This is a genomic window from Pseudomaricurvus sp. ABR4_320, from assembly GCF_056159445.1.
Genome location: NZ_JBSWVF010000011.1, coordinates 1 through 115,343, shown reverse-complemented (window position 1 = coordinate 115,343; position 115,343 = coordinate 1). Strand labels below are relative to the sequence as shown.

The window sequence follows — 115,343 nt, the reverse complement described above, 5'->3', positions numbered from 1 at the left end:
CCGCCGCAGAATACCGCACAGAAGAAGCCTCTAGCGTCGAAACACCCGCGGTAGAAACCCCTGAGGTTGTTATCACGGCAGAAGTCTCCCCTGCCCCCAAAGCAGAAACGCCAGCCGTAAAAGCCGAGGCCCCAACCGCCAAAGTGCAGGTCGAAATTACCGCACCCAAGCGCCCTACTGCCGATACTGGCACACCCGTTGAGCGCGCCTTACAAGCGGTTGCCGAAATGGACCCAACCCCCGGTTTTGAAGAACTGGACATGGGCGCGCGCCGCATCGAAGTCGACGAAAAGCGCATGATCAACTGCCGCGCCGACCTCAACCAGTTAGTGCCGTTCAAGTACGAGTGGGCCTGGCAGAAATACCTGGATGGCTGTGCCAACCACTGGATGCCCCAAGAAGTGAACATGACCGCCGACATCGCCACCTGGAAAAGCCGCGATGGCCTGACCGATGACGAGCGTCGCATCATCATGCGCTCTTTAGGTTACTTCTCTACCGCCGACAGCCTGGTGGCGAACAACCTGATTCTGGCCATCTACCGCCACATCACCAACCCAGAAGCTCGCCAGTACCTGCTGCGCCAGGCGTTTGAAGAAGCCATTCACACCCACGCCTACCAGTACTGTGTCGAATCCCTCGGCATGGACGAAGGCGAAGTCTTCAACATGTACCGGGAAATCCCCTCTGTCGCCAAAAAGGCTGCGTGGAGTATTGCCCACACCCAGGGTATCTCTAACCCCGTCTTCCAGACCGGCACGCCCGAGGCGGATCAAGAACTGTTGCGCAACCTAATCGGCTTTTACGCCGTGACCGAAGGCATCTTCTTCTACTGTGGCTTTACCCAGATTCTCTCCATGGGTCGCCGCAACAAAATGACCGGTGTTGCCGAACAGTTCCAGTACATCCTGCGTGACGAATCCATGCACCTGAACTTCGGCATCGACGTCATCAACCAGATCAAACTCGAAAACCCACATCTGTGGACCGCTGAGTTTAAAGACGAAGTTACCCAGATGATTCTGGAAGGCACCCAACTGGAAATCGAATACGCCCGCGATTCCATGCCCCGCGGTGTACTCGGCATGAACGCCGCCATGATGGAAGAATACCTGCAATTTATTGCCAACCGCCGCCTGGTTCAGTTAGGTCTGCCTGAGCAATTTAAAGGTGCAGAAAACCCATTCCCATGGATGAGCGAAATTATGGACCTGCGTAAAGAGAAGAACTTCTTTGAGACAAGGGTTATTGAATATCAGACTGGCGGCGCGTTGAGCTGGGATTGATTGCTAAAAATGATTACTCACCACCAGAAAGGAATCCGGTTGGTTTTAGAGAGTAAATTTGAAAAAAGCTGGCTCCGAAAGGAGCTGGCTTTTTTTATAGAAAGGTATTTTTCAATTACAAAGAAAGATGACAGGTATCATAGGGTTAGCGAACCATAGAGATTGATATAAGGCATGCATGTTTATTGAAGAAAACACGCATGCGCGTTTACACCTTAATGTAATTCCTATGAAAAACAATTGCTTGGTTTTAACGCGCTAATGGAAACCGCGCATGCCTCATATACCAATGTTAGTCATATCAGATAGAACTCATGTCGAAGAAACCTGGCAAGGAATATGAGAAAGAGATAGCTGAACTACACCGCATGTTCGGCGATAGCTCTGAGGTTATTACAAATCATATATTAAAAGACTCTGATGGGATTTCTAGAGAGTTCGATGTGGTTGTAAAAGCTCAGATTAATCGTATGGAGATGCTCGGACTAGTAGAATGCAAGGATTTAAAAAGAAAGGTGGATATACAAGTATATCGATGCCTTTGCCAAAAAAAGCGAAAGTGTAAATGCCAACTTTAAAGTGATTTTTTCCCGCAATAGGTTTACGAAAAATGCTGTTAAGAAGGCAGCATCTTATGGGATAAAAACTCATTCCCTCGTTGGGGATAATGACAAGGGTTTCTCGATTCAAGCCGGCTGGTATTTATATAGCAAGAAGTATAAGTACATATTTAAAAAAGGGTCATATGATACAGTCAAGCCTGTAAACCATTTGTCGAAGGTCAACTATCAGGATATGACCTACAGGAAAAGAAGTGTTTTTGAGTTGTGTATAAAGGCGCTTTGCAAAGAATACCCTCGATGCGACATGCCGGTGGGGAATTACACTGTATCGGTAGAGGTTCCAGACGGGATGAGGAGGTATGTCTCGATAAAGGAGCGGCGCTTTCAACTTGAAAAACTGTCGATAACCTTTGAAGTTGCAGCTGACATTAAGAACAAGTTGCTTAGAATTGATACAAAAGGTTTTTATGATTGGCATTCGAAGAAGGTTACAGCTGCTCAGGGCGAGAATATCCACACAGAGTTTTTCACAGTGGGTGATACGGAAGGTTGGGATAAGTGTAAAGCAATCCCTGATGATGATGCGTTTAAGTTGATTATGACTGAAGGAATGTACCCACAAGATTCATATAAAGAAGAGCTTGGCATGCTAGGAAGCGTGGAGGTAGTAAAAAATGACTAACAATGTGGTCAAGTTCACTCCGGCCGCAAAAAGCGCGGCCTACGCGGGACAACCTACACTACGTTTCGGTTGCCCCTTACCACGGCGTTATGCCTCTTGAAGGTGCGTGACTAATTTGAGAAGAAGTTAAAATGGATTATGGCGCAATATCAATAGATACATCGATATTTGACGAGAAGGGACTCAAGCTTGAGTCTGGTATTCTGAAAACATTGGAACAGTTCAATGGTAAGCCTTCACACCTAGTCTTGTCAGAGATCATTGTCAGGGAAGTTCATGCGCATCTGAAAAAGAAAGCAAAGGATGCTAGAGCTTCTGCTATTAAAGCGATACGTGAAAGCAAGTCAAGTTTGTCAGTTTCTGACGATGATGCTGAAGTCGCTTCTTTAGCTCTAGTGCCTGAAATAGATGATTCTGAAGTTGCGAAGAATAGAATAGAGGCATTCGTTAGGAATACGGGGGCAGAAATAATTCCTGCAACTGGTCGAGTTGAACTAGATGAGATTATTAAAAAGTATTTTAACGCACAACCACCCTTTGAAGAGTCGGGAAAAAAGAAAAACGAGTTTCCAGATGCAATAGCGTTGATGTCTCTAGAGTCTTGGGCTAAAGAGAACAACACAAAGATTCTTGCTGTTGCTAAAGATGGGGACTGGAAAAGGTTTGCAGAGGAATCTGAATATATCGATGTAATTGAAGATCTAGCTGAAGCAATTTCTAAGTTTCAGCCGCCTTCATCAGCCATGGAGTATTGCTCCAATCTTGCAACGCTTTTATCTCAAGAGCAGCCTGAAGAATTATATCAATTAATTGGCGACTACTTATCCGAACAAGTTTCCGAAATCGAGCTATACCCCGAAGCAACATCACAATTTTACTACGAACCTGATTATGTTGAAGTTGTGTTAGATAGTTTCGAATTTGTTTGCGAAGAAGGCGGCAGCGCCATATTACAGCCTGTACAAGGGCAGAATAATACTCTAATTGTTGAAGCAAAAATCGTTATTTTGGCTACAGCATCCTCGTCTTTTTCTCTATCTGTACATGACTCTATCGACAGAGATTATGTATCTATAGGTAGCTCATCAGCAAGCACAGACATTGAGTTTGAAGCTGAAGTCCTGCTTACATTTGAAGGTGATTTCGAAGAGAGTGACGAGCAAGTCGAATTGGTAGAGTTCGAGCTTTTATCTTACCCTAGTGATGTTGATTTTGGCGATATTGAACCGGACTGGTGGCATGAAGAACAGTAGGCATAACAAACGCAATCACGCGGAACAATTTTCCGCTGCGCTCCAAATTGTCCGGTGTTGCGGGCGTTATGTTTCTATCATCACGGAGTGATCACATTGAGCCAAATCTGTAGTATCGATGACTGCGCACGAGAGGTTTTTGAAAGCACAACTGAGTGTGTCCTTCATTGCAAGAAAAATGACTACTCTCACGATTTCCAAAATAACGGCATTTTGAGAAAGTTTTATGATGCTTTAATTGAGTATATAACTGAATCAGCTTTTGAATGGCAACATCCTGACAACCCAGAAATAGTAAATGCAGAGTCATTTAAAACCTACCTGAAGGAAGGTGTTGGCAGTGATGAGGTTGTCAATTTCTGCAATAATGAAATAACAGTATTTACCTTTATTTTCTTTCCATGTAGAGATAGCAGGGATAGCTTTGATTACCTTAAACTTTTAAGAAAAATTAAAGGTGCACATTTTAACTACTGCAAGTTCACCGCGCACTCAGTCGAGATTCCTAAAGTCGAAGCATTTTTTCAAGATTGTGAGTTCTTTCAAAGGTGGAGTATCACCAAGTCCAAGCTGCTTGGAAATGTAAATAATGTCTTATATCAAAACTGTAAGTTTAGAGAAGATGTCAACTCATACCTGGATGATGATCATAGTGCAACGCTAGATATACCATTATTTAACAATTGCTCATTTGATAAATGCCTATCGTTTGGAAGTGTCAGTCTTAAAAAACCTGTATTTAATAATACAGATGACGACCTAATAAAAATCCATAAGTTACAGATTGAAAATTGTAAGATAGATGAAAAGTTTGTACTGAATAAGCTAAACGCTGAATATATATTGATTGAAAACTCTGAATTTAAAGCCAAGCTTGAACTAAAAGAAGGTTTGATTGATGAAATTGAATTAATCAACACCAATTTCAACGGACTATTCGACTCTTATTCTACAGAGTATGGTCGTTTTTATTGTTTTAAGAGCATATTCAGTGATTTCGTAGGCTTCGAGAAATGCAAATTTGCTGCCCTACAAGGCGATAATGAATTAAACCAATTATCAATATTTAGATATGCTACATTTTTAAGTTTTACAAACTTTAGGAATTCCACATTCGTTCAGGGGATTGACCTAGAAAACACAAATTTAAAAGAAGCTCCCAACTTTCTGAATATAGATGTGTTATCAAACAACACAAATAGGGAGACTCTGAGAATAATAAAAGATTCTTTCGATAAAATTGGAAATCATATCGAAGCAAACAAGTTTTTTGTTCTTGAAATGGCTAAATATAAACAAGGACTATCTGATAAGCCTTTCAATCAAGAGAAGTTGATTTTCTGGTTAAATGAAAAGACCTCTAACTTTGGCCAGAGCTATTTATTGCCTACTTTATGGATAGTGATTTTCTCAGTCATTTATTATTTGTTAATTCTTGGTCATGAGAGCAATCTGCTATATAGCTTAGTACCGTCTGCCAACGAAGCAATAAGTTCAGTATCAAATGTATTCAATGGAATAGCAGCAAATATAATACCTTTCAAAAAGCTACTTCGAGAAGGTATGGAGTTTACTAGTCTTGTGTTTTATGTCATTTTCGCTAGTTTGATATGGCAAACGATTGTAGCTGTAAAAAGGCACACGCGGCGTTAACGAAACATAACAAGGGCGTGCAATCTGACTCCGCAAACTGTCACGCTTTTTGTTCCAAAAAGCCCGCCAGCTTGCTACGCAGTTGACGCCGGCGTTAGGGCTTAAACTAAATCGGAGTCAGTAGTAAATTGAAAAATTCAGTAATCGGGATTATCGCGCTGGGTGCAACGGGAAGTATTGTAGGCAGTATCATTCAAGGGTTTGCGACATCTGAAAATAATTACACCGGCATAGAAAAATTCTTTGCTTCAAGTGTCACGATTCCGTCTTGGTCATTATTAACAATTATCATGCTTCTTTTGTTGATGGTTTATGTATGCATATTAGTTAAAAGAGATGCAGAAAACTCGGTTACGAAGAAAAGAGAAGAGCTGGAGTTAGAAATACAGAAAGTTAAAGATGCATCTAAATCTCCTGATCTATTTATAGAAGAGCAAGAGTTAAAAGTAAAAAGATTTAAATTGGCAAAGCTACTAATTAGCTATTTGAAAGAAGATTCTCCAAGGCGCTCTGATGAGCTTTGTGAGCTAGCTTGTGAAAATGGTACTTACACAAAAGAGTACGTATTAGAAATCATTTCTGATCTTGTTCATCACAATATATTTGAGAACTATATTCAGGGCGGGTTTAAGTTGGTTTACTCGCACGAACATAGTTTAATGAAAAACTTCAAGCCCTAACAAGTTGCTTAAACTGTAGAAGTTCAGACCAGATCTGACACATCATCTTGAAAAAGAGAGAGTTACCCGTTTTGATAAAGGTGTCGAATCTTTAACTCAAAACAAAAGGTAACTCTCATGATTCATACTAACAATCCCATCATTAAAGTAACCGCTCATTCTACGGAGTCATGACCGATCAGTCTTCGCGCGATAGTCTACACCCTCAGTTATCGAGGAGGCAGTATGGCAATTCAACGTCGCACCATGGAACAATGGCAAACGATTATTCAGCAGTGGCAATCCAGTAATCAGTCAGCCGCACAATTCTGTAAGGATCAGAGTCTGGGATACGCCAGCTTTTGCTCATGGCGTAAGCGTCTGACCAGAGAGGTATTGCTTGAGCCATCCGAAGCTCCCGCTCAATTCATTCGTCTCGGGGCACTTCAGAGCGACGCCACGGGCTGGACCATTACCCTGAGTCTTGGCAATGGTGTGGAATTGCGACTGGCGCAGAACTGATGTTTTCCCCGGCCACACAATCCAGTATCTGGTTGTGTACCGAACCGACGGATATGCGTCGGTCGTTTAACGGACTGAGTGCTCTGGTGAAAAACCAGCTGGGGCACAATCCGTTAAGTGGACAATATTTTGTCTTTATCAATCGTCGCAAAACGCAGATGAAGATCCTGTACTTTGAGCCGTCCGGGTATTGTCTCTGGTGTAAGCGATTGGAACAAGGGCAGTTTCAACCAATGGGGTCAGAGTCATTGATTATTAGCCTTGCGATACCTCGCAGACTTCCTGTCACCACCCCGTCCCTGTGGTTTTGCCCTTCTGCCTGTTTTGGCTTCAATTTGGGCTTTGAATCGATCACTACCCAAAGCCCAGGACTTATTAGTCGCTTCCCGGATAGCAGTCAGATCACGATCCGGCATTCTTCCCCGAAATAATGCCCTGTACCCTCGATGCCGCTCTTCCGCTGTCCTGCCCAACTCAATGTACTGCGAGTGTGGTGTAACCAGTTCGATAGCCTTGCCTAAGGCGTTATAGCGATAGCTGGACCACGGGTATTCGGAGGCATGAGCAACCATGCCAGCCCGCACCGGATTTAATTCGATATAGCGGTACACCGTCAGCAAGTAGGTCTCAGCATCCACCAAGGTAGACTTGTATCGCCCTTCCCATAAGGTGCCGGTACGTCCATAGGTATGATTAAAGTACTGCACATATTTCCGCCCTTGCGCTTGCATCAGGCGACTAACCCCCTGTTCAGCATCCGGCGTCACCAAGAGGTGCACGTGATTCGTCATCAGAACAAACGCATGAATCGCGACCTGATACTTAGCTGTAGCATCCTTGAGAAAGGCTAAATAGGCTTGATAATCTGCTGTATCGTAAAAGCAGGCCTCCCGATTGTTTCCTCGTTGGATAATATGCTGGGCGCAACCGGGTAAATAAAGCCGGGATAAACGGGCCATCGACACAATCGCCTATCAAGATAAGACTCGGTGAGCTTAATCCCTCAAGGAAGGAAAATCAATGACTCTGACCCCTTTGATTCAGAAGGCGATCTATACCACCAATGCCGTTGAGGCGGTTCACTGGCAGTTTCGCAAGCTCACCAAAACCAAAGGTGGCTTCGTTAATGAAAACAGCTTACTGAAGCTGCTCTACGCCGGTATACTCAAAGCCACTGAGCGAGGGCTCCATCCGATTCAGCATTGGAACCTGACGCTGTCGCAGCTTACGATTCACTTCCTGGGTTGTTTGGAAAGTACATCAGTTTATGATGCAGATGGCTGACACAGAATTTTGAACATCCTCGCCCTCGCCCTCGCCCAGCCTGGATTTTTTGAATGGCCGATAAGGTATAAAATACTGAGGAATATATATTACGCAGTACCGACTTCTTTATATAGACGCTACTGCTCTAAATTTTCGTTCACGTTATTCAGGCTATCAAGATAGAAAAATGAAGGAATAACTAATAAAAATCCCGATAAGAAGGCTATTCCAGCAATAATTGACTTCAAAAAAATAGCGCTAACCAGGCCTAAAATGGAAAAAAATATACCGCTATTTACTAAGACACTATATGCCCAGTGCGAGCCATCCTTTTCAAATCTATGCCTGTATTTTATAACAAAGGAATTGAATGCAAGGGGAGGGACTGCCAGACAGAATAGCACCAATGGAACTAAGTCGCATTCAACCTTATAAATTTTACATGTAGAAAAATCCCTATTTAAAAATGCAACTACGAGCGCCAAGCTAATAGCTAAGAAACCACCATTAATTAACTTTTCTTCTTCCAAACTAGCTTTTCTAATACTCATGAACATTTCACCCACATTCTATTTGGCCGCTTTATAATACATCAATAACATGCAACAAAAGAATGCATGTACGCATCTCAAAAACATATCTTTTAACTAACCTGCTACTCATCAAGATTTACCGAAAACTCCCCCCCTTTTTTCGAATATATTCGTAAAGATACTATCAACAGCACCATCAAAATAGACGCACTTTGAAAAATATAAAGATGGACAACCGCCTAACGCCCCAATTATTTAATGCAAAAGCTAAAAGTTTTACATTCAGCATACACTGTATTTTCACGAAGAGAGGAAAATCGAAATTTGACTCTCATGTAATTGAAAAATTAACTTCAGAATAGAAAACTTGCTAACACCAACTTTTCCAATTAAAGCAGCATACTGCAACCACTTCTAGCTAATATACTAAAATCAATTATTGCAACTCATAATTCATATCCTGGATTGAATGGAGAAATACATCAGTTTATGATGGTTCTGTTTGAAATACTGCTTGAACACTTAAATATAATCGAGCCTTATAATTTTCATACGGCAACATAATAGGCAAAAGTGATAACTGGTTTATAGCGATCGATATTTGCATAGCAATCGCGCATTCAATGCAAACTTTTTAATGGATTAAAGTTAATTAAAGGAATTTAGCAATGCTTGAGGCACTAAAATTTAATTCCCCTGGTAAATTTTTTATAGCCGTCGGAACTACCTTAATTGTTTGGAGCGTTTCTTTTTACTTTATATTAGTAGATAAACATTTACCTTTAGAGTTTGATATATATAAGGAAAAGTATATCGCTGACGCAAACTACAGAATTGAGCTTGCCAAAGAGAAATCCAACTCTGAAAATTTGATTCATTTAAAAGCAGAATTAGATGCTGCTAAATTCAAAGTGAAGGAGATGGGAGGTGTAATAAAGTATGCGACATATGTCCAGAATTATGCTATTAATTTTGGAGGTATTTCGATAATTTTGGGGACTTTTATCTATATTCTGGAGATATTTTCCATTTTACCACGTAAAGCGTCAATTCAGACAGCTAACAAACCTAACTGAATTTTATAAAGTTAATGAATTTCTTAGACCCTAGCGCGGAAATTAAATAGCTGAATATTGCCGGTTTTTTGGTCTCGGTATTCTATGAAAACATATCAATCAATTCTAAATTTGGCAATTTTCTTACGTATGTACAGCTAGAGAAAAGATGCAGCAGACATTTTGCAATGCATTAGATTTATCATAACGAGACCACTCTCTACTAAAAGTTAGCCACTTCTGAAAAATTGGGGAGTTAACATCTCACTATTCAAATATCATACGCCATTCTTTGCCAAAGATTTCTTCTTTAGCAATTCTTATAACCAATGGGGTCAGAGTCATTGATGGTTGGCCTTGCGATACTTCGCAGACTTCCTGTCACCACCCCGTCCCTGTGGTTTTGCCCTTCTACCTGTTTTGGCTTCAATTTGGGCTTTGAATCGATCACTACCCAAAGCCCAGGACTTATTAGTCGCTTCCCGGATAGCACTCAGATCACGATCCGGCATTCTTCCCCGAAATAATGCCCTGTACCCTCGATGCCGCTCTTCCGCTGTCCGGCCCAACCCAATGTACTGCGAGTGTGGTGTAACCAATTCGATAGCCTTACCTAAGGCGTTATAGCGATAGCTAGACCATGGGTATTCGGAGGCATGAGTAACCATGCCAGCCCGCACCGGATTTAATTCGATATAGCGGTACACCGTCAGCAAGTAGGTATCAGCATCCACCAAGGTAGACTTGTATCGCCCTTCCCATAAGGTGCCGGTACGGCCATAGGTATGATTAAAGTACTGCACATATTTCCGTCCTTGCGCTTGCATCAGGCGACTAACCCCCTGTTCAGCATCCGGCGTCACCAAGAGGTGCACGTGATTCGTCATCAGAACAAACGCATGAATCGCGACCTGATACTTAGCTGTAGCATCCTTGAGAAAGGCTAAATAGGCTTGATAATCTGCTGTATCGTAAAAGCAGGCTTCCCGATTATTTCCTCGTTGGATAATATGCTGGGCGCAACCGGGTAAATAAAGCCGGGATAAACGGGCCATCAACACAATCGCCTATCAAGATAAGACCCGGTGAGCTTAATCTCTCAAGGAAGGAAAATCAATGACTCTGACCCCTTTGATTTCCTCGATGCTGGCTCAATACGTTTTGATCCAGCAAATACCCAAAACGCGATGTGGGTTCTTATTTGCCGCTGACTTCAGAAAACGACGTCACTCGATAATTCGTCATCGAAATCTTCGGGCACATTCAGCTCACCGGCAAGAACACCAATTTTTTTGGGGATTACCTGACCCATTTGACTCACCGGGGCAAGCATAGCTTGGGCTTTGCCATTGTCCCCGATATATATGGTTTCGCCATTTAATGCCTTATTAACCAGCTGTGATAGCGCACGCCTGGCTTCGAGAACCGATACAACCTCCATAGCACTTCTCCACAACACGGATCGAACACAGCCAATTTAGCCAGAACTTAGTCAACTATCAATATTCAGTGACTGTGGCACAACTGCAGCTATGTTTACGCGCGCGAGCAGACCGCCAAACCGCGCCCTACCTCGGACTTCCAGTGCAAGGTAAATTTGCAGGGTCAGGTACACGACCTCCTTTTTCGTTGCAACGAGGGTGGCCCGCCCTTAACGATTCGCTGTTACGTGCTGAACCCAAGCCTGCCCATGCTCTTCCTCGATCAACGCACGCAACCGAGCCGCCGACAATCGCTTAATGGGTTTGCCGTCGGTACTGCTTTTCCCAGTAATTTTGATTTCATTAACGGGATAAACAGACAGTTCCACCGGATATTCCAGATCCAGGTAAACATGGGTATATTCGACGAACTGATTGCTGCGACGAATGCAGACTTGTTTTGTGTCGAATGGCCAGCCCAGAAATTCTAAATGTTGGAACAGCTCTTCGAGATGATCGCAAAAGACATGAATGTCGATATCACTACCATGACGAATGCGCCCAGTGCTCACCGACCCGATTAGCCTGGGGCGGAAGGGATGGAGCTGCTCCAGAACGTCCAATGCCACCAACCGCATGTCAAACAATGTTGAATGAAAGGTATCTGCCAGCTCGATACGGGTGATGCGATGGACTTCATCGGCAATCTCACCATTCGATGGCAGCAGTTTTGTCTCTTTCCCCAAAAGGCGTTTTGCCGCGAGGCGTTTGGCATCCAGATATTGCTCAACCCCCTCCTCAACCATCAGGCGTGCCGCTTCTCGAATCAGCAGGCTGCGGATCTCTTTTTGTTTCTTTCTCATGATATATGGGCGCGTTTAGCACCAATGCAGATTAATAGTCTGCCTTTTGCAGGCCAACTAGGACGATATCAAGTGCAGTATCTAGCGGTGTAACTTCCGCAAAGGGAGACCGGCCACCGAGATCCCAGCCTCGCAATTGAGTGAGATCTCCGAGTTGCTTTGTGCCGGCTAAAGCCCTTCGCGTTTTACGTGGATGGATCAACAAATCAAGATGATGCTCAATCAGCCAGATCACACGCTGGGAAAATATACCGGCGACCATTTCAGCACCGACACGGGCATGATACTGCTGGTCTTCGGCTTTACCAACATCATGAAACAATGCAGCCGCCCATAATTCAGGGTCATTAGAGTCATGATAAGCTAAATCGAACACCTGTAACGAGTGATACAGAGTGTCGGATTCTGGATGGTATTTCGGGGATTGCTGCACGCCATCAAGGGCGTCGAGTAAAGAAAGAAGATAATTGCTGTGGTGGTAAAACGAATTTTTGCGTTTGTTCCTCAATCGATTTCCGGTTAAACCGGCTGTCAGGTTGTGAGAAAGGCCAATTATAAGCGTATTGTTTTTAAATCCGCTACCGCTTTATCAGTCGTTTCATCAATTAACGACCGACTCATTTACCGATGATGATTGAAATTGTTTCGCTTTAGCACTTGCAATGGCTTGCCGGCCATAACAAGCAACCAAGTTTTCGCAATTAAATTTGGAGAAAGATCACCCTGTTTGATCTTTCCTTTATGGCGACCAATCGTGTGTGATTGAGATTCAATGAAGATAACCGACTTCGCTTCGCACATTTCGATGTGCGATTAATAAAATCGAATTAGTTAAGCCCCAGTACTTCTTGCAGCTTTTCTAATGCCTGCTGATGTTTTTCATCGGACATTTTTGCCAAATTAATCTGTTTCCATTGAATAGCCGGAAGCTCACTGACTCTGTTCAAGTCAAGTAACGACCAATCTGGCTTACGATTTTTAAACGACACTAAAAACGCCCTTTCTTTATCGGTTAGCTCTTGATGAATAAGCTCTACCAAACGCGCCCTCACCGCCTCCAACTCCTTTAAGGGAACCTCTGTCTCGGCCATGTCGGCAAATTCACCCGTATAAATGGCCGAGATATTCTTAAACTGCGGCTGGAGTAATTCGGCCATAGGACGATTGTGGCTTGAGAGGTACACCAGCAGCGCCTTGCGTATCGCATCCGTCAGGCCTTCATTATCCAAAAGCCACTTAACATCGAATAAATCCCTCGGGTGCTGCCTGTCCAATGCTGCACATATTTTTCCAGCATAAAGATCCGCCAGATCGACGACCGGCACTTCAACATAACCGAATTCGTTTTCCACAGCAGCGCACACTTCCATGAGCTGTGGCTCATACACGGTTCCGCGCAGCACCGGTGATAACTCCACTTTAATCTGCACACCATTACGTGCAACGATAAGTCTGAGTGCATCGAGTTTTGACTTATAGGCTTCGGTTAACTCAATGTCATTAAATGCGGCTCTTAATTCACAACTAATTGCGTCTAGCGCAGTGCAGATTTCTTGCAAAGCGTCATCACGTCCTTTCATGGGCAGATAAACCAAATCAATATCCACCGACAAGCGCGGAAACTCTCTGACAAAGAGATTGATCGCCGTACCACCTTTGAGCGCAAAACATTTCTGCTTAGCGACAAAAGGTAAAACCTGTATTAACAGCTGCACCTGTTTGTAGTAGCGACTGTTTCTATCCATCCCTGAACTTACCCCTCAGTCGCCGATGCCATATGCGACGGTATGGTTATTAGGTACTCCCTATCCAGCTTTCCGCCGTGAGCAATAACGCGCTTACCTGAACCTAAGTCATAATTTTCTACGTTTAACTTACCAAACCAAGGGTAACCCTGGCGCTGCGCGAGCCAGAAGAACAAACGCTTAACCTTAACGTTTTTACAGGCCCCCAAAAGCGTATCAAGTTTTCGGGGCGACAAGTTCACCAACCCTTGCATCAGCTCATCTGCGTGCTCAAACGACACCCGTTCTGGTAAGTCTATCAAGACTTCCAAGATGGCTTTCTCAGGACAGGAAAAGTACACAGGTGGTAATTGCGGCGCCCACTCATACGTCTTCGCAAAGCCTTTCTCCGCGGATAGGCTATCAGGCCATAATTTATGGGTACTGTGCCCTTCAAACTTAACCGGCAATGACAAACGCGCCAGCCACGTTGGTAACTTTTCCCCCGTATATAAGTGAATATGCGGCGTACTACCAAGCGATAAATATTGCGACAAGCCTGAGAGGGAAAGCGCAGAAAGTCCACCAACCACCACAGGCGGTATCTGCTCACCCTCACCGCTCACCATACGCTGCAGAGAAGCTACTACCCCCTCCCAACTGACCGAGTGGGAATACTGGCTATAAACACCGGTCGCTAACGATAATAACGTGTCGGATTTGACCGCATTATCCAGCGCATGGGTACTCAAGCCCTGCTTCGCCAACCACTTCTTGGTGGCCAGCATGCCATAGGGCAAAAGCGTCTTAAGTGACTGCTTATAGGCACCTTTCGCTGTACCAACCTGTTCAGCAACTCTCTCACGCAAGTGAATAAACCTATCGATAGTTTATATTTTCAAAGTTTTACGGCGATTATCGCCGTGAATTCCAATAACTATAAACTAGCACAACCAAAAGCGGTTTGCCATATTAACTATTTACGGCGATTATCGCCGTAAAATCAACACCTGTTAAACCCGCCTTACTTAAATCGACGCGTTATCGGGGAATTCGATAAAAAACCCCGGCAAAAGCCGGGGTCTAAATCGCTTACAACTTACTGAATCTGTTAATTAAAGCGATTCAAGAAAGCGCAACACCGCCTGCTTATCAGAATCACTCAACCCTTGGTACGCCGAGTTTGATGCCTGACCTTCACCACCGTGCCACAAAATGGCTTCTTCTATGGTGCGGGCACGTCCATCATGCAGGTAGGCGTGATGAGGAGTACAGATTTCATCGCCTTCGTTTCCGGTCGGATTGGTAACGCCGCCGGTGACGCATGCAGATAACCCTAAGCCCCACAGGGGTGTTGTTCTCCACTCGCTGCCGCTGGCTTCGCCTTCACCCAGGTTGTCCGCCAAACCTGTCCCCATATCATGCAATAGAAAGTCTGAGTATGGGTGTATCGTTTGGTTGCGGTTTTCCGCCATTGGGTGATTTGCACTGGTGTCGAGGGTTTCCGTATGGCAACCGGCACAGCCGATATCGAGGAAGGTCTGCTTGCCCGCATCGACAGTGCTATCGCGACCCTGCCCTTCTTTAATGCCACGTTGTGGACGTACGCCTAGGGTCGACAGGTAAGTCACTATCTTGTCGATCTTGTCGTCGGCAATCAATGCGGCACCACTGTCACAGCCGCTCTGGTTTGAGCCGCAGTCAAGATTAGGCATGATGGAAGACTTAACGCCCATGTCGGTGTTGTACGCAGACGCCACTTGGTGACGAACGCTCGAGGTCGCGGCCTTCCAACCGAAACGACCAAGACGCACGTCGCCGGTTTCCGGGTCTAAGATTTTGTTAACACGGCCCGAAATACCATCGCCGTCGGCATCGTTAGGATCGGCCATGCCAATGATCGTGCTCTCTGGAATTGCGTCAATCAAACCCAGCCCCACAAGCCGAGGCGCGATACGTGCCGAGAAGGTTTCCGGTGGCGTGCCAGTAAACTGGTAATTCGGCGAGCGCAGGCCATCGCTTTCAGTCCAGGATGCGATAGAAACATCCCCTTCGCCCGATGACCCTTTGGGTTGCAAGACACGTCCATAGTCTGGATGGGCGTCTCCGTTGGCATCCCCGACTTTAAACACCCAGCGATCCAGCAGCTCACCATTGGCCACAACAGGCGCCGCACCATTGCGGTGGTGGCAGCCGGTGCAGCGCTCGTTGATGTATCTTGGCCCGGTCAGGCCAGGCATTCCGTCGAAGACGCCGTTCGCAGCATCTTCATCGTGTGTACCATCGATGGTCGATGAGTGGTGAACCCGGCGGCCTTCCAGAAATGTTTGACCGTTACCATAGCCGAGGTAGGTCGCCATCTGCATAAAGTGATTATCTGGTTCATCGGTATATTGATAATGCAAAGTGGAGTGCAAGCCGCCCAACCAGTAGTCTTCTGGAATTTCTCGGCTGTCTTCCTGGAAGTCTGCTGCCCCTTCAACAAATTCACCGGTATTCTCGGTGTACCAAGGCACCAAACCTTTTCCGACAATATACAGGTAGGTAGTACCGTAATAGTTCTGCTGACCGGTCAGTGCCTCACCAAAACGCGTAGCCGCGTTAAATTGGCTGATCTCAAATTCAAGCTGGTCGCCCATTTCAATGGCGCGGTCGTATTGCCGGTTTACCGTATCCGTCTTAGTGTAGTTAAAGTAAGCCACACCATTTTCAACCGACGTTCCCAAATATTCCATGGTGCCGTTACCCACATAGTGCGCCACGGTGTTTCGGCCGAGATACCACCAGCGGTTTTCTGCCTCTGTGTCATCCAGAGGCCACAAGGTACGCACGTTCATGGTGATGGAATTGCCACCGGCAGGAATGGTGTCGATGATTTCTACGTTGGTCGAGCGATTTTCAAAATACAGTTTGATGTAATGATCGTAAGACTGAAACTGGTCCTCTCTCGCATGGCGCGTGCGCGGGCGATCGGAAAAACGGGTAATCAAATTGCCACTGTCGTCATACCACTGAGAATCTGGCTCTTTCTCTGTCTCGGAATTGTACAGAGGTACGATATCACCCAACTCTGCATCGGAAGAATCTGAATCACTGGCGTCGCCACCGGCTGCGAATAATTCGAACTCTGCCAATTGCATAATGTTCGAGCTGTTGTTGTTCATATTAAATCGGTAAATCTTAAAAGACTGTGTATTGTCGATCTCAAACGAACGTGTTTGAAATCGACTTGAGAAGTCTTCACCTGAACGGGTATCCAAAGCCGTCCATGTGTAACCGTCGTTGGAACCTTGCAAGTTCCAGTCAAGGGGATCGCGTTCCGGTGCATCGTTGGCCGATGTCATGGTGTAACCTGTTACAACCGCGGGCGTATTTGCTTCAAACTGAATCCAACCGAGCGAGTGAAAGGTCAGATATTTGGAGTTCACATTGTCATCGGTTAAGTTGGAATAGGCTTCACCAGTGGGTGAATCGGTGTATTGCGCCGAGGTCACGCCCCCCTGCCCGGTGATATCCGTCTGTGCAAAGACATCTGCAGCAGTTAGTGATGCGCAAACACCTGCAAAGGTAAACGCGACTTTTTTAAGATGAGTGGGTGTCATGCTCTTTTTTCCGCTCCTTAGAAAAAGGCAATACCAGAACCGCACCGAACGAGATAAAACCGCTCGATCACACGGAACAAAAAATGCTTTTACCTATGAGTAAAGCACATTTTTAATTGGGTATTGCCGGCAGTTGGTTTGAAAATAACGTCATCGCCGGCGCTCTTTATTAGAGCAACCAGCGGCTGAGTTTCAGGCTGATCCGTCATAATTTTTATGCATACGAATAACGGTTAATCTCTCGTTTGCTTACGCTTCAGATTGGATCGGTCAGATATTTTTATCGGAGAATTCCGAAAAAGAGGGGATGGTTTCTCGGGGCCTATCTTGAAGACCTTTGCTATCAAGCGAAAGGCCAACGCCATACAACGTCCCTATCTGCCTCCATTCTCGACACGCGGGGCTTCGACCTATCAGAGACTTATAAGTTCAAGATATAAAACACTTTGGCTTTTTTTGTGAGGAGCATGATGAACAGAGGAAGGAGAAATGACTTTCGGAAGAAAGGTTTCTATTAAAAAGAAGAGTGCTGAGAAATCGTCAGCACTGGAAAAGATTTCCCGGTCGCTTCAAGCAACCGGGATTGGCTTTTACACTTCGCCCCAGATTTCTTCTGCGACTTTAACCACTAACTCAAGCTTGCGGCGCTGGATCTTGTATAAGCTCATATCGACTGCAGCCTCCCTACTGCAGGTAGCTACAAGAGCAGACAGGCCACGTTTATTTGCCAAACGTTAGACAAACAGCCCGCTATCAAAGAGGACTACCGTCACTTACTTGGCCTTAAGACACTCGGCGCCGCAAGGCACTATTGGGCCACCAGAGTTTGAGACAAAGTGGCAATATCCCATAAAAGAACTCATCACACTCACAGAAACCACTTGGGATGAGGCCTGTGTTAATTTTTGCTTATTACATATATTTCGTTTATTTCGTTTGTGCTATTCTTTCTAGATGCTATTGATAAGCACCGATACAGTTGGAAAACGAGGGTTGAATTATGTCTGCTCAAAAAATAGTCCATTTGCCCACACCGGCAGAGATAGAACAGGCCAAAGCGTCCAGCCGCACCCTTTCAAAATATGCCGATGTTGAGAGGGTTCAGCTGGCTCTAAGGGGCTGTAATGGCGAATCGGATGATTTGGTATTACCGGGGCACGTACTGCAAATTTTGCTGGATGTGCTTTCTGAGATATCCAAAGGAAACGCCATTAGTCTGATTCCTCATCACCAGGAAGTCAGCACTCAGGAGGCAGCTAGTTTGCTAAATGTCAGCAGGCCCTTTCTTGTAGGCTTGCTCGAGAAAGGCGAGATTCCGTTTCGAAAGGTTGGCGCGCACCGCAGAGTATTGTTAACAGATATCCTTGAATACAAAGAACGTTGCGACCACCAACGCGCGGAAACTTTAGACGAACTGGCTGCGTTTTCTCAGAAAAACGATATGGGGTACTAACTGACGTGGCCAAATTCTCTGTTGTGTACGATGCCAATGTCCTATACCCCGCCCCATTGCGGGATTTGCTTATGCGCCTGGCGCTGACCGATCTTTTTAAAGCCCATTGGACTGCAAAGATTCACGCTGAATGGATTGAGGCATTGTTACGTCAGAACAAGCATAAACGCGAACAACTGGAACATGTTAGAAGCCTGATGGACTCACATGTGAGAGATGCATTGGTGACAGGTTATGAGCCTTTGATTGACGGACTGTCACTACCCGACCCGGATGACCGGCATGTGCTTGCAGCCGCCATACGCTGCGGCGCAGATGCCATCGTAACCTTCAATCAGAAAGACTTTCCAACCAACGCGCTCGAACCTTATGCCATTGATGTGATCCATCCGGATGATTTCGTGTACTATCAACTCGATTTGTCTCCATCGGTCTGCTGCAAAGCGATACGTGCGCAACGCATGGCACTAAAAAATCCTAAGGTGGGTGTAGAGGATTTTCTTTCTACGCTACAAAAACAACAATTGCCGCAAACGGTTTCAAAATTAAAAGAATTTATCGAGTTTCTTTAACGCACCTCTAGAAATAGATGACGTTTTCGGCACCTCCTCCGCTAGATAAAACACTTTGGAGAAGCTTCAGAAGCTAAAAAGTTTCCCGGTCGCTTCAAGCAACCGGGATTGGCTTTTACACTTCGCCCCAGATTTCTTCTGCGACTTTAACCACTAACTCAAGCTTGCGGCGCTGGTCATCGACTGTTAACTCGTTCCCGTGCTCGGTCGAAGAAAATCCACACTGAGGCGCGATACCCAGCTGGTCGATATCCACAAACTTGGACGCCTCTTCAAACTGCGCTTTCAGTTTATCCATAGGCTCCATGTCTGGGAACTTGGTGGTGATAAAGCCTGGGAGAACTCGCTTGTTACCTTTAGGTAATAACCGCAATGGCTCCAGCCCACCCGCGCGGTCTGTGTCGTATTCCATAAAATAGATATCAACACTGGTCTTGTTAAAGATGGCATCGGCTGCGGCATCGTAACCGCCGGTGGCCACAAAGGTCGATTTGAAGTTACCGCGGCACATGTGCATACCGATTTTCATATCTTCCGGACGATCTTTGATGGCCTCTTCCAGCATCCAGGCGTAGCGGTCGATCAACCAATCCGGGTCTTGCCCCATGGCAGCGCGAATCTCACGTTGCTTGTCATCGCCCAGGTAGGCAAAGAAGATGTCATCCAATTGCAGGTAGCGACAGCCAGCCTCATAAAAGCCATGCACAGCTTCCCGCATAACACGGGCGATATCCGCCATGTAGACGTCCTGATCGGCATAGGGCGCATGCTGGATGTTTTCCGGGGTTACCCGGAAGTGAATGGCCGATGGCCCGGGAATGGAGATTTTCGGGCAAACATTGGTGTGATCCGCCACAAATTTGAAGTGCTCTAACATGGGGTGATCTTTGGGAAAGCCCAGAGCACCGGAGATCTTTGGCTCCATGGGGACAATCGCCCCTTGAAAACCGTGAGAGTCGGATTGAGCGGCGACGATATCCAGACCATCCAACATGCCCATAAAGTCGTAATGCCAGTAAGCGCGCCGCGCTTCACCATCGGTGACGACCTTAAGCCCCGCCTCTTCCTGCATTTTGATCAGTGCCGGGATTTCTTTGTCTTCAATGGCTTTCAGTTCCTGCGGCGACTTTCCCGCTGCCCGCGCTTCAGCGATCGCGGTAGGCCGCAACAGGCTGCCCACATGGTCTGCACGGAAGGGTGTGCAATACTTCGACATAGTCTTTCCTCTGGCTTCTGATTCAAAGACCCGATCATCTCTACCGGATGCATCGGGGAAGCGGCGTAGTCTAGCCAAGAATGCGTTTGAATGCAGGTGAAAGATAAACGGAGTGTCGGCTGGCTTTGGCTACGAAAGCGTCACCATAGGCTTTATTCAGCAGGTATCTATCGCATAGGCGATACCTATGCTAGCGAGCATGCCATCAGCCCCTGCTCAATCTCCGTCTGTCGATGATAGGTCACCAACAGGTGATCGGTCGCTCGGGTAAAGCCAACGTACAAGCGCCGGATGTCATCAGCGACCTCCTGCCCAGAATATGTCGGCATTCGAAAGGTCGCATCGACGACAACCACGGTATCGAATTCCAACCCCTTACTGCTGGGAATGGCGAGAACGGTGACTTTTTCTGCCTGCGGGTCGTAAGCTCTTTTCTCGTCAGAATTCATGGCCAAATGGCAGGGAATACCATGCTGCAGCAGCGCACTGGCGACCGCCTTACCGGTTTCCTTGGTGGGATAAAGGACGGCGATATCTCGCCACGGCTTTCCACCGTTATGCCACTTTATTAAGCAACGCACGAGGAAATCGACTTCGCCTTTTAGAGATGCATGCTGCCGAACGCAAGGCTGACTGCCATCTTTGCCGGCAGCTTCCGGTTTAATCAGTGGGATCTCGGTTTCCCCGGTAGAGGCGAACGCATCTTCCGCAAATCGATAAGCGAAATCCAAAATCTGCCGGGTATTGCGGTAGTTTAATTTTAGGATTGTGGTACGCCCTTGGGCTTGAATACCGACACTTGAAAGCGAAAAATTCAGCGCAGATTTCTTTTTGTAAATGGATTGAGCATCGTCATACAGCAACAACAGGGAATTGGTTTCTGGATCGACCATTTGCGCAATCAGAGACAACCACTCGGCTTCAAAATCGTGCCCCTCATCAATCAGCAAAGCGCCGTATTGTCCGCGCGGAATCAGTCCCTGCTCCACCCCTTTGATAACGCTCGCCACTTTACGCTCGTAGGTCGGCGCTTTACCGGGAATAAGATCGACATGATAGGTGACCAGTTGTTCACCACACCAATCGTGAAAATGCTTAACCTGAACCTTACTTTCGATGCCTCGCTCGCGAATAAAACCTCGCAAACGTGACGCCAGCGTAATGTTAAAACAGAGAATAAGAATAGGCTTATTCAACGCCTCAGCCAGATACAAACAGCGATAGCCCAAAATCAGTGTTTTACCGGAACCCGCCACACCGTGAATAATGCGATGGCCTTCCCCTAAACTTCTTGCCAGCAGCTCCTGTTGCACATCCATAATCTTGATGATATCCGGCACCACACTCGGAATGTCATCCAGCTCTTCCTCCTCCGACTGAGGGAAAAGCGATTCCTGAGTATCAGCAATGCGGATTTCTGGAAACAGATGCCAGCGGATACGATCAATCTGCGGTAGGGTCAACGGCTGGCCAAAACGATAAGTGAACATATCCCACAGGCGAGTTTGAAAGACTTCCGGATCGGCACTGGCCGTCATTTCATCTTTAAAGATCACCAGATGATCTGGCAGCACGCTTTCGCGCGCATCCTCAGGAACCATTTTCTCCCACTGCAGACGCGTCAGATCCGTAAAAACGACACCAAAGCCATAGGGAAAACACAATTTCCCGGCGTGACCGCCCTCCGGCTGTTTAAGCAAAGCGTCGGCTTCTAACTTCCGCAATCCTTGAAAACCGCTGTGACGAACCTGCTCAAGAGGATTGGCAACGGTTTTTAAACCGGTTTTGGTTAACAATTCGACGGTCTTGGCATTGATGTGTTTGATGGAATCGACTTTCCAGTCTTTGACTTCAAGAAACAAAAGACCACGGGACGGATGCAAAATAATGAAATCGGGATAGCGGCGACGCCGGCCTACCGGAATGTCATACCAGCAGAGATAGTCGTCTTCAAGCAAGTCTTCCAACCGCCGGGCAAAGCGCTTTTCACCCGACGTCATCTTTGACAAACACGTGTTTAGCGAGGGTATCAGCTTGGCCACAGGATTCACTCCCTATGCGCGCCTGGTATCAGGAATATGGCGCCGTGTCATTCCGTAACGGCTTAGTGCATGCTATCAAACATTACGCAGCATACTGTGAGCGGTTTATCACTCCGTAGTTCAGAATTAGGTCAGCAACAGCCTTATCAAACCTGACACACTATTCTTCCTAAAACGCCAGAAATGGCGAATGTGCCAGCATAGCGGGAAACCTGTCCGATGGTTTAGGCTAATACTCCGAATATCACAAGCGTCTGAATAGACTGCAGATAAAATGAATTACCAATTTAAAAAGCATTGGCACAGATCGCTGAAAGACAGCCGGCCTAATCAACTTTACGAATATTTAGATCGCTGAATAAAATCGAAAAACTACCCGAGGCATTAGCGGTCTGTGACAAAGTCGCACTGAGCATAGAAATAACATTCGAGTTTGCCTCAAAATTATTTATAACCAATTCAATTGGAATATTTTTAGCTTTAGGAGGAATAGACCAACGTATGAAATTTCTCTTCGAATAATCAGAGTTATATACCCTAATTTCATCTGGCGTATAAACATCTAAAGAGTCTGTTTGGACCGCAGACTCCTTCCTAAACAACATGAACTTATCTTTTGTTTCGTTTGAAAGATTCGTGACAAGAAATTTTACCGTTAGAGTACCACCTGAGGTTAGAGTGCTTTCAAGGTAATCAAATTCGAGATCATCCTGACGAACATGATCTACCGTTTTTCCGTACCGAAAGCCATCGACAGTTTCCTTAAGTTCGGTATTTTCCGCCTCTAAGACTTTGACACTATCCTTGATTGGCTCGACATATTGAGTCATACCAATAACAGCGGTCGCAACTGCACCGGCCACAGCCCCTACCACAGAGGCAATTGTCTGCGATTTTACACCTTCCAAGATATATCCCTTCTTTCCACTTCATCCATAGAAATAAAAGAGTACAGTCTTCAATAGCATATTGCCAAGTCAACAAGATGATTTAGTGGCGTCTTAAGCATCACCTAACAGCCTTCATTATTAGCACGACTGACAGCAATCACCGCCCTCTGCAACATTTCTTCCATTACCTCCGCACTCGCCGCGCCTGATATAACCTCACCCCCTATCTGAATAGACGGTACACCTTGAATGCCCCCTCGGACAGCCTGCTGTTCTAACCGAACAACCTCTTCTTCACCTTCTTTACTCTGCAGAAAAGCAAGCACCTCATTGGGATCAAGTCCTACTTCGCTGGCAAGAGCGGCCAGGATTTCTGGCGATCGCTGTTGAACATACTGAATTAGCCGGTGAGCAGAGCGCGAATTCGGGGTAAATTCAATACGCTCGTAATTCAATGTGAGCGGATCATTTTGAGCCGCCTGAATGGTCGCGGCATCCAGCTGGCAGGAGTACTCCCAGCTACCGAATTTTCGCGTACGGTACGCTTTGCGGGATATACCGACTTTCGGCATATCTGGATTCAACTCATAGGGCTGGTAAGTGATCTGTAGATTTATGCCCAGATCTTGCGCCACCTTGCCAAGACGACGCTCGGCAATAAAGCACCAGGGGCAAATAAAATCCGAAGTAAAAATAACCGATACGGAATTTTGATTGGCAGAACTCATTTACTTCTCGCTCACATTCATTTTGGGTAAACCCACACTGTTCTTTTGCAACATCGGCTACTGTTTTCTAGGCCCGCGTATAGAAGATCACAATCAGACGATTGCTTGCGTCGAATCGCACTTTAAGCTTATGGTTCTTACGTTCCCATACACAGGTATTGGAAAGTGAGTTGTTTTTATCAGGCGCCCCCAACACATCAATGGCCTGATCTTTCATCATTCCAAATTGAATACCATCCGGAATTAGGAAGCTCAACTCCTCCACAAGACTTGCGTTTACATAGACATTCAAGCTGGATAGCGTTATCACTTGGGTATACAGATCCTCGCGACGAACGTTGTAATCGATACCCAAATCTTCAATGGTGTACAACCCCATATCAGCGCTTTCGTCATAGGTGACGACCGTCTTAGGATCAAGACCCAGTATTTTCATGAACTGCTGATGGCAGGGATGATCAATACTGTGTTCAAACAAGATAGATATGTCCATCAATTTTCTCTATCCGAATATTGGTTTATGCACATATCGCCATTTTTGATGATCAACGTGATCACTTTTGGGAAGTGCTTTTCTCATTCCTAAATTAACCGCCGGTTCTCGCCTTCTCAATTTAACAAGCTGATTCTGAGGAGCACTTTCGATGTCACCTTGGCGCACTTATCAACAACTGGACTTTTCCTGCCTACTACCATGCCCGACGGATTGCCAAAGCGAGTTTTCCAGTGCTATCGTGCAGTTGGCACAATGAAACTGATGTTAGTGCCAACTCGAGATCAGTGCGTCACGCAGCATCACATTGATAGCAGACTGTGGATTTAAATGCACACACAAGCATTGGAAACTGGCTAAATGGACTTAGTCGTCAACGTCTTTTCATCATTAGCCTCAGATTGTCGATACCACTTGCGTTCAAAGTACAGCCTCTGCCATCGCCACAAGCCAGCCCCAAAGCGAACACGCTCTGAACTTTTCCGTTCACCCTCCACATTAAATGGTGTTCTTATGAAAACGGTAAACGTTCTAACGGCCAGTCTACGATCAATCTATACCGCATTTGGATTCGTTGCATTTAGCGCATCTGCGTTAAGCTCACCAGTCATCTATCCCATCCAGAAAATTGTCGACACTCAACCAGATGACTACGCACTCTATGGTTCAACGGTGGATGCAGACGGTAATAAGTTTATCGCGTCGGATATACGTTACTTTGATAGCGGTCAAGTCGATTATTACATCAAGAATAATCAAGGCACGTGGGTAAAACGATCTGACATCCCTGCTCCAGCCATCGTAAATGATCATGGTTACACTGACGTCGCCCTATCAGGGCGGCGCGCTGTTTTCGGATCATCTTTAGCCTGGAATCATTCGGGTGAGGCATACTATTACTCTCGGGATAATAGCGGGAATTGGACTCTACAACAGTCAATGGAAGCAACAAATGACTGGAGCTCAGATTCCCACTTCGCCAACGCACTGGAGATGTCGGGCAATAATATGTTGATTGGCGCGCGCGCTGCCAACTCTACAGGTAACTGGCGCAGCGGATCTTTATATTTTTATACATTCAGGAATGGGCTCTGGGAATTATCGACACATATTAACAACCGAAATGATGGCGCCGGCAATAACACCTTGTTAGGCTGGGCAGTTGGTATATCCGGCTGGCACGCCATGGCCACGGCAAGAACCATAGGGGATGACCGAGGCTCCTCGCTATTTTATGGAAAAGGAGGCACTTATTTTTTTGCTAGAAACGGTGCTGGGGAATGGCGAAGAACCCAACTGATTGAACCGACGGATCACACGGCTGAAGATCCAGGCTCTTACGGTGAAACCGCCGCGATGGCTGGCAACTTTGCTTTCGTTGGCGCCAATACGACCGACTCAGGAGAAAATCTGTATGTCGGACAAGTACATGTTTATCAACGACAGTCTAATGGTCAATGGCAGGAAAGCCAAATTATTGAATCTCCTGTGCAGGAGCGAAACGTACGTTTCGGCACGTTGATTGAAGCCAAAGGAGATACGCTATTAATTAGCGGCCCAGGCGCCAATTCGATTTACGTTTACAAACCGGATAACCAAGGACAATGGCAGGAGGTCGCTACTCTGACCCTTACCGAAGAAGACCACCAGGGACGTCAAAACAACTCTGATCCCTCTTATAAATTTGGGAGCAATTCCGGTAGCGTAGGCGAAGAAGTCTACTCAAACCTCTCGATCTCAGGAAATTACGCCATTATTGGCGATCCGTACTACGACGTCACAACAGCAGGTGGAAGAGAATTCCCCTGGGCTGGTGCCGTTTTTATCTTTGATCTAAGCAGCATCAATTAAGCCTCTACATAAACAAGCACCACCACTCCGAGCTGCGCTGCGGCTCGGAGCCTCTTTATCACTCAAAACTGCCCACATAACCGCGCTAGGGGTTATCAAGAAGATGAACCTCATCCCCCACGGAAATACTACCCGCCTGCTCAATCAATCCATATCCGCCTAAAAAGCGCTCCGTCATTGTTGCGATTGATTTTCCTATGTTTGGTTCCGGGGATAATCCGTAGGACTCCTGTCCCCGAGACGGCATCGAACAGCGCACGGTCTTTCCATTAACCATCACTTTAACGCTACCGATTTGTAACGACTTGCCGACCCAATCAAACTCCACCGGACCGCTTAACTCTGCAACTGTATCAATGACAAAAGAAGGCCGAAAACGGCGCACATCGAAGGCAATACCGGTCTCTTGCTCCATATACTGTAGGGATGAACGGGTGATAAAGTGCAGCGGAAAGAGATCCAAAAACGTACCCGGCGGTGCGAAATGCTCCATCATTAATGCCATATGATCACGATCATAAATCGATAAATCTGGAACAGCTTCGCCCGATTTAATCCCCAGCATCTTACGGATCGCCGTATCATTCAGTGGGCGGGCTCTTTTGAAGAAATCGATGTTTTGAGGTGGCTCAACGGGACGTAGAACAATCGGCTTGCCTAAATAATCTGAGAGTCTTTCTTCGACATTGCCAGCACCATTGACGACATCACCATTCGGAAAAGTAACGACAATATCCGGCACGTCACTCGCATACACCCGCTCAGAAAGCGGATCCTGCTGGTATCGAGCAGAGAGATTGAGTAACGCAGGTAGGCCCTTAGCCCAGGCGATATCTCCAGTGTCCCGGTGCAACGCTGCCCAATAGCGATCTCCAATCATACCAAATTCATCAAGCTGAGCAGACGAACACTGCTCCCCGGCCATACTCTTCACTGGATAACGCCAAATTTCTGCAATGGTTCCAACCAACATCGTGTTTGCCTCTTCCTAGCCAAAACGTTCGTGCCTGTAACATTAGCGCTATATTTACTGCCGTTAAAAGGTCGCCAGATGATCGATCGCGACACTTCTCTCCATTTCATACACCAGACCGGCGCCTTTTCCCATAGCGAGTGACTTTCACCCGATTGTGAATATACTCCTATAAATTTAGCCAAAGAGGACAGCATTAATGGATGTAGCGACCAAAGCAGCCATTGCCGACTATCTCATCGCATTAGAAAATGCGGGCGCTGCTACAGCAGACGTCGTTATTCCCGGAGATACCGCAGCAATCGAATCGCTGAATCAACTCATCGACGTGACACTACCAGAGTCATTAGCAACCTATCTGTCTATTGTTGGAGACTACGACCAAAAGAAATGTAGTGAACTGGATATTTTCGAACCCCACTTCGCCTGGGGAATGTTTGCCGTTCCGGTCAAATACATTAAATCCCAATATGATATTGGTGCTGGATGCGGAGGTGATGAAAACCCCGATTACTGGCCGTTCGGCTTTGTCCCGATTCTTTCGGAAGGAAGCGGCAGCTACCTGATCGTCAACTGTTTAGCGAGCTCAAAGACCTATGGAGCCGTTTACGATATGAGCGAAGGTGTGGGCTGCAATCGCATTGCCGCCTCGCTCGCCGAGTTTTTCCAGGCAGCGAGTCAAGAACTTAACGAAGGTGTCGTCATTTTTTCAAGCCCAGATTTTTCAGAATATGTCCACAGAAAAAACTACCTGGCTGATGCAAAACGCTACTATGGAGAAACACCCTATTTCACCAGAAAAGGCAGAATGGACGAACAAATCGTCGACTGGAAATAAATAGATCACCCCTACAGTAAGACAACGCCGTTAAAACGGCGTTCTTGCGGTATAGTTGTCGGTCAAGGTTTTAAGGTACGCGACCAACGCCTTCTCTTCATCATCGGTCAAGCCAAGGTTCCCGATAAAAACCGTACCTCTGGCAGATCCCTCAGGAAATTCAGCTTCTGGCCAACAATTGTTCGCCAGGGCGTCTTCCTCCCGAGTAATATGACTCGGGCAGGTTGTGACATTATGCAGCTTTGTTTCCGGAAGAAAGTCCTCTTCAGCTCTGGTATCAGCGGTATTATAAAAATGCACTAAACTTTCCAGGCTTTTAAACCACCCGTTCGCGGTATAGGCCTTTGCAAAGGTTCTCGCAGGCCTTTTATCAACATTACGCAACGTCGGTGTTCTACGATAGCCCAGATAAGTCGCATCGCCCAAGTGCCCCGCCAGCCCCTCACTGCCGATGGACTCAGGATTTACAATGTCATTGTTTTTAGGAACACCAATATTATGATAACTGTCGTCCCGAAAAAGCTGCCCTTCTTCTGTTCCGTCATCACTACCGGGGTTATCGGTATGACAGACAGCACACTGCGCATTTTTACCCGTTGGGTTTAGCTCTGATGTAACACCGTAAAATAAATCGTGCCCCAGATTTTCCTCATCGGAAAAGAAGCCCAACGGGAACTGCCCCGGGGTTCTGTCTCTTAAAAACCGGCTTGAATCCAATGCCAAAGCACTGTCAAATTTCGAGCTAAAGGAATTTATTTCTGAAGAAGACTGATAGGCGGCAAGCGCGATCCCCAGCCGCTGGAAACTCACCTCCAAATTATTTCTGCAATCAATACGCTCTCGCCAGGCGAGGGTATAAAATATTTGATAAGCAGATCTGGCCACATGTTGGCAGACTGCGAGCGCCGAAGAGTTATGCTCAACAGGGTTCAAAAACGGATTGAGGGCTTGATCCGCCGTCGGGCCAAGATACTTAGAATAACGCGAAAGGCGATCCGGAATAACATCAGGCCCAATGATTACCGTACTGAATGCCTGAATTTCGCCGCCAAAACCAACGGATCTTCCATTATAAAAGTTGCCACCACACCAAGGCGTCGCCATATCAGTGCAGGCATGGAAAGGCGCGGCAAAACTGGCATAGGTATTCGATGGCGGTTTTAATCCGCCACTTGTACCTGCAACAGCACCAGGGGCACCGACTTGGCCTAGATTCACAAACTGATTGGGATGAGTTCCCCCCGTTTCAGGGGCATGACAAGAGGCACAGGAAATTTCGCCCTGAGGTTCAGAAATCTCGTCAAAAAAGACAAATTTTCCGAGTATTTTTAGATAAAAGTCTGGATCCAAAATGCTAAGCGGCCTGGCCTGAACACCAGAACACATCAAAGACAGCATCACACTTACACCAATTGTTTTCCTTAACATACTACTTCCTTTTTTTCGGATATCGATTTCAATGCTATGAAATCATTAAGCGTCGAAACGACGCTCAAAAGCACACACTTTTCAGAAGAATCTGATTAATTTTAAATAGATAAACAGGCACTAAATCAACGTTGGCTAAACCGTATTGTAGGCAGCCACTAGACTTTCATCTTAATCCTAGAGCCGAATCGCTAAGAACAAATCACGGCAATATTGTTACAGCGGAATGTTTACAGCAAGTCGTCAATGCAGGGGAATGCCAACGACACGGGACATGTCGAATAATGCATAAAGTTAAAATAAATTTCCACAAATTTATTTATAAAACGAAAAAAAATAACAATCTCAGATTTTTTATGGAAAACAAGTTTAACTTGATCGCGTGCTGGCAAAGGGGTCTTTACTCAAACCAGTGACGAGTCCGGTTCGCAAACCAGACCAGTGACAACATCACTGGCACCTCGACTAAGACCCCGACCACGGTCGCCAATGCCGCACCGGAATGGAGTCCAAACAGAGATATTGCGACAGCAACCGCCAACTCAAAAAAATTCGACGTTCCAATCATGCAGGCAGGCGCTGCAACACTGTGGGGTAAATGCATCTTCTTCGCAAGAAAATACGCGATGGCAAAAATGCCGTAAGTTTGAATCAGCAGGGGAATTGCAATGAGCACGATTGCCTGAGGCTGAGCCAAAATTGTTTCTGACTGAAAACCAAATAACAGAACCACGGTTGCCAGAAGACCAATAATTGACCAAGGCTTCATGGTCGCCAAAAACTGGTTGAGCTGCGAATGGTCATCCGCCCTGTCCAATTTTTTTCTTGTCACCGCCCCTGCAACCAAAGGAATCAGAACATAGAGCACAACCGACAGGAACAAGGTATCCCAAGGTACAGCAATATCCGTAACACCCAACAACAAACCGGCAATAGGCGCAAACGCGAAAATCATAATGATGTCGTTAATCGACACCTGTACCAGCGTGTAGTTGGCGTCCCCTTTGGTCAACTGACTCCAAACAAAGACCATGGCTGTACACGGAGCGACGCCCAACAAAATCATTCCCGCGATATATTCGGTTGCTGTTTGAGGGTCTACCCATTGAGCAAACAGGCCTTTAAAAAATAGCCACCCCAAAAAAGCCATGGTAAAGGGCTTAATCAACCAATTAATAATCAGAGTTAACGCCAGCCCTTTAGGCTTGCTACCGACGTCTTTTAAGGATGAAAAATCGATCTGCACCATCATGGGGTAGATCATCAACCAAATCAAAACGGCAATGACCAAATTGACATGGGCATACTCAATACCGGCAACCACAGCAAAGGCTCCTGGTAGCAAGCTGCCCAACAGGATACCGATAAGAATGGCTATGCCAACCCAAACTGACAGATAGCGTTCGAATAATCCCATGGTAACTCCTTAAATAGAGCGCTGATTCACCCGTTCACTGAGTTGTTCCGCTGATTCGACGCGCTCGGAATAACGGTCAACAAAGTAGTCTGTATTGCCTCTGAGCAATAGCGTAAACTTCATTAACTCCTCCATAACGTCGACTATGCGATTGTAATAAGCGGACGGCTTCATCCTGTCGTTTTCATCAAATTCCAAAAACGCTTTTGCCACACTGGACTGATTGGGAATGGTCACCATCCGCATCCAACGACCAAGCACCCGCAGCTGATTCACCACATTAAAGGACTGAGATCCTCCGCAGACCTGCATAACGGCCAGCGTTTTACCTTGCGTCGGACGTACGCTACCCAAACTGAGCGGCACCCAGTCAATCTGACTTTTAAAAATGCTGGTCATCGAGCCGTGGCGCTCCGGTGAACACCACACCTGACCTTCTGACCACATCATCAAATCCCTCAGCTCTTTCACTTTGGGGTGATTCTCATCTTCAGTGTCCGTTTGAGGCAGACCTTCTGGGTGAAAGATTTTCACCTCTGCCCCAAATGCAGTAAGCAGGCGCGCGCACTCCTCGATGACCAAGCGGCTGAAAGAACGTTTTCTCAAAGAGCCGTAAAGAAGCAATATTCGAGGGGCATGATCAAGCGGTTTCCCCTGGCACTTCTCAAAACTCGGAATATCCAGAAGCGATTCGTCAAGATTTGGCAGTGTTATGTCAGTCATTGTTTAATAGGCTCCCAGAGCGGCGAGTTCATCTTTTAGTTCTGCGGGGGTCAATTTTTTCTCTGCGATAGGAATCAGCTGCTTAACTCGATCGGCGATCTCATTGATACAATCACGAAAGGCCAAGGCTTTTTCGTCATCGGAACCCTCAACCTTTGAGGGATCAGAAAGCCCCCAATGAACTTTTACCGACTGACCAAACCACATAGGGCAAGATTCCCCGGCGGCAGAATCGCACACGGTAATTACCACATCAGGTTTGAAGTCCTCAAAGTCGTCCCAGGACTGGCTTTGCAAACCATCCACGGGAATCTTTGCCTCTTGTAAATAGTGAATCGACAAAGGGTGAACCTGGCCTGCCGGTTGGCTGCCTGCACTTCTGGCCATAATTTTTTTACCCGCCATGTGATTGGTAATGGCTTCGGACAATATGCTGCGACAACGATTGTGCGTGCAGATATAAAGAATTTTCATGCCAGCTCCCCAGATTAACAGCTCGTGTTATGTTCTTTGGATGCATTCAATCGCTGTAATGCATCAGCACAGTAAGGCAGATTTTGATCGGCCGTTTGTAAGATGACCGCCCTCGCCCACTCCGGCAAATCCGGATGCAGCCGGTAGTACACCCACTTGCCGCGCCGTTCGTCGTGCAGAATATTGCACTTGCGCAGTTCCGCGAGATGACGGGACACTTTGGGTTGATCAAGTTCTAGCGCTGCCATCAAATCGCACACACAGGCCTCATCAACCTGGCTGATCATCAAGACCGACTTCAATCGGGTATCGTCTGACAGACACTTAAAGAGTTTTAACGGGCTCATACTTATATACGCCTAAACACATATATGAAATATAATATATGTTCTCACAAAGAGTCAATCAACTCTGCTCGTATTATGAAAAATTAGGGTATCGGGCCAGTGTTACAGATTTTGGTCAGAGTAGATGACGTAACTCGGAGTATCCCGGGCAAAAAACTAGCTTTCTGGCATTTTAGCCTTTTTCAAGCGATACGCCATCGCTGGACGCGTCAAGCCGAGCAAACGCGCGGCTTCCGCGACATTGTCGTTTGCTTCATTCATCGCGCGCTCCAAAAGCGCATTTTCGACGTCTTCCAGGGTAATCTGTTGATTAAAGATTTGATCGCACCAACTTTCTGCAGCGGGCGCCGTGTTTTCAACGACCTGTTCTTCTGAGCAGATATGATCTGCCTCCAAAACGCCAGCGGGTGGCGGTATACGCACAAAAAGCGATTCAAGAGAAATCGAATGATGACTGTCGGTTAAAATGACGCCGCGCTCAATCACATTTTCCAACTCGCGGATATTACCAGGCCATGTGTAATCTCTCACGAACTCCAGTGCCCTGTCAGATAGCCCAAGGGTTCTCTTGTTATATTCATTGTGAAATTTGGTAAGAAAATGCTCGACCAGAAGTGGCAGATCCTCTACTCGCTCTCGCAAAGGTGGAATATGAACGGGAAACACGTTGAGCCGGTAATAGAGGTCTGCCCTAAACTTTCCATCTTCAACCGCGCGCTCTAGTGATTCGTGAGTCGCCGCAATCACCCGAACATCGATAGACTGTACAGAGACTCCGCCAACCCGCTCTAACTCACTTTCTTGCAGCACTCGCAGTAGCGATGCCTGAGCCCGCGGTGACAATTCAACCACTTCATCCAGAAATATGGTACCGCCATTGGCCCGCTCAAAGCGCCCTGGACGAGACTGGTTGGCTCCGGTAAACGCGCCTTTTTCCACACCAAACAATTCCGCTTCGATCAACTCCTGTGGAATCGCCGCACAGTTAACAGCAACAAAAGGTTGATCTGCGCGCTTGCTGCGAGAGTGAACACTGCGGGCGATCACTTCCTTACCAACCCCTGTCTCACCCAGCAAGAGAACAGACACTTTGCTGTCTGCCGCACGATCAATTTTCTGACAAACATTGCGATATTGCGGAGACGAGCCAATGCCATAGTATTGCCCCTGCTGACGCGAAAGGCACGACCGCAAGGAGGTCAACTGCGACTGCAAATCATAAAGCTCGTTGACGATGGGTTCAGCCGTAAAGTAACGGCGAAAAGATTCCAGATTTTCCCACTCTTCAGCGGGCTTGCCGACAATCACACAACGCTCATCGCCGCAACCTCGACAGCTGACTTCCTGGTAGATGATCTCGCGCCCCATAAATGATGACGTAAAAGCGCAGGCATAACCCAATAGCGACCAACAACAGGGCTCATCCATCTGCCCCAACTCCGTGTGGCAAATATCCACCTCAAAAGAATCAATCCACTCGAACTCACCGTAAAAATCTCCAGAGCCCACATCAAATGCCAATTCCAACGGAACTACCTTCACCATGCCTTTGAGGGAATGCAATTGTGGCCCCGCAAGGAAGCACTCGATCTGGCTACATTCGGGGCGGAGTTTTCTGGCGAGCTCTGAATCCCGCAACCCAGTTTGATATCCGAGACGAAGAAAGAAACCTTTTGCACGCTCGATACCGAGACTGTTTACCAGTTCTCGTCGAAAAGCGCCTAACGCGGACAGCTGCATTAACAAAACGCGCTGCTCATCAAACCAGATTTTCCCTTCGCAACTTTGAAAACGAATTTGCGCAGTTAAATCCTTGATGACGTTCTGGTTCATTTGAGATTGTGCAACAGACATAGATCACTCCCCTTCCCCGAAACGATAACGGGGAAGTGTCGGTGTTATTGTTTTAATGGTCGGAATAAAACAACCTTTGCCGAGAAAAAGCAACCTTTGAAAATGACGCTAGAAGGCCACATAGACGAATGTGACCATTTGAGCAGACGCTCCTGAAGATTGATCAAATGGTTAGATAAACCGCCTCTAAACCCTAGCACTTCGCCTTTAAACCTTCTTAAACCAAACCGAAAAAATAGCGATTTTATATCTATTTTTCAATAATTTATAAAATATCCTACGCAGCCTTGCGTGAACTGGCACAAGGGTTGCGAAAGGCTAGGTAAATCCATAAACACAACAACAAGGGTCTATCTCATGAGTGAACATAGCTCACAACCTAGCCATTCATTTGGCACAACAGCCTGTCCTAATCGTACCGATATTCAATCGGCACCGAATCCCCAAAAAGCAACTTTGTCATGCTTTGTTCGCATCCGGGCTGGTTTAGATCCTCGTTTTGTCGAATTTGATTTTGCCATCGGAGATCCAGATCTGTTTGTTGAACTCATCATGCCGACCGATGCTTTTGATCAGTTTTGTTATCAAAACAACGTTGAGTTTATCGATCAGGAAACCGCGCAACATATTGATCACCAGCAAACCCGCTGGCGCTACAGCGACCTTGCCACGCTTTAGGCCAACCTCAAAAACATAACGAGAACCTCTATGACCATAGAAATAAAAACCGATTCGGTCGATCCAATTCGCCACACATACAGCAACATTCAGCGGCGCTTTGGCGATAAGCCTGCCAGTCGCTACCAAGAAGCCAGTTTCGATGTCGAGGCTAAAACCAACTTCCACTACCGACCACTTTGGGACGAACAATACGCACTGAATGATCCTACCCGTACGGCGATCACTATGGCGGACTGGTACGCCATAACCGATCCGCGGCAGTTCTATTACAGCAGTTACGTCAATGGTCGAGCCAAAATGCAGGAAGCGGCAGAGTCAAGTTTTTCCTTTTGCGACAAGCGTCAAAGCCTCGCGCAATTGGATGAGGAAACTCAAGACATTTTATGTCGTTTTTTGCTGCCCTTTCGTCATACCAACCTTGCCGCAAACATGAACAACAGCGCCATCGCCGGGGATGCCGTTGCGACCACCGTCACCCAAGCGCACATTTTCCAAGCCATGGATCACTTGGGCATCGGACAGTATCTCTCTCGTATTGGTTTGCTCATTGATGGCAATTCGGCAACGTCTTTAGAGACGGCTAAGCAATTTTGGATGGATGATCCCTGCTGGCAGCCGCTGCGACAGCTTACTGAAGACACCTTGGTAATCAAAGATTGGTTCGAACTGACACTGGTACAAAACCTGTTGCTGGATAAGATGCTATTCCCATTTTGCTATCAGCTATTGGACGACTGGTTACAAAATAGAGATATCAGCCTGCTGACCGAATTCATGCGGGATTGGAATAAAGATACGACCCGTTGGATTACTGCAGTCGTAAAAACCGCCGCCAGCGAATCAACCGCGAATCAACAACAGTTGATGCGGTGGGTCGAACACTGGCAGCCGCGAATCCTTAAAGCGCTCACGCCGCTCGCAGAAGCTACCGTAGGTGTGGCGAAACTCGGCACGCTGGAAAGCGATATGCAGTCACTGCTTAAGAAATCCGGATTGCAGCCCATGGAGAAAGCCGCATGAGCCAGCCAGTATTTATCGCGTTACAAGACAACGACAATGCTCGTTATATCGCGAATGCCATCATGGCAGACAATCCCAACGCGAGCATTGATCATCAACCCGCCATGATTCGCATCCAGGCAGAAAAACAACTGGTCATCAACCACGCCACCATCGAAGAACTCTCAGGCCAGGAATGGGATGTCCAGGCAATGTTGCTCGATGTTATCAGTATCGGCGGCAATGTCGAAGAAGACGAAGATCAGTTTGTACTGCGTTGGAACTAAGAGGAATAACAAAATGCGCACAGCCAAAAAACTCAACATGAAACAGAAGTATCACGCACTCACCCGCAGCATGGAGTGGGAGCCCAGCTATCAGGATAAAAAAGATATTTTTCCCCAGGAAGATTTTGAAGGTATCAAAATCGTTGACTGGGACAAATGGGAAGACCCATTTCGCTTGACCATGGATGCCTATTGGAAATATCAGTCGGAAAAAGAGAAAAAGCTCTACGCGATCTTTGACGCCTTTGCCCAAAACAACGGACATCAAAATGTCTCCGACCCTCGCTATATCAATGCTCTCAAGCTCTTTCTAACCGGCGTTTCACCGCTTGAATACGCCGCCTTTCAGGGTTACGCCCGTGTCGGCCGACAATTCAGCGGAGCCGGAGCACGCATTGCCTGTCAAATGCAATCCATTGATGAACTGCGCCATGTGCAAACGCAATTGCACGCAATGAGTCACTACAACAAGCACTTTAATGGCCTACACGATTTTGCCCATATGCATGATCGCGTTTGGTTTTTATCCGTACCCAAATCCTTTTTTGACGACGCCAGAACCGCCGGCCCCTTTGAGTTTTTAACAGCGATTTCGTTTTCTTTCGAGTATGTACTCACAAATCTGTTGTTTGTCCCATTTATGTCTGGCGCCGCCTATAATGGCGATATGGCAACGGTGACCTTTGGCTTCAGTGCACAATCCGACGAAGCCCGACATATGACGCTGGGCTTGGAAATCATCAAATTTCTGCTGGAGCAGCACGAAGACAATGTCCCCATCGTGCAGCAGTGGATCGACAAATGGTTTTGGCGGGGATTTCGACTGCTGAGCCTGGTCGGCATGATGATGGACTATATGCTGCCGAATAAAGTTATGTCTTGGGCGGAAGCCTGGGAAATGTACTACGAGAAAAATGGCGGAGCTCTGTTTCAGGATCTGGCACGTTACGGTATTCGTCCACCCCGCTACGAAGCCGAGGCCAATGCTGCCAAAGAGCACATTAGCCACCAGATCTGGTCAACGTTTTATCAGTACGGTCACGCCACCAATTTCCACACCTGGACGCCAACCGCGAAAGAACAGGCTTGGTTAGCAGAGAAATACCCAAACACCTTTGAGCGCTACTATCGTCCGAGATTCGACTACTGGGAAGAGCAGCAAAAAGCTGGCAACCGATTTTATAACAACACACTGCCGCAATTGTGTCAGGTATGTCAGATCCCGACTCTATTTACGGAAACCAATGACCCTACCCACCTCAGCCTGAGATCACGGCATTACAAAAATGAGCACTATCATTTTTGTTCAGATGGCTGTCGAGATATTTTCGATTACGAGCCAGAGAAATATATTCAGGCATGGCTCCCTGTGCATCAGATTTTTCAGGGAAATTGTGGCGGTCCAGACCTGCCCGGAATTGTCTCTGACTACTACCACATCAAAATGGGCGCAGACAATCTGGATTTTGAAGGATCACAAGATCAAGCACGCTGGCAACAACTTAAAGGCGATTCACCGGTGCCGGAATCCGACAGTTCTCTGGCTAAAGCGGGTTGAGGGAGGACAAAAACATGTCAGTAAATGCACGTTACACCTACACCGCAGAGTCTAAAGACTGTATTGATCACTATCATGGCCAACAACTGATCTACTTATACTGGCCAGATCACCTACTCTTTTGCGCGCCCTTCACACTTCTGGTCGACCCGAACCTGACGTTTGAGCAACTCTGGCAGGATCACCTGACCCCGGCGCTCGCCCCTCACCCAGATGCCGGTAAAGTGGTGCTATCTAAGGTTCAATGGCAACTCAACGGCGAGCGATTCATTCCAGACAGCGCTTCAACCTTGTCGTCCAACGGCATTAACCATAAAGCTCTGCTGACAATGACCACGCCCGCACTCGTGGGCATGGCGCAAGCCGCATTTTAAAGAAGGGCTATCACCATGACTTACACACTGACGGTAGAGCCAACCGGTGATCAAATCGACGTCGACGAAGGACAGAGCATTCTGCAGGCGGCGTTACGGCAAGGGGTATGGTTACCCTTTGCCTGCGGCCACGGCACCTGTGCCACATGTAAAATACAAGTGCTGGAGGGCGACGTTGACATCGGCGACGCCTCCCCCTTTGCCCTAATGGACGTCGAACGCGATGAAGGCAAGGTGCTGGCCTGCTGTGCAACACTGCAAAGCGATGCCACCATCGAAGCAGATATCGATGTAGATGATGATTTTCTGGGCTACCCCGTCGATGACTATCAGGCGGAGGTTGTCCAGATTACCTCCCTATCCCCCACCATCATTGGCATTGAACTGCAATTGGATCGTGACATGGCCTTTCAAGCCGGGCAGTACGTCAATCTGACGCTTCCTGGTGTCGATGGCAGTCGTGCGTTTTCCATTGCCTCACCGCCATCGAAGAGCCGCACCGTCGAACTCCATGTTCGCAGAGTGCCCGGTGGCGCCGGCACTGGCTATCTGCATGAGCAATTACAGGTCGGTGACGTACTTCCGCTGTCTGGCCCCTACGGACAGTTTTTTGTACGCCAGTCGCAACCAGGCGATATCATCTTCATCGCGGGCGGATCTGGGTTATCCAGCCCACAATCCATGATTCTCGATCTATTGGAACAGGGGGACAGCCGTCGAATTACCCTTTTTCAAGGCGCTCGCAACCTTAGCGAACTCTATAATGCCGAGCTGTTTACCAATCTCTCACGAGAATTCGAACAGTTTTCTTACTTACCGGCGCTCAGCGAACCCGAAGACTCCGACACCTGGGAGGGTTTCCGTGGTTTTGTCCATGTAGCCTTGCAGGAGCACTTTCAAGGTCGCTTCTCTGGCTGCAAAGCCTACCTATGTGGACCGCCACCGATGATCGATGCCACCATCACCACGCTGATGCAAGGCCGATTATTTGAACAGGATATCTTTTTTGAAAAATTTGTGACCGCCGCAGATGGCGCAGATGAGCAACGCTCAGCTCTGTTTCGGAAGATTTAAATCCTGAAAGTCACCTGCGGAGCACGATTATAAGTTACGGCAACCCCATGATTCTTTCGTGGGGTATGCAAAACAAATTTAAAGCCTGAAGACAGGGGAAAGCCTAAATAAATTTTCAGCCTATTTTGCCATCAATGCCGTCAGTCGGTAGGCTTTATACGTCTCAATACTGGGATCTGTAATAAGCCACCATGGGTAGTATTGATAATGTGGACCAATTTTTAGATGAGCATCCGCCGCAGATTTCAAATCCTTCATCATATGGAACGCGACGACAAACGAATTCAACGCCGAATAGTAGCCGGATTTTTCCGCATAGTTGGCCGAAGGCGAGATGTCACCCAGTTCCGTATAGGCCTTCTTAATTTCTCTCTGAACGTCGGGCTGGTCGAAGTAATTCTTTCTATCGACGCCGTCCAACTGCCGCATGGCTTCAAAATGAGCATCAACAATCAAACCTTTTAAGGGTCCTTTGGCAACTCTTCCCGCGGAGCTGCGTGCAAACTCGAACATCTCTTTCGAGGAGCCCAACCATTTTTCAGTGAGCAATAATTGCATACTCGAATGAATAACATAGTTGTTCGGAGACTGCTGGCAGGCGTCCTCATAGCGTTTAAAAGCACCGGATTTGTCGCTTTGCCCTTTGGCGACTTTTATCAAGGAGTCATAAACCCCCAAAAGAGTATTGTCCAATTCGTTCGCCTTGATAAGCTCAGTCTTTGCCAATGCGAGATATTTATAAAAGCCGTCGACTTGTTCTTGTGATAATTTATTCGCATAGGCACCACTACGCGCTTCCCATGCTTTGCCAACCAGATAATTCCCATACACATATCGCGCTCTAGCGCTATCAGGGCAGGCTTTTGCATAATCTTCGTAGTACGGCAGAGCTCTGTTTTTTTCGATCAGCTCTTTGAGGGTGTCTTCATTGGCGTTATCAACAAGACGTATAAAATTATCAGGCTGCTTTTCATTGGCTGCGCGAAGAATATCTTTTACAGCAGTAGAGGTCGTATCCTGCCCCACCACCTTCATTTGACTCTTAAACTTGCGACGCTGAAAGAACGAAAAAATATCTTTAATCGTTGAATAGTAAGACCAGATAATAATACCGACAATAACAGCGGCAATCACATAACCCATAACAGCTCATCCAAAACGGTTAATTCACGAGAACACATTGGCTCTCAAAAAACGACTTTTCCTTGCAACTTTACGACGGACAAATCTTTCAGCCAGCATCGATTAATGCCCAGCTGGATTTTACCTACACGATTGAAATCAAGCGGCAAAGCGGATCGTCTCACAATCGCATTCAAAAGTGGACGATAGGAATTGGTCGTCAAGCTGATATGAGTACTATAGAAAAGGCGGTTTACTGAATTATTCTGAATTTGGAGACCCAATTCAGGCCTCCGCTGAGATAAGATAAGCCCAAAGAGACTATGGGCAATGGTATGGCTTTTAACTGCAGGGCCTTAACACAAAACGATATTGATTGTCAGACAATTTGAATCGCTTTATATGCCAACATAGAGCCATCCCACTGCTGCTCTACAACGAACATATAGTCCTCGTAATCTGAGCCGAATACAGTGTCGGTGCCATTGGTGGTATCGCGATCTTCGCCTGTGTAGTCGGAATGACCTGTGTAGATTTCATTGCACAGATCATCATCGAAACAGAATTGAGAAACCAGTCGCTGACTGCCATCTACCACAACGCGAAAATGGATGTGCGTTGTGCGGCTGGGATACCAGCCAGGAAAGCAGCCTTTAAAGTAGACATTGCCACTGTCATCCGTGGTTTGAACGCCTCGAAACCACTTGGCAGCAAGCGCGTCGGAGTCGTTGCCCGTGCAAAAGCCAACATTAAAGTCACTGACGGTATTGGTCACATCTGAGTCATCGCCGGAATAGATTCCCCCCCAGTTACACCACCAAACCTCAATGTCAGCACCGACAACTGGATCGCAGTTCGCATCCACCAACTTCAAAGCCAGAGTCATCGGAATTCCAGGTTGCCCTTCTGAAATATCATCACGATAGTCTTCTGGCGGAAAGTAACAGGGGCCAATCGTATAACTGCTGGTGCCGGAGCTAGTACAAATGACGCTACCATTACTGAGATCCAGCGGGTCTGTCGCGGGCGGATAATCCGCCTCCATCGATGCTGTTCCGCCGCTAAGCCATGTCGTGCTATTTGATGTCGTAGTTGTGGTTTCTGTGGTCGTTTCAGTGGTTGTTGTGGTCGTTGTGTCTTCCTCTGAACCTCCCGAACCACCACCGCCTCCACACCCGGCAAGGGTAACAAAAGGTGAGAACGCGACCGCATTTCCCAGTGTTTTCAAGAGTCGGCGACGGTTTAATTCTGCTATATGGCGGGGCATAGGCTTCTCGGTTATGTCATCAGGCGGTTTTACGGGCTAATCACGCCGTGCATGGCTAGCTCAATCTATCTGATCGAGAGGCTAATATCTGAACAAACTCTTTCGCAATCAGTATTACACACTCGCGAAAGATCGATACACTTTTGATACTGTCTATTGATTTTGTAACAAGCTGTATCACTCATCCCCCCCCAAATCACCATCAGCAAAAGGCGAATTGCATCAGACTTGTATTAACGTTGAGTCAATGTGTCCGTCTGACTACAACAGTGAGCTGAGTTGGTGTCATCTCCGAATGAACACTTTGTCGTCTACACTCAAAAGACTCGAAAGATGCCACAGCAGCTTTTTGATGAAACGAGACCTGAAAGGAATTCTATAATGAAGAAATTTTGTGCAATCATCGGTCTGAGCGCGTCTGTTTTGGCCTCATCTTTGGCCGTCAACGCCAGCGATGTCAGCTACAACTATGCGGAGGGGCGATTCCTATTGGACGCAGAGGTGAACGATGTTGATGGTGACGGATTCCGGTTTGGCGGCTCCCTGTTGCTTACGCCGGATCTTTACGTGCACGGTAACTACGATATGGTGGAATTCGACCACGATATCGATTTAGATGTGTTACAGGCCGGGGCGGGCTACATTTATCCGTTAAACCAGCAGTGGGACGCGAACTTTGAGTTCTCTTTGGTAAGAACAGATGTCGACAATGAAGACGATACCGGTTTTTCGTTTTCTGGTGGAATCCGAGGCATCGTTCTACCGAACATTGAAGCAAGAGCGAAAATGACATACATCGACGTGGATGACAGCGATACGTTTATCACCGTAGGTGCAGATTACTTCTTTTCACCCAACCTTTCAGCAGGAATCGAAATGGATATTGCCGGCGACTATGAGACTCTGTCGATTGGTGGCAGATACCACTTCTAACCATACCCTGACCTCAGCGACCGCGCCTGCTTGATAGGAGCGGTCACCGTCGTCTTTATGCAGGCAGGGCTTTTGCTTTGGCCTGACTGATTTCATCCAACAAATACAGCAACGAGCGATACTCAATCTTCGCGTAGTGCGATAAGCCAATCTCACAGGTGCGACTGTTGCTATAACCCTGCTGGCACTCTTTTGGCAGCTGCCTGGCAAGTGTTTTAAGGGCACTCTGATTTAATTCTGGGTAAAACATCCCTTTATCACCAGCAAATCCGCAACACTCGATATCCGGCGGCTCAACAACCTCCGTCGAACAAGCTCGGGCGACTCGACGCAGAGCGTCAGACAATCCCATACGCCGGGTACTGCAGGTGATGTGCAACGCGATTGGGTCACTTTTTGTATGAATATCCAACTCGGATAATATCTCGCGGTCGATAAATTCAAACAGCTCGTAGAGAGGTAGCGACCCGCTGTAATCGTTCATTTTTAAACGACAGGGGCTGGTATCAAACACCACGGGTATTTTGCCAGAATCGCTGACGGCCAATAGCGCTTTGGTCAACTCTTCCGCTTTTTTATCGGCAAGGTCGTTGATGCCCTTACTGGCGAAAGGCATACCACAGCATAAATCACTCAAATTCTCAGGAAGACGCAGTTCATAACCCGCTTTGCGAAATAATGATTGTGCGACGTCAACCTGACTGCGTTTATCCGCAGCATTGACCTGCGGCCCCATCGTGCGGCTGGCACAACTGGGAAAATACACCACGGGTTTTAAAGGTGAGGATTGCTCGTGAACCTGAATACGAGGCGCCTTAGCCCGTGTTGGCCAATCACTGTGCCAAAGTGGTAGCCGCTTACCGGTTGCCTGATGGATTTTTACGCCCAATTTGTCTGCCCGGGACTCGCCCAGGGCCTGTGTTGCCAGCTTACTGGCTGTTAAGCCCAAACCTGTGACACCCGCGACTTGAGAGAAATGGCTGGCGGCGATATTACCGATAGAACGAGACGACTTGGAAAGATTATCGGAACGAATTTCCTTAATCAATTCACCTGTATTGATATTCACCGGGCACTTGGTGGCACACATGCCCGTTGCAGCACAGGTGTCGATGCCAAGATATTGATAATCCCGAGTGAGCTCCGTAAGCTCAGATTCCTCTTCGGGCGAGCGTGCAGGTTTTGCGTTGAGCTGCTGTACCCGTCTCCACAAAGCAATGCGCTGCCTAGGGGTTAGCGTGACATCCTTCGAAGGACATACAGGTTCACAAAATCCACACTCAATACATTTATCGACAATGGTATTGGCCGCCGGCATCTCTTTTAAATCGTGGATATGTGCATCCGCGTCTTTATTAAGTATCACCCCTGGGTTCAAAATTCCCTTAGGGTCGATAATGCACTTCACCTGCTGCATAACCTGATAGGCTTTTTCGCCCCACTCCAGCTCGACAAAAGGCGCCATATTCCGGCCAGTACCGTGCTCTGCTTTCAAGGAACCTTTCAGATCAACCGCGACCAACTGCGCCACCGCTTTCATAAACTCATCGTAGCGCTGGATTTCAGCATCGGTTTCAAAGGATTGAGTAAAGACGAAATGCAGATTACCCGCCAGCGCATGACCGAAAATCTGAGCTTCGTGATAGCCAAACTGGTCGAACAATTGGTGCAAGGCGCGTATCCCATCCCCGAGCTTATCCAGAGGAAAGGCCACATCTTCAATAATGACGGTGGTGCCGGTTTTTCGAACCGCACCTACCGCAGGAAAGGTCGCTTTGCGAATGGCCCACAACTTATCGTTACGAACGCTATCGGCGGCAAATGGAATTTCCTCAACCGGGCTAAATCTTGCCACCAACTCCGACAAAACTCGAATATGGTCTTCCAGCTCTATGGCCGTGGCGGCCCGGGTTTCGATCAACAGTGCTGTACACAACCCATCTCGGTCACAAAAGCTATCTGGCAAGCCAGGCTTGCCTTTCACGGAATTTAACGCCCGCTGATCCAAGAGTTCAACGGCATCCACCGGGGCATTGCCCAGCAACTCGACGAGCTGACAGGCGGCATCTGGCGAACTGAAGAGAAACAGTCCACTGGCTTTATTGCTGTGCTCTACCACGGTTTCGTAGGTAACATCTGCGACGAAACCAAGCGTGCCTTCTGACCCTACAATCAGATGCAGTAAAATATCAACGGGATTCTGGTAATCCACCAATGCGTTGAGAGCATAGCCGGTCGTGTTCTTCAAACGGTATTTATGACGAATCAAATCCACGAGTGCCTGATCGGCATTCACCGTTTTATGCAGGGACGACAAGCCATCCAGCAGCGCGCTGTTTCTCAGGGCAAACTCCGCCACACTGTCGCTATCAGCCGTATTGAGAATGCTCCCATCTGCAAGCACCAAGGTCATGGCCTTGACCGTATGGTAAGTATTCTGACTGACACCGCAGCACATGCCCGATGCATTATTGGCGACGATACCGCCGATCTTACAGGCATTGATGGACGCCGGATCTGGTCCTATCTTACGTTGATAGGACTTGAGGTAATGATTGGCGTGCGCGCCAACAACCCCCGGCTGCAGACGGATCATCTCGCCATCAGCCAAGATTTCAAAGTTGCGCCATTGATCACTTAAAATAATCAACACCGAGTCGGTAATGGCTTGGCCAGATAAACTGGTGCCCGCCGCCCGAAAAGTAACGGCCACCTCACATTGATGACACAGTGCCACTACCGAACTGACCTGAGCAATGGAATCCAGTTTGAGCACCAGCTGAGGAATCAACTGATAAAAACTGGCATCTGTGCCATACGCCCGGCGACGGGTGATGTCTTCAATGATCTGATCGCTGGACAACAGCGACTTGATGGCACTGAGGAAGTGCCTGTCCAAATTAGCCATTAACGATATCCATAAGTGGATCGGTAAGCCCCAGCAGGTAGACGCCAACCAGAGCCAATATACCGGCGCCAATCACATAGTAGGCCGTCGGAATCAGTGTTTTTCTTAAAACAGCTCCCTCTCGCCCCACCAATCCGACGGTTGCCGACGCGGCTACGACGTTGTGGATAGCAATCATATTACCCGCGGCGGCACCCACCGCTTGTGCGGCTACGATCAAAGCGGAGGAAATATTCAATGTCTGTGCCGCCTCAAACTGAAACTGACTGAACATCATGTTAGAAACCGTGTTGGAGCCAGCGATAAAGGCACCCAGAGCACCGATGGTGGGGCTAATCAACGGGAACATGTCCCCGAAGATGCGCGCGAACAACTCGGCACTGGCAACCGGCATACTAACGATGTCCACGGTATTCACACCGGAGTTGATAAAAATACGTACCATCGGAATGGTAAAGATCAGCACGAAGCCGGCGCTGATCAGTGTTTTACCGGATTCACGCCCAGCGGCGGCAAGCGATGTCGCCGCCCCCTTAAGGTTGCAGTGCATTAACGCAGCAAGTAAGGCGACAACCACCAGTAGTCCACCCGGCAAATATAGAGGGCTGATGGAAGCACTGATACCATCTTCGCCAAGAATCGACGCGAAGGACCAGCCAAAATCGGACAAGGCGGTTTTAAGCTCAGCGATAATGCGGGTACATACCAAAAGTACAGCAACCAGAACGTAGGGAATCCATGCCAGTACAGGAGACATATTGGGGTTGTACCCAGTCTTATCACTGGTCAGATTAATCGAACCCAACCACGTGGCTGGCCACTGGGTTTTCTCAGGAAAATCCCAGGTTGTCTTCGGCACCAAAAACCCGCGCTTCGCCGCACTGACGACGATCGCCATACTGACCATCCCTCCGATCAGCGCAGGAAATTCCGGACCTAGAAAAATTCCGGTTAGCGCGTAGGGTATGGTAAACGCCAAACCGGCGAACACCGCGAAAGGAAGAATGGCAAAACCGTCTTTCCAGCTTTTTTTCTCACCAAAAAAGCGTGTCAGAAGAATAACCATCAACACGGGCATCAAGGTTCCCAATAACCCGTGAACAATTGCCACCTCACTGGTGATCAGTTGCAGAAAACCTTCCCAGGAATGACCTTGTGCGGACAGGCTGTTGCCGATAGCCGCTGAATCCAAACCGTTGGTCACACCAACGACAATGGGTGTCCCCACCGCTCCAAAAGATACCGGAGTACTTTGAATCATCATCCCCATCAATACTGCTGCCATAGCTGGGAAACCAATCGCAACTAGTAAGGGGGCAGCAATTGCAGCTGGCGTACCGAACCCGGATGCACCTTCGATAAATGTTCCGAAACACCAAGCGATGATGATGGCTTGAACTCTTCGGTCGGGGGACACATTGGTAAATCCATGCCGGATAACGCTGATGGCCCCAGTATGTTTGAGCGTATTTAGTAGGAAGATTGCGCCGAAAATAATCCACAACACGGTCACGGTTACGACAAGCCCCTGCAGCGCAGACGCGAGAACCCGGTTGACGGACATATGCCAAACAAAAATGGCAATGGCTATAGTCACAGCGAGTGCGACGGGCATGGCTTTACGGGCTGGCCACTGTAACCCAAGCAGCAACAGTGCCGATACAGCAATCGGCAAGAGTGCGATGATACCGTAGGATGAATCCATGTATGGTGCCTCCATCTATCGTTATTATTTCTGTTTTCTTATAACAGCAAATTGACAAACGCTCGTTTGTTTTCGCTGAGCTATCATTGTTTGCCTGGCTCTCGTCAAAAAGAACAACTGACTAGAAACCAATACGGAAATTGTCCGGCACGCGAATGCTTATTTAACTTTTTGAGCAATCGGGCGACGGGACAATATCAATTCAGTGTTGACTGGTATATGATCAAATTGCGTTAACATTTTTTCCATTTCTTACATAATGCCATGAAGAATCATAAGAATGGCGCTAGGGCCGATGACATCCTGCTGTTTACCTATGTGGTAGAAGCCGGGTCATTTTCCCAAGTTGCCGAAGAACGTGAACTGAGCAACTCGGTCGTTAGCAAACGTATCTCACGCCTAGAACAATCATTAAACGCGCAACTCTTCTATCGCAGTACGCGCAAGCTTAGCCTCACCGATGCCGGCACCGTTCTATATGAAAAGGCCCGACAAGCGAAATTGGCACTGCACGAAGCAGAAGATGCCGTTACCGGCTATGGCGACAGTGTGCGGGGCAACATCAAAATCACCATGCCAGTGGTATCCTCTCGCGTTATTTTGAACGATGCTATCTCCCGTTTTTGCGCAGAACATCCGGATGTTTCTGTGGAACTGACCGCGGGCAATGGCTTTGTCGATATCATCAAAGACGGTTACGACTTAGCGATTCGTACCGCCCATTTGGAAGATTCCAATCTCGTTGCCCGTCGCCTTATCGACTCTCAGTGGATCATCTGCGCCAGTCCCTCTTACATTGAACAACGAGGCACCCCCAAAGAGCCCGAAGACCTCTCAGACCATGAATGCCTGATCTATAAGTACGAAGGCGCAGGGCCTGCGTTATGGGCCTTAAAACGTGGCGAAGAAGATCTACAGGTTCAAGTAAAAGGCAGTATTACAGCCAATGAACTGGAAGCCTTAAAACAAGCAGCGCTGAACGGACTGGGTATCGCCTATCTACCCAGAGCACTCATTCACGAAGAGCTACTCTCCGGCACATTGGTTTCTGTTATGGACGAGCATGTCGGTAAACGACTTGGCATTTATGCAGTCTATCCACGCAGTCGACTACCCAGTCTGCGCATCAAACTCTTGATTGAGTTTATCCGCGACGCCATGCAATCCAAAAAAGAATACTTTTATTAAGAAACCTGTGATTAACGCAGCCATTACCACGTTAATCAGAGTTTTTCTTAGCAGACCTAAATGGGTTTATTTAAAAGCCTGCTGTTAACAAAATTATTTTGGGAACCTCTGATTAATGTCGGCGAGGCGGCTAGCGCAAGGCAAAAATGACCGAAAAGCGCTGGGACCGACCCTTCGGGTTTACGTGTTGTAAATGAGCATTTTGAGTCCATTTTTAACGCAGCGATGGCAACGCAGGTAATTAATCAGAGGTTTCTTAGAACGAAAACTTCGCGCTAAACTGTAGGTAGTCGGAATCGATAGCATCCATGCCTTCATCATCGATCGCGTACTTACCGTACTCCGCTCCAACACTGAGGCTAGGTGTTACATCCGTAATGTAGTTAACACCCCAGTGAAAACGTTGACGCTCAAGAATATCTGTTTCTGCCTGCCCATAGAAAACCGTAGAGCGAGCCACGCCAGTCCACTGGTGTTGGTACGACACAGTGAAGGCATCTGTAGATTCAACTTCTGTATCGCCGGAAGCCGGGTCGATCACCACGTCAGGCGTCAAGCCCGCACTGACATAGCGCCCTGGGTCGCCTGTGGTTAACTGAAAGCGGAAGTCGTCCTCGCCAAAGGTTTTAATTTTACCTGCGACATTCAAGGCAACAGCGGTATCATCGATACCGCCCTGGTCGACTTTTCGAACCAAGCCACTGACGGAAAACGATCCCCAATCATTTTTGTAATTGTAGCGAGCAACAAAATCTGGAATGGACTCATCGGGATCCGCTTCATCGCCGGTCACACCAACACCACTGGAAGGCTCGCCGACATCTCCATCACCGTTGGTTTCTGGATTTTCCAGAGAGAACTGCCAAGGGCCTGCGGTATAACGCACTTGCACTTGCCGAATAAAAACCTCACCCACGTGAGGGCCACCAAAGTCCAGGGTTTCCGGCAAAACTTCGGTCGGCATAAACGTGGTCCACGTCTGACCAGCAAGCCAGTTTTTGTAGGCGATGTAGAAATGCCTTAATCGAGGACTGGAAGAATTACTGACAACTTCATTGCCATCTCCGCCATAAAAATCGTACTCGACAAACGCCGATACTTCGCTGTGTTCGATCTTCAGATTTACGCGGGATTCTTTGACGTTGAATCCGGTATGGGAGGTGTCGCGAGCTTCGCCTCCGGGGAAATTTCCAATCCAGTAATCTTGATAAGCGATATCTCCGTCAACATGGCGCACATCGACTTTGGCATAGCCACCCAAGCTGACCTTGGCGGGACCGGTGGGAGTATCCACACTCACCAACTCAATTTCAGCATGAGCGGCGTTTATTAGACCTACGGAAGTCAGTAAAACGGAAGGTATCAGAATTGAACGACGACGAATCTGTGGCATCTTGCCCCCTGTTATTGCTTTTTTTGTGTTTTAGCGCGGTGGGGCAATATAGAAATTTTATTTTTCTTGATAAAGAAAGATTAAGACAAGAGCTTTTTCCAAAACTCACATAATAAGCTGTTGATTTTAAGCAAAATCGATCTACGATTTTTTTATTCGTTACTTGAGGGATTTTCGGCAGATAATAACAACTAAATGATCCTAGCTCTACGACTCAAGTCGCATAGAAATTACGATGGAATTTTGCTGTAGCTTTTGATCATAACACCACTCGCTGAGACAGAAGAGCGAGTTAAATTCAAAGAACAAGGACGAGAGCCGCTTCCGTAAAGCGTTTTTCCGCTCCCCAATAGAACCGGATATACGAACAGCAGTAATTCGTCCACTAGATTATGGTCTAACATTTCCGGAACAACCGTCGAACTCCCCCAGCAAATGAGAGAAGGCCCCGACTGAGATTTAATCGCACTGACACCGTTAATAATGTCAGGGCCAACGGCTTGGCACGGCTCCCAGGTCAAACTCTCTGGACGATGGGTTATCACATATTTGGTTGCGGCATTGAAAATCGCGGCGAAGTTATTCTCTTGATGAGGCCAATAGTCGGACCAGATATCGTAAACCCGCCTCCCCAATATTAGATCCAGTGAATCACCGTGCGTCTCGACGATGGCTTCCCCAATGCTTGAATCTTTATAGGGAGAAATCCAACCACCAAACTCGAAACCACCATCGCGGTCTTCCTTAGCAGACCCAGGCCCCTGAATAATTCCATCCAGCGACATATGCTGAATCACGGTTAACTTTCGCATAACCACTGCCCCATTTTACTCACTCCGGCTCTTCGCTACCGTTCGGTTGCTTTAAAGAGATTGAGAAGAGCCCCTAAGAGACTCAAGATCACTGACATCGCCCCCATAATGGGCTAACCATCATCTTGTAACCGCACACTGAATTCTACGCTTAGAACCTACCTAGAAATTCGCACGAACATTTCGCTCATTAAACCGCTGAAATAAATAAGTTCACGGCAAAGCAAACCGCATGCATTAGGGATATAGCATCGAGCCTACCAGAGAGCAGGTACGGCGTGTGTGTTGCACCGCAATTTCATGGCAACAGACTCAGCAATTTTTAGCTCATGCAGATCTTGGATAGAGATCCGCCTTTTCCATGGCAGCAACCATTTCCTTTGCCCCTTCCCCCCAATGGGAAATCACCCGTAGCGCTTGAGGAAAAGGCATATCCACTTCGTGTACTCGTTGATGCTCGTAGATAAACACCGCACCAGCAAAAGGTGTTGGCACCGACGGTACAAACACAGTGTAACGGCCATCCTCCAACGCCTCGATAATAAACGCGGGCATTAGCGCATCATCATCGGTGACAACCAGCGCGGGCTTCCAGGTTTTTTCGCTGGCTTGCCCCGATAGGCGGCGAGTAAAATCCCTAAGCATCAAGTAACCGGGGATTCTGGTAAACAGTGATTTTTCGAGCGACATTCTCGCCCGTCGTCCGAGCGCCGTTCTCAGCACCATACCAATAACGAAGGTAATCAGAAGTAAAGCGAACAACGAGAAAAGTGTCTTTGATTGCAGACCATCCGGAAGCATCACAATTAATGGATGCAGAACGTAGCCCAACGTATTCAGACCTTTTAGTAACAAAAGAATCGACAAATAGACAGGCGCGATTACCAGCAAGCCGATGCCAATACTGGCGGCTACATCCTTGTAGAATGATTTCATCGTTCGTCCCCTTGAGGGCCTCCCTGACAGTGAGCTTACGAGTAAATAATAGGCTCAGCCGAATGACAAGAAGTTTTCAGAATAGAGGCGTCAAACACATTATTGCGTCAGCCAACGAACAAAAATGTAGATATACAGCTTCCTGCCAATTGAATCCAAGAAATGAATTACGGGAGACGCCCCTAAATAAATTTGGCGGACAAAACCAACAAGACGAGAATGTAAACGAGCCAGCCCAAGAGAACGGTCAACTTAGAAAAACCAGCCCATAACCGCCAACCACGTGAGCGACTCGCTGCACGCCAGACACCCAGTGCGGGCAGAGGCCAGTAGAGAAATGCCAACACGGCTGGCGCCAAACTTTCTTGATTAGGCCATAGTAAATACGCGAGCGCACCAAACGCCGCTGTAATCAGCACCAGATACAACCAGTAAGTACGCCCCAACCCAAAACGCCCTTGTGTTAGAAAACTAAAGAAGCTCCCGGGAATATCTTCGGAAAAATCCGACTTGTTTTCAGCTTGAGGAGCCACCTTTGGAAAAACCGTTTCTTTGACCGGAAGCGGCTCGGCAACATAAGTATTGCCGTTTTCATAGCGTGTCTGAAATTGCCCCTCTTTGACCATTTCCATAACTTTGTCTTTGGTCAACCCTCGCTCACGAGCGAAGGCATTGATGGGCAACCAAAGTTGTAAATGGCGACGTTCTTCTGGACGTCTTTCGGCCTTCTTTTCAGCGACCGGTGGATTGTCAGAAGATTCGTTCTGGAATGGGAGTTCGTCGACATCCCGTCGGGCGATCAGAGGAATCTCGTCATCACGAGCAACAGACGAGGGCTTGGATACTGATTCGTTAGTGTCGGGCTGCAATGCCGACCTTTCGCGCTGCCTTTTGGCGGCAAGACGCTCCAGTGGCGTCAGCGGCTCTTCGTCGGATATTTCTAATGCTGAGGGTTTTTGGATGGCGGAGAACTTTTCCTCCAAGAGCGGTTCATGTTTTTCTGCCTGGGTTTCCGCTGATGGCTCTTCATAAGCTGAAGGCTCTTTACCCGCTGAAGGCTCTTCATGAGCTGAAGGCTCCGCAATCAGCCATCCCTCATCGGTTTCGCGAGCGGTGTATTCACCCGCTTCTGCCAAACCCAATATTTCATCGGGTGAGCAACCTTTCGACTGTGCGAAATCATCAAGAGGCACCCAAGCGGAAAGGTTAAGCGTCGGCTTTCCCTCTTCCAATACATAGAGCTGATCGTCGTCTTGCTGCGAGGTATAGACGTCGGTATCAATCATGGGGCCGGCCAGAATCGCCTCATGCTCTTGCGAATCATCACCGGGGCTTTCGGCAGCGGCTTCGTTACCCTCTACAGGATTGATAGGCTCATCACGCAGCACATACCAGGTATGGTCCTGTCGACAACCGCGCAACTCTTTGTATTTGATGGCCTGAATAACGTCATCCAGTTCGTGGCCGGTGAGATTGGCGTATTCACTGGCCGGACGATAGGCTTTCTGAAAGGCACTGTTGAGCGCACCACGCCGATCAAACGCACGCATCAAGTCGATGGTGGTATAGCCCTCATCCCCTGAAGACTTGGGCTCAGGCTGAACATCAGGCGCGTCTACCGGCTTGTCGGGCATCAAATCCGGCAATGAGCGTTGAAATAACTTTTGCAGGGCATCCAACTCTTCCGGAGCTGGCGACGCCTCTTTCGCCTCTGACTCGGCCGGTTGGTGTGTGACGTCGTCTTCCCGATCGGGCTCTGACGTCAAGCTTGCCTCAGGGAGTTGAGCCGAATCCGAGGCACTGTCCGCTTCTCCCGCATCTACGGAGGGCTCTTTTTGAGCTGAAGGTTCTTTTTGAGCTGAAGGCTCTTTTTGAGCTGAGGGCTCTTTTTCTACCGTTAGCTCGCTACTCGCTGAAAGCGCTTGATCAGCTTTCGACTCTACTTCGGCTGAGGGCTCCTTATCAGCTGAGTCCCTATCAGCTGAGTGCCTATCAGCTGAGTGCCTATCAGCTGAGTGCCTATCAGCTGAGTCCCTATCAGCTGAGTCCCTATCAGCTGAGTGCCTATCAGCTGAAGGCTCCATATCGGCTGAAGGCTCCATATCGGCTGAAGGCTCCTTATCTGCCGAGGGCTCCTCCCCCTCAGAGGGTTCAAGTGCCGCGGCATGTGCGGCGTCGGACTGCGGAATGTCCGGCTCCAGCACGGATTCGGTGTCGATAAGCTGCGGTTCAATATCGGTCAATCGGCTGCCGGTCTGCTGTTCTACCCGGGCGCGGATGTAGCCAAATCGAGCCTTGGATTCGTCCCCGTCATTTAAGACCAGAAATTTCGCCCAGAGGGCGGGATCCCGGTTCGGGCCATCAACTTCTTCAATAGCCTTGAGATAAAGAGGAGCGTCGTCATGCATGCGGTGTTCCGTGCGCGTATCGGCGGGGGTCAACAAAAAGGGCAGAGACAAATGTACCGGAAGGGAATGTCTATCACCAGAACGTCTAATTCTACATAGATCTTTTTGCTAAATCTCTGTGTTGAGACAGATGTCACGGATTTTTCACCCATGCTGATAACCTAGCGCTTTGTTTGCTTTACCGTGGTTACTAAGGCACCTTCCGGGCCAAGGCGTTCCGCTAAAAAGGCCACCAGCGCTTTTACCTTCGGCATATTTTCCCGGCTTTTCAGCCAAACCAAGTTAATTGGCATTTCTTCAACGGAAAAATCGGGCAGCACTTCGACCATTTCTCCACTTGCCACATAGCGGTGCACTAACCAGGTAGGCAATTGCCCGATCCCCTGACCAGCGAGAATTGCCGTCACTTCTCCCTGACCGTCGCCGATAGCAAATCTCGGGTTGATCTGACGTCGCTCGAGATCTCCAGGCCTTTTACCTCGAAATGACCAAGGGCTGACCATCCCATCGTTCTGCAGATAGCCGATGCAACTGTGCGAATCGAGATCTGCAACGGAATTCGGAGATCCATTTTCAGCGATGTAGCGAGGAGCGGCACAAAATATCAACTTTTGCCGCCCAAGAAACCGATGCCCCAACATCGCAGACCAAACGTCTGACCCACCGATTCTGATCAGCACATCAATCCCCTCGTAAACCGGGTCCACGAGGCGATCAGTAAACGAGATGATCGGTTGCAACAGAGGGTAAGGCTCAGTGAACTCCATAATAAGAGGCAATACGTGCTGCCGACCGTAGGACGCAGGCAGGTCTATTCGTACCCGACCATGAAGCTCGTTGCCAGTCTTGCATACCGCCAATTCAGCCTCTTCCAGCTCAGTAAGGACATTGGCGCACGTCCGATAAAACAGCTCACCTTCAGCGGTTAGAGATAACCGCCGTGTCGTTCTCTGAAAAAGCCTCGCACCGATTCTCCGCTCCAGGCGCGCGATTCCCTTACTGACCGCAGAACTGGTTAGCCCCAAGCGGTCACCAGCCGCTGTGAAGCTCCCAAGATCGGCAACCGTAACAAAGACATCAATTCCTTTAAGCCGTTCAGATGAATGCATGACGCACCTATTGATGAATTTATTTCACATAACCTCGTAATTTACACCTCAGATAAACCAAAAATTCTTAAATATACTCCTCTTCACGAGAATGATCGGAGGCCGACCTCCGGCCAATTCAGTGTTTCACCATGCTTAAGGGAATCACCAATGAGTCTATTTACCCCCTATCCGTTGGGCCGCCTACAACTCAGTAATCGATTTGTCATGGCGCCCATGACCCGCTCACGAGCACCAGAAGATCGCGCAACCCCACTGACTGCGCTCTACTACACCCAAAGAGCGACAGCCGGGCTCATTATTTCGGAAGGCACGCCTATCTCCAGGGAAGGTCAAGGATATCTCTTCAACCCTGGGATATTTTCAGCAGCGCAGATCGCCGGCTGGAAATTGGTGACGGACTCTGTACACAGCGTAGGAGGTAAAATCTTCGCGCAACTCTGGCACGTCGGTCGCGTTTCCCACACCTCCATTCAGGAAAATGGAGCAGCCCCGGTCAGCTCGACGGATAAACCCGCCGAATCTGCCTTTGCCTTTGGTTACGACGACCATGGTGATCCTGGGTTTGTGCCGACATCATCACCCAGGCGACTGAGCACCGACGAGGTCGGCAGAGTGGTACAAGACTTTGCGCAGGCCGCTGCCAATGCAGTGGATGCGGGCTTTGATGGTGTTGAAATTCACGGCGCCAATGGTTACCTGCTGGAACAATTTTTAAACCCTAAAGTGAATGATCGCGATGACTGCTACGGCTCTCAAAATCTCGACAACCGCCTCAGATTTGTTTTAGAAGTTGTCGATGCGGTATGCAGCAGAATTGGACCGGACAACGTGGTAATTCGCATCTCTCCCTATGGTCAGTTAATGAGCATGCCACTCTACGATGAGATCGATGAAACCTACGGAGCCCTCTGCGCTGCACTCGGAGAGCGGCAAGTCGCCTATGTGCATGTTATGGATCAGACGAATTTTTTCCTTGCCGATGAGTCTGCGGAGGTCCGACATGATGCCTTACAACAACTTCTGCAAACCTGTCGCAAAGACCTAAAATCGACGTCTTTGATTTTAGCGGGAGACCTGACTCTCGAGCGCGCTCAAGAATGGGTCGACAGCGGACTGATTGACCTACCAGCTTTCGGTCAACCCTTTATCGCCAACCCAGATCTGGTTGAGCGCTTTAAACAAAGCAACCCACTTGCCACCCCCGACAAGGAAACCTATTACGGAGGAGGAATGGTGGGGTATGTAGACTACCCTCCCCACTCAGACTAAATAGATCTACAACAAAGGGGTTGCACAACAGCCCCTTGCCTTACGTTTCACCGTTAAACGGACACCAGCCTCGACCTGAGCTTGCACTGCGCTATCTGACCAACATTCTTTTCTCTCTTGCGCCCCATCAGCAGCAACTACGCCAAGCATCACTAAATGCGATAAAATCCTCCGCCCCGCCACTGGGGAGCCGATTCCATTTCTGAAGCGCAGCGCGTCAACGCCGCTGCCAAAAACACGGTTGTTACACAGAGAAGAGTATTATGAGCAAAATCGCGCAAGGTGCATTGACCTTGGCATTCAGCGTGTCTTGCGTGGGGGCAAGCGCGCAGGAAGAAAGAGAGCAAACCCAAAACCTCGAACAAGTCATCGTACAGGGTATGGCAACGGCAAATACGCAACCCGTAGGGACTTATGGCTCTCCCGTCTCCAACTTGGAATACGACCCGCGTATCGATCTGCAATCACGCAACATGGCGGAAGCACAGGCAGATGTCTCGATCCGTGGAGGCATTTTTGAAAACACCGGCTTTCGGGTTGGAAGTGCGACACTGGTTGACCCACAAACCGGTCATTACTTTGCAGAGATTCCGATTACCCCAGAGATGCTGAGCGAACCCAACGTGCTTACCGGTGCCGACAATGCGCTCTACGGATTCAATAGCTCTGTAGGCACCGTCGACTATAACTGGCGCCCTGTCGAGGCGGGGGGAAGCGTTTCCGCAGGCGTGGGTACGAACGCTTTCAACCTACAGCGAATACACACAGCCAATACCATGCCGCTGGCGGATAGTACCAATTGGCAGCTTGGTGCCGAAGGTGAGTATTCCCGCTCAGAGAGCGACGGCAGTATCGACTATGGGGATCATAACTACTACCGGGCAGCGGGTCGTATTCAGCTGGCGGGTCCCTCCTCACAAAGTGATCTTTTTTTCGGCTATCAGGAAAAATTCTTCGGCTGGCCCAATCTCTACACGCCATTCGGAGTTCATGAAACAGAAAACCTGAAAACCCGCCTGCTGGTACTGAATCACCAACAGACCTACAACATCGACAGCAGCGTCGAGATCACAGGCTACTACCGCCGCCACACGGACCATTATGTTTATTCCCGGGAGAACCCCAGCGCGTTCGAAGGGCATCACGAGACTGAGAACACATCATTGGGAATTGCCGGAAAACATCGCCTGACCGATCGGGTCGCAATCGATTATGCGACTCAGGTGACGTCTGATTCGATCGAATCTAGCAGCCTGGAAAATAATTTTACCTCTCGTGACGCCTATAAGGTCAGCGTGCTGCCGGCCTATCAACTCCCATTAAACGGTGATCAGCAGCTGACGCTCAGGTTGGGAGCGGCCTACGACGACACCAATCGCGACGATGCTCACACGACTGTTATTGGCGATATTCACTGGCAACAGCTGCAGGCCGATGGCACCCGTCGCAACCTCTACATCTCCTATTCAGAAGCAAGTCAAGTGGCGGGCTATCAAGCGATTGGCGGCAGCGATTCCTCTGGGTTATTCCGCAGTAGTTATAATCTTGAACGTGAAATCACCAAAAATCTGGAGCTGGGGTTTGGTCTTCGCAACAGTTACTGGCGTCTCGACGCGGCACTGTTTCATCGCTGGGACAAGGACCTGACTGACTGGACCTACAGCTATAGCAACACCGCCGCTCGCGAAGCGAATCAGGTCGACATTGAAACCCAGGGGCTGGAACTGATTTCCCGCCACCACCTGGCCAACGCAGACATCGTTGCCAGCTATACCTTTCTGGATAAATCAGAAGACTATGGCGCGACAAGTATCGATGCCAGCTTTTACGCGCTGAACTACCCCGATCACCGGGTGACACTGGGTATCATCTGGAATCCGACCAATATGATCGAAGTGCAAATCGACAATGAGTGGCGACAGCAGGAAGAAAACCTACTGCGCAATGGCGACGATCAAGCATTCTTTACCCATTTGACCGTCACCGTGGCACCGCCACAGCTGCAAGGTGTTGAATTCTATGCAGCCGTGGACAACTTGTGGGACGAAGCCTTTGAAGAGGTCCCTGGAACGCCTGGAAGGGGCGACCAATATTCCCTAGGCGTCACCTATTCCTGGTAAATTTTTAAGCGACTTTCGATGACTTATCTCGCCATAACCTCCCTGCTTTGGGCATTTTCCTTCGGTTTAATTGGAAGCGCTGTAAAGGGATTAGACGCTCTGCAAGTTGCCGATGCCAGGCTGCTGTTTGCGCTGTTGGTTTTTGCACCGTTTTTAAAACTGCATCGAACCAATGGCCGGGAAAAATTACAGCTTATTGCCATCGGCGCTGTGCAATACGGTCTCATGTACACCTGCTATATGTCAGCCTACCGTTTTCTGCCGTCCCATTTAGTCGCGCTCTTTACCATACTGACACCACTGTACATCGTGCTGATCTACGATCTTCGTCAACGCCGATTCACGCCCTGGTACCTCCTTGCGGCGTTATTATCTGTCGCGGGCGCCGCTGCCATTAAGGGGCAGAGCTTCGAACAGCAGGATATTTGGCTTGGTTTTGTGCTCATGCAGATCGCCAACTTAGGCTTTGCCTATGGGCAAGTTACCTACAGAGACTGGAAACTGTCGCGCCCACAACTCGCCGATCGCGACAGCTTCGCCTTTCTCTATCTCGGTGCTGTCATTTTTGTAACAAGTATTTTACTGGTAACCCAACGCGCACCGTTTCCTCTCAATGCCAGCATGACTCAGTGGCTGGTTATGGGCTATTTGGGACTGGTAGCAACCGGCGTGGGCTTCTTCCTCTGGAATAAAGGCGCAGCGCTCACCAATGCTGGTGCTTTGGCGGCGTTTAACAACGCCGTGGTCCCTCTGGCGATGTTTGCATCCTTGTTTATCTTCGGAGAAGCCAGGGATACGAGTGCCGAGAGTCTGTTTAGACTGGGGGCAGGATCGCTGCTGATTCTTTTTGCTGTCGCCGTTAGCAAAGGTATTCGGCGAGAATCATGATCACTGACATTACGGTTGAAGCGACGCATAAAACTTCTACAATAGCGGCCTCAAAAATCCGGGGGTCCATGCGTGGAATTTGCAAAGCGTAACTTGTCAGACATAACCAGAAACAGCGAGTATTTGAGATTCGATACCGATGTCGAAATGCTCAAGAAGAGCATCGAGAACGTTGGTCTAATCCACCCACTCACCGTTAATGAAAACAACGAACTCCTCGCCGGCGCCCGTCGTTTTCAGGCAGTGAGCGAGCTGGGCTGGACTGAAGTGGATGTCATCGTCGTCGACCGAGGTCAACTGGAACAGGAACTGATCTCCATCGATGAGAACCTGGTGCGGGCACCTCTGAACAAATTAGAGCTCGAAAAATGCTTAAATCGCGGCAGGGAAATCTACGAAACCCTGAATCCAGAAGCCACTAAGATCAACCTTTCGCCCAAAGAAGCCACGGCAACAGACAAAGACAAGCCAGCAGCAGAAGAAGAGAGCGAAACCCCAGCCGACAGCAATTCCTTTTCTGCCATTACGGCACAAAAAACCGGGCTGTCAAAATCAGTGATTGAAAGCGCCATTAAACGGGATGAATTGGCCTCTGAATCAGTAAAACGTGCACGAGGACTGGGTGAGTTAAATGCCAGCCAAACCAACGCCATCATCGAACTCGACAAAGAGGCTCAAGAAGAAATTCTGCCACTGATTGCCGACAAGACGGTTAAAGAAACAAAAAAAATCATAGACGCGGTTAAGAAAGGCGGGATTGAAGCCGCCAAGCAAGAAAACGCGACCATGAAGCCGCTGCCGAAAGAATACAGCCAGATGAGAAGCCCCTTAAGACGGGTGAGCAAAAGTCTGTCTCGTATTTTGCTGGAAGGACTGACCTACGACGGACCGGAAAAAGAGCAAATTAATAAAGAAATGCTTGAACTAAAGCAGCAGCTGGACAATTACTTTGCAATGATGAATGAGCACTAGCGCGAGGCACGCGGGAAAAAAGGCCTGCCTAAGCAGGCCATAAACTTACATCAAATCAAAGCGATCGTTTTGCATAACTTTGACCCAGGCTGCGACAAAATCATCCACAAACTTCTGCTGATTGTCATCAGAGGCATAGACTTCAGCGATCGCCCGTAATTCGGTGTTTGCACCCACGATCAGGTCAACCGTTGTTGCCGTCCAACGCAGATCACCTGATGCGCGATCACGCCCTTCGTAGACACCCTTCTCTTCTCCTTTTTTCCACTCAGTCGACATATCCAGTAGGTTGACGAAGAAATCAGTACTCAGAGTTCCGGGCCTATCGGTAAAGACACCATGCTGGCTACCACCGGCATTCGCGTTAAGGGACCGCATTCCACCAAGCAGTACTGTGGTTTCGGGCACACTCAGATTGAGATAGTCGGCGCGTTCGACCAACATTTTACCGGGCCCCCAGTAGGCACCCTCTGTAAAGTAATTGCGGAAGGCATCGGCTTTCGGTTCCAGTACAGCGAATGACTCTACATCCGTCATATCGGCACTGGCATCCATACGCCCTGGCGTGAACGGAACGGTAATATCATATCCGGCGTCTTCTGCCGCTTTTTCAATGGCAGCAGCCCCACCGAGAACAATCGTATCAGCAAGAGAGATCTGTTTTTTACCAGACTTTTTATTGAAGCTTTCCTGCACGCCCTCTAGCTTCGACAGCACCTTGGCAACCTCATTAGGATCGTTCACCGGCCAGTCCTTCTGAGGTGCGAGACGCAAGCGGGCACCATTCGCGCCACCGCGCATATCCGTACCCCGATAGCTCGCGGCAGAAGCCCAGGCGACCCGCACCAATTCTGGAACGCTAAGTCCGGTATCCAGTATTTGGGATTTCAGCTTTTTGATATCGCGCTCGGAGACCAGTTTATGATCAACCTCGGGAATATAGTCTTGCCACAACAGAATTTCCTCCGGCACTTCTGCACCGAGATAGCGTGCCCGCGGCCCCATGTCACGGTGATTCAGCTTGAACCAGGCCTTGGCAAACGCCAACTCAAATTCCTCGGGATTGGCGCGAAAACGCTCCGCGATTTTGCGGAATTCCGGGTCCTCTTTCAGAGCAATATCGGTGGTGAACATAATGGGCTTGTGACGCTTTCCTTCAACATGGGCGTCAGGCACCATATTGGCAGTGGCATCATCATCCGGCACCCACTGTGTCGCACCGGCGGGACTCTTGGTTTTCACCCAATTGAAAGTGAACAGGTTATCCAGATAATTGGTCGTCCACTGGGTTGGCGTTACCGTCCAGGCACCTTCCAGTCCGCTGGTAATGGTATCTTCTGAATGCCCCTTACCGCAGTTATTTTTCCAACCCAGCCCCTGGTTTTCGACGTCAGCTGCCGCGGGCGCCTCGTCCAAACAATCGGCTTTGTGCGCACCATGAGCCTTACCAAAGGTGTGCCCGCCAGCGATAAGGGCGACGATCTCCTCGTCATTCATCGCCATAAGACCAAAAGACAAACGGATATCTTCAGCGGCCAACAGAGGATCTGGGACGCCCCCTGGCCCCTCGGGATTGACGTAGATCAGTCCCATTTCAATCGCGGCCAGCGGGCCTTTCAGCTTACCTTTGCCTTCGCGTCGGGTATCGGTGAGCATTTTGGTTTCCGGCCCCCAATAGACGTAGTCCGGCTCCCAGTCATCTTCCCGTCCACCGGCGTAACCGAAGGTTTTAAACCCCATGGATTCCAACGCGACATTGCCCGTCAGAGCCATTAAATCCGCCCAGGAAATGTTCTTCCCATACTTTTGCTTCACCGGCCAGAGCAGCCTGCGAGCCTTGTCCAGACTCGCATTGTCTGGCCAGCTGTTTAGAGGATCAAAACGCTGCTGCCCACCGCCAGCACCGCCACGGCCGTCATTGACCCGATAAGTCCCTGCAGCGTGCCATGCCATGCGGATAAAAAACGGTGCGTAAGTGCCGTAGTCTGCTGGCCACCAGTCTTGAGAATCGGTCAGCGTCGCAGCGATATCTTTTTTGACCGCCTCCAAATCCAACGTTAAAAACGCCTCACGATAATTGAAATCATCACCGTAGGGGTTGGACTCTTCGCCGTGAGCCCTGAGAGAGCTCAGATCCAATTGATCCGGCCACCAAAACTGGTTTGATTTTGGCTCACCAGCAGAGGCGGGATTTTCTACCCCGGTGATCTTGGCTTCTTCTGGAGCATTCGCGGCGACATTAGCCGCGGTTATCGACAAGGACATTGCCAAAGCAACCGCGGAAACCAACGGTATCGGTTTCGAAAACATAGTGACTCCCCTCACTGGATTGTTATAAATGCGAAAATTTTTGATTTTGTTTAAAACAACGCATCAATTTTTGGCGGGAAGCCTTTTAAAAGATAATTTAATCTCTCAATGACAGTGATTGGAAAAAATTATCAAAGGTTTACACAACTGTAATCTTACTCATTCAATCTGTTGATGGACGGAAATTGAAGTTCATTCCGACGAAAAAACTGGAGCTTACATCAAAGTCCGGCGTCTCGACCTCGCTCTCAGTAAAGCTCAGGCTCTGTAATCCTCCGATCCCCATTTCCAGAGTACCCCAGATATTGCCCACCAGACGTCGCTCAATCGCCAGGCTTAAGTCCCAACTGTCCAGGTTCAAGGCCACATCCTCCCCTCCCTGATCGAACGACCAGGATGCGCCCGAGGGCGAAGCACCAAAGCGAATCAGAAAGTCTTGATTTGGCGCCCAAGAGATACTCGGCCAGGGCATAATCGCACTAAGTGTCCAGGCATCAGTCACCGCCCAAGATGCCCCCAGATAAGGAAGAAAATAGCTGTCGTCATCCGAATGATCGGCAAACAATCCGTAAGCCCACCAGAGACGGTCGCTTTGGACGTAGCGAGCAAAGAGTCCTCCCATGGTTTGCCAACTGTCGGAGTTTCCTCTGACATTGCTGCGATGCAACATCGGCATGACAAAGCCAGCAACCTGCCATTCAGGGTTCACCTGACGCAGCCATCCGAGTGGCACCCCCAGAGTCACAACCGAAAAATCCTCCAGCGCGACCCCGTCGATTTCATTGTTGGACGCCACATCGAAGTGCGACCAACTGACGTACTCGCCAATCACGAATACATCCCGGGAGCCAAGTAAAATCGGGAATCCAGCGCCTTGGGCCATCGTGATCACATCATAGTCGATATCTTCACTATTCTGGCCATCAACCTGGGTGTCGCCATAACTGCTGACGCCAAAAAACGCGATGGGGAAAAACGGTTGGTTAGCCGCCGAGTCACCCAAACGAATATTACTGGCCTTAAAATCATCGATCAGCGCGTCGACGAACCGATAACTCTGCTGACCCTGGCTGGATTCCTGCCCATGACAGGCTCCACTGCTGGCGCCTATGGTCACTATGCACAAGCTTAAGATCTGCCTGTGATACTCATTCCACATCCTTGTCATATATTGTCCTTGGCGTCCTGCGCGGATCTCGCCTATCGGATAGAAGTACCAATCAAAATTATCCGTTCAATCGCTGATGGGTAGAAGCCCGCAAGAAGATTTCGGCGACCATAATTTGACACTGAAATGTATCAATTGTGTGCCAGATGAAAGATGACAAGGAAAACACGACCTTTGCCTGACGCCCTAACAAATCCTCGCACTTTTTGATCTATCTCAGCCGCCACTGACACATCAAAAAACACTCTGTTTGTATACTAATTGAGTACGAATACCTCCGAGAAAACCGGTTGCGGAGGCCCCATGTAACAACGAGGAACTATGTCCGCTCACCACATTTTTGATACCGATGCCATCAATGGACTTATGGCCGCTCACGGCTATTGGCCTTGTAAGCCTCATCAGGATGAGCTGTGTTTTGAAAACCCTCAAGGCATATTTGCCTGCGTGGATATGCATCGTGCGACCGTAAATCTGCGCGCAAGCGGCGGCTTGGTGAAAGTCAGCTCTGGCGATTTGCGACTGGACCAACCTGGATTGGTTAAACTCTTTGAGCGTCAACTCATTAAACTGAAAGAACTCGCCGATGCGGAATGGGAAAAAGTCGATGCCGAGAGCCTCGACGAAGCTTTGGCTGAGCAAAGTGAAAAGCAATAAACAAGAAACCTCGCATTCAATCTGCGAGGTGTTCATCGCGAGCTACTTAATCATTTTTTTGCATATCACGCGGTAACTGGCTCGCCGGTTTTCTCCATGCGGACCCGGAATTTAAAGAACGCCACAGCGATCGTCATCAGAGGGCTCAGCAGGCAAAAAAACGCAAACGGTAAATAGGTTAGTGTTGCGACGCCCAAGACAGTCGCATGATAGGCCCCACAGGTATTCCAGGGCACTAATACCGAGGTTACCGTTCCGGAATCTTCCAAAGTTCGGCTCAAATTCTCCGGCGCCAGGCCTCTTTCACGATAACTATTCACATACATCCGACCAGGGATTAGTACCGCCAAATATTGATCAGAGGCAGAAACGTTTGTAAAAATGCATGTTCCTACTGTCGCGCTCACCAAACCCGCCGTCGATCGGACCTTGCTGATAAGCGCTTCCGTTAACTGCCGTAAAAAACCACTGCTCTCCATAACGCCGCCAAAAATCATAGCGCAGATAATCAGCCAAATGGTTGTTAACATTCCCCCCATTCCGCTAGACGACAGTAATTCATCAAGTGTGGCGTTGCCGGTTTCAAGCTGAGTGTCCCCAAAGGCTGTCTGCATAATGCCAATATAATTAGCATTCCCCTCGCCACCATAACGGCTACCCAATTCATGCACGAGCGGCAATTGGAAGATAAACGCAAACAGACCACCTAAAAGTGTTCCGATAAACAATGAGGGTAACGCCGGAATCTTCTTTAAAATTAGAAAGATTACCGTCAGCGGCACCAGCAACAACCATGGGGTCACGTTGAAGTGGGCCGTTAGTGACTCTTGAATGCTCTGAATTTCATCGGTGTTGACCGGCTGACTGTGCCCCAGACCCATGATCAAAAAAAGCAGCAACGCCAATGAGATCGACGGGATTGTGGTGATCAGCATATAGCGAATGTGGGTAAAAAGCTCTGTACCCGCTGCTGCAGAAGCGAGATTGGTTGTATCTGATAACGGTGACAGCTTATCCCCAAAATAAGCTCCGGAAAGAATGGCTCCGGCAATCAACCCTTCGTGTAAACCCAGCACTTTTCCAATGCCCATCAAAGCAATGCCGATGGTTGCAGAGGTCGTCCACGAACTGCCAGTAAAAACAGACACGATCGCGCAAATGATGCAGGTCGCAAATAGAAAAATGCCCGGGCTCAACACATGCAGCCCGTAGTAGATCATCGCGGGGATAATGCCACTGACCAGCCAAGTGCCGGACAGAGCCCCTACCATAAGCAAAATAAGTATAGCCGGTGTTGCCAGACGGATGCTATTGACGACCCCATCTTCAAGAGTTTGCCAGGAAATGCCCTGAAACAGTGCTAAAAGCGCCGCAATTGCTGCGCAAATTACCAAAACGACCTGATTGCTTCCGCTAACGGCGTCATCCTTGAAAATAAACACATTGATACTCAGCATCGCAATAAGCACCAATATAGGCAGCGCAGCGAGGATCAAAGGCGGCTGTTTACTCATGTTCTCTCCGAAAAACTTTCTTCATTATCGTGTGGCAGTCAGTAAATCGGCTTCCTACCGAAGGAGCGCTATGGTACAAAAAATAGGTGCCCGACTGCCAAGCCCTTCGACAAAGCAACTTACAGGCCACCGCCCTACAAGAATTCAACTCATCGGAGTACAGAGCTGTGACAACCTTATTGGAGTCTCTCGCCGAGCGGCATATTGTGACCGCCATCAACAATGGCGATCTGGACAATCTAGCGGGAAAGGGCAAACCCCTGAAACTCGACGACGATAGTCAGGTTCCAGCACACTTAAGGACGTCCTATCGCCTTTTGAAAAATGCCGGGTATCTTCCGCCTGAACTTCAGGATCGCCAGGAGGCGTTAGAGCTCTGTGATTTACTGCAAGCCTGTGATGTCGAAGGCCATGCCACTGATGCCAGAGAAATCCTCGGTAAACTTAGGCACCTGGAGCTAAAGCTACGTCTTAAAGGGATGAACACCCGTTTTATACAGCGCTATCAGGATTCTCTGCGCACCAACACAGACCTAGGTTGAGCCTGTTGATCCCGTAAACGCCAACCGATCAGCACGACGTAGGCACCCAAGCCGCCTAGGGCACCGCCCCAATGCGCTGGCGTAAAGACATTCCACCCGTCACTGACTAGGGTCGAGCCCCACACGCTTTCCGACAGCAACTTAAGCGTGATAATTACTGCCGGCAACCAGCGCAGACCATGTTGCTGAGAACGCCCGTAGTGCACCACAGCCATTGCCATCATGCTGACGTTGAGTCCCGACAAACCACAGTAGCGCATCAGGCTATCCTCATAGAGCCACAGGGACACATCGACGCCCACAAAACCACCGATCAACGCCGCAGTCCAACCCGCACGCAAATGCCTCTCAAGGTAGCTGCCCACCAGTAGCATACCCAACAGATCCCAGCCGAGATGGTTGGCAGAACTGTGCACCAGATGCCCTGTAAGCCAACGCCAAAGGTCCCCATGCAAGAGAGCGTCTCTGTCGTAGACCATAAAATCGAAGGCTTCTTGAGACAGCCCCAGCCCGACAACCAGCAGCCCCAGACAAACACTTCTGGCGGGAAAGTTCCCGCTAGAAGTTCGCGTGACCGGACCCCGCGTCACGCCAATCGCTCGCGTCTGGATTTTGCAGTGGTCGACATCAAACCACCACAGGCCAGTAAGGCCAACAACCAGCCGAGATTAAATGCACCGGCGCCAGAACCGCCCGTCGAGGGACGGTTGGACGAATACAGCGGCTGCTCTGCATCGGCGCGATGATTCCGGACAGGCTGATTGGCACGCTGCTCACGGGCAACCTGCTCCTTTTCGACGCGAACTTTATTGTTGCGGGCAATTCCCATTTCCTCAAAGGTCACCTCGTCCACAACAATCATCGAGGTATAATCGGTTACCAATCCATAGTTAACGGCGAGCTCAGTAATCGCCGGTTTAAATTCTTTATCATCCCCCAAATAATCGGCCATTTCTGAGAGCTGATGGATGCTGGCATAAGCCCACAAACGCTCAAGCTCAGGATTCAAGCTATCCGTTTCCGGAAAATCAACTTGCGTTTTATAAACCCGCTGCTCGTCACCGAAGCGCGCCTTAATTTGAATATCCGCAAGGCCGGGCTTTTCATAGTGACCGAAAACCACCAGCTGCTCGCCGCGATATAAACTCCCAGGGTTTAGTGGGGTAAGATCGGAAACCTTGGCACCAACGATCGAGATGTCGATATCCCGGTAGGCATTGTGTGTCAGCTTGCTGGCGGCTATTTGCAGCTGACCTCCGATGTCATCCGCATTGGAGATCGATTGCGCAAAACCGTGAGACAACTTGGTCATTTCTTCGAGCAAGGGGCGATTAGCACTGTTGCCAAGAATAAAGGTGTATAGGCGGACATCCTGGTCTTGCAGCAAATTAAAAAACGCTTTCTTTTCTGTGGTCCCGACATTGGCAACACCATCGGTCACCAGGACCAGCGCTGAAGGTCTGTCTTCATCCAGATCGTTCAAGCCTGCTGTCAGCCCCCGATAGAGATTGGTGCCACCGCTTGCGGTCAGGCTCGCGACTTTAGTCAATGCCTCTTCGACCTCTTCCGGCGTAACCGGGCGATAGCCGCGGGTTAAATCACGGGTGGAATCGTCAAAAGTGACAATACGGAAGCGATCATCCGGACGCAGTTTTTGCAGCCCCTGCCTAACGCCGTCGGCCAGGGTGGTAAATTTGCCAGTCATCGAGCCAGAAACATCGAGCACAAACACCCAATCCCGTCCCTGCTCGATAACACCCAGATCATCACCCGGGGTCAAGGTCATCATAAAGGTCCCTGGTTCCTGTTCAGAGTCGCGGTAGGTCAGTAGATCCAAGCTACCCGGCAAACCTTCCTGCAAGCGCCAATACACCAGAATATCCTGGTCTAAGATCATTGCCGGTGAAGGTGCCGCGCCCTCACTAGCATTACTTGAAGACAGGGATACCTGCCACTCCTGAGGTGAGTGCTGCTGAATCGATGCCTGCGGATGTTTGGGAAGGCGCAATGCGTCGATGGGATAACTGCTACGAAAGGTCATATCGAAAGAGAACGCCTGCTCAACCACCTCGTTGCGGGACCAAAACGCATCTCTCTGCTCATCAACCCCGCCCTCTTCCAACGGATACACATAGCGACCAATACCACTTTCAATATCGGCCTTTTGCACGTATACGAGACGTAACTTAACGCTGTCCTTGGCGGGCACCGGATAAACCTGCATATCAAAGGTGCGGTAGCTGTCCTGCTCTGCCATTGCCACCGACTTACCCTGGGATTTTTGCTCTTGATAGATTTCCCGCGCCTGTTGTTTCTCAACAACTTCGCCGGTGACCGGCTGATCGTCTATCCAATAGGTAAACTCGCCCACCGCGGCGTGTTCCGGTACGGGGAAGGAATATAGGGCTTCGAGAGATTCGCCGTTGGGATTATAAAAAACCTGTTCGATTTCGGTCACGGCGTAACCGTCTTCAATCACAACATCAACATGCTGCTCACGAATTTCCAGTGCTGGCAAGCGACTGTTGATCGGTTGCATCAGTCCCGCCGCCTGAATGCTTGCTGCACTGGTTAGCGTCAGCAATCCCGTTAAAAATAGATGTTTCATTCGCATCACTTGGCTTCCTGTCAGTAGAGAATATAAAACCGCCGAAGCGGTAGACAGGCGCAGTCTGTGACAGGAACGGGAGGTTCTAAAGCGAGATAGAAAAAGTATTACATGGCGCTACTTTGGGCTACAAAAGGCGCCGCCAGCGGACACCTTAATCATTGGCTGGCTCCCGGCGATAATCTTCAAATAAGCTGTAACGCCAACGGCGGATGGCCAGCACCGAGGTATACCCCAACTTCTGCTTTAACGGCAGGGAGCGATCCTGGCGACAGAGATCATTGAAATCTTCCGCCAATCCCTGCAAGCGCTTCTGAAACTCCTGATTAGTTGCCGGTGACAAGAGTCCGTTAAGGACCAGTAGACGCTCGTTATCATTTTTAAACGTGGAGTTAAAGAACTCCTTTTCGACTCGCTCTCGAAAAAAAGATTGTATCGGCCCATCCGGGATCCAATGAAAATTAGGCGACGTCAACAGCTTGATGCGATTATTTGGCAATAGCTCAATCAACTTCAAACGATCTAAGCGAGCGAGCATTCTCACACAATCATTGTCACTGAAGTGATACACCTGAAGCAGATCGCGATACTCAAAACCGCTCAGAACACTCACACAAATCAGTAACAGAGGAAGATCTTCGGCAATTTCCTGCTCCTGAGCACGGCTGAGCTGATCGATCCGTAATTTATCGTTATCCATCCTCTGGACCAATTCCGCCAGGGTTACATTCAGGAGATCACAGACCTGCTCCAAACGTAAAAGTGAAAAACTGTTTTCTGCAAACAGCCGTTTTACACTTGCCTCGCTGATACCCAGATGTCTTGCAACTTCTGAATAGGTGACTCCCGCAGACTTCAATTGACGCTTAAGAGTAGTGAGTAAATTTCTTGTTTGTGACATGAAAGACCAATAATACGTTGCAACGGATCCGTCATTTATAGCTTTAAATTCTATTTATAACAATATCAATAAGCGAATACAAAGATGTCACTACACGACTTTCTTTGGAATAAAACAACTCCGCTTAACTTCGTTTAATTAAAGCACTGCACATTTTTTTGGGATGCAAATATTTAACATTTTCGACGTGAATAATTAATAAATTTTTATCTGCACGGCTCCTATCCTCATGTATACCGACAGCAAGAATAGGTCGGAAATAAAAATGGAGAGGAAGACATCATGAAAATACGATTTATTACCAAAGCCCTACTTGCGATCTGCGTCGCAACGCCAACATTTGCAGCTCAGCATTCTTCGACGCCACAACTCACTAATCTCGCGCTTGAAGCTGACCTGGTGTTTAAAGGACAAGTCGTCAATATCGACCATAAATCCGCAAAATCGACACCGTCTGGTCAAGCGCTTCCCTATACATTTGTCACTTACGCCATCACCGAAGTCCTGCACGGAAATTATCAAGATAAAGAAATCACGTTACGATTTCTCGGAGGCGAAATGCCTGACGGACGTATTTTGCTATCCAGCGATGCGCCTTTTATGAATGTTAGCGACAGGGACATACTCTTTGTAAAAGACAATGGCAACGCCGAGTGCCCGCTTGTAGCCTGTGCAACGGGGCGGCTCAGAATTGTTGAAGATCAGCTTTACAGCAACGAAGGACAACCGATTCTCGAAGATGAGCAAGGCAATTTAACCTATGGCGAAAGTGTTGATCGAGAAGAGTTCAACACGTTTTCCATTGGCCAAAAACAATATCAAAAAAATCGAAAAAAAGAGGTATCAACTTCAGAGATTGATCCCAGCAGGCTTGATTCACAAGAGCAGTTACATCCGCTATCCATAAGCCGGATGCAAACCGCCCTACAGCAAGAACTCAATCAATCTAAAGACCCCTTTGGTAAAAATAAGACTGTCCATTCTGTGAATAAGATGGATGCGACTATGCCCGCCAAAGCAGCCCCTGAAACTCTTCCGGAACCGAGATCTATCCAGCCCAAAAAAGATAGAGCGACCCAGTCTGAAGAAGAAAACCGACTTCAGAAAAATAATCAAAACCCAGTTCTGGACATGCAATAAGTGCGGGAGACAATCATGAAATCATTTACCACTCATCTATTATGCCTAATCGCTACGGTCGCATTTAGTATCAGCGCCAATGCCTACACAACCTTTTCCTGCTCATCCGGTAACGCATCCTGGAGCAATAAAAATCAAATACTCTATGCCTATACAGGTAGCTTTCCATCGGGCAGCAGTTGGAGGTCAGCGCTTCAAGAAGCCGTAACCCGATTAAACGCTAACCCGGCAGGTTTTACGTTTACGATCAACTACACCTCAACCCCGCCAGCCCTGGGCAATGGAAGAAATGAGGTCTGGATACAAAACATTTCCCCTCCAGGGATAACCTACTCATGGTGGAACGGCGCCTGCAACCTAACCGAGGCAGATATCATGATGGACAGCTCCGTTTCATGGACAACCTCAACAAATAAGACGAACAATTTTAACTATGGCGGTAGCGCGCGTCCCTTTCAGGCAACCCTTTTGCATGAACTCGGACATGCCTTAGGTTTAGGGCATGAGGCTGATGAATATAACATCATGGGCCAGGACTGGAATCATATTCATACCAATGGTAACACCTCGCGAGCGCATTTCGGCGAAGACGCCGGCGATGGAGCTGTATACCTCTACGGATCAACGTCCCGTCAAGATCTGGGGGTTGTACACTGGAGACGAACTGGCGCCAGTGGTGATTACAGCACACACAGTAAAACCCGTTTACTGAATCCAAGCACTGGTGCCGAACTCCCTTACTCCATCAGTGGTGGCGAGCGACGCTACAATGTTACGCGGGGACAAACTGTGCGCTTGGAAATGACCTATGAAAATAATGGTAATTCCTATCAATATGAGGATGTTCGCTACGTTGTCTCATCAAACAGCACCATATCAACGCTAGACAGAACATTAGCAAATCGCAGCCTTGGACTTAGTCCCGACAGCGTCTATACATCCAGTTACAACGTTACAATTCCGACGGATTTGACGTGCAATCGAGGGTATTGGCTAGGCGCAATCATTGACGCCGACAATTCAATCAGCGAAAACCAGGAATGGAATAACGCATCCTATTTACCAATTTACGTGAATTGGAGTATTCACTGTTATCAGATAACGATCGATCCACCAATCATCACCCCACCGATCATTGGTATCAACAGCAAATAGTCTTTTCACTGTAATGCCCACCACGGTCAGTTTCGGTGGTGGGCAATCATTCCAACTGATCACCTTAAGCAATCTTTGCGCGCGTATCAGAATGACTCCGCCTCTACGACGGCCTCACGCCCAGCTGTAGCGTAAGGAATCCAACCCCTTGTCCATTCCAGATGTCTATTGACGCCGTCTTCAATCACGTTCACCATTTAGTGATTGCGATGGTACAGGGAAGTCGAGGTAACTCAATGCATCGATACTTGTCTCCATAATCAACAACGCCATGGAAGGTAATAGAAATGACAGCCAGAGCAGCCCACCTCCCTTTATGTGTATTGGTGCTCACCCTGCTTCTCTCCGCCTGTAGCAGCCCACAGTTGCAGACCGGAGAAGATGCCGAAGTCAGTTTTGACGGACTGACCAAGGTCGACCATACCGCTATGGATAACGTTTGGTTGAAGGCAGATGATTTGCCTTTTGACACTTATTCGTCCGTCATCATCTTGCCTCCGGAGCTCAGCTTTAAACCGGTCAAAGAATCCAGCGCCAACCCATTTTCGTCAACCTATGGCGGAAATTCTGACTTTCCAATCTCTACAGCATCCAAGCAAAAACTCTTCGAAATCGTCAATGACGCGATCACAAACGAAATATCGAAAGCAAGCAGTCTGCCGCTAGCCAGTGAACCTGGCCCTGATGTCGCCGTAATACGCATCGCCTTCATAGATATTGTTTCCCACGTTCCCCCCGCTACCGTCGGTCGCTCCGATGTGTTTATCAGCGAGATTGGTAGCGCTGCGCTTGTTATAGAAATCTATGACTCGCAAACGAACACCATTCTGGCGAGAGGTATTGATCATAAAGATCTCGAGACTTACACCGGGACGACACAACTACAATGGAGCAACCCCGTGAACAATTGGAGAGAAATTCGGCTAGAAGCCGAAGCTTGGTCAAAACACATTGTAAAGAGCCTGGAAAAAATGATGAGAAAACCCAAGTAGTTCTCACGCATACCTTTAGCTTCTAAAGCACTGCTTGACCACATTGCCACCCTGATTGTCCACAAAACCAAACGGGCGTCTGGTTATGTGAATTTTTCACACGAAAAGTGTGACTTTTTCAACAAAATTATCGGCACTATTACCACCTCTTTGTTGCCTAACCCTGCTAATTCCAGTTGACTAAGCAGGAGGACAGCCACCATGAGGTACAGCAATTACGCTAAAGCACTGTTGACGATTTGTGTCGCAGCGCCGACCTTTGCCGCTCAATATTCATCAACCCCCGACATCACCACCTTGGCAACAGAGGCCGATCTGGTGTTCCAAGGTAAAGCCACCAACGTTGACTACAAGCTTGCCGAAACCAACAAAGACTCCATATCTATTCCCTATACGCTGGTAACCTATGACGTTTCTGAAGTACTGCATGGAAACTATTCCAACAAACAAATTACCTTACGATTTCTTGGAGGGCCCACCGCCGATGGGTCAATGATGCTCAGCAGTAACGCTCCCTTGATTGACTTAAATGACGAAGACATCCTGTTCGTAAAAGATAATGGCAGTGCCGACTGCCCACTGGTGGAATGCTCATCGGGTAGACTCAGAGTCGTCGACGGCGCTTTGTACAGTGAAAACGGCCAACCCATTTTAGAGGATGCCGAGGGAAGCCTGCACTTTGGAAAAACCGTCGATCGCGAAGAATTTCAAAAGTTTTCTATCGGTAAGCAAACGTTCCAGAAAAAACACAGTAAAAATACTCAAACCACCGAAGGTATCGCAGAGGCGTCCAGCGATGCCGATAGCGGCTATGCGCTTACGGTCAGCCGCATGAAAACCCGTGTACAAGAGAAGCTAAACACCACGTCCGATCCCTATGGAAAATCAAAGTCAGTTCACACGGTGGATAAAAATGCAGAGATAGCACCAAAAGCGTCGACGCCGGTCACTATGCCAGCATCCAAGTCGACAGCGACGAAAAACTCCAGACTCTCCGACGAAGAGAAAGCCCTGCGCAACAACAACGGCAACCCCGTCATCAATAGTCAATAAGGCAAGGAGAGTAGCAATGAAATCAACCACATTTTGCATTGTATCGGCTGGACTGCTGTCTATGGCCAGCACTAGTGTTAGCGCTTATACCACCTATGCCTGTGATTCAGGTAACAGCACCTGGGCCAGCAAAGAAAAAACGCTGTACGCGTACACAGGCAGCTTTCCCGCAAACAGCCGCTGGCGCGTCGCGCTCGAACAGGCGGTAAAACGACTAAACGACAATGCGGCCGGCTTTAGATTCACTATAAGTTATACCTCTACTGCACCTTCTATGGGCAACGGCAGAAGCGAAGTCTGGTTTGAAGACATCTCTGCACCGGGCGTCACCAATTACAGCTGGAACCCCAGCACGTGTAATCTTGTTGAGGCGGACGTCCGCATGGACAGCTCTGTGTTCTGGACCACATCATCTCAGAAAGGGAAGAATCTCAGTTATGGTGGAAATGCCAGACCGTTACAAACCACCCTACTTCATGAGCTTGGCCACGCCATGGGATTGGGGCACGAGGCAGACGAATACAATATTATGGGGGCCGACTGGAATCACATTCATACAAACGGCGAGTCATCCCGAGCCTATTTTGGAGAGGACGCCAGCGATGGCTCGGTTTATCTCTACGGATCAACGGCGCGCCAGGATTTGGGCGTTGTTCACTGGCGACGTACCGGTGCCAGCGGCGAATACAGCACGCACAGTAAAACACGACTGTTAGATCCGGATTCCGGCAATGAGCTCAACTATTCAGACATTGACGGAGAGAAGCGGTATAACGTCTCGCCGGGGCAAAGTGTGCGAATGGAGCTCACCTATGAGAACAACGGCAACAGCTATCAATATGAAGATGTCAGTTACTATGTCTCAGCCGACAGCACCATTACCACTCTAGATACTGTGATCGCCAGCCGTAGCTTAGAATTTACGCCCGACGATGCAGAAACATCGACATACGATGTTACCGTGCCAGCTGATTTGAGTTGTAATACGCCATACTGGCTGGGAGCGATTGTCGATGCTGACAACTCTCTTCCAGAAAGATTACAGTGGAATAACGCAACTTACTTGCCAATATATATCGATACCTGCTCAGAATGAGCGCAATGCGAAGATGCCCGATTGTGGGCATCTTCTCGCCCCCTCCCCAGCTCAAGATCTGCAATCCCTAGACAACATCTGTGTTGCTCAATAGGTTAGGGAACCTATCCAATTTTCTGGCGCACAAAGAATCATTCGTAAATTTTTCAGTGTTATTGGAATAGATCTTTGACGATATTCGTCCAACCTCCTGAAATTAAACCAGGAGACTAACGATGATCAGTAACTCTCGATTCAAACCTTCCATCAAAGCCATTCTATTGGGCGCATTGTTAACATTTCCGGTACTCTCTACGGATAGCTTTGCCGATGACGGACCCGCAGATTTTAAGGGCTACGCAGAGACTCTGAAGTCTCGTCTAAATCTGACACCAGAACAGGCGTATGCGGTAGAAGACATCGTGAATGGCGTCAAAGAGCAACAGCAACTTATTTTGGAAAAAAACGGAATTCCTGTAAACAATCGCCCTGAATTAACGCGGCGGGAAAAATGGGAAATTGCCAAAGAAATGAAAGCTGTTCGCAACGATGCCAGTCAAAAAATCATTGCGCTACTTACAGATGAACAGCAGGAGGTATTCGATGAGGTTCAGAAAGAAAGACGAGAACAGTTTAAGAATTACCTGTTAGAACAACGACAGTCGCAGTGAACATTTTATAAAGCGGAATAAGCCTTTACGAACCCGTTAAAGTAAATGGTGGTACAGAGAGGCATATCGATTGCGGCAGGGATGCTGTATCGAACTTATATAGATGCCTTCACCCTACGCTTTTACGCAATTCACTCAACGCAACTTACTCAATAGAAATCCATGAGAACTCAATAGGCGGCTATGGTTTTTAATCTTTTTGACTATCGACTATGGCTGTTTGCCATGGAAATGTCCTCCTCAATTTGCAGTACCGATGAAAAACTGGTGGCAGAGTCTCTTGCAGGCAATACAGGAGCCTTTCAGACACTGGTTGAACGGTATGAAGGTATCGTTGCGAAGACTGTTTACGGCATGTTAGGAAATTCCCACGCAGATGCCGATGATATCGGGCAGGAGGTCATGTTACGGCTCTATCACTCCCTCGATCGTTTTAGGGGAGACGCCAGCCTAAAAACCTACATTACGCGTATTGCGATGAACCTATGCCTGGATACTCTACGCAAAGAAAAGCGTAAACGACGTTGGCTGACACCACTATGGCGAGCCGATGATGATGCCATCGAACCCGTGAGCAATGACGTTCAACCGCGAGATATAACGCACATTGAATCGTCATTGGCTATCAGTCAGGTGGTCGAACGGTCTTTATCAATGCTACCCACAGAGCAGAGAAGTGTACTAATTCTACGCTTGCTGCACGGATACTCCACCGAGGAAACCGCTTCGATGCTCAACATCGCAAACGGCACGGTACTTTCCCGATTATCCAGGGCTCGTGCAAAATTTATTCAGCAATTGGCACACTACGGTTATGACTTTGAAAAATGACGCCGACACCGTGATTACTCGCACACTGTCTTCTGAAGTGAGGTCTTCCTTTGCGCCTGGATTCAAGGCGCGGGTTATGGAGAGAATCAATGAACAACAAATGCCCCTGGATCATGCATTATTCGCCCTGTTTCGACGTACGGCTTTACCATTACTCATCACATGCGGTCTATGCCTCGGCATTAATTGGTCCAACGCGCCCGATCAAACCGATCACTCTCCCATCGTTTTCGTGGAAACCTTGTTCGGAATCCCCCCTTTAAACATTGATACAGCTGTCGACTATTCGGAATAACGTTATGCCACTACCCACGACCCACCGCAAAGCAGCTGCAATCCTGATAATCATATTCCTATTGGGGGGCATCATTGGCAGTGCAGTCACCGGAATGCTCATTAGAAATCGCCTGGACGCCCTAAAAGACTTCACTCGTGCAGACGGGTTTTCAGATCGTATTTTAAATACAATCGGACCAATAGAGCCTTACGCTCGGGCACAGGAAGTGGAATCGATCCTCAAGCACTCTGGGTCATCGATAGAAGCCATGACGCAAGATTACAAAACGCGCTATGTGAATACCATAAAAGCAATGGAAGGCGAACTAAAACCTATACTTACACCTGAAGAATGGAATCGCTGGATAGATGCACGTGATAGATTTCGCAGCAGAGTTCTCAGATCTCCCAAGCCTGCGGAATAAAAGTATAGCTCTGTCTATTCACAGCCATCGAATTTCGCAAAATCACTTTTTCATCTAAGTAAATTACAATGAATAGGTTAAAAAATACGCCGTAAATACATCCTTTTTGGCTCGGAACAGAGTCCCTGCTGACACTTGTCTGCCGCACGGTATATTCATTTATTTCAACGGATTGGTATATCGGCGCCAATCCAAAAAAATCGCTAATAGCAACCAGAGGCCAAGTATCAGGATTAAAAGCCAATCGCTTTCGGCAACGTACATAACCTGCTCACTCAACAGTGATGTCGCAGAAATCAGCATCAAATAGTAGGGTAGGTTTAATAAACCCGCGAGCCAAACAACTTTACTCGATCGACCGCTTGCGCCCTGAGCCACCATAAAAAACGCCAATGAATTTATGTGTATCATAGCGAGAAGCAATTGCTTGGCAGAGACTTCCCCGCCCTCGCCTTTGCCCCCTATCACATAACGGCCCAGGTAAAAATTTATAAAAGACGCCAAAGTTGCAGCGGCCACCATGGCTATAGTTAACCATAGAATATCTTGCCAAGAAGGCTCGGCAAGAACTACTAGAACGACCGCAAAAAACTGCCCGGGAAAATAAAATCCGATATAGACAATGGCTTCAAGGAGGATAATTAAAAAAATCAGGAGGTTAGAATACCCTTCAAACGATGAGCGCAATGCCTCAAGTAACGCCATCCCAGGAGGAATAACCTGCCAATGGATCAGCGCTCCTAGAATCAATACCGCCACCAGTGCGCTGGCGGGCAAGCTGGAGTAGTATTTCATCAGTGGTCGTCGACGCCTGTCTTTGTCGTGGATCTACTGTTACGGCAAAAACCCGCCAGAAGCTCACCCTCCCATGTCCAACTCAACCATCTGTAAGATTGAGCTGGCGGTTATCACCACCAGCAGGACATCTATGGGATGTCACTGAGATCAACGCTTATCAAGGCTCTAGACCTACATCTAGAGGGATAACCAGCCAACAGATCGCCATCTTCTACAGCGGCAAAAAGAGCATTATTTAACCCACTCTTTTTGCCGGAGGCTCACGCATGCCACAAAAAATCTAGGAAGGTTTTCTTATCTTGCGTGGACGCCCCCAATAGGCGCTAACAGATCGATGACGATTTTGCGCAACGAATACATAACTGCAGTTTTGGGTCAATTAGAAATCTGCACGCACACCCAACTGAAGCTCTGACATATCGGCCCCCGAAGATGTTGTTGGCTTACGCCCTTCATCATTGGCGAGATCTTCATAAGAGACCCAGACCCGGTACTTCTTACTCAGAAAACGAACATATTCGACCTTAATAGAATCGACGTCACCACTGTCATCACAACTGTCTACGGCGTATCGAGTATGAACCATATTGCTGCCAAAAGTGTAACTGCCATATATCCCAGAACTCGATCGATCTTCGCCAACACAACTATTTATTCCATTTGCATTATCTTCAATGGACGCGTCGCGTAAACGAACATTTCCTGTGGCGCTACCCGCATAGAGGTCGTAATCTTCGTCAGCTAGATGCGTGAAAGCGGAAAGAGTTACTTGATCAGTTACTGTCCACCAACCACGAAAGCCGATCAAACTTCCGGTATTATCACCTCGCTCATCAGCAGAATAAGCAGCCTGCAACTTTACAGGTCCCACTTCGTATTCGCCGCCAACCTGAAACTGATCAAAGGAATCCCCATCTTGCCCTTTGGTTTGGGCACCAATACCGAGTGAGAAATTACCACCTTTATAATAATATTGAATTAAATCGTCATCTCGAATAGCCCCTTGTCGAACGCTGTCCAGGCCATCACTAAAATAAGCACTACGAACATAAGAGTGCCATAACAACGTCTGGGAACCGTAATAAATCTCCCCCCAATTACCTGTCAAACCAACCATCGCCAATCTGAGTGTAGGATCTCCATTTTGTTCAACATCGACCAGGTTATCCGATCGAATTCCATATTCGACTTGAGCTGTCCCGGTCAATGTTTCGTTGATAGGAAGTTCAGCCTTGATGCCAACTCGACTCAAATAGTCGCGGCCATTTGCACCGTCATCCTTGGTATCAGCATCCACATTATCGATACCCAAACGAATAGAGCCGTAAAAATCGACGTTGGACTCTTCTTGAGAGAAGGCTCCGCTAGACAGACCTAAAAACACTGTTGAGCACGCAAAGGAATACATCTTTATGAGTTTCATGAATATTTCTCTTAGCTATTGTTATGAAATGAGAATCTCCGGAGCGTCTCCAATGACACTTCAGCCCCGCCAGTTTCTGGAAGGCGATAGCCTTTTACAGAAACCTTCTTTCTGGATCAGTCAGTATCGAAACTCCGGAGATGCTACTTTGAGAGGCAGTAAAAAGAGTTCATTTACTGCCATAGAACACGCCGGCCGTATCATCCTTTAAGCAACGGAGAGATCGACAAGCCATCAAAAACCAATCGATCTCTTCGGGCCTTTATGACAACTTTGGATCCGGCAATGGATGATGCCTGCCTAAGACGTTGATACAAAGACCAACGAATATCAGCAAGCCTACACCTCGGGCACCCAATACCAACGGAGAAGTGTTAGAGACGGTATCGGGCCAAGCAATCAGGAGCGCAGCGATAACAAACAAGACTCGCGTTAACGAAGAGAGGTTCTCCCTCATCCAGCCTGAAAACCCGATACTCATGGATATGGTTGCCAGTGACGCTAACACGATCGCAAGTACAATATTGAGCGCACTACCGATTAGCAGTATTCCGGGCATGGTAACGAAGAGAAACGGCACCAATAGTTTAACAAACCCAAGTCGCATGGACTCAAAGGCAGTCTCATTCGGTTGCGCACCAGAAATGGTTGCTGCCGCATAGGCCGCCAGTGCGACCGGAGGAGTAATTGCTGAAACCAAACCAAAATAGAAGATAAACATATGAGCCGATATTGGTGCCATACCCATTTGAGTCATCGCGGGGGCGACCAGCACTGCCAACAACAGATACGCCGCTGACGTTGGCAAACCCATTCCCAGAATAAACGAGGCAACTGCAGTTAGCAGCAATACAGCCCAGAGATTACCCCCTCCAATATCGACGATAAGCCCGGAGACCATTAACCCCATACCAGTGAGGTTCAAAACACCGATAATTACACCGGCGGAAGCCACTGCTGCGACAATTGGCATGGTTGCTGTCAATGTTTCGCGACACGTCGCAATAAGATCTAAAAGATTGACTCTCGTCGCCGCTTTCCAAGGACTGACCAGCAAGCCGACAATAATACCAACGACAGCGGCCTGAGTTGGAGATCGGCCCGCAACCATAAATCCAATCAACGCCATCAGCGGGAGTAGTAAATAGCCCCGTTCACGCAAGGTTACGATCAACAGTTTAAGGCCTGCATCTCGATCCTTTTCAAGGCCCAGACGTCCAGCTTCCAGTCTTACCGAGATCAGCAATGCCAAAAGGTATAACAGTGCTGGTACTAGCGCAGCAAGTGCGACTTCCGCATAGGGGATACCAATGATCTCCGCCATCAGGAAAGCCGCTGCTCCCATGACCGGGGGCATGATTTGACCCGCGGATGACGCGGCAGCTTCGATTGCTCCGGCGAGTTTTGGGCTATAGCCTACTTTTTTCATTAACGGAATAGTAAATGTACCCGTCGTCACCACATTGGCAACGGCACTTCCGTTAAGAGACCCCAGCAAGGCACTGGAAAGCGCAGCGGAGAGACCAGGCCCCCCCTGAACACGGCCGGTTAGTCCTCGGGCAATATCAACAAATACCTCACCGGTTCCAACTTTCGTCAAGAGAGCACCAAACAAACCGAAGAGGAAAATATAGGAAACGGCTACGCCCATGGGAGTGCCATAAACGCCTTCGGTTGAGAGCAGCAGAGTTGATGTCAGGCGAGAAAAATCATAGCCGCCATGGCCATACTCTCCGGGAATTAAGTAGCCAAAATAGGCGTACAACAGCGCAATTGACATCAGTACAATCAATGCCCTTCCGACCGCAAGCCAGACAAAGACATAGGCCACCAACATCAGCGCCGCGAACACCCAGATATCCGTTGGAACGGACATAGCTCCGCGCATGACAATATCAATGTAGGAGTTCCAGAGATAAGGTCCGGGGATAAGCGCAATAATCGACAGAGCATAGAGAACAAGTCGAACAACAAGGTTTTTACGACCTAACGCGAAATAGGTTAAGGCTGCCGCAGATACCAGAGAGAAAAAGAGTGATCTAAGTATTAAGGCAGTGATACCTCCATAGTAGGCTCCGTAAAGTACCAGTGCAGCGACAGTAACAGCAACACAGGAATATATCGCAGACACGATAACTTGTTCTTTACCTCCCGCGTACGGTGACGCGAGAAGTAAGTTTTTCAACGTTGTCCGTTCCATGACGACTCCTACTGACCTTTCGCTTCAGAAAAATACTTTTCAGCTCCAGGGTGTAGAGCGATCGGCGTCGAAGAAGCTGTGTCTAGAGAAATGTTAGCCGCTTGTCGATGCACAGCACCAAGCTCGCCCAGATTTTCAAAAATGGACTTGGTGATGTTATAAATTTTCGTTTGATCTTCTTTACCGCTGGTAAACAGAATTGCCGGATCATTAATAACCAGTGCTGGCGCCTTCATATCGGTATAGGTATCAGCAGGCAACTCATAAGGCTGATAAAAAGGGTATTTTTTCGTCAGAGAATCTAAGACTTCGCGATCAGCCGAAAGTAACGTCATGGACTTTTGTGAGTCCAGATCAATCAGCGCGGCCGTGGGCGCCCCCGCCAAAACCACGGTTGCATCGACCTGCCCATTTACCAAAGCCTGAACACCTTCCGTGTAGGAGAGAAATCTCGGAGTAATATCAGAAAAAACGCCATACTCTTCGAACAAGCGCGTCGCTAATAACGCGGCATTACTGCCTGGAGGCCCCATGCTGACACGCTTACCTTTCAGATCTTCAAAGGAATCTATTCCCTTGCCATCGATTGTCGCCACCTGCAGTACAGCGGGATAGAGATAGGCGATGGCTGCCACATCAAGGGCACCACTGACTTTGAAAGGCCCCTCGCCCTGCTTGGCTTCATATAAGGTAGAGGACGACGAAAGCCCTAGTGTCATCTGCCCGGAGGCCACTCGGTGATTGTTTTCCACCGACGCTCCAGTCACCTCAGCTCGAGCTGTGGTGTTTTCCATATGCTTGTTTAGAACGTCTGAAATACCAGCACCAATGACGTAAAACAAGCCACCTGTACCACCGGTTCCAATTGAAATACGTTCGGCTGACAAGACGGGCCCGGCGAACAGTGAAGCAGCCAGGGTTGCAGCTAAAAGTAGACGTTTACGCATGGTTATCTCCTGCATATCGCTTTTATGTTTATTTTGTGAGAGCGCCTATATCACACTCTATTGGGGAGTTCTCGTCCTGAACAAGGTGGCAGACTCATATACCGCCATCTTTTTCTAAAGATGCTCCCCATACCACCTGGAAAGAGTCATTTGACGCCAGGCAGGGAGCCAGTATAGACATAGAACCTTTCAAGAACCTGTCACGGAGATATCTGCGATTCCTGAGGAATCAAATGAGGCATGGCGCTGTGCCACTCATCGAGGAGAAGCCTGCGCTTGGCTTTATCGGTTTGCAGCAGCAGTTCCAATCCCAGAGGGATGGGTTTTAACAGGCTCGGCATCGATGTTAATGGCGCTTCGCCTTTCCCACCCTTAACAATTACAGGTGTTAAACTGGAACGTTCAGAGAGTATTTTCTGGCCGTCATCAGACAGGAGGAAGCGAAGAAAGGACTGCGCCGCATCTGGATTCTTCGTTGTTTTTGGAATAAATGCCGTACGAGAAATCAGCGTTGTGTAATCGGCAGGCTGTACCGGAACAATCCAGGGAGCTTCCTCCGATAAGGCATGGGAGTATGACCCAAGCGCATTGTAAGCGATGAATATCTCGCCTCTTTTAAGCGCCCTAAGCATGTCTGTTGTTGTTTGATAGAGCCTTGAATGATGAATACCAAAAGCCTCTAAAAGACGTTCATAGGTTCTGGACAGCTGACTATCATAGGACCAGGCAAGATAGCCCAAACCTGTCGATTCTATGTCAAGAAGCCCAACTTTCTCATCCAGCAAGTGTCCTTTCTTACGTAACAGCTCAAGCAGTTGATCGCGACTCTGAGGCAAGGGATCCCCAGAGAGAATATCGGTATTTATTGCGATGACAATTGGGTCTAACGCATAACCAAAGAGCTCATGCCTCCATTGAATTCGCTCAGGCAGTCGTTCATAGGAATCGGAACGGAAAGGCATCGCATAGCCATCGTTTACCAGCTTTATTTGTAAATGCATCGCCGGGCTTAGCATTAAATCAGGTCGTTTATATGGACTTTTCAGAAAGTCATGATAAAGCTCGAGACTGTTAAATTCTTTATAGTGAATCGTGATGTCCGCCCGACGCTCTAAAAATGCATCGATAACCGGACGAATCTCTCTTTCGTCAACTGCTCCGTGTATCGTTAATTCTATGCGAAGGTTTGTGTTCTCCACGAGATCACCAGCTGCAAACAATCGTTGCGAACTGCCAAAAAACACCACACTAAAAACAAGAAGGAGCCGCAGTATCACGTTAGTCAGCCTCTATCGTTTTCGACACTGGGAAATACCACCTCAACAATTAAGCCCTGAGGGTCATTATCCTTTAATCGAAAACTGGCATGATGATGCTCAGCCACCTCTTTCGCAATCGCAAGCCCCATTCCTGTGCCCGGATGTACGTTGTCGGATGCGCGAAAATAACGTTCAAAGATGTGCTCCTTGTCGCTATCGCTGACCCCCATACCATGATCTCGTACTTGCAGAACAGCCGCTACCATAGACTCGTTGGGACAAGCCTCTAATGATACTTCCACCACCGATTGCGGCGGGCTGTATTTAACGGCATTCTCAATAACGTTTCGGATCATTTGTTTAAGAGCAAAATCATCACCCTGAACACGGATGTCCAACTCCCCCTGATATTCAATTTCGACATTCTTTTGCAAGGCCGAAACCACAACCTCTCGACAGACGTCTTTTGTCAATTGCGTGAGAGAAATCCGTTGCAATGGTTCACTTTGAAAGCGGTGGGTTAACCTTGCCTGATTGAGAATGTGGTTTACGGTTTCTGTTAGCAAACCGCTGCTTTCCACAATATGCAAGAGCTGCTGCTGTCGCAGCGACTCATCTTGCTCTTCATAAGCATTTTGTGCCTGTGAACTTAAGCCCGCCAATGGCGTGCGAATCTGATGTGCCGCTTCGGCGCTAAACCGCTTCAAACGTTCCAGGGTGCTACGTTGGCGAACCATTGATTGGTTGATTGCTGAAACCAGAGGACTAATTTCTTTGGGCACCTGCGAACTCAAAGGTCTTAGGTCCATTGGTGAACGAGTATCCAGCTCCCGCTTCAGCCATTGCAAGGGCCGTAGAACCCGCCAAATGCCAAACATCATTAACAGCAATGTCACACTGAAGATCAACAGTAGAAACTGAAAAACAAGCCAGTTCATCTCCTCTGCTAATTCATTGCGGGCTTGCAGTGTCTGCCCTACGACGATAAAGACGTCTATCGAGCGCTCAGCGTCAATCAGTTGCTTCACCATGACAAGGAAGCGAACCTCTTCACCACTAAACGGCACATTGTAAAAATAAGGTGTAAACGAATCCTTCTCGAGTCGGACCTTTTCCAGAGCGTCAAGAGGAATTTCGGGAAGATTGGTGTAACCGGTTAAAACGTGTAAGTCCGGTCCCAATATGGAATAGAAAGCCCTGTCCTCTGGCGCCATGGCCAAGGTTTCAAACGCAGAACGCGGTAAATCTATAACAACTTTCTGATTGAGCATGTTGATATTTTCTGCGATTTGCAGCGCCGAGCCAATCAACAATCGATCAAAGGACAATCTCGCCGCACGACTGGCGTAGAGGCTCGACGTCCACACGACGATACCGTTGACGACAAGCAGGACGATCAGCGTTAGAAGTAATAATTGACGCCGAATCGAATAACGTTTAGGCCTCGCCATCGACCTTATCCAAAAGGTATCCAAGACCTCTGATGGTTCGAATGTTTAAATCACTGCTCTCCAGCGATTTTCTCAACCGAGCGACATAAATCTCAATAACATTGGGGCTGGGAAATTCATCGCCGCTGTACAGATGCTCCATAAGCACCTCCTTGCTGAGTACTTCACCGGAGTGCCCCATAAACACTTCCAATAAGCGATATTCGCGAGGTTTAAGACTTACGGCTTCTCCCTCGACGGTCACCAGACACGCCTTCGTATCAATGCGGACGTTTCCATACTCGATAAAATTCTGAGCTTGCCCCTGACTACGGCGTAACAATGCTCGACACCGAGCCAGCAGCTCTCCAAAATCAAAGGGCTTTGTCATATAGTCATCAGCGCCCAAATCCAACAAAGCAATTCGATCTTCAACCAGATCGCGGGCGGTTAGAATCATGACCGGCGTTGCAATTTGTCGTTTGCGAAGATTGTCGAGAACGCGATCTCCAGTCATATCGGGCAAATTCAGATCGAGAATCAACAAATCGTAGCTGTACATGTCGATAAACTGACGCGCCCCCTCACCAGTAGCAGCCAGATCTACACCATGTCCCTCACGGCGAATTCTTTGGGTTATCGCTTCTGCAAGAACCTTATCATCTTCAACGACCAAAATACGCATGGTGGTATCTATTCACCTCGTGGATTGCATTCTTACAGGGACGAGCGTTGCTTGAGCTAATAAAAGTATAAAGGATGCCACCCTGATTCGAGCAGAAAGGCAATATGGCGCAGAGAGAGGGATACATGCCAGAGCCACGAATAGAAGAACTGGTTGATACCCAGAAAATTGACTATACGAATCTCAAAGCGTCCGCCCCGCCACGGACAACGCCGTGAAATCCAGCCGCCCGGTAGCTGGCGGCAGGTTAACGCAGTCTGTTTTTTGAAGCCAGAGAGATTCTCGAGAGAATGATTTAGCGGCTTTGCTCAACCCACTCTAGAAATTCCTTGCGCTCGGCGTCGCTGGATTGTGACCAATAGAATTTGAGACCAGTAACCACCGCGCTATCACCGTCATTGGCGGGAATACTGGCTCTCGCGGTGCCTGTACTTCCAACGGCGGCAGATGCAGCTGTGGGAGCAGGCGAAGTGTCCAACATCCGCTCAATCATCGTGGGCTTTTCCGGGGCCAACTCACCATCAACGCGTGCAATCTCTGACGCCTCATCTGTCAACCATATTTCCGGAGTATTCTGCCAATCCGACGCCTCTTCACGATTGCTGGGCTCGCGATACTCAACGCGATATGCTTTGCTATCGAGGAACTCGGCATCGATCAGTACGGGGCGCCACTCAACCAGATATCCCACCTCGTCCTGAGTATTCCAATTCTTTAAATAACGCAGCTCTAGCCGATGCTGGCCCTCTGATACATTTAACACATAGTCACCAGACATCAAGCTGGGTGCATCAACTTCGGCACCATCAACGGACAGCAGATCCAGCTCTGACGGGATAGTTACAACGACAGGCCCCTGCCCGACTTGCGGAGTTTCACCAAAACCCGACGATCCCATCGAAGAACACCCAGAAAGCACCCCCAAAAAACCAACTGCCAAGAAAACACCTGATATCAACTTATTGTTATTCATCATCTGTTAGGAACCTGTCATTACGTAAAGACTTAAACAATAAAAGTAGCATTCAGCAAATGAAGGCTGGAATCAATACCTTTGTCGTCAAAACAAAAAAAGCCCTGCTCCCACAAAGGGAGGCAGGGCAAAAGAGGTTGAGCCTCGACTGCTGCAATCCAACCATCACCAGAAAATTCAAAAATTCGGCCTCTCCTTAGCAATCACCCCTCCTTGGTCATTGTATCGATAATTGATATCAGAAAATCGTCTGGCTCATAGATATGGATTTCACTCACAAGCAGCCTGACTTCCCCTTATTAGGGAAATCAGGACTCCTCAACGCATTATTGCGGGTTAGAAATCTGCGCGAACCCCCAACTGCAACTCTGACATATCTGCGCCAGAAGACGTGGTCGGCTTGCGGCCATCATCGTTAGAGAGATCTTCGTACGCAACCCATACACGATACTTCTTGCTCAAGAAACGCACATACTCAACTTTAACGGAATCGACATCGCCACTGTCATCACAACTGTCTACCGCGTAGCGAGCATGTACCATGTTGCTACCAAAGGTGTAGCTGCCGTAAAGGCCGGAACTAGAACGGTCTTCGCCGACACAACTATTAATTCCATTAGCATTACCTTCAATGGAAGCATCGCGAAGGCGAACGTCGCCTGTAGCGCTACCGGCATATAGATCGTAATCTTCGTCTGCCAAATGGGTAAATGCAGACAGTTTTATGCTGTCAGATACCGTCCACCAGCCTCGGAAGCCCAAAAGGCCACCCGTGTTGTCGCCTCTCTCATCGGCAGAATACGCAGCCTGCAGCTTCAATGGGCCTACCTCGTATTGACCACCAATCTGGTACTGGTCAAAGGAATCACCATCCTGACCTTCAGCCTGCACACCAAGACCAACTGAAAAATTGCCAGCCTTGTAATAGTACTGGACCAGATCATCGTCACGAATGGCGCCTTGGCGCACACTGTCTAAACCATCGCTGAAGTAGGAACTGCGAACATACGTATGCCAAAGTAACGTCTGGGAGCCGTAGTAGATTTCACCCCAATTGCCTTTTAGACCAACCATCGCCAAACGCAAGGTCGGATCACCATTTTGCTGAATATCAACGAGATTGTCAGATCTCAGACCATATTCAACTTGCGCGGTACCTGTCAGAGTATCGCTGATCGGTAGCTCAGCCTTAACCCCAACACGACTCAGATAGTCGCGACCATTGGCGCCATCGTCCTTCGTATCTGCATCGACACTGTCGATACCCATGCGTATAGAACTATAGAAATCGACCTTTGGATCCTCTTCTGAAAACGCTGATGTAGACATTCCCAGTAAAGCCGTAGAACAGGCCAAGGTACAGATCTTTCTTACATTCATGGAGTTTCTCTCAACTATTGTTATGTAATGAGTACCTCCAGAATTTCTGCAATAACATCCACAGCCCCGCCAGCTTCCGGATTGCCATATGACACTCCCGTCGAAACCTTCTTTCTGCGAACATCAATGCCTAAATTCTAGAGGCGCTCCTTTGGTGGGCAGCGGGATTAGATCCAGCACTGCCATCAGACTTACCTTTTAACTGTAGCAGCTAGCTGACAATTAGTTGCTGCTTGCGGGCGCATTATTGGCACTCATCGCCGCTTCGATCATATCTGCACCGACGTCTTTCTCGAATTTCTTCCAGACTGGGCGCATAGCATTGACCCATGCTTCGCGCTGCTCAGGTGTCAGAGTATGGATTTCAGACTTACCAGAATCTGCGATCGCTTGACGATCACGAGCCTCGTAATCGAACGCCAGCTGATTGCCATATTCAATGGCTTCGTTAAGAGCAGCATTGATTTCGGTACGCAGCTCTTCCGGCAATCCCATCCAGAACTCAGCAGATGTCACAACAAGGTAGTCCAACAGACCATGGTTGGTTTCAGTGATATGCTCCTGTACTTCGTAGAACTTCTGAGAGTACATGTTAGACCAGGTATTCTCCTGACCGTCGATTGCCTTGGTTTGCAGAAGTGTAAATACCTCAGCGAAAGGCTTCTTCAAAGGTACCGCATCCAACTCCTCGAACTGCTCCTGAAGCACGTCAGAAGTCATAATGCGGAATTTTTTGCCCGCAGCGTCTTCAGGAGTAATGATTGGATCGCTGGCAGAAATTTGCTTCATACCATTGTGCAGATAGCCCAAACCAACGAGACCTTTCTTACTCAGAGAACCGAGCAAAGACTGGCCAGCCTCACTCTTCTGGAAGCGTTCTGTCGCCGCCAGATCGTCGAACAGGAAGGGCAAATCGAAGATTTGCAGTTGCTTGGTGTACTTTTGGAATTTTGACAGTGCAGGTGCGGCCATTTGCACATCGCCGAGCAACATGGCTTCCAGAACTTTGTTGTCACCGAACAGCTGAGCGTTTGGGTAGATCTCTACCACAACCTTTCCCGCAAGACGTTCGTCAACCAGTTCCTTGAACTTGACCGCCGCTTGTCCTTTCGGTGTATTTTCGGCAACAACGTGTGAAAATTTGATTTTGACTGGCGCGGCCCAGCCCACCATCGGGACGAGCATCAGCGCAGTGATGAGTAGCTTGCTAAACTTCATAGGGTTCCTCCAGGGAAATCGTGATTATTATCTCTGCCTTATGAGTCCTGGTTGACGAGTGAGTTATGTCGATTTGACTCATAAACCAGTGGCGAAACAGCGAGTGCAGCGAGCGTGCCAAAACGCTATTATTTGCCTGGAACCGCGCCAGCTGGGGGGTTGAAAGAGAAGCCTCACCAATGCCGCGAAAATAAAACGGGTGGAAGTCGAAACATTTATCGTGAGCAGAATCACTTTTCAGACCCATTCCAGCATCTCTGGTGACGCAGCCAGACTGGTTCGCAGACGCCATTTACTGCTTTTATTGGCTTTTATTTGGCTCGTATCCCTGATCGGCCTCGGCATTCTCAATTGGCGGGAAAATCAAGCGACAGAGCTGGAAAATCTCGAGATGCGCGCCCTTAAACTCTCCGACAGTCTCGAAGCACATCTCTCACAGTTTCGATCTCTACCCAAAATGGTTGCACACATCGCCCAGGTCAAAAGGGTTCTCTATCTGCCGAGCGAAACACAAATGGCAAGAAGCAATGCTTCTTTAGAAGTATTAAATGAAGAACTTGGAACAAATGTCATCTATGTGCTAGATGCCGACGGCAAGACTGTAGCAACAAGCAACTATCGACAAGCCGACAGCTTTCTCGGAAATAACTACAATTTCAGACCCTACTACCAGCAGGCGATTGCGGGCGAGCCCAGTTCTTACCACGCATTCGGTATCGCATCAGGGAAACTGGGATATTATTTTTCTTCTCCGGTATACAATCCGGGAGACACGGAAATCCTTGGGGTTGTTGTAATAAAAATAAATTTGGATTTTGTCGACAGCCTGCTCTCATTGCCAGACCATTCTTATTTAATCTCAGATGCCAACGGCATTATCTTTTTGACATCCGAACGCGATTGGCTTTATCGAACACTGCCAGATGTGAACGATGAAACGAGAAATCGCATTGCGAACAGTCGACAGTATGGTGACCGGCAGCCAGGAAAGGCTTTATATACCCGATCTTCAGACATCACTCGTGAGGTCTGCCATGATGATCACAGTCAGTGCCGAGAATTTCTGCATATTGCCACTCCCCTGCCCCGGGATCACTGGCAAGTTCACATCATGCTGCCACTGCAGTCGCTGATACGAAACAGCGTTTACTTCCTGACACTCTACAGCGCGATTTACTGGCTGCTCATCTATAGCTTTCTATTCTACAGAGGACAAACCCGATACCGGCGTTATCTTGCGGATGAAAAGGATCGTCTGGAAAGCCGGGTGAATTTTCTAACCTCAGATTTGCGTAAAATGAACCAGGAGCTGATGGCTAGCGTCAACCACTATCGCTCCGCGAAAGAAGCTCTGGAGAAGACTCAAGGTGAACTCATACAAGCTGAAAAAATGGCGTTACTTGGGGAGCTGTCCGTCGGCCTCCATCACGAGCTGAATCAACCGATTCTGGCGATCAAAGCCTACGCTGAAAATGGCCGCTTGTTTCTTCAGCGCGAGCAACCTGAGCCAGCTATCCGAAATCTAGGAGAGATCAATAAAATATCAGATACCATGTCGGCAATTATCTCGCAGTTTAAGGTTTTTTCTCGCAAAGAAGTCAAAACCGAGCCGACGCACCTGGAGGCGATCGTCGAAGGCGCCCTGGTGATTATGAAGCATAAACTGCATGGCCAGCGCATCACACTCAACAAAGATTGGCCAGAGCCCCAATCACCGAGAATTAATGCTGGTATTGTTCAATTGCAGCAAGTGGTTGTGAATTTAATTGCAAATGCCATTCAGGCGATGGAAAACATAGAAAACCCCAGTATCGACATTCGTATTTCCAACAGTGAAACTCACGCCATTCTGGAAGTCGCGGACAATGGTCCGGGACTCGGCAACACCAATGCAGAAGAGATCTTTACCCCGTTTTTCACCACGAAACCTCAGGGGCTCGGATTGGGTCTATCTCTATCAAAGCGTATTGTGGAATTACATAACGGCAAAATTTTTGCTAGAACAAGAGAAAATAGTGGAACAATTTTTCAACTTGAATTCCCCATTTCTAACGTTCCTACGAAGTGACATGCAGGTACATTCGTGAAAATATATTTTGTTGACGATGAAGAAGACGTCCGTCTGGCACTCTGTCAATCCATTGAATTACAGGGGTTTTCTGTAGAGGGCTTCCATTCTGCCGAAGCGGCACTGCCCAATATCGACGCCACATTCGACGGCGTCATCATTACCGACTACAACATGCCAGGAATGGACGGTATTGAATTCTTACAGCAGATCAAAGCCATTGACGTGGACATCCCGGTGATTGTTCTTACCGGTCACGCCGATGTCAGCATTGCGGTTGAAGCCATGCGAAGCGGTGCTTACGATTTTCTGGAAAAGCCATTTCCCACCGACACCATGATGGACAGCCTCGCACGCGCGGTTGAAAAGCGGAAGCTCGCCCTTGAAAACCGTGCACTTAAGCTGGAGCTGAGCAGTCAGTCAACGCCGGGGCGCCGCCTACTTGGCAATCATCCTGGTATCCGCGACTTACGCACCACGCTGCTGCGTATCAAAGATGCGCCCGCTGATGTCCTAGTTAACGGCGATACAGGCTGCGGCAAAGAGATGGTGGCGCGCTTCCTTCACAACAGCAGTAATCGACACAACAAGCCGTTTGTCGCCATCAACTGCGGGGCGGTTCCGGAAAGCATGATGGAAAGTGAGCTCTTCGGCCATGAGGCAGGAGCATTTACCGACGCCAAAAAACGCAAAGCGGGCAAGTTTGAGTACGCCAATGGTGGCACCCTATTCCTCGATGAAATTGAGAGCATGCCACCGGCTCTGCAAATCAAGATATTACGTGTATTAGAAGAACGACAAATAGAACGCTTAGGGAGCAATGAGAGTATCCCCATCAATGTCAGGGTGGTGGCGGCAACGAAAGAGGACCTTAAAGAAAAGGCAGACCGCGGAGAGTTCCGTCTCGACCTTTATTATCGCCTTAATGTCGTTGAAGTTCACATTCCTTCATTGCGCGAGCGTCTGTCCGATATTCCTCTGCTGTTTGAGCATTTTGTACTGCTTGCCGCCGAGAAGTTCAGCGTCGAAAAGCCGCCCATCACCCAGCGCCATCTCACCGCACTGTGCCAACACCAGTGGCCGGGTAACGTGCGAGAACTTCGCAATGTCGCCGAATGTTTTGTTTTGCTCGGCGAGCAAAAAGCGTTTCCAGACAACGCCTTATCCGTCAGCAGTCGCGACCTTACGCTGACGGAGCAAATGACAAAGTTTGAAGAGCAGGTCATTCGCAACTGCCTTGAAGAGCACAAAGGGCGTTTAAAGGATGTTCAGGCAGCGCTTGGCATTGGTCGCAAAACCCTGTACGACAAGATGTTAAAATTTGATTTAAACAAGCAGGAATTCAAAGACAGCGAATAATCGCCCTTCGAGTCACTTCCCCCCCGCCCATTTACCAAAATGGGCGAACTCTGAAACATTTCTCACCGAGCCTCCGTTTGAGAAAACCGCCATAGCCTAGTAGCCATCGGTCATAACGTATTTTTTTTGCCTATGGCATGCCGGTTGCTCTATCTCGCAGCACGTTTAACGCTAATAAAAAACGTACCGTCGAGGTGTAAACTATGATAACCAAACTCCTTCATCGACTAGAGGAGACACTGATTGGGGTACTGCTGGTTGCAGTGACTCTGTTGGTGTTTGTCGAAGTCGTGCTGCGCTTTGGATTCAACAGCGGCCTGCACTGGGCCCAGGAAGTCACTCTACTGCTTAATGCATGGTTTGTACTTCTGGGGGCATCTTGGGCTTTGCGCGAGAAAGCCCACATTTGTGTGAATGCTCTGGTCAGAATCCTTCCCCATAAAATTCGCATCGTCACCACCTGTATCGCGATTCTTGCTTGCTTGGCATATGTCGGCCTGTTCACTTACGGCTCCTATATCTATCTGAGCAAGATGAAGATGATCGGCATCGAGCTTGAAGATTTGCCGGTTCAGAAGTGGATTCCGATGAGCGTCCTCTTGATTGGCTTTGGAATGCTTGGCCTGCGGTTACTTGGCATGCTCTGGGATGTCATTCGCAATGGCGAAGTTGAACAGTTCCACCACACCGAAGAGCCGGAAATTGACACGGACTCCATCGCACAGCAATTGGGGGATGCAAAATGACCGCTCTTGTTTTATTTGTCGTACTTCTCGTATGTATTTTCCTGGAGATTCCGGTTGCTATTGCACTCGGCCTGTCTTCAATCATTACCATCCTGATGTTTTCCGGCGACTCGCTGGCATCCATTGCTCTAAAGCTGTTTGAGGCCACCTCAGAACACTACACGCTACTGGCTATTCCATTTTTCATTTTGTCATCGTCGTTTCTTTCTACCGGCGGCGTTGCAAGAAGATTAATCGATTTTGCCACCAGCTGTGTCGGCCATGTGCGTGGCGGCCTTGCGATGGCGTCCGTACTCGCCTGTATGCTGTTTGCCGCCGTTTCTGGATCATCACCTGCGACCGTTGCCGCGATCGGCTCTATTGTGATCGTCGGCATGGTGAAAAATGGCTACCCCATGTCGTTCGCCACCGGAACGGTCAGTACCGCAGGCACATTGGGTATTCTGATTCCGCCATCGATCGTAATGCTGGTCTACGCCGCAGCGACAGAAGTGTCTGCCGCTCGCATGTTCATGGCAGGCTTTATTCCAGGCTTGATGATGGGATTGATGCTCATGATCGCCATCTACATCGTCGCACGTCGTAAAAACCTGCCGTCGCTGCCGTTTCCAGGCTTCAAAGTACTTGCTCGCCACGCCCTAAAAGCTGCAGGCGGCCTGATGCTACTTCTGATTGTGCTTGGCGCTATCTACGGCGGTGTGACCAGCCCAACGGAAGCTGCCGCAGTTGCCGCAGTCTATGGCTTCCTGGTGTCGGTCTGGGGATATCGCGATATCGGCCCTCTCAAGGGTGTTCCATGGCGTAAGGAAGGCGAGAGTGTCGGCGCTGCAGTTGGACGTAATATCTTCCTGTTCCCGATGAGCATCATCCGTTCGGTTTCTCACCCGGACATCGCCAAAGTTGTCAAAGATGCGTCGAAAGTGAGTGTAATGCTGCTTTTCGTTATTGCCAACGCCATGCTTTTTGCCCATGTGTTGACAACAGAGCGCATCCCTCACCAACTGACGGAATTAATTGTTCAGTGGGGACTGCCCGCCTGGGGATTCCTGATTGTCGTCAACATTTTGTTGCTGCTGGCAGGAAATTTCATGGAGCCTTCAGCAATTCTGTTGATCATGGCGCCCATCTTGTTCCCCATCGCCATGCAACTGGGTATCGACCCGATCCACCTGGGTATCATCATGGTGGTCAATATGGAACTGGGGATGTTGACACCGCCGGTGGGACTCAACCTCTTTGTGGCGGCAGGGATTACCAAAAAACCGATCGGCTGGGTTATCCGCTCATGCCTACCGTGGCTGGCTCTGATGCTGTGCTTCCTCGCACTCATTACCTATGTCCCCAGCATTTCCCTATTCTTGCCGGAGTTTATCGACTCACTGCAAAACTGACTTCTTCATACCACTTGCTCCGGCTCCCCGCCGGAGCCTTTTTTACCACCTCTCTTTTGACCTCTTTTCCACGCGCACGCCTGCTACTTCCCCTCCTGATTTACCTTCAACAGTTTCGGTGGATTCCCGTTTTACGGGCTTGATTTCCGTTCAGTTTCAGGCATCCTTGCCCGCGATAACACGGGACCCTACGATGACAGAGACACCAAAACTGACTGATCAACAGCAATTACAACTTTTGAATCAGGAAGCCGGTAAAATTTCTTGGCATGAGCTGGAGAGGTTTTTTGCGGCAGGGCAACTGCGTTACGTGAGCGCCAAATTGGATTTACTCAAGGTTGCACTCGCCCTCAAACAAGACCGAACCGATCAAGTTAGCTCTTGGCTAAACAATGGCTCACTCTCTGAGGTTACCGACGATCAAGCACGTAAATGGCACGAGGACCAGCAGGACTTTTGGAGTATTGTTCTTCGCCCTTATGTCCTGATTCAAGAAATCATAAAAGAGTAGAACTGCCACGGACATCCGACAACGTCAGCTCAAGCAGAAAACCAGGTAATGATTTGTTCTGGATCAGACGGAAAATACCAATGCACAAATGATGCAATCGTTTTTTTATAGCGGTAGATAGGCTCTCCTTCTGCGCCTCGAGACGTCACAGCGTATGAGTCCGGATTGTCCTCTTTGACACTCGCATAGTGAAATGTGTGACCGCGCAGAGGCGATTCGGGCAACCCCTGATAGCCGATGTTACTTAAACGTTCGCCCACCAGTGCAGCACCCGGCAACAAGCCTAACATGCTCCAGTTTTTCTCTCCCCATCCAAGCGAGCCCAACAAATACAGCATACCACCGCATTCCGCCACACAGGGCTTGCCCGCATCGATGTGCCCCCGAATACCTACGGCAGACTGATGAGCCGCGGCAAGGTTATCCGCGTAAGTTTCTGGATAACCTCCCGGAAGATAGAGTGCGTCACAGCTTGGTAAGGGATCATCCGCGACGGGAGAAAAATAGACTATTTCTGCGCCACACCCCATTAGAAAGTCGACATTAGCTGGATACAAAAACGAGAAAGCATCGTCCTTGGCAACAGCGATAACCTTCCCAGCCAAAGCCCCGGACTTCCCGCCTTTCATCTGAAGGTGTAAGGATGGGCGCCTGATGGAGGGGGAAGCCAGCTCCATCAGAGAATCAATCCAACCTTCGACTTTGTCCGACATCACCTGCGCCACAGCCGAGGACGATTCTTGGCTACGCGCATGAATCCCAAGGTGTCGCTCAGGAACAGTGAGCTGTTCATCACGCTCGATCCACCCCAAATAACTCACAGGGTTTTGAACACTTTCTTCCAACATTTGCCCATGTCGACGGCTTCCCACCCGATTGGCGATCGCTGCTACAACTCGAACATCGGGATCAAAGTTTGCCAGCCCGAAAACCAATGCACCGAAAGTCTGAGCCATAGAGGAAGCATTGATAACAATGGCGACGGGAATATCATAAGTTTTCGCCAGACGAGCGGTCGAGAACTCACCGTCATGCAATCCCATCACACCTTCAATCAATACCAAATCCGAAGATTCACCAGCTTTAAACAGCTCACTGGCAATTTCCTCTTCCGACATCATCCAGTGATCAAGATGACGAACCTCAATACCCGTTGACTGCCGAATAAACATGGGGTCAAGATAATCTGGCCCCGTTTTGAACACCGTAAGCTTGACATTTTGCCTCTGCAGAGCAATACAAAGCCCAGCGGTTAATAGTGTTTTACCACTGCCACTTGATGGAGCTGAAATAATTAAATATTTTCCAGTCATTGGACATCCGATCCCATATAGAAGCTCTTAATAATTACTCATGCCGCAATCGTTTACATTGCTTATTTATTCAGCAAATTCTGTTGTTCGGTTATTTTTGCATTGCGCTTCCCGTAACAGCAACTGAATTCAGCTTCCCGAGTGGCTGTTTATTTTGGTCCGAGCTGACCTAGTCCATTCACGCCGAAACTGGCAAATCTTGGCCACAATGATTGAGTCGTTAATTCGATGTTAATCGACAAAGGTAGACTGTCAGGCTATGGGTCGCAAAAGCAAGGGTACAAAGTCTTTGAAATCAAGGCTAGAGATGAACGATAACCTTTAAACGATTAATCGAAGAATGAATGGTCGAAATCCATTTTGGAGGTGAAAGGAGATGATTACGCCTATATTCCCGAGGTAATGACGATAAACGACTGTGAGCCAACGAAAGAGCGATAGGCGTCGGTGAACGTCATGACTTTTTTAAAAAGCCCCGACATTCACCTTAAACCGAACGGCCATATATTTATGCGTGATATTTTCGCAACTGTTCCCGCTCAAACCGAGTAACAAAGGGTTTTTCACCTTTTTCTTGTATTAAAGCGATACCGCCTTCGTACAAATAGGCGACTCCGCGATGCAGAGATATCGTCAACAACACCTCCAGCGGCAGCCTTCTGTCGCCTTCAGCGAGACCTTCAACCGGTTTGCTGACTAAAGTGCCCGTAACCGCCTGAGGATAAAACTCTTCAGTTAAATCAGGCAGCGGCGCCCCCGCCAGAAGTGAAAGCGCTTCTCGCAGAGATATATCCTCCACCAGGTCTGCTTCAATCAGCAAAGGAGGATACTCTGCCCCCATACGCATGGCCCTTAAACCATAGGCTCGACGACAAAACCCAGAGATTTCGACATCATAATGATGCTCGGCACGGGAAGCACCATACTGCTGAATTGAACCAGGCGCTGTAACGGCCATAGAAACGTTGTGTGAAGACAGCTTAGCCATAAGAGGTATCCTTAAAGCAAAAATGGGTTTCAAATGAAAGTGGTATTTGGCAGCTCACAATAGGAGGCCAGTAACAACCACTGCGTTTTCATTGTTTTGTTGCTCCACGACGAAAAATAATTATTCCTTTTCTCGCTTGGGATGCATTCAGCGCCATCTCAGACCCAACCCTTACACCGGTTCTTATAGCGACGACTGATGTGCTCCACAAAAGCTCTGTTCACAATCAAAGACTCGTAGTCAGATGGGGAGTTCCGATCTATTGATGAATCTTAACCAGCGCCTGTATTCGTTAACGCTTGTATCAAAGATATGTCAACATTGTCTTTAGAAATCATCTATTTCTCGATATCCAACGTATAAACAAGGTCTGTATAACACTCTTTTTTTAGCTATGAACCGCGAAGCTCTCCAGAAATTTCTACCACTTTTTGGGGCTATTCCTTTCGCCGGAAGTGCTGTATTGCTTCTATTCGGTGTTGACTCTCTGCCATATTTAGGCCGACTTCAGCCACTGGTCGCTCTTTACGGCGTGGTCATCGGGTCATTTATGGCTGGCGTTCATTGGGGCCAACATCTACACACAACCAACGCCATAAGCCAACGCCTAGCCATCGCCAGCAACCTGCTGGCGCTCGCACTTTGGTTCTGCGCCCTGCTTATACCCCAATGGCTCCTCGTCGCCGTTTCGATCGTTCTGGTGATTCTCTGGCTTATTGACGGGTTACTGCTAAAAGCAAAGGTGATATCCGCCAGTTACTTCCGAATACGAACTTTGGTTACAGGGATTGTCCTCATATCACTGCTGATCGCGGAAATATATCAATGACCAAAATTGCCATTATCGGTGCGGGTATGGCTGGAGCAGCCGCCGCCAATTACTTCTCCAAATCGTGCAAAGTCACTGTTTTCGATAAAGCCAGAGGCGCTGGTGGACGCATGAGCTCCCGCCGTACCGATAGCGGCATCTATGATCACGGCGCCCAATATTTCACCGTTCGCAGCCCTGAGCTTCAGTCCGTAGTTGATCAAGGAATCAGCTCTGGCATCTGCCAACAGTGGGACCCTGTTATTGCCGAATTAGACCAAGGTAGACTGATCAGTGAGAAACGTTGGTCAGATCCCCACTATGTCGCAACACCGGGAATGAACGGCCTGATCAAAGAGCTTCTGAAAAACACGGAACTTAGCCTCTCTGACAAAGTGGTCGACATTGAAAGAGCTTCATCGAAGTGGACGATCCGGCTTGAGTCTGGCAGACAGGTTTCCGAATTTGACTGGCTGATTTGCGCAATCCCCGCCGCCCAGGCCATAGAGCTCTTAGGCGACAAATCAACCCTTTTGCGGCAGACGATGACTGAGGTATCCATAGCCCCTTGCCTTTGCGCCATGGTGAAAACAAGAGCGCGAATGGGATTTTCCTGGCAAGCCGCCCGCCCCCAAAACTCCTTTATAGACTGGATCTCAGTCAACAGTACAAAGCCTGGTAGATCAGCCGATGAGAACTTTGTTCTACATGCCACTGAACAGTGGTCTTTGGAGCATATTGATCAAGATATCCACACAAGTTGCATGGATATAACCCAGGAAGCGGCCAGACAGATGGGCATTGATGAGGGCCAACTAATACTGGTATCGACTCATCGCTGGCGCTACGCCAAGGTTAACAAGGCGATCGGCGCACCTTTTATCATAAACGAGCCACAACATCTGGCCGCTTGCGGAGATTGGTGCCTTGGCGGCCGAGTCGAGGCAGCATTTCTGAGTGGTTGGAAACTGGCGCATTCACTGGGGCAGTGACAAACGCCAAATCGATGTCGTACTGGGGCTTCATTCGTCGTCCGATGAGTTTTTCGACCTTTTATTAAAACTGGACGCAATCGCACTGGCTGAGCCGCCTGAACCACCATCCTTATCAAGCTCCTCAAAATCGGTAACGGCAAAACGTCGATAAGGTACAACGCAGTGAGTGGTAATCGACTCGTGAGACGCATAAGTCCCTTTATCCACGTTTAACGCAATGCGATATTTTTCTGACGATTCATCAAAGTACGAAGAACGATCAGACAGCTGGTGACGTAGGTATTTTGATCCTAAATCCTTGCGTGTTTTTTGTACGCACAAATCCACAGCATCCATATAGGAGACAACAGAAGAACGATTGGACGCAGCTGAACTTTTACTCTCTTTTGCAAGGCTACCTTTCGTGAAAATTAGAACATTTACGGCTACCAAGACAAAAACGATAAGGGCCGCAGGGAAAACGATCCATGGGTTTTTTATTGATTTATGGAATCCCATTCTTATATCCTCGGTTATTAATACGGCTTACCGGTAGCGCCTTAAATAGTATATATAGTACATAATGGCAAGAATCTCATAGCATTGGGTTTATTTGAGCAGAATTCCAGATCTGAATTTTGTCTTGCTCCGAATACCATTAAACCAATCACGTGGAACCACATCAAAAGGAGTGGCACAAAACCATGCCAATGAACAGCAAACGTGTTTCATGGATTATGTTCCCTATCTGTTTATTTCTGTTTAATCTCAGCCACGGAGCAACAAACGCGAAATGGCAGGGCTATTCGCAGAAAGGAGAAGCCTCCTTTTATGCCAGCAAGTATCAGTCAAGACTCACTGCCAGCGGCGAACGGTTTGACAATAAAGCGAAAACTGCTGCCCATCGCAAACTGCCATTCGGAACCAAGGTAAAAGTAACCAATGTAAACAACGGCAAAAGTGTTACCGTCGTCATCAATGACCGAGGGCCATTCGTAAAGGGTCGAATTATCGACTTAACCCAGTCAGCATTTAAGTCCATCGGCGACACAGATCACGGGATTATCGATGTTAAGATCTCTGTTCTTCCCTAGCGCGCGGGCCAGCATGCGACCAAACGACTGGAGATTTCTTTTGAGTTGATTGAATGTCACCAACAGTTTGTTCAAGCTCCACCGAATACAGCCTGTAAATTTCGCCTCTCAACGGCCATAAAACAGTAAGCTGGCGCTTACTTGCCAACTCAAAACATTATCGACAGCTAGCTGCCAAGAGAAAAAAATATAACCAGACAGACTTTTGGCATTGTTTTCATTATTTCCATAAGCAGCCCGCATGGATAACAGCCTACTACCCGGTTACCCCATTTTAGACAGGGATAATCGAGGATTTAAAAAACATCCACCTAAAGTCCCCTATCCTGGTAAAGCACACTAGAATAAACTTTAAATTAGGTTACAAAACACCTGTGACTTTTTGTGGAAGTAGTGCTACATTCTGCTACGCTAAAATCAGCAGCCACCAAAACTCACAAAATTTTGGTGAACAATAAACAACAATGACATTGAATAGCGGGTAGGCATCCTATGAAAATTCATAGGATGTAAGAGCAAACGCCATATTATTCAAAGCGTTATGCTCAAATGTGCTCAGAAAGGCGGTTTTTTGATAGCAAGTAAGCTGTTTTGAGAGGTTAGGCGTCTGATGTTACGCATCAGACGTATATAGGAAGACAGCCGCAGTGTTTTGAGTAACCATGCAACTTGTGTGTAATAGCAGGATTGCTGTTGTATTTACCCGTCAGGATGTGGCGAATTGATGAGGTCTATACTATGTCTTACTTCAACACTCTAGGGGATGTTTTTCCTAAACTGACCGAATTTGGTTCAGATCATCCCTATTTCTCTTCCATATTTCCGATATTTAAGCTGATCTCCGATGGAGAACAACTGGATTTTGCTGAAGATGCCAAGGTGCTCACCCCAGACGGCTGGCGAACCATTCAGTCGCTCTCTATCGGTGATGCTATTTCATCCTTTTGTTTGCGAAACAATCGAATTGTGTCTGATCGCGTCACCTATATTGAGAAACGAAAAATTTCTCGCTATCTACAGCTGACTACAGAAGATATGACGATTAAAACAACTCGTAACCAATCTTTTAGAACATTGGAAGGCTGGAAAAAAGCACGATTGCTGGAAGAAGGTGACACCTTAATTACCGCTCATGGTCGTTATCAAAAAATACTCGACATCTCTCATGAAAAGGGCTTTTTAAATGCTTATCATATTGAGGTCGAGCAGGTCGATAATTACATTGTCGAAGAACTTCTCACCAAAACGTCCAACGAAGCTACCTACCGAGCACTAAAAGGCGCCACCATTCGCCTTCTGTCCCTGAACCCCCTGTTGCGTCCTGTACTCAGCAGCGGTTCCCGTCGCCACCACTAGCAATGACATAAAACCGGTCCTGTGCAGCGTTTCAGTCGGCGCTCGACCGGTTTTTTAATCCTCGCAAAAATTGGAGCTTTTAGAGTTCAAGACTTCACCAAGGGTTTGAATCAAAAGGTCTGACGTTACAGGCTTGGTCAAGTATCCGGTCATGCCGGCTGCAATTGCTGCATCCTTTTCACGCCCAAAAGCGTGGCCAGACATCCCGATAATGGGAATATTCGCAAACAAGGCTTCTGAAGAGCGGATTAATTTCGTCGCTTCTACGCCATCTAATTTTGGCATATTGATATCCATCAACACCGCATCGTATTTTTCTGAATCCAGTGCAGCCAATACTCCGTAACCATCACCAACGAAAACACTCTCGTAGCCATAATGTTCCAGAATCAATCCTAGAACGAGCTCATTTGGCTCATAGTCTTCGGCCACCAGAATACGCTTCCCCTTTCCAAAAACAGGCTGACGTTTCGTTTCAGATGATTCGGAAGTTTCAGAAGCAAGTATTTTTTCACTAGGGAGCAATACAAAAAATTTCGAACCAAAACCCGGAGCGCTCTCGACCTCGACTTTGCCCCCCATTAAATGCACAAGCTCATTGGAAATTGGCAGGCCAAGGCCGGTCCCACGATATTGGTCACCCTGATTGACCTGGCCAAATTTTTGAAAAATATGAGACAGGCGTTCTTTAGGAATCCCAATTCCTGTATCAATCACTTGAAGTTCAACGAAGGTATCTGACGAATTTTCTCTCACCACGGGATAACTTGCTTTGACCGTTATCGCCCCCTGCTCCGTGAATTTTATCGCATTTGTGATGAGGTTAATCATCACCTGCCGCAACCTCAATTCATCACCTTCATAGAAAAGGTTTTCAACAGCATGGGCATCAACCGTAAATGTAAGGTTCTTCTCACGCGCTTTAGAGGAAGAAATACGTTCAACTTCTTGCAACAGCTTTCCAAGAGAAAATGGGGTTTTATCCAAAACGATTTGACGCGCTTCAATGGACGACAAGTCAAGAACAGCGTTAACCAAATCCATTAGGCTTTCAGCGGAAGTAGACAGCGTTTTAATCATTTCGACAGTAGACTGATCATACTGATCGATATTCTGTTTTAACAATCCAGAAACCCCGACAATTGCATTGAGCGGGGATCGAATTTCATGACTTATAGTCGATAAAAATTCGCTCTTTGCATCTCCTCTATCCGCAACGGAAACAGCACGCCTTCGTAAATGTAATAATTCAGAAACGGTTTCCGCTAAACGTCGTAACTGCGCCTGATCATCACTGTCGAATTGGGTCCGAGCTTCTGTGTCAATAATACAAAGCGTACCCAACGGATAACCATCGCTGCTAAGCAAAGTGGCACCGGCGTAAAAGCGAATATGAGGAGCCCCTGTAACCAAGGGATTACTGCAGAATGCGGGACTTGCTTCGGCATCATTCACCACCATTACATCGTTGCTGATGATCGCGTGAGTGCAGAAAGAAACCTCTCTGGGCGTTTCCTTTACATCAAGACCAATGCAGGACTTAAACCACTGGCGATTTCGGTCCACAAAGGAGATCAGCGCAATAGGAACATTAAAAAGTACTTTTGCCAGTTCCGTAAGACGATCGAAAGCAACCTCAGCATCAGAATCCAAGATATCCTGCCGGTACAACGCCTCTAAGCGTGCCTCTTCGTTCGACAGCAGGGGGTAATCCAACGGGTCAGTCATCATTATCCTAGCTTGTAGCCACCGAGAGAATTTGCCAACATCATTTATGGCGCAGAAAATCCCATTTTATCCGATCGGCCAGCCCAGGCAATATCCTGTCTTTCAGACTCTACCCCCAACCACCGAAGTAAGCGCATATCCCCCCAAAGTTAGAGAACACCAACGCGGCCAATCGGTTACACTCTTCCCTGACAATAACAATCATCTATCTTCGGCGCCTACGCCCCCGCATTCAATAACTGGGAGCGTGAGAATCCGCCTATCTGTCGTTGGGAGAAGCGATGAACAGAATAAAGCACAAAGGCGACAATATCATAAGCCTCATCGAAAACTTTGGGCTGATGCTGATTGCCTTTCTGACCGTCATTGCCATGGGACAGGAAATTTGGGTTGTCGTCGAGAAACTTCACGTTGACCTGGCAGACCTGCTTTTACTTTTTATCTACCTGGAAGTGCTCGCCATGGTCGGTTCTTACCTGCGATCTGGACGCCTACCGGTCAGGATGCCACTGTACATCGTCATTGTCGCCATCGCTCGCTATATGGCATTGGATATGAAAAACATGGATACCTGGCGTATGGTTGGACTAGCAGCAGCTATTTTCGTCGTCTCAATCGCGATTTTGGTCATCCGCTTCGGCCATAAGACCTACCCCTATGGCGAAACAGATAACACCATTTAAATTGGATACCAATGGCCAAGGGAAGAGCTCCCCTTGGCCAATTTGCGACGGACTAACCTCTCGGGTGACGAGGCACCTCCCGCTGCTCCTCATCAAGACTGATCGAGATGCCAACACGATCATCGGATAGGTAGAGCGACAACTGTTTCTTTTCGAGGGACTTCTTTTCGTTATGGGAGGCTTTTTTCACAGGTTCATGCCTCTCGTGCTGATACTTCTTTTCAAGATGTGCCTCCTTCGAATGCGCTCTCTGATCTCTTGAGCGCTCCTTCTCATGCGTCTCCCCTCTCTGGGAGTGTTGCTTTGCTTCTACCTGCTCGCGGTGATGCTCGTCGTGGCTTTCGAAAGACTTAGGGCTGGCCAGCACAGACTGACTGGCGGCAGCCATAACCAATGCAGTAACTAATATCGAAGTCTTGAGTTTCATAGTTCACCTCTTACTTTCGTGATGTCGGCTTTTTAATGGCCTTACTTTTTTAAACTGCCTTTCGCAGCTGTAACCATTTAACGAAAAAGGTGTCACAGAGGTTTCCTGAGAATCTATCAACATGAATCACTTTGTATCAAAGTGTCATTCACTGGCAAAACGACACTAGAGATAGGAAGGCTTGGAAGGCAGGTTAACCGCGGCGCCAATAGAAACTTTTTGCGCCAATCAAAAAATATCGAAGATTTCCTCCTTGACAGCTTCACCGCTATGCACAATTTTTATAGTAACTCCGGGGAAGAAAGCTATGATTCGACTATTCAGTGTCGCTCCTGATTTCACCAGTTCCTATATTATCCCACTACGCCCTCTGAACCCTTCAGACGTCGTGATCGGACCCGCTCGAAAAGCCAATGACTCAGCCTCCTTAGGCTTGGTATCCGTGGAGCTTTCCCGCTCTACCAAAGAGCAATTGGCCAACTCCCTGAACGTGTCATTTGAGCCGATAGAACTGACCATTGAGCTGCACATTCATCAGCTTACCCGAGACCTCATCGAGCCAATCAATCTGGGGCGTCATCAACGACTGGAAATGGCGTCCATCGCGTTGACCTATTTTCAATCCAAGCTCGATGATGTGATTACTTATCACAACGCGGCTTTAGCGGTAGCAGAACCTCAAACACATGTTGCCAGAAACGAGCAAGGTCTCTGGCATTAAACAGACTGAGCAGGGATAACACTCAGTTGGCATTAGAACAAACACAGGAGCTACAGGGCTCGCCGCCCTGATAGTTCTTTACTCAAATCCAACAGACATTCTGTCGGCCGGCACTGTTCTAAGGAAGGAAATTTGGTAAGGTGAGTGGAGATAGCCACGATCCCGGGCGATGTATCTTACAAGTGGAGATCGTAGATGATCAGAACCATCTCTCGTCAATCAGCCTATGAGTTACTGAACGAAGGGCTGACCCAAGAAGACCTCGATGCAAATATTCAGCGTCTTAACGCTATGACCAATCGTCAGGTCACTGACTTTCTGCACCAGTCTGCAGAGCTTGACGACAAGTTCGTTGTCTATAGCCAAGATGACAATGGTTTGTTTCGAGACTACCACTGTCGCTCTGGTATGGATGGCGCCGTACTTTATCGCAAGCGCCTCGACAAATCCGGTTTAATCATTGACGAAATGCCGCTATTGCGCATTCTCGATAACAGTCTTCAACAACGCGTCCAAGTTTCTGCCGAGATAGATGTTTGGTAGCGCTGAAAGATAGCGGAAGCGTGGCTTTGACTACAGAGAAATGTCGTGTACGTTTACCCAAAATTGCCCAAAGATCAATAACGCTACGATTATTGTCCAACCGACGTGCATCAATAACTTATCACTGAGGCGCTTCTCTCTGTTGAACTTAAAGCCGTAAAGAATTAACCCAGAACATAACACTTGTATCAACATTAACAGCATCGCCGCGTTCTGGTTGCCGATGTTCTGCGCATACCCTAAAGCGGTGACAGCAAAACCTGCCAATCCAAACGTCAGCAAAAACCAGCTGAATATCTTCAAATACCGTAACACATCGATCCCTCAAATCCCCTTGCCGCGAAAAGACGATATAGCTCAGATTGTCCAGCCCAAACATGGCCCAGTGGCGCAATCGGGCCTTTTATCCCACCAGTATCTCAACCTTTTAACGTCAGCAAATACGGCGACGTTTTCACTTAGAAAAAACAGAAAAAGTTCCAGACATTACTTATAAAAAATAGATGTAAGTTTTGTTTACACAAACAAAAAAACCTTGAAACAACAGGTGTCTGAATGGTCATCTACCGGGCGCTTCCGGCCAATTCAACAACGTGGCTTGACTTGCACTGAAGATAAAGTCACATATGACTGTTAAATTTTCAAACTGTTTCATGGATTGTGACCTGAACGCTAGTCGGCTCAAACATCTTCCGTTAGAATGCGTGCCGACTTGCATCTCAGACAACATCTCCACGTATTTTTTACCACGCTGTAGGAGAGAACGTCTCGCAGTACTTGCATCGGCGTCCCCCCCGTCTTTCGCAGACGACTGCAACGCAACTGCCATCGTAGTTTTACTACGACAGCAGACGCGATTAAGCCTTTGAGAAAACAGAAAGTGTTTTCAGCGAACACGTTCATACAGGCTGATAAAACAAACATTGGATTGAAATTTACTGTCGAACACTGACATCAGGAAGTTACAGTCATCATGAATTACCAAAGGATTGTCTGCTTAGGTGACAGCCAGACATTTGGAGCCAGAACTTACTGTTGCTACCCAATGCATCTGGTCCGAGAGCTAAATTTAAACACTGACTATGTCTGGACCGTTGCCAATCACAGCGCCAACGGCCGCACTGCTCGGGATCTCTGGTTTGCGCTCGCCTGCGATTTACCCGCGATAAAAGATACCTACACCGCCTGCTTACTGATTGGCACAAACGACGTCGGCAATCAAACGCCCGTGGAAAGCTTTGGTGAATACTACCGACAAATTCTCGACACATTAGCAATCAGCGGAATTAAAACCATCTTATGCGGAGAGATTCCTCCTATTTGGGCTGATGGGCATGCTTTTTTCTCTCGTGAGGCAGCAGCGTCGCTATCGACATACAACGACATTGTTAAAACCGCCGTGGCCGCTTGTCCGCGGGCAGGTCTGGTCAACCTGTCACATCTCACGCGCGACCATTATGTTGACCCGGTTCATTTCAGTGAATCGGGCAACCGGGCAGTAGCTGCAGCATTCTCTGCAGCCATTAGGGAGTATTGAAATGACGATTGCCGTTGTACAGGGAACTCGCCCCGAAATTATTAAGAACTATTCGATTATAAAAGCGCTGAAAAAGCGCGGGCTCCCCTTTCGAGTCTTCCACACCAACCAGCATGTTCAAGACAATATGCGCGATGCGATTTATCGCGAAATGGGATATAAACCCTGCGTACAACTTGATGACAACTACTCTATTGGTACTGCGATTAAATGGCTCGAAGAAGGATTCCAGAAACACCGTATTTCCCACGTCATCGTCAACGGTGACACTGCAGCGTCGCTAGCGGGTGCTCTCGCGGCCATGTACGCTGACATTCCCCTTTCACATATCGAAGCCGGATTGCGATCCAGAGACACCGACATGCTCGAAGAGCGTAATCGGATTATGGTCGATGCCGTTGCCGAATTGTTGTTTGCTTACACACAGTATGAATACGACGTGCTCAAGCAATCTCCCGACATTCGCGGCCGGGTTTTTGTGGAAGGGAATACCACTGTCGATCTGCTACAGGATTTTTCTTCGCGCCTGCCGCGTCCACGGGTCGCCAAGCCTTATCTGTTTGTGACATTGCACCGTCGCGAACTCACGACATCCAAACTGCGCATGACCCAGGTCGTCACCGCGTTAAATCAGTTGGCAGAAGACGTAGGCAGCTTGGTCTTTCCGATTCACCCAAGAACCCGGCAAGCCCTGAAAGATTACAACCTTCTCGAAAAACTACACCCAGGCATCCATCAGCTATTACCCATGCCGATCCTTGAAGCACTCGGCTATCAGAAACATGCCGCCGCTATCGTCACTGACAGCGGCTGCGTACAAGAAGAAGCCTATCTGCTTGGCGTCCCCTGTATCACATTGAGGGAAAACACCGAGCGTCACCTCACGCTGGAAAACGGCGCTAATCGAATTACAGGCTTCAACCCCGATCAGATCGTATCCATGACACGGCAGGCCTTAAATGAAAACCATCGCCTGTGGCCCCCAATCTATGGCAGCTACGGAGCCGGCGATCGAATCATCGGACGCATTCTGGATTTCATGACGGAACAGGAAAGCAGCCAGTCGCTGGAAGGAAGCCGCTGATATGCCGCGCCTGCTAAGCGTCAACAACTATTACTATCGACGTGACGGCTCGGAAGTGGTTTATTTTGACCACAATCGAATGCTGGAAGCTGCCGGCTGGGACATAGTTCCCTTTGCCATGCATCATCCAGCCAACAAACCCAGCGAATGGTCCAAGTATTTCGTCGACGAAATCGAATTTGGCCAGGACTACTCTCTGTTTGAAAAACTGCAGCGGCTGCCGAAGATCATCTATTCTTTCGAAGCTCAACGTAAAATCGGCGAACTGATTGAAAACACAAAGCCGGATATCTGTCACTGCCACACCATTTACCACCACATCTCTCCGTCGATTTTAAGCCGACTAAAGCAAGCTGGGTTGCCCGTCATAATGACACTGCACGACCTCAAGCTCGCCTGCCCGGCTTACCACATGCACAACAAGAATGGTGTGTGTGAAGATTGTCGTCACGGAGGACTGCAAAGCGTCGTTAAAAACAAGTGTGTTAAAAATTCGTCGGCACTCAGCCTGGTATCGTTAACGGAAGCCGTCGTGCATCGCTGGCTGAAATCCTACAAGAATTGTGTCGATATCTTCGTCTCTCCCTGTCAGTTTTACATCGACAAGCTTGTGGAATGGGGATGGGATCGACAGCAATTTATACACATACCAAACGGGGTTGCGCCCAGCGACTACGCGCCACAGTTTGATAAACACGACGACTACCTTTTGTATTTTGGTCGCCTCTCGCCTGAAAAAGGACTGCCGACGTTTATTAAAGCGGCAGCCAAATCCGGCGTTGCCATCGCATTTGCCGGAGACGGGCCCCAGCGGGACGAACTGCAAATCCTCGCACGGGAACTCAAATGTAAGTCTCGCTTTTTTGGGCACCTATCTGGTGAACAACTGGAAAAAGCCGTGCAAAATGCCAAGGCCACCGTTTTGCCTGCGGAATGGTATGAAAACGCTCCGATGAGTGTGCTTGAATCCTATGCCATGGGAAAACCCGTCATTGGAGCCAGAATTGGCGGCATTCCGGAACAAGTGATCGACGGGGAAACGGGGCGGCTCTTTACCTCCGGCTCTATCGATGAACTGGCAAGTTGCCTTTCTGAATATGCCAATATGAGCGCCGAGGACATCAGTCGTCAGGGCCGAGCCGCTCATCAGCATTTGCAATCACACTTCTCCCTGGATTTATACAGTCAACGCATTCAGGAACTTTATGCAAAAGTTCTGGGAACACAACGCCATGCGATCCCCTACAACGCCTAATCCCCCTCTTTCCCAGAGAGGAGAAATTCGCTTGGGGTTCCGCTGCAACGCCCGCTGCGGATTCTGCTACTATCAAGAGCTACTCGACCAACCCGTCGAAAAAGAGCCCTCTCGGGAAGAGCTGCTGCAGACGTTACACCACTTACGCTCACTCGGCGCAACGGAAGTGGAATTTACCGGCGGCGAACCCACCGTTAGCTTGCACTTAAAGGAAATAATCGCCGAAGCGAAGAGAATTGGCTTTATCAATATTTCGCTGATTACCAACGGCTTGCGACTAGCGAATCCCAATTACGCTCGGACGCTGGTAGAACTCGGCCTTAACGACGTTCTGCTGTCCATTCACGGTCCTGATGCAGCAACTCATGACCGCCATACCGGAATAAAAGGCAGTTTCGATAAAGCCCTCCAGGCCGCTGACAATTTGCAATCTCTCGGTGTTCGACGTCGCGCCACCGCCACTATAACCGGGGAAAATGTATCCTCTGTAAAGGCCATACTCTCACTGTTTCTGGAACGGCATTTCAGCTGTATTCATTTTGCGGTGTTCAGTCCGGTTGCCCAAGCTGATCAATCTCAATCTAAACTCTATGTCACCTACCGAGAAGCCGGAGACGCTCTGACACAGGCAATTACGTCAGTGGCGACGCCTCTCCCACCGCTCAGCATTAAGTACATTCCGTTCTGCTTTTTACCTGGACTCGAACATCATGTGATGAATCTCTATCAACAGAGTTTCGATCCCGATGATTGGAATTACTATTACAGCAACCGTATTCGGCGTGCGGTCAAGTCTCCACTAACGTGGCTTTTCGATAGCGTATCCCTTCTGGGAATGTCTCTGGTCCGACATAAGCTTACAGCGCTGAAAAACGGTTTGCTCGGCGCCAAAGTTGCCGGGTTTACCCGACTGGTAGAGCTCGCCCGCAAAAAACACCCCAAAGCGTGTCGCGACTGTGCGTATTACACTGTCTGTGATGGCGTCTGGCGGGGCTATCAGCAAGTCAACCCGGACGAGCAACTGCATCCAATCCCTGGTCCGGCAGTCACCCATCCCGCGGCAACTTACGTCATGTCTCACTACCGCAATCCAGGAGAGCCTTTGCCCAGTATCCGCTTGAACTCAATAACGCCTGAGCAGCCGGCCGATATTAAATTAATACAACACTGCCAGCTTTGATCATGTCTGAAATATCGACCGATACGAGAGGGAAGACCCAGGCAATTCTAGTGACCGGTGCAGGCTCGGGTATCGGTGCAGCCACTTGCGAACTGCTTTCCCAAAACGGATTCACGGTCTACGCGGGTCTCCATCAGGCACGTCCAAGCCAGAATAATGTCCGCCACGACAGTATTGATCTTATTCTTGACGTCACACAGGATGATTCTATAGCGGAAGCTGTCGCTCGAATTGATAGCGACGAGGCAGATTTAATCGCCATCATCAATTGTGCCGGCACCAGTTTGACATCTCCTGTCGAGGAGATCTCCCGCGAAGAAGCTCTTCAGTTGATGAATCTAAACGCCATTAGCCCACTGCGTATTGCCAGTATCGCCATGCCACTGCTGGCGCGGACTCAAGGTAAAGTGATCAACATCAGCTCCACTAGCAGCCAGGTCCCTGACGTTTACGCCGCAGCTTACTGCGCCTCAAAAGCGGCTCTAGACAGCCTTTCTAGAGCCATTCAGATAGAGTGGCAGTCAACAGGCATTCGTCTAGTCACCGTACAACCCGGCGTTGTTGCCACACCGTTTTGGAGCAAGTTGACGGTCTCAGAGGCTCAGCACCGCAATCGCTTTGTAAACATGGAAGACGCTGAGTTCACACACAGGCATCAGCAGTTTTCTTCATTCGCCCAAGATGGCCTGCCGGCAGAAAAGGTCGCCTCAGAATTGCTTGCTATCGTTAACAATCCCTCTCCCAAATCCAACTACGTCATCGGCCAGGACGCCAAGCGGCGTTTGTGGATTCACCGCCTGCTCCCCAAGGCACTTTACAATCGACTGCTCTCTCGCAGAATTCGATAATACGTACAGAGAACTTTGCACCACCGAACAGAATCACATACATTAGTGCACGCTCTGCGAAAATTACGACCGGCCGTTTCTGGTCTCTCTCAGAGCTCACCGATGTTGTTTCGCTGTATCGAGTTCGGAAATGTCTAGAACAAAAGCTTTTACTATCGAAATCGCCGATATTTCGCGCCTGATTTTTTCGGGTAAAGGAACCAAGCTGGTCGCGCCAGCATCTTACGGCGAAGTCTGTATTTTAAACGGACATACCCCACTGCTCACGGAGCTCACTCCGGGCGAAATTCGACTTCAGCCCGATACTGGCGTAGAGCAGATCTTCTATGTATCTGGAGGATATATGGAAGTTCAACCTCACAAAGCCTTTGTTCTGGCAGATCAGATACTACGCTCTTCGGAGCTTGACCAGGATGCTGCCTTAAAAGCCAAGCAACACGCTGAGGCGCTGCTTGAATCCTCGCCACTTCCTGCCATTCGCGAAGAGAGCCATCATCAAATTATGAAAGCCGTAGCGCAACTCCGCGTTATCCAGCACCTGCGTAGCCGACACAGTACAAAAGGTCGCTAGCCAGTATCTGATTTCGTGGATTAGGCAGAAATGGATTAGACTTCGAAAAAAAAAGAACGAGTAAATAAGGATATTGGCACTAACAAGGAAGGAAAATGCCATGGAGCTCGCCACAAAGAGAATTCTTCATGTCACATTGCTTTTTGCTGCTTATGAGTCAAATGCCGCCTCACCAGTGGAGACGACTGTTAGGGATGCTCTTTCCCAAGGCTTCTCAACAGCAGCCTTACTGAGTGATGATCAAGTAATAAAACTGGGAATTTGGAACTTTGATCCAAATACCTACTTGGACACGGAATTTGAGGAGCTAGGCTCCGAAACATCCAAGACCTATCGAGATTCCCTAACTCAATTCAGTTTGCCCTGGCATAAACAGCTCTCCAATTTCGATGGGAAACGGAATTCCACACTAAATCTTGTTACCCGCCTTTCCTATTTAAAATCTCAACAAGAAGTTGACTTATTTCCCGCCGAAGGTCAGCCGAAAGACGACTTGCAGGAGGAATTTTACACCGCGGGATTGGGCTTAAATTATTCGCTAAATCTCAATGAACGCTGGCAGATGGGCGTTGGCGGGCACATGAGTTGGATGCATTATCAAAACAGCATGGATTTTAATTCCGTGCTGTCCCAAGTCGTACAACCCTATTTAGATGAGCTCATCACCAACCTAGATATTGATGTACTCATGATCGAGCCAACTCTAAGGCTACAATATGCTGTCGACACGGAACGTTATCAGTGGCAGGTTTTTACTCAATACCACTACCTAATCGGAACGGCCATTGGTGAGAGCAACTTGATTCACGACGTCAAACCCGACGCCTGGTACACCACGACCGGTGTCCGACTCTTAAAGCCATTTTCACTCTTGGGACAATCGCAAAATATCTGGTGGAGGGCGGCCCGAGTAGATTTAGGAGGCGACCTGCGCGGTGCCGTTGGCACTTCCCACTACTATGAATTTGGTCTGGGCTGGCTCTTCAACACCCAAAATAAAGTCCAATATTTAGACAACGTTGGAATTGGTGTGGATATTAATTACGGCAGTGATCTTAGTGGTGGAACTTTAATCCTACTCTACAATGTGGAATTCTGAGTCATTGATCTCGCCCTCATTTCAAATACCTAAACAAAACCAGCCGATAAATTGACCCGAACTGTCCGAATACGACATGTCGTTTAGCCTCCGCCGAAAGAATGACAAATGTCATTTGCTATTCAGAATGCTTGATCTAACCTCATGTAAACGCAGATAACCGCGTGAGTCGATAATTCCGCTGTTTTATGAGGGTAAGTTCACCATGGCTTTGGCCAGCCGGCAGGAAATGCCATTGCACCATCTCAATGACGTAGAATATAGCGCCATTGGTAGCAATTTTAAGCAGCGTCAATTGACTCGTATTCTGGTCTTTTTACGTGACGACCTCCACGCCGAAAGCCCCCAACTTCCCAAACCGACCTCGCAGCTGCTCGCCAGACTGGTTGAAGCCTGCCCTCTGTCACTACTGCATGGCTCCACCTGGCAAACGACTATTACCGATGCACTCGGATATCTCAGTGAAGCATTGCGGAATGCCCCTCACGGCCAGGATACTGAACTCGTTGACAACGCCAGTACACGGCTTTTTCCCAATGCCGATCTTTTTGACCGCGCCGATGCACTAGCCTTTATAGAAGCCCTGCAAATTCGCCAGCATCGGGAACTGATCTAGGCCTGTCACGTTATGTTAAATTTGATGACGAATACCTAATCCCAAGCTGCCACAATACAAGAGCCCTACCCAGTAAATCAGGGGCAATGCTCATTCGTTTGTAGACAATTTCTTCAAAACCACCGATCCAACCCTGTTACGAAATGTCAAATAAAATGCCACTTTTAGCCATGGCAAATCGGCAGTCTTCCAACGTATGGTAAGCCTTAGGCTCAAGATAGATGTGTGAGGGGAGTAAAAGGGCTGGCGAAAGCCCCCAAAACTCCGGCTTACTATTAAAAAATACGGCTTACCAAACTCTCAATCTTTGAGACGATAGCGTCGCCCAACTTACGCCACGATAGAGGCTCAATATAGCTCCTCCCATGGCGTTAGATGTGCTGACGGAAGTATTCACCTATTACGAGTTCAATCAACGGGAAGAA

107 protein-coding genes and 2 pseudogenes (1 of these 109 running past the window's edge) are annotated in these 115,343 nt (G+C 48.3%); 57 read left to right on the top strand and 52 right to left on the bottom strand.

Going from position 1 to position 115,343, the window contains the following annotated elements; genetic code table 11:
* The 7 genes and pseudogenes from ACXAFR_RS19825 to tnpB all read left to right on the top strand — a co-directional run.
* Positions 1–1,286, top strand: partial view of a ribonucleotide-diphosphate reductase subunit beta gene (locus ACXAFR_RS19825; protein ID WP_475180016.1) — the 3' portion only. The gene continues 127 nt to the left of window position 1, outside the view; only the last 1,286 of its 1,413 coding nucleotides appear in the window; the start codon falls outside the window, past its left edge; its stop codon occupies positions 1,284–1,286.
* 579 nt (positions 1,287–1,865) lie between these two features.
* Positions 1,866–2,531 (top strand): hypothetical protein, encoded by a 666-nt coding sequence (locus ACXAFR_RS19820; protein WP_475180014.1) that lies wholly within the window; start codon positions 1,866–1,868, stop codon positions 2,529–2,531.
* A 131-nt stretch (positions 2,532–2,662) separates the two neighbouring features.
* Positions 2,663–3,784, top strand: coding sequence for a PIN domain-containing protein (locus ACXAFR_RS19815; protein WP_475180012.1), 1,122 nt, complete (start codon positions 2,663–2,665; stop codon positions 3,782–3,784).
* A 96-nt stretch (positions 3,785–3,880) separates the two neighbouring features.
* Positions 3,881–5,437, top strand: coding sequence for a hypothetical protein (locus ACXAFR_RS19810; protein WP_475180009.1), 1,557 nt, complete (start codon positions 3,881–3,883; stop codon positions 5,435–5,437).
* A gap of 128 nt (positions 5,438–5,565) precedes the next feature.
* Positions 5,566–6,117, top strand: coding sequence for a hypothetical protein (locus tag ACXAFR_RS19805; RefSeq protein ID WP_475180007.1), 552 nt, complete (start codon positions 5,566–5,568; stop codon positions 6,115–6,117).
* Positions 6,118–6,342: 225 nt separating this feature from the next.
* Complete coding sequence (gene tnpA, locus ACXAFR_RS19800; protein ID WP_475180004.1) at positions 6,343–6,618, top strand: IS66 family insertion sequence element accessory protein TnpA; 276 nt, start codon at positions 6,343–6,345, stop codon at positions 6,616–6,618.
* Positions 6,618–6,839, top strand: a pseudogene (gene tnpB / locus ACXAFR_RS19795) (IS66 family insertion sequence element accessory protein TnpB); the annotation flags it as partial. The gene tnpA and the pseudogene tnpB, both read left to right, overlap by 1 nt.
* A gap of 24 nt (positions 6,840–6,863) precedes the next feature.
* Here tnpB and ACXAFR_RS19790 read toward each other — a convergent pair.
* Positions 6,864–7,577, bottom strand: coding sequence for a transposase (locus ACXAFR_RS19790; protein ID WP_475180001.1), 714 nt, complete (start codon positions 7,575–7,577; stop codon positions 6,864–6,866).
* 79 nt (positions 7,578–7,656) lie between these two features.
* Here ACXAFR_RS19790 and ACXAFR_RS19785 point away from each other — a divergent pair.
* Positions 7,657–7,902, top strand: a pseudogene (locus ACXAFR_RS19785) (IS256 family transposase); the annotation flags it as partial.
* 119 nt (positions 7,903–8,021) lie between these two features.
* Here the strand turns inward: ACXAFR_RS19785 and ACXAFR_RS19780 are convergent.
* Entirely contained in the window at positions 8,022–8,435 is a 414-nt protein-coding gene (locus tag ACXAFR_RS19780; RefSeq protein ID WP_475179998.1) for a hypothetical protein, read from the bottom strand.
* 650 nt (positions 8,436–9,085) lie between these two features.
* On the opposite strand from ACXAFR_RS19780, the gene ACXAFR_RS19775 reads away from it, so the two are divergent.
* Positions 9,086–9,493: a hypothetical protein gene (locus ACXAFR_RS19775; RefSeq protein WP_475179996.1), complete on the top strand. Its 408-nt coding sequence runs from the start codon at positions 9,086–9,088 to the stop codon at positions 9,491–9,493.
* 320 nt (positions 9,494–9,813) lie between these two features.
* On the opposite strand, the gene ACXAFR_RS19770 is transcribed toward ACXAFR_RS19775, so the two are convergent.
* The 7 genes from ACXAFR_RS19770 to ACXAFR_RS19740 form a co-directional block, all read right to left on the bottom strand.
* The gene (locus ACXAFR_RS19770; protein ID WP_475179994.1) at positions 9,814–10,527 is read right to left on the bottom strand and encodes a transposase; all 714 of its coding nucleotides are present in this window, start codon (positions 10,525–10,527) and stop codon (positions 9,814–9,816) included.
* A 158-nt stretch (positions 10,528–10,685) separates the two neighbouring features.
* On the bottom strand, positions 10,686–10,913 hold the full coding sequence (locus ACXAFR_RS19765; protein WP_475179992.1) for a type II toxin-antitoxin system Phd/YefM family antitoxin: 228 nt from the start codon (positions 10,911–10,913) through the stop codon (positions 10,686–10,688).
* A 210-nt stretch (positions 10,914–11,123) separates the two neighbouring features.
* Entirely contained in the window at positions 11,124–11,756 is a 633-nt protein-coding gene (locus ACXAFR_RS19760; protein ID WP_475179991.1) for a nucleotidyltransferase, read from the bottom strand.
* 31 nt (positions 11,757–11,787) lie between these two features.
* Positions 11,788–12,264 carry an HD domain-containing protein gene (locus ACXAFR_RS19755; protein WP_475179988.1) on the bottom strand — a complete coding sequence of 159 codons (477 nt, stop codon included), beginning with the start codon at positions 12,262–12,264 and terminating at the stop codon, positions 11,788–11,790.
* Positions 12,265–12,583: 319 nt separating this feature from the next.
* The gene (locus ACXAFR_RS19750; protein WP_475179985.1) at positions 12,584–13,471 is read right to left on the bottom strand and encodes a nucleotidyl transferase AbiEii/AbiGii toxin family protein; all 888 of its coding nucleotides are present in this window, start codon (positions 13,469–13,471) and stop codon (positions 12,584–12,586) included.
* 38 nt (positions 13,472–13,509) lie between these two features.
* Positions 13,510–14,349: a type IV toxin-antitoxin system AbiEi family antitoxin domain-containing protein gene (locus ACXAFR_RS19745; RefSeq protein WP_475179982.1), complete on the bottom strand. Its 840-nt coding sequence runs from the start codon at positions 14,347–14,349 to the stop codon at positions 13,510–13,512.
* A gap of 246 nt (positions 14,350–14,595) precedes the next feature.
* A complete protein-coding gene (locus tag ACXAFR_RS19740) occupies positions 14,596–17,082 on the bottom strand; it encodes a di-heme oxidoredictase family protein (RefSeq protein WP_475179980.1) in 2,487 nt (828 codons plus the stop codon).
* 1,000 nt (positions 17,083–18,082) lie between these two features.
* Here ACXAFR_RS19740 and ACXAFR_RS19735 point away from each other — a divergent pair.
* Both ACXAFR_RS19735 and ACXAFR_RS19730 read left to right on the top strand, forming a co-directional pair.
* Positions 18,083–18,535 carry an excisionase family DNA-binding protein gene (locus ACXAFR_RS19735; protein WP_475179978.1) on the top strand — a complete coding sequence of 151 codons (453 nt, stop codon included), beginning with the start codon at positions 18,083–18,085 and terminating at the stop codon, positions 18,533–18,535.
* Between the two features lie 5 nt (positions 18,536–18,540).
* Positions 18,541–19,107, top strand: a complete 567-nt coding sequence (locus tag ACXAFR_RS19730) for a PIN domain-containing protein (RefSeq protein WP_475179976.1) — start codon at positions 18,541–18,543, stop codon at positions 19,105–19,107.
* A gap of 115 nt (positions 19,108–19,222) precedes the next feature.
* On the opposite strand, the gene ACXAFR_RS19725 is transcribed toward ACXAFR_RS19730, so the two are convergent.
* From ACXAFR_RS19725 to ACXAFR_RS19705, 5 genes are all read right to left on the bottom strand, one after another.
* Complete coding sequence (locus ACXAFR_RS19725) at positions 19,223–20,323, bottom strand: 5-methyltetrahydropteroyltriglutamate--homocysteine S-methyltransferase (RefSeq protein ID WP_475179973.1); 1,101 nt, start codon at positions 20,321–20,323, stop codon at positions 19,223–19,225.
* Between the two features lie 185 nt (positions 20,324–20,508).
* Positions 20,509–22,365, bottom strand: coding sequence for a 3'-5' exonuclease (locus ACXAFR_RS19720; protein WP_475179972.1), 1,857 nt, complete (start codon positions 22,363–22,365; stop codon positions 20,509–20,511).
* A 326-nt stretch (positions 22,366–22,691) separates the two neighbouring features.
* Positions 22,692–23,273, bottom strand: a complete 582-nt coding sequence (locus ACXAFR_RS19715) for a hypothetical protein (protein ID WP_475179969.1) — start codon at positions 23,271–23,273, stop codon at positions 22,692–22,694.
* A 104-nt stretch (positions 23,274–23,377) separates the two neighbouring features.
* Positions 23,378–23,983 (bottom strand): DsbA family oxidoreductase, encoded by a 606-nt coding sequence (locus tag ACXAFR_RS19710; RefSeq protein WP_475179968.1) that lies wholly within the window; start codon positions 23,981–23,983, stop codon positions 23,378–23,380.
* Between the two features lie 67 nt (positions 23,984–24,050).
* Entirely contained in the window at positions 24,051–24,476 is a 426-nt protein-coding gene (locus tag ACXAFR_RS19705; protein WP_475179965.1) for a hypothetical protein, read from the bottom strand.
* A 513-nt stretch (positions 24,477–24,989) separates the two neighbouring features.
* Here ACXAFR_RS19705 and ACXAFR_RS19700 point away from each other — a divergent pair.
* Positions 24,990–26,327: a hypothetical protein gene (locus ACXAFR_RS19700; RefSeq protein ID WP_475179963.1), complete on the top strand. Its 1,338-nt coding sequence runs from the start codon at positions 24,990–24,992 to the stop codon at positions 26,325–26,327.
* A gap of 85 nt (positions 26,328–26,412) precedes the next feature.
* On the opposite strand, the gene ACXAFR_RS19695 is transcribed toward ACXAFR_RS19700, so the two are convergent.
* Positions 26,413–27,300, bottom strand: a complete 888-nt coding sequence (locus ACXAFR_RS19695) for an MOSC domain-containing protein (RefSeq protein ID WP_475179960.1) — start codon at positions 27,298–27,300, stop codon at positions 26,413–26,415.
* 199 nt (positions 27,301–27,499) lie between these two features.
* Here ACXAFR_RS19695 and ACXAFR_RS19690 point away from each other — a divergent pair, with 199 nt between their 5' ends.
* Positions 27,500–28,138 carry an SMI1/KNR4 family protein gene (locus ACXAFR_RS19690; RefSeq protein ID WP_475179959.1) on the top strand — a complete coding sequence of 213 codons (639 nt, stop codon included), beginning with the start codon at positions 27,500–27,502 and terminating at the stop codon, positions 28,136–28,138.
* A 30-nt stretch (positions 28,139–28,168) separates the two neighbouring features.
* Here ACXAFR_RS19690 and ACXAFR_RS19685 read toward each other — a convergent pair whose 3' ends face one another.
* From ACXAFR_RS19685 to ACXAFR_RS19660, 6 genes are all read right to left on the bottom strand, one after another.
* Positions 28,169–29,566: a cytochrome-c peroxidase gene (locus ACXAFR_RS19685; protein ID WP_475179956.1), complete on the bottom strand. Its 1,398-nt coding sequence runs from the start codon at positions 29,564–29,566 to the stop codon at positions 28,169–28,171.
* A gap of 400 nt (positions 29,567–29,966) precedes the next feature.
* A complete protein-coding gene (arsB, locus tag ACXAFR_RS19680; protein ID WP_475179953.1) occupies positions 29,967–30,983 on the bottom strand; it encodes an ACR3 family arsenite efflux transporter in 1,017 nt (338 codons plus the stop codon).
* A gap of 9 nt (positions 30,984–30,992) precedes the next feature.
* Entirely contained in the window at positions 30,993–31,706 is a 714-nt protein-coding gene (gene arsH / locus ACXAFR_RS19675; protein ID WP_475179950.1) for an arsenical resistance protein ArsH, read from the bottom strand.
* 3 nt (positions 31,707–31,709) lie between these two features.
* A complete protein-coding gene (locus ACXAFR_RS19670; RefSeq protein ID WP_475179949.1) occupies positions 31,710–32,180 on the bottom strand; it encodes an arsenate reductase ArsC in 471 nt (156 codons plus the stop codon).
* Between the two features lie 14 nt (positions 32,181–32,194).
* A complete protein-coding gene (locus ACXAFR_RS19665; RefSeq protein WP_475179947.1) occupies positions 32,195–32,527 on the bottom strand; it encodes a metalloregulator ArsR/SmtB family transcription factor in 333 nt (110 codons plus the stop codon).
* 156 nt (positions 32,528–32,683) lie between these two features.
* The gene (locus ACXAFR_RS19660) at positions 32,684–34,381 is read right to left on the bottom strand and encodes a sigma 54-interacting transcriptional regulator (protein ID WP_475179945.1); all 1,698 of its coding nucleotides are present in this window, start codon (positions 34,379–34,381) and stop codon (positions 32,684–32,686) included.
* Positions 34,382–34,738: 357 nt separating this feature from the next.
* Here ACXAFR_RS19660 and ACXAFR_RS19655 point away from each other — a divergent pair, with 357 nt between their 5' ends.
* Genes ACXAFR_RS19655 through ACXAFR_RS19630 form a run of 6 tightly spaced genes read left to right on the top strand, consistent with a single transcriptional unit; the run spans position 34,739 to position 39,354 of the window.
* Positions 34,739–35,059 (top strand): phenol hydroxylase subunit, encoded by a 321-nt coding sequence (locus ACXAFR_RS19655; protein WP_475179943.1) that lies wholly within the window; start codon positions 34,739–34,741, stop codon positions 35,057–35,059.
* A 30-nt stretch (positions 35,060–35,089) separates the two neighbouring features.
* A complete protein-coding gene (locus ACXAFR_RS19650) occupies positions 35,090–36,082 on the top strand; it encodes an aromatic/alkene monooxygenase hydroxylase subunit beta (RefSeq protein WP_475179940.1) in 993 nt (330 codons plus the stop codon).
* Positions 36,079–36,348 carry an MmoB/DmpM family protein gene (locus ACXAFR_RS19645; RefSeq protein WP_475179939.1) on the top strand — a complete coding sequence of 90 codons (270 nt, stop codon included), beginning with the start codon at positions 36,079–36,081 and terminating at the stop codon, positions 36,346–36,348. Before ACXAFR_RS19650 ends, ACXAFR_RS19645 begins: the two co-directional genes overlap by 4 nt.
* A gap of 13 nt (positions 36,349–36,361) precedes the next feature.
* Entirely contained in the window at positions 36,362–37,906 is a 1,545-nt protein-coding gene (locus ACXAFR_RS19640; protein ID WP_475179934.1) for an aromatic/alkene/methane monooxygenase hydroxylase/oxygenase subunit alpha, read from the top strand.
* 14 nt (positions 37,907–37,920) lie between these two features.
* Positions 37,921–38,280, top strand: coding sequence for a phenol hydroxylase subunit P4 (locus ACXAFR_RS19635; protein ID WP_475179931.1), 360 nt, complete (start codon positions 37,921–37,923; stop codon positions 38,278–38,280).
* A 15-nt stretch (positions 38,281–38,295) separates the two neighbouring features.
* A complete protein-coding gene (locus ACXAFR_RS19630; RefSeq protein WP_475179928.1) occupies positions 38,296–39,354 on the top strand; it encodes a 2Fe-2S iron-sulfur cluster-binding protein in 1,059 nt (352 codons plus the stop codon).
* A gap of 120 nt (positions 39,355–39,474) precedes the next feature.
* On the opposite strand, the gene ACXAFR_RS19625 is transcribed toward ACXAFR_RS19630, so the two are convergent.
* Together ACXAFR_RS19625 and ACXAFR_RS19620 are read right to left on the bottom strand one after the other, a co-directional pair.
* Positions 39,475–40,497 (bottom strand): hypothetical protein, encoded by a 1,023-nt coding sequence (locus ACXAFR_RS19625; RefSeq protein ID WP_475179926.1) that lies wholly within the window; start codon positions 40,495–40,497, stop codon positions 39,475–39,477.
* Positions 40,498–40,855: 358 nt separating this feature from the next.
* Positions 40,856–41,743, bottom strand: coding sequence for a dioxygenase family protein (locus ACXAFR_RS19620; protein ID WP_475179923.1), 888 nt, complete (start codon positions 41,741–41,743; stop codon positions 40,856–40,858).
* 381 nt (positions 41,744–42,124) lie between these two features.
* Here ACXAFR_RS19620 and ACXAFR_RS19615 point away from each other — a divergent pair, with 381 nt between their 5' ends.
* On the top strand, positions 42,125–42,676 hold the full coding sequence (locus ACXAFR_RS19615) for a hypothetical protein (RefSeq protein ID WP_475179921.1): 552 nt from the start codon (positions 42,125–42,127) through the stop codon (positions 42,674–42,676).
* A 55-nt stretch (positions 42,677–42,731) separates the two neighbouring features.
* Here the strand turns inward: ACXAFR_RS19615 and ACXAFR_RS19610 are convergent, their stop codons facing one another.
* Both ACXAFR_RS19610 and ACXAFR_RS19605 read right to left on the bottom strand, forming a co-directional pair.
* The gene (locus ACXAFR_RS19610; protein WP_475179918.1) at positions 42,732–45,584 is read right to left on the bottom strand and encodes an FAD-binding and (Fe-S)-binding domain-containing protein; all 2,853 of its coding nucleotides are present in this window, start codon (positions 45,582–45,584) and stop codon (positions 42,732–42,734) included.
* Positions 45,577–47,289, bottom strand: coding sequence for an L-lactate permease (locus ACXAFR_RS19605; RefSeq protein ID WP_475179915.1), 1,713 nt, complete (start codon positions 47,287–47,289; stop codon positions 45,577–45,579). Before ACXAFR_RS19605 ends, ACXAFR_RS19610 begins: the two co-directional genes overlap by 8 nt.
* Positions 47,290–47,553: 264 nt before the next feature.
* On the opposite strand from ACXAFR_RS19605, the gene ACXAFR_RS19600 reads away from it, so the two are divergent.
* Complete coding sequence (locus ACXAFR_RS19600) at positions 47,554–48,477, top strand: LysR family transcriptional regulator (RefSeq protein WP_475179912.1); 924 nt, start codon at positions 47,554–47,556, stop codon at positions 48,475–48,477.
* A 256-nt stretch (positions 48,478–48,733) separates the two neighbouring features.
* Here the strand turns inward: ACXAFR_RS19600 and ACXAFR_RS19595 are convergent, their stop codons facing one another.
* From ACXAFR_RS19595 to ACXAFR_RS19575, 5 genes are all read right to left on the bottom strand, one after another.
* Positions 48,734–49,870, bottom strand: coding sequence for a DcaP family trimeric outer membrane transporter (locus ACXAFR_RS19595; RefSeq protein ID WP_475179910.1), 1,137 nt, complete (start codon positions 49,868–49,870; stop codon positions 48,734–48,736).
* Positions 49,871–50,100: 230 nt separating this feature from the next.
* Positions 50,101–50,682, bottom strand: a complete 582-nt coding sequence (locus tag ACXAFR_RS19590; RefSeq protein WP_475179907.1) for a dihydrofolate reductase family protein — start codon at positions 50,680–50,682, stop codon at positions 50,101–50,103.
* Positions 50,683–51,009: 327 nt separating this feature from the next.
* Positions 51,010–51,618, bottom strand: a complete 609-nt coding sequence (locus tag ACXAFR_RS19585; RefSeq protein WP_475179905.1) for a DUF502 domain-containing protein — start codon at positions 51,616–51,618, stop codon at positions 51,010–51,012.
* A gap of 182 nt (positions 51,619–51,800) precedes the next feature.
* The gene (locus tag ACXAFR_RS19580; RefSeq protein ID WP_475179902.1) at positions 51,801–54,026 is read right to left on the bottom strand and encodes a hypothetical protein; all 2,226 of its coding nucleotides are present in this window, start codon (positions 54,024–54,026) and stop codon (positions 51,801–51,803) included.
* Between the two features lie 161 nt (positions 54,027–54,187).
* The gene (locus ACXAFR_RS19575; RefSeq protein ID WP_475179900.1) at positions 54,188–55,135 is read right to left on the bottom strand and encodes a LysR family transcriptional regulator; all 948 of its coding nucleotides are present in this window, start codon (positions 55,133–55,135) and stop codon (positions 54,188–54,190) included.
* 150 nt (positions 55,136–55,285) lie between these two features.
* On the opposite strand from ACXAFR_RS19575, the gene ACXAFR_RS19570 reads away from it, so the two are divergent.
* The 4 genes from ACXAFR_RS19570 (at position 55,286) to ACXAFR_RS19555 (ending at position 60,387) form a co-directional block, all read left to right on the top strand.
* Positions 55,286–56,407: an alkene reductase gene (locus ACXAFR_RS19570; RefSeq protein ID WP_475179897.1), complete on the top strand. Its 1,122-nt coding sequence runs from the start codon at positions 55,286–55,288 to the stop codon at positions 56,405–56,407.
* A gap of 263 nt (positions 56,408–56,670) precedes the next feature.
* The gene (locus ACXAFR_RS19565; RefSeq protein WP_475179894.1) at positions 56,671–58,527 is read left to right on the top strand and encodes a TonB-dependent receptor plug domain-containing protein; all 1,857 of its coding nucleotides are present in this window, start codon (positions 56,671–56,673) and stop codon (positions 58,525–58,527) included.
* Positions 58,528–58,545: 18 nt separating this feature from the next.
* The gene (locus ACXAFR_RS19560) at positions 58,546–59,415 is read left to right on the top strand and encodes an EamA family transporter (protein ID WP_475179889.1); all 870 of its coding nucleotides are present in this window, start codon (positions 58,546–58,548) and stop codon (positions 59,413–59,415) included.
* 72 nt (positions 59,416–59,487) lie between these two features.
* Positions 59,488–60,387 carry a ParB/RepB/Spo0J family partition protein gene (locus ACXAFR_RS19555; RefSeq protein WP_475179887.1) on the top strand — a complete coding sequence of 300 codons (900 nt, stop codon included), beginning with the start codon at positions 59,488–59,490 and terminating at the stop codon, positions 60,385–60,387.
* Positions 60,388–60,432: 45 nt separating this feature from the next.
* Here ACXAFR_RS19555 and katG read toward each other — a convergent pair whose 3' ends face one another.
* Positions 60,433–62,697: a catalase/peroxidase HPI gene (gene katG, locus ACXAFR_RS19550; protein ID WP_475179885.1), complete on the bottom strand. Its 2,265-nt coding sequence runs from the start codon at positions 62,695–62,697 to the stop codon at positions 60,433–60,435.
* A gap of 163 nt (positions 62,698–62,860) precedes the next feature.
* Positions 62,861–63,865 carry a hypothetical protein gene (locus tag ACXAFR_RS19545; RefSeq protein WP_475179884.1) on the bottom strand — a complete coding sequence of 335 codons (1,005 nt, stop codon included), beginning with the start codon at positions 63,863–63,865 and terminating at the stop codon, positions 62,861–62,863.
* A 321-nt stretch (positions 63,866–64,186) separates the two neighbouring features.
* Between ACXAFR_RS19545 and ACXAFR_RS19540 the strand changes: the two genes are divergently transcribed.
* Positions 64,187–64,522: a hypothetical protein gene (locus ACXAFR_RS19540; protein WP_475179881.1), complete on the top strand. Its 336-nt coding sequence runs from the start codon at positions 64,187–64,189 to the stop codon at positions 64,520–64,522.
* A gap of 65 nt (positions 64,523–64,587) precedes the next feature.
* Here ACXAFR_RS19540 and nhaC read toward each other — a convergent pair whose 3' ends face one another.
* A complete protein-coding gene (nhaC, locus tag ACXAFR_RS19535) occupies positions 64,588–66,036 on the bottom strand; it encodes a Na+/H+ antiporter NhaC (RefSeq protein ID WP_475179879.1) in 1,449 nt (482 codons plus the stop codon).
* Positions 66,037–66,203: 167 nt separating this feature from the next.
* Between nhaC and ACXAFR_RS19530 the strand changes: the two genes are divergently transcribed.
* A complete protein-coding gene (locus ACXAFR_RS19530; protein WP_475179878.1) occupies positions 66,204–66,578 on the top strand; it encodes a DnaJ family domain-containing protein in 375 nt (124 codons plus the stop codon).
* On the opposite strand, the gene rrtA is transcribed toward ACXAFR_RS19530, so the two are convergent.
* From rrtA to ACXAFR_RS19515, 3 genes are all read right to left on the bottom strand, one after another.
* A complete protein-coding gene (gene rrtA / locus ACXAFR_RS19525; protein WP_475179876.1) occupies positions 66,542–67,168 on the bottom strand; it encodes a rhombosortase in 627 nt (208 codons plus the stop codon). The genes ACXAFR_RS19530 and rrtA overlap by 37 nt on opposite strands.
* On the bottom strand, positions 67,165–69,186 hold the full coding sequence (locus ACXAFR_RS19520) for a VIT and vWA domain-containing protein (protein ID WP_475179874.1): 2,022 nt from the start codon (positions 69,184–69,186) through the stop codon (positions 67,165–67,167). Before ACXAFR_RS19520 ends, rrtA begins: the two co-directional genes overlap by 4 nt.
* A gap of 154 nt (positions 69,187–69,340) precedes the next feature.
* Positions 69,341–70,087, bottom strand: coding sequence for a helix-turn-helix domain-containing protein (locus ACXAFR_RS19515; RefSeq protein WP_475179872.1), 747 nt, complete (start codon positions 70,085–70,087; stop codon positions 69,341–69,343).
* Positions 70,088–70,369: 282 nt separating this feature from the next.
* On the opposite strand from ACXAFR_RS19515, the gene ACXAFR_RS19510 reads away from it, so the two are divergent.
* From ACXAFR_RS19510 to ACXAFR_RS19470, 9 genes are all read left to right on the top strand, one after another.
* Positions 70,370–71,227, top strand: coding sequence for a hypothetical protein (locus ACXAFR_RS19510; protein ID WP_475179870.1), 858 nt, complete (start codon positions 70,370–70,372; stop codon positions 71,225–71,227).
* 15 nt (positions 71,228–71,242) lie between these two features.
* The gene (locus tag ACXAFR_RS19505; RefSeq protein WP_475179868.1) at positions 71,243–72,382 is read left to right on the top strand and encodes a matrixin family metalloprotease; all 1,140 of its coding nucleotides are present in this window, start codon (positions 71,243–71,245) and stop codon (positions 72,380–72,382) included.
* Positions 72,383–72,669: 287 nt separating this feature from the next.
* The gene (locus ACXAFR_RS19500; RefSeq protein WP_475179867.1) at positions 72,670–73,374 is read left to right on the top strand and encodes a DUF3313 family protein; all 705 of its coding nucleotides are present in this window, start codon (positions 72,670–72,672) and stop codon (positions 73,372–73,374) included.
* A gap of 201 nt (positions 73,375–73,575) precedes the next feature.
* Entirely contained in the window at positions 73,576–74,427 is an 852-nt protein-coding gene (locus ACXAFR_RS19495) for a hypothetical protein (RefSeq protein WP_475179865.1), read from the top strand.
* 16 nt (positions 74,428–74,443) lie between these two features.
* Positions 74,444–75,523 (top strand): matrixin family metalloprotease, encoded by a 1,080-nt coding sequence (locus ACXAFR_RS19490; protein WP_475179862.1) that lies wholly within the window; start codon positions 74,444–74,446, stop codon positions 75,521–75,523.
* A 215-nt stretch (positions 75,524–75,738) separates the two neighbouring features.
* Positions 75,739–76,173 (top strand): hypothetical protein, encoded by a 435-nt coding sequence (locus ACXAFR_RS19485; RefSeq protein ID WP_475179859.1) that lies wholly within the window; start codon positions 75,739–75,741, stop codon positions 76,171–76,173.
* A gap of 183 nt (positions 76,174–76,356) precedes the next feature.
* A complete protein-coding gene (locus tag ACXAFR_RS19480; RefSeq protein WP_475179857.1) occupies positions 76,357–77,004 on the top strand; it encodes an RNA polymerase sigma factor in 648 nt (215 codons plus the stop codon).
* Positions 76,988–77,299 carry a hypothetical protein gene (locus ACXAFR_RS19475; RefSeq protein WP_475179855.1) on the top strand — a complete coding sequence of 104 codons (312 nt, stop codon included), beginning with the start codon at positions 76,988–76,990 and terminating at the stop codon, positions 77,297–77,299. Before ACXAFR_RS19480 ends, ACXAFR_RS19475 begins: the two co-directional genes overlap by 17 nt.
* A 4-nt stretch (positions 77,300–77,303) precedes the next feature.
* Entirely contained in the window at positions 77,304–77,705 is a 402-nt protein-coding gene (locus ACXAFR_RS19470; RefSeq protein WP_475179853.1) for a hypothetical protein, read from the top strand.
* 159 nt (positions 77,706–77,864) lie between these two features.
* On the opposite strand, the gene ACXAFR_RS19465 is transcribed toward ACXAFR_RS19470, so the two are convergent.
* Positions 77,865–78,500 (bottom strand): hypothetical protein, encoded by a 636-nt coding sequence (locus tag ACXAFR_RS19465; protein WP_475179851.1) that lies wholly within the window; start codon positions 78,498–78,500, stop codon positions 77,865–77,867.
* A gap of 382 nt (positions 78,501–78,882) precedes the next feature.
* Entirely contained in the window at positions 78,883–79,926 is a 1,044-nt protein-coding gene (locus ACXAFR_RS19460; RefSeq protein ID WP_475179848.1) for a porin, read from the bottom strand.
* A gap of 52 nt (positions 79,927–79,978) precedes the next feature.
* Between ACXAFR_RS19460 and ACXAFR_RS19455 the strand changes: the two genes are divergently transcribed.
* The gene (locus ACXAFR_RS19455; protein WP_475179845.1) at positions 79,979–80,137 is read left to right on the top strand and encodes a hypothetical protein; all 159 of its coding nucleotides are present in this window, start codon (positions 79,979–79,981) and stop codon (positions 80,135–80,137) included.
* Positions 80,138–80,188: 51 nt separating this feature from the next.
* Here the strand turns inward: ACXAFR_RS19455 and ACXAFR_RS19450 are convergent, their stop codons facing one another.
* The 8 genes from ACXAFR_RS19450 to ACXAFR_RS19415 form a co-directional block, all read right to left on the bottom strand.
* Positions 80,189–82,126 carry a TRAP transporter permease gene (locus ACXAFR_RS19450; protein WP_475179843.1) on the bottom strand — a complete coding sequence of 646 codons (1,938 nt, stop codon included), beginning with the start codon at positions 82,124–82,126 and terminating at the stop codon, positions 80,189–80,191.
* An 8-nt stretch (positions 82,127–82,134) separates the two neighbouring features.
* Positions 82,135–83,073 (bottom strand): TAXI family TRAP transporter solute-binding subunit, encoded by a 939-nt coding sequence (locus tag ACXAFR_RS19445; RefSeq protein ID WP_475179841.1) that lies wholly within the window; start codon positions 83,071–83,073, stop codon positions 82,135–82,137.
* Positions 83,074–83,273: 200 nt separating this feature from the next.
* Complete coding sequence (locus ACXAFR_RS19440; protein WP_475179840.1) at positions 83,274–84,272, bottom strand: ABC transporter substrate-binding protein; 999 nt, start codon at positions 84,270–84,272, stop codon at positions 83,274–83,276.
* 83 nt (positions 84,273–84,355) lie between these two features.
* Entirely contained in the window at positions 84,356–85,783 is a 1,428-nt protein-coding gene (locus tag ACXAFR_RS19435; RefSeq protein ID WP_475179838.1) for a sensor histidine kinase, read from the bottom strand.
* Entirely contained in the window at positions 85,770–86,447 is a 678-nt protein-coding gene (locus ACXAFR_RS19430) for a response regulator (protein WP_475179837.1), read from the bottom strand. The genes ACXAFR_RS19435 and ACXAFR_RS19430 overlap by 14 nt, the downstream gene beginning before the upstream one ends.
* A gap of 295 nt (positions 86,448–86,742) precedes the next feature.
* The gene (locus ACXAFR_RS19425) at positions 86,743–87,345 is read right to left on the bottom strand and encodes a DUF2057 family protein (RefSeq protein ID WP_475179835.1); all 603 of its coding nucleotides are present in this window, start codon (positions 87,343–87,345) and stop codon (positions 86,743–86,745) included.
* A 411-nt stretch (positions 87,346–87,756) separates the two neighbouring features.
* Positions 87,757–88,800, bottom strand: coding sequence for a porin (locus tag ACXAFR_RS19420; protein ID WP_475179834.1), 1,044 nt, complete (start codon positions 88,798–88,800; stop codon positions 87,757–87,759).
* 222 nt (positions 88,801–89,022) lie between these two features.
* Positions 89,023–90,018 carry a TRAP transporter substrate-binding protein gene (locus tag ACXAFR_RS19415; RefSeq protein ID WP_475179832.1) on the bottom strand — a complete coding sequence of 332 codons (996 nt, stop codon included), beginning with the start codon at positions 90,016–90,018 and terminating at the stop codon, positions 89,023–89,025.
* Between the two features lie 220 nt (positions 90,019–90,238).
* On the opposite strand from ACXAFR_RS19415, the gene ACXAFR_RS19410 reads away from it, so the two are divergent.
* From ACXAFR_RS19410 to ACXAFR_RS19390, 5 genes are all read left to right on the top strand, one after another.
* Entirely contained in the window at positions 90,239–92,086 is a 1,848-nt protein-coding gene (locus ACXAFR_RS19410) for a sensor histidine kinase (RefSeq protein ID WP_475179830.1), read from the top strand.
* A gap of 15 nt (positions 92,087–92,101) precedes the next feature.
* Entirely contained in the window at positions 92,102–93,445 is a 1,344-nt protein-coding gene (locus ACXAFR_RS19405) for a sigma-54-dependent transcriptional regulator (RefSeq protein WP_475179829.1), read from the top strand.
* A gap of 203 nt (positions 93,446–93,648) precedes the next feature.
* Complete coding sequence (locus ACXAFR_RS19400) at positions 93,649–94,191, top strand: TRAP transporter small permease (RefSeq protein WP_475179827.1); 543 nt, start codon at positions 93,649–93,651, stop codon at positions 94,189–94,191.
* Positions 94,188–95,582: a TRAP transporter large permease gene (locus tag ACXAFR_RS19395; RefSeq protein ID WP_475179825.1), complete on the top strand. Its 1,395-nt coding sequence runs from the start codon at positions 94,188–94,190 to the stop codon at positions 95,580–95,582. Before ACXAFR_RS19400 ends, ACXAFR_RS19395 begins: the two co-directional genes overlap by 4 nt.
* A gap of 118 nt (positions 95,583–95,700) precedes the next feature.
* A complete protein-coding gene (locus ACXAFR_RS19390; protein WP_475179823.1) occupies positions 95,701–96,093 on the top strand; it encodes a DUF2288 domain-containing protein in 393 nt (130 codons plus the stop codon).
* A gap of 29 nt (positions 96,094–96,122) precedes the next feature.
* Here ACXAFR_RS19390 and ACXAFR_RS19385 read toward each other — a convergent pair whose 3' ends face one another.
* Both ACXAFR_RS19385 and ACXAFR_RS19380 read right to left on the bottom strand, forming a co-directional pair.
* On the bottom strand, positions 96,123–97,406 hold the full coding sequence (locus tag ACXAFR_RS19385) for a cobyrinate a,c-diamide synthase (RefSeq protein ID WP_475179822.1): 1,284 nt from the start codon (positions 97,404–97,406) through the stop codon (positions 96,123–96,125).
* 508 nt (positions 97,407–97,914) lie between these two features.
* A complete protein-coding gene (locus ACXAFR_RS19380; RefSeq protein ID WP_475179820.1) occupies positions 97,915–98,394 on the bottom strand; it encodes a hypothetical protein in 480 nt (159 codons plus the stop codon).
* A 394-nt stretch (positions 98,395–98,788) separates the two neighbouring features.
* Here ACXAFR_RS19380 and ACXAFR_RS19375 point away from each other — a divergent pair, with 394 nt between their 5' ends.
* Positions 98,789–99,223 (top strand): DUF3429 domain-containing protein, encoded by a 435-nt coding sequence (locus ACXAFR_RS19375; RefSeq protein ID WP_475179819.1) that lies wholly within the window; start codon positions 98,789–98,791, stop codon positions 99,221–99,223.
* A complete protein-coding gene (locus ACXAFR_RS19370; protein WP_475179817.1) occupies positions 99,220–100,194 on the top strand; it encodes an NAD(P)/FAD-dependent oxidoreductase in 975 nt (324 codons plus the stop codon). The genes ACXAFR_RS19375 and ACXAFR_RS19370 overlap by 4 nt, the downstream gene beginning before the upstream one ends.
* A gap of 30 nt (positions 100,195–100,224) precedes the next feature.
* Here ACXAFR_RS19370 and ACXAFR_RS19365 read toward each other — a convergent pair whose 3' ends face one another.
* Positions 100,225–100,695, bottom strand: a complete 471-nt coding sequence (locus tag ACXAFR_RS19365) for a hypothetical protein (protein WP_475179816.1) — start codon at positions 100,693–100,695, stop codon at positions 100,225–100,227.
* A 185-nt stretch (positions 100,696–100,880) separates the two neighbouring features.
* Here ACXAFR_RS19365 and ACXAFR_RS19360 point away from each other — a divergent pair, with 185 nt between their 5' ends.
* Both ACXAFR_RS19360 and ACXAFR_RS19355 read left to right on the top strand, forming a co-directional pair.
* Positions 100,881–101,270: a septal ring lytic transglycosylase RlpA family protein gene (locus ACXAFR_RS19360; protein WP_475179814.1), complete on the top strand. Its 390-nt coding sequence runs from the start codon at positions 100,881–100,883 to the stop codon at positions 101,268–101,270.
* Positions 101,271–102,008: 738 nt separating this feature from the next.
* On the top strand, positions 102,009–102,626 hold the full coding sequence (locus ACXAFR_RS19355; RefSeq protein ID WP_475179811.1) for a polymorphic toxin-type HINT domain-containing protein: 618 nt from the start codon (positions 102,009–102,011) through the stop codon (positions 102,624–102,626).
* A gap of 54 nt (positions 102,627–102,680) precedes the next feature.
* On the opposite strand, the gene ACXAFR_RS19350 is transcribed toward ACXAFR_RS19355, so the two are convergent.
* Positions 102,681–104,357, bottom strand: a complete 1,677-nt coding sequence (locus tag ACXAFR_RS19350; protein WP_475179810.1) for a hybrid sensor histidine kinase/response regulator — start codon at positions 104,355–104,357, stop codon at positions 102,681–102,683.
* Between the two features lie 278 nt (positions 104,358–104,635).
* On the opposite strand from ACXAFR_RS19350, the gene ACXAFR_RS19345 reads away from it, so the two are divergent.
* Positions 104,636–105,037: a phosphate-starvation-inducible protein PsiE gene (locus tag ACXAFR_RS19345; RefSeq protein ID WP_475179808.1), complete on the top strand. Its 402-nt coding sequence runs from the start codon at positions 104,636–104,638 to the stop codon at positions 105,035–105,037.
* A 52-nt stretch (positions 105,038–105,089) separates the two neighbouring features.
* Here the strand turns inward: ACXAFR_RS19345 and ACXAFR_RS19340 are convergent, their stop codons facing one another.
* On the bottom strand, positions 105,090–105,464 hold the full coding sequence (locus tag ACXAFR_RS19340; RefSeq protein ID WP_475179805.1) for a hypothetical protein: 375 nt from the start codon (positions 105,462–105,464) through the stop codon (positions 105,090–105,092).
* A 307-nt stretch (positions 105,465–105,771) separates the two neighbouring features.
* On the opposite strand from ACXAFR_RS19340, the gene ACXAFR_RS19335 reads away from it, so the two are divergent.
* Together ACXAFR_RS19335 and ACXAFR_RS19330 are read left to right on the top strand one after the other, a co-directional pair.
* On the top strand, positions 105,772–106,185 hold the full coding sequence (locus ACXAFR_RS19335; protein WP_475179804.1) for a hypothetical protein: 414 nt from the start codon (positions 105,772–105,774) through the stop codon (positions 106,183–106,185).
* 195 nt (positions 106,186–106,380) lie between these two features.
* Complete coding sequence (locus tag ACXAFR_RS19330) at positions 106,381–106,728, top strand: hypothetical protein (RefSeq protein ID WP_475179802.1); 348 nt, start codon at positions 106,381–106,383, stop codon at positions 106,726–106,728.
* Positions 106,729–106,758: 30 nt separating this feature from the next.
* Here ACXAFR_RS19330 and ACXAFR_RS19325 read toward each other — a convergent pair whose 3' ends face one another.
* Complete coding sequence (locus tag ACXAFR_RS19325) at positions 106,759–107,043, bottom strand: hypothetical protein (RefSeq protein WP_475179800.1); 285 nt, start codon at positions 107,041–107,043, stop codon at positions 106,759–106,761.
* Between the two features lie 658 nt (positions 107,044–107,701).
* On the opposite strand from ACXAFR_RS19325, the gene ACXAFR_RS19320 reads away from it, so the two are divergent.
* From ACXAFR_RS19320 to ACXAFR_RS19285, 8 genes are all read left to right on the top strand, one after another.
* Positions 107,702–108,265, top strand: a complete 564-nt coding sequence (locus ACXAFR_RS19320; RefSeq protein WP_475179799.1) for an SGNH/GDSL hydrolase family protein — start codon at positions 107,702–107,704, stop codon at positions 108,263–108,265.
* 1 nt (position 108,266) lies between these two features.
* Complete coding sequence (gene wecB, locus ACXAFR_RS19315; RefSeq protein ID WP_475179796.1) at positions 108,267–109,349, top strand: non-hydrolyzing UDP-N-acetylglucosamine 2-epimerase; 1,083 nt, start codon at positions 108,267–108,269, stop codon at positions 109,347–109,349.
* 1 nt (position 109,350) lies between these two features.
* Positions 109,351–110,604, top strand: coding sequence for a glycosyltransferase family 4 protein (locus tag ACXAFR_RS19310; RefSeq protein WP_475179795.1), 1,254 nt, complete (start codon positions 109,351–109,353; stop codon positions 110,602–110,604).
* Complete coding sequence (locus ACXAFR_RS19305; RefSeq protein ID WP_475179793.1) at positions 110,582–111,784, top strand: radical SAM protein; 1,203 nt, start codon at positions 110,582–110,584, stop codon at positions 111,782–111,784. Before ACXAFR_RS19310 ends, ACXAFR_RS19305 begins: the two co-directional genes overlap by 23 nt.
* A gap of 2 nt (positions 111,785–111,786) precedes the next feature.
* A complete protein-coding gene (locus ACXAFR_RS19300; RefSeq protein WP_475179790.1) occupies positions 111,787–112,632 on the top strand; it encodes an SDR family NAD(P)-dependent oxidoreductase in 846 nt (281 codons plus the stop codon).
* A gap of 130 nt (positions 112,633–112,762) precedes the next feature.
* Positions 112,763–113,203, top strand: coding sequence for an ATP synthase F1 subunit epsilon (atpC, locus tag ACXAFR_RS19295; RefSeq protein ID WP_475179789.1), 441 nt, complete (start codon positions 112,763–112,765; stop codon positions 113,201–113,203).
* Positions 113,204–113,303: 100 nt separating this feature from the next.
* Positions 113,304–114,302 (top strand): Solitary outer membrane autotransporter beta-barrel domain, encoded by a 999-nt coding sequence (locus ACXAFR_RS19290; RefSeq protein WP_475179788.1) that lies wholly within the window; start codon positions 113,304–113,306, stop codon positions 114,300–114,302.
* A 205-nt stretch (positions 114,303–114,507) separates the two neighbouring features.
* Positions 114,508–114,918: a hypothetical protein gene (locus ACXAFR_RS19285; protein WP_475179785.1), complete on the top strand. Its 411-nt coding sequence runs from the start codon at positions 114,508–114,510 to the stop codon at positions 114,916–114,918.
* Positions 114,919–115,343 lie beyond the last annotated feature (425 nt).

What these genes read in the sequence shown, in the direction of transcription:
- ACXAFR_RS19815 (WP_475180012.1), top strand. Translation starts at nt 2,663, where the DNA reads ATGGATTATGGCGCAATATCAATAGATACATCGATATTTGACGAGAAG.
- tnpA (WP_475180004.1), top strand. Translation starts at nt 6,343, where the DNA reads ATGGCAATTCAACGTCGCACCATGGAACAATGGCAAACGATTATTCAG.
- ACXAFR_RS19790 (WP_475180001.1), bottom strand. Translation starts at nt 7,577, where the DNA reads ATGGCCCGTTTATCCCGGCTTTATTTACCCGGTTGCGCCCAGCATATT.
- ACXAFR_RS19780 (WP_475179998.1), bottom strand. Translation starts at nt 8,435, where the DNA reads ATGAGTATTAGAAAAGCTAGTTTGGAAGAAGAAAAGTTAATTAATGGT.
- ACXAFR_RS19775 (WP_475179996.1), top strand. Translation starts at nt 9,086, where the DNA reads ATGCTTGAGGCACTAAAATTTAATTCCCCTGGTAAATTTTTTATAGCC.
- ACXAFR_RS19770 (WP_475179994.1), bottom strand. Translation starts at nt 10,527, where the DNA reads ATGGCCCGTTTATCCCGGCTTTATTTACCCGGTTGCGCCCAGCATATT.
- ACXAFR_RS19765 (WP_475179992.1), bottom strand. Translation starts at nt 10,913, where the DNA reads ATGGAGGTTGTATCGGTTCTCGAAGCCAGGCGTGCGCTATCACAGCTG.
- ACXAFR_RS19760 (WP_475179991.1), bottom strand. Translation starts at nt 11,756, where the DNA reads ATGAGAAAGAAACAAAAAGAGATCCGCAGCCTGCTGATTCGAGAAGCG.
- ACXAFR_RS19740 (WP_475179980.1), bottom strand. Translation starts at nt 17,082, where the DNA reads ATGACACCCACTCATCTTAAAAAAGTCGCGTTTACCTTTGCAGGTGTT.
- ACXAFR_RS19735 (WP_475179978.1), top strand. Translation starts at nt 18,083, where the DNA reads ATGTCTGCTCAAAAAATAGTCCATTTGCCCACACCGGCAGAGATAGAA.
- ACXAFR_RS19725 (WP_475179973.1), bottom strand. Translation starts at nt 20,323, where the DNA reads ATGTCGAAGTATTGCACACCCTTCCGTGCAGACCATGTGGGCAGCCTG.
- ACXAFR_RS19710 (WP_475179968.1), bottom strand. Translation starts at nt 23,983, where the DNA reads ATGAGTTCTGCCAATCAAAATTCCGTATCGGTTATTTTTACTTCGGAT.
- ACXAFR_RS19705 (WP_475179965.1), bottom strand. Translation starts at nt 24,476, where the DNA reads ATGGACATATCTATCTTGTTTGAACACAGTATTGATCATCCCTGCCAT.
- ACXAFR_RS19700 (WP_475179963.1), top strand. Translation starts at nt 24,990, where the DNA reads ATGAAAACGGTAAACGTTCTAACGGCCAGTCTACGATCAATCTATACC.
- ACXAFR_RS19695 (WP_475179960.1), bottom strand. Translation starts at nt 27,300, where the DNA reads ATGTTGGTTGGAACCATTGCAGAAATTTGGCGTTATCCAGTGAAGAGT.
- ACXAFR_RS19690 (WP_475179959.1), top strand. Translation starts at nt 27,500, where the DNA reads ATGGATGTAGCGACCAAAGCAGCCATTGCCGACTATCTCATCGCATTA.
- ACXAFR_RS19685 (WP_475179956.1), bottom strand. Translation starts at nt 29,566, where the DNA reads ATGTTAAGGAAAACAATTGGTGTAAGTGTGATGCTGTCTTTGATGTGT.
- arsB (WP_475179953.1), bottom strand. Translation starts at nt 30,983, where the DNA reads ATGGGATTATTCGAACGCTATCTGTCAGTTTGGGTTGGCATAGCCATT.
- arsH (WP_475179950.1), bottom strand. Translation starts at nt 31,706, where the DNA reads ATGACTGACATAACACTGCCAAATCTTGACGAATCGCTTCTGGATATT.
- ACXAFR_RS19670 (WP_475179949.1), bottom strand. Translation starts at nt 32,180, where the DNA reads ATGAAAATTCTTTATATCTGCACGCACAATCGTTGTCGCAGCATATTG.
- ACXAFR_RS19665 (WP_475179947.1), bottom strand. Translation starts at nt 32,527, where the DNA reads ATGAGCCCGTTAAAACTCTTTAAGTGTCTGTCAGACGATACCCGATTG.
- ACXAFR_RS19660 (WP_475179945.1), bottom strand. Translation starts at nt 34,381, where the DNA reads ATGTCTGTTGCACAATCTCAAATGAACCAGAACGTCATCAAGGATTTA.
- ACXAFR_RS19655 (WP_475179943.1), top strand. Translation starts at nt 34,739, where the DNA reads ATGAGTGAACATAGCTCACAACCTAGCCATTCATTTGGCACAACAGCC.
- ACXAFR_RS19650 (WP_475179940.1), top strand. Translation starts at nt 35,090, where the DNA reads ATGACCATAGAAATAAAAACCGATTCGGTCGATCCAATTCGCCACACA.
- ACXAFR_RS19645 (WP_475179939.1), top strand. Translation starts at nt 36,079, where the DNA reads ATGAGCCAGCCAGTATTTATCGCGTTACAAGACAACGACAATGCTCGT.
- ACXAFR_RS19640 (WP_475179934.1), top strand. Translation starts at nt 36,362, where the DNA reads ATGCGCACAGCCAAAAAACTCAACATGAAACAGAAGTATCACGCACTC.
- ACXAFR_RS19635 (WP_475179931.1), top strand. Translation starts at nt 37,921, where the DNA reads ATGTCAGTAAATGCACGTTACACCTACACCGCAGAGTCTAAAGACTGT.
- ACXAFR_RS19630 (WP_475179928.1), top strand. Translation starts at nt 38,296, where the DNA reads ATGACTTACACACTGACGGTAGAGCCAACCGGTGATCAAATCGACGTC.
- ACXAFR_RS19625 (WP_475179926.1), bottom strand. Translation starts at nt 40,497, where the DNA reads ATGGGTTATGTGATTGCCGCTGTTATTGTCGGTATTATTATCTGGTCT.
- ACXAFR_RS19620 (WP_475179923.1), bottom strand. Translation starts at nt 41,743, where the DNA reads ATGCCCCGCCATATAGCAGAATTAAACCGTCGCCGACTCTTGAAAACA.
- ACXAFR_RS19615 (WP_475179921.1), top strand. Translation starts at nt 42,125, where the DNA reads ATGAAGAAATTTTGTGCAATCATCGGTCTGAGCGCGTCTGTTTTGGCC.
- ACXAFR_RS19610 (WP_475179918.1), bottom strand. Translation starts at nt 45,584, where the DNA reads ATGGCTAATTTGGACAGGCACTTCCTCAGTGCCATCAAGTCGCTGTTG.
- ACXAFR_RS19605 (WP_475179915.1), bottom strand. Translation starts at nt 47,289, where the DNA reads ATGGATTCATCCTACGGTATCATCGCACTCTTGCCGATTGCTGTATCG.
- ACXAFR_RS19600 (WP_475179912.1), top strand. Translation starts at nt 47,554, where the DNA reads ATGAAGAATCATAAGAATGGCGCTAGGGCCGATGACATCCTGCTGTTT.
- ACXAFR_RS19595 (WP_475179910.1), bottom strand. Translation starts at nt 49,870, where the DNA reads ATGCCACAGATTCGTCGTCGTTCAATTCTGATACCTTCCGTTTTACTG.
- ACXAFR_RS19590 (WP_475179907.1), bottom strand. Translation starts at nt 50,682, where the DNA reads ATGCGAAAGTTAACCGTGATTCAGCATATGTCGCTGGATGGAATTATT.
- ACXAFR_RS19585 (WP_475179905.1), bottom strand. Translation starts at nt 51,618, where the DNA reads ATGAAATCATTCTACAAGGATGTAGCCGCCAGTATTGGCATCGGCTTG.
- ACXAFR_RS19580 (WP_475179902.1), bottom strand. Translation starts at nt 54,026, where the DNA reads ATGCATGACGACGCTCCTCTTTATCTCAAGGCTATTGAAGAAGTTGAT.
- ACXAFR_RS19575 (WP_475179900.1), bottom strand. Translation starts at nt 55,135, where the DNA reads ATGCATTCATCTGAACGGCTTAAAGGAATTGATGTCTTTGTTACGGTT.
- ACXAFR_RS19570 (WP_475179897.1), top strand. Translation starts at nt 55,286, where the DNA reads ATGAGTCTATTTACCCCCTATCCGTTGGGCCGCCTACAACTCAGTAAT.
- ACXAFR_RS19565 (WP_475179894.1), top strand. Translation starts at nt 56,671, where the DNA reads ATGAGCAAAATCGCGCAAGGTGCATTGACCTTGGCATTCAGCGTGTCT.
- ACXAFR_RS19560 (WP_475179889.1), top strand. Translation starts at nt 58,546, where the DNA reads ATGACTTATCTCGCCATAACCTCCCTGCTTTGGGCATTTTCCTTCGGT.
- katG (WP_475179885.1), bottom strand. Translation starts at nt 62,697, where the DNA reads ATGTTTTCGAAACCGATACCGTTGGTTTCCGCGGTTGCTTTGGCAATG.
- ACXAFR_RS19545 (WP_475179884.1), bottom strand. Translation starts at nt 63,865, where the DNA reads ATGACAAGGATGTGGAATGAGTATCACAGGCAGATCTTAAGCTTGTGC.
- ACXAFR_RS19540 (WP_475179881.1), top strand. Translation starts at nt 64,187, where the DNA reads ATGTCCGCTCACCACATTTTTGATACCGATGCCATCAATGGACTTATG.
- nhaC (WP_475179879.1), bottom strand. Translation starts at nt 66,036, where the DNA reads ATGAGTAAACAGCCGCCTTTGATCCTCGCTGCGCTGCCTATATTGGTG.
- ACXAFR_RS19520 (WP_475179874.1), bottom strand. Translation starts at nt 69,186, where the DNA reads ATGAAACATCTATTTTTAACGGGATTGCTGACGCTAACCAGTGCAGCA.
- ACXAFR_RS19515 (WP_475179872.1), bottom strand. Translation starts at nt 70,087, where the DNA reads ATGTCACAAACAAGAAATTTACTCACTACTCTTAAGCGTCAATTGAAG.
- ACXAFR_RS19510 (WP_475179870.1), top strand. Translation starts at nt 70,370, where the DNA reads ATGAAAATACGATTTATTACCAAAGCCCTACTTGCGATCTGCGTCGCA.
- ACXAFR_RS19505 (WP_475179868.1), top strand. Translation starts at nt 71,243, where the DNA reads ATGAAATCATTTACCACTCATCTATTATGCCTAATCGCTACGGTCGCA.
- ACXAFR_RS19500 (WP_475179867.1), top strand. Translation starts at nt 72,670, where the DNA reads ATGACAGCCAGAGCAGCCCACCTCCCTTTATGTGTATTGGTGCTCACC.
- ACXAFR_RS19495 (WP_475179865.1), top strand. Translation starts at nt 73,576, where the DNA reads ATGAGGTACAGCAATTACGCTAAAGCACTGTTGACGATTTGTGTCGCA.
- ACXAFR_RS19490 (WP_475179862.1), top strand. Translation starts at nt 74,444, where the DNA reads ATGAAATCAACCACATTTTGCATTGTATCGGCTGGACTGCTGTCTATG.
- ACXAFR_RS19485 (WP_475179859.1), top strand. Translation starts at nt 75,739, where the DNA reads ATGATCAGTAACTCTCGATTCAAACCTTCCATCAAAGCCATTCTATTG.
- ACXAFR_RS19480 (WP_475179857.1), top strand. Translation starts at nt 76,357, where the DNA reads ATGGTTTTTAATCTTTTTGACTATCGACTATGGCTGTTTGCCATGGAA.
- ACXAFR_RS19475 (WP_475179855.1), top strand. Translation starts at nt 76,988, where the DNA reads ATGACTTTGAAAAATGACGCCGACACCGTGATTACTCGCACACTGTCT.
- ACXAFR_RS19470 (WP_475179853.1), top strand. Translation starts at nt 77,304, where the DNA reads ATGCCACTACCCACGACCCACCGCAAAGCAGCTGCAATCCTGATAATC.
- ACXAFR_RS19465 (WP_475179851.1), bottom strand. Translation starts at nt 78,500, where the DNA reads ATGAAATACTACTCCAGCTTGCCCGCCAGCGCACTGGTGGCGGTATTG.
- ACXAFR_RS19460 (WP_475179848.1), bottom strand. Translation starts at nt 79,926, where the DNA reads ATGAAACTCATAAAGATGTATTCCTTTGCGTGCTCAACAGTGTTTTTA.
- ACXAFR_RS19455 (WP_475179845.1), top strand. Translation starts at nt 79,979, where the DNA reads ATGACACTTCAGCCCCGCCAGTTTCTGGAAGGCGATAGCCTTTTACAG.
- ACXAFR_RS19450 (WP_475179843.1), bottom strand. Translation starts at nt 82,126, where the DNA reads ATGGAACGGACAACGTTGAAAAACTTACTTCTCGCGTCACCGTACGCG.
- ACXAFR_RS19445 (WP_475179841.1), bottom strand. Translation starts at nt 83,073, where the DNA reads ATGCGTAAACGTCTACTTTTAGCTGCAACCCTGGCTGCTTCACTGTTC.
- ACXAFR_RS19435 (WP_475179838.1), bottom strand. Translation starts at nt 85,783, where the DNA reads ATGGCGAGGCCTAAACGTTATTCGATTCGGCGTCAATTATTACTTCTA.
- ACXAFR_RS19430 (WP_475179837.1), bottom strand. Translation starts at nt 86,447, where the DNA reads ATGCGTATTTTGGTCGTTGAAGATGATAAGGTTCTTGCAGAAGCGATA.
- ACXAFR_RS19425 (WP_475179835.1), bottom strand. Translation starts at nt 87,345, where the DNA reads ATGGGATCGTCGGGTTTTGGTGAAACTCCGCAAGTCGGGCAGGGGCCT.
- ACXAFR_RS19420 (WP_475179834.1), bottom strand. Translation starts at nt 88,800, where the DNA reads ATGAATGTAAGAAAGATCTGTACCTTGGCCTGTTCTACGGCTTTACTG.
- ACXAFR_RS19415 (WP_475179832.1), bottom strand. Translation starts at nt 90,018, where the DNA reads ATGAAGTTTAGCAAGCTACTCATCACTGCGCTGATGCTCGTCCCGATG.
- ACXAFR_RS19400 (WP_475179827.1), top strand. Translation starts at nt 93,649, where the DNA reads ATGATAACCAAACTCCTTCATCGACTAGAGGAGACACTGATTGGGGTA.
- ACXAFR_RS19395 (WP_475179825.1), top strand. Translation starts at nt 94,188, where the DNA reads ATGACCGCTCTTGTTTTATTTGTCGTACTTCTCGTATGTATTTTCCTG.
- ACXAFR_RS19385 (WP_475179822.1), bottom strand. Translation starts at nt 97,406, where the DNA reads ATGACTGGAAAATATTTAATTATTTCAGCTCCATCAAGTGGCAGTGGT.
- ACXAFR_RS19380 (WP_475179820.1), bottom strand. Translation starts at nt 98,394, where the DNA reads ATGGCTAAGCTGTCTTCACACAACGTTTCTATGGCCGTTACAGCGCCT.
- ACXAFR_RS19375 (WP_475179819.1), top strand. Translation starts at nt 98,789, where the DNA reads ATGAACCGCGAAGCTCTCCAGAAATTTCTACCACTTTTTGGGGCTATT.
- ACXAFR_RS19370 (WP_475179817.1), top strand. Translation starts at nt 99,220, where the DNA reads ATGACCAAAATTGCCATTATCGGTGCGGGTATGGCTGGAGCAGCCGCC.
- ACXAFR_RS19365 (WP_475179816.1), bottom strand. Translation starts at nt 100,695, where the DNA reads ATGGGATTCCATAAATCAATAAAAAACCCATGGATCGTTTTCCCTGCG.
- ACXAFR_RS19360 (WP_475179814.1), top strand. Translation starts at nt 100,881, where the DNA reads ATGCCAATGAACAGCAAACGTGTTTCATGGATTATGTTCCCTATCTGT.
- ACXAFR_RS19355 (WP_475179811.1), top strand. Translation starts at nt 102,009, where the DNA reads ATGTCTTACTTCAACACTCTAGGGGATGTTTTTCCTAAACTGACCGAA.
- ACXAFR_RS19350 (WP_475179810.1), bottom strand. Translation starts at nt 104,357, where the DNA reads ATGATGACTGACCCGTTGGATTACCCCCTGCTGTCGAACGAAGAGGCA.
- ACXAFR_RS19345 (WP_475179808.1), top strand. Translation starts at nt 104,636, where the DNA reads ATGAACAGAATAAAGCACAAAGGCGACAATATCATAAGCCTCATCGAA.
- ACXAFR_RS19340 (WP_475179805.1), bottom strand. Translation starts at nt 105,464, where the DNA reads ATGAAACTCAAGACTTCGATATTAGTTACTGCATTGGTTATGGCTGCC.
- ACXAFR_RS19335 (WP_475179804.1), top strand. Translation starts at nt 105,772, where the DNA reads ATGATTCGACTATTCAGTGTCGCTCCTGATTTCACCAGTTCCTATATT.
- ACXAFR_RS19330 (WP_475179802.1), top strand. Translation starts at nt 106,381, where the DNA reads ATGATCAGAACCATCTCTCGTCAATCAGCCTATGAGTTACTGAACGAA.
- ACXAFR_RS19320 (WP_475179799.1), top strand. Translation starts at nt 107,702, where the DNA reads ATGAATTACCAAAGGATTGTCTGCTTAGGTGACAGCCAGACATTTGGA.
- wecB (WP_475179796.1), top strand. Translation starts at nt 108,267, where the DNA reads ATGACGATTGCCGTTGTACAGGGAACTCGCCCCGAAATTATTAAGAAC.
- ACXAFR_RS19310 (WP_475179795.1), top strand. Translation starts at nt 109,351, where the DNA reads ATGCCGCGCCTGCTAAGCGTCAACAACTATTACTATCGACGTGACGGC.
- ACXAFR_RS19305 (WP_475179793.1), top strand. Translation starts at nt 110,582, where the DNA reads ATGCGATCCCCTACAACGCCTAATCCCCCTCTTTCCCAGAGAGGAGAA.
- ACXAFR_RS19300 (WP_475179790.1), top strand. Translation starts at nt 111,787, where the DNA reads ATGTCTGAAATATCGACCGATACGAGAGGGAAGACCCAGGCAATTCTA.
- atpC (WP_475179789.1), top strand. Translation starts at nt 112,763, where the DNA reads ATGTCTAGAACAAAAGCTTTTACTATCGAAATCGCCGATATTTCGCGC.
- ACXAFR_RS19290 (WP_475179788.1), top strand. Translation starts at nt 113,304, where the DNA reads ATGGAGCTCGCCACAAAGAGAATTCTTCATGTCACATTGCTTTTTGCT.
- ACXAFR_RS19285 (WP_475179785.1), top strand. Translation starts at nt 114,508, where the DNA reads ATGGCTTTGGCCAGCCGGCAGGAAATGCCATTGCACCATCTCAATGAC.